The 115,343-nt window shown below is 64.5% G+C and carries 104 protein-coding genes and 3 tRNA genes (2 of these 107 cut by a window edge); 64 read left to right on the plus strand and 43 right to left on the minus strand.

Going from position 1 to position 115,343, the window contains the following annotated elements; translation table 11 throughout:
• The 5 genes from GK109_RS09885 to GK109_RS09905 all read left to right on the plus strand — a co-directional run.
• Positions 1–909, plus strand: partial view of an MFS transporter gene (locus tag GK109_RS09885; protein WP_157240127.1) — the 3' portion only. It extends 501 nt beyond the left edge of the window; only the last 909 of its 1,410 coding nucleotides appear in the window; its start codon lies off the left edge, out of view; its stop codon occupies positions 907–909.
• Positions 910–1,090: 181 nt separating this feature from the next.
• Positions 1,091–1,912, plus strand: a complete 822-nt coding sequence (locus GK109_RS09890) for a sugar phosphate isomerase/epimerase (RefSeq protein ID WP_197432443.1) — start codon at positions 1,091–1,093, stop codon at positions 1,910–1,912.
• A gap of 172 nt (positions 1,913–2,084) precedes the next feature.
• On the plus strand, positions 2,085–2,876 hold the full coding sequence (locus GK109_RS09895) for an SDR family NAD(P)-dependent oxidoreductase (protein ID WP_157240128.1): 792 nt from the start codon (positions 2,085–2,087) through the stop codon (positions 2,874–2,876).
• Between the two features lie 746 nt (positions 2,877–3,622).
• Entirely contained in the window at positions 3,623–4,750 is a 1,128-nt protein-coding gene (locus GK109_RS09900; protein WP_321214863.1) for a mandelate racemase/muconate lactonizing enzyme family protein, read from the plus strand.
• Between the two features lie 10 nt (positions 4,751–4,760).
• A complete protein-coding gene (locus GK109_RS09905) occupies positions 4,761–5,459 on the plus strand; it encodes a FadR/GntR family transcriptional regulator (protein WP_157240130.1) in 699 nt (232 codons plus the stop codon).
• 146 nt (positions 5,460–5,605) lie between these two features.
• Here the strand turns inward: GK109_RS09905 and GK109_RS09910 are convergent.
• Positions 5,606–5,688 (minus strand) — tRNA-Leu (locus GK109_RS09910).
• Positions 5,689–5,998: 310 nt separating this feature from the next.
• Between GK109_RS09910 and GK109_RS09915 the strand changes: the two genes are divergently transcribed.
• From GK109_RS09915 to pknB, 7 genes are read left to right on the plus strand one after another with little or no spacing between them, the layout of a single operon-like run.
• Positions 5,999–6,742, plus strand: a complete 744-nt coding sequence (locus GK109_RS09915) for a DUF3662 and FHA domain-containing protein (protein ID WP_157240132.1) — start codon at positions 5,999–6,001, stop codon at positions 6,740–6,742.
• Entirely contained in the window at positions 6,739–7,221 is a 483-nt protein-coding gene (locus GK109_RS09920; protein ID WP_157240134.1) for an FHA domain-containing protein, read from the plus strand. Before GK109_RS09915 ends, GK109_RS09920 begins: the two co-directional genes overlap by 4 nt.
• 2 nt (positions 7,222–7,223) lie before the next feature.
• Entirely contained in the window at positions 7,224–8,966 is a 1,743-nt protein-coding gene (locus GK109_RS09925; protein ID WP_370460507.1) for a PP2C family serine/threonine-protein phosphatase, read from the plus strand.
• Complete coding sequence (locus GK109_RS09930) at positions 8,963–10,360, plus strand: FtsW/RodA/SpoVE family cell cycle protein (RefSeq protein WP_157240135.1); 1,398 nt, start codon at positions 8,963–8,965, stop codon at positions 10,358–10,360. Before GK109_RS09925 ends, GK109_RS09930 begins: the two co-directional genes overlap by 4 nt.
• Positions 10,357–11,817: a peptidoglycan D,D-transpeptidase FtsI family protein gene (locus GK109_RS09935; RefSeq protein ID WP_370460508.1), complete on the plus strand. Its 1,461-nt coding sequence runs from the start codon at positions 10,357–10,359 to the stop codon at positions 11,815–11,817. The genes GK109_RS09930 and GK109_RS09935 overlap by 4 nt, the downstream gene beginning before the upstream one ends.
• A complete protein-coding gene (locus GK109_RS09940; RefSeq protein ID WP_370460509.1) occupies positions 11,814–13,523 on the plus strand; it encodes a protein kinase in 1,710 nt (569 codons plus the stop codon). Before GK109_RS09935 ends, GK109_RS09940 begins: the two co-directional genes overlap by 4 nt.
• A 15-nt stretch (positions 13,524–13,538) precedes the next feature.
• The gene (gene pknB, locus GK109_RS09945) at positions 13,539–15,479 is read left to right on the plus strand and encodes a Stk1 family PASTA domain-containing Ser/Thr kinase (RefSeq protein WP_370460510.1); all 1,941 of its coding nucleotides are present in this window, start codon (positions 13,539–13,541) and stop codon (positions 15,477–15,479) included.
• A 48-nt stretch (positions 15,480–15,527) separates the two neighbouring features.
• Here pknB and GK109_RS09950 read toward each other — a convergent pair whose 3' ends face one another.
• Together GK109_RS09950 and GK109_RS09955 are read right to left on the minus strand one after the other, a co-directional pair.
• A complete protein-coding gene (locus tag GK109_RS09950) occupies positions 15,528–16,169 on the minus strand; it encodes an aminodeoxychorismate/anthranilate synthase component II (RefSeq protein ID WP_157240137.1) in 642 nt (213 codons plus the stop codon).
• Between the two features lie 169 nt (positions 16,170–16,338).
• Complete coding sequence (locus tag GK109_RS09955) at positions 16,339–17,127, minus strand: class E sortase (protein WP_321214857.1); 789 nt, start codon at positions 17,125–17,127, stop codon at positions 16,339–16,341.
• 174 nt (positions 17,128–17,301) lie between these two features.
• On the opposite strand from GK109_RS09955, the gene GK109_RS09960 reads away from it, so the two are divergent.
• Both GK109_RS09960 and GK109_RS09965 read left to right on the plus strand, forming a co-directional pair.
• Positions 17,302–17,553 carry a cell division protein CrgA gene (locus tag GK109_RS09960; protein WP_321214856.1) on the plus strand — a complete coding sequence of 84 codons (252 nt, stop codon included), beginning with the start codon at positions 17,302–17,304 and terminating at the stop codon, positions 17,551–17,553.
• Between the two features lie 66 nt (positions 17,554–17,619).
• Positions 17,620–18,234 (plus strand): DNA-3-methyladenine glycosylase I, encoded by a 615-nt coding sequence (locus GK109_RS09965; RefSeq protein ID WP_323058119.1) that lies wholly within the window; start codon positions 17,620–17,622, stop codon positions 18,232–18,234.
• A gap of 182 nt (positions 18,235–18,416) precedes the next feature.
• Here GK109_RS09965 and GK109_RS09970 read toward each other — a convergent pair whose 3' ends face one another.
• From GK109_RS09970 to GK109_RS09980, 3 genes are all read right to left on the minus strand, one after another.
• Complete coding sequence (locus GK109_RS09970) at positions 18,417–18,884, minus strand: carboxymuconolactone decarboxylase family protein (protein ID WP_157240140.1); 468 nt, start codon at positions 18,882–18,884, stop codon at positions 18,417–18,419.
• 528 nt (positions 18,885–19,412) lie between these two features.
• Positions 19,413–20,291 (minus strand): rhomboid family intramembrane serine protease, encoded by an 879-nt coding sequence (locus GK109_RS09975; RefSeq protein WP_157240142.1) that lies wholly within the window; start codon positions 20,289–20,291, stop codon positions 19,413–19,415.
• A 9-nt stretch (positions 20,292–20,300) separates the two neighbouring features.
• Complete coding sequence (locus tag GK109_RS09980; protein ID WP_139027259.1) at positions 20,301–20,846, minus strand: peptidylprolyl isomerase; 546 nt, start codon at positions 20,844–20,846, stop codon at positions 20,301–20,303.
• Between the two features lie 154 nt (positions 20,847–21,000).
• Here GK109_RS09980 and GK109_RS09985 point away from each other — a divergent pair, with 154 nt between their 5' ends.
• Together GK109_RS09985 and GK109_RS09990 are read left to right on the plus strand one after the other, a co-directional pair.
• Positions 21,001–21,942, plus strand: coding sequence for a hypothetical protein (locus tag GK109_RS09985; protein ID WP_370460513.1), 942 nt, complete (start codon positions 21,001–21,003; stop codon positions 21,940–21,942).
• A 138-nt stretch (positions 21,943–22,080) separates the two neighbouring features.
• Positions 22,081–22,956, plus strand: coding sequence for a glycosyltransferase family 2 protein (locus tag GK109_RS09990; protein ID WP_157240144.1), 876 nt, complete (start codon positions 22,081–22,083; stop codon positions 22,954–22,956).
• Between the two features lie 19 nt (positions 22,957–22,975).
• On the opposite strand, the gene GK109_RS09995 is transcribed toward GK109_RS09990, so the two are convergent.
• The 12 genes from GK109_RS09995 to dnaA form a co-directional block, all read right to left on the minus strand.
• Positions 22,976–23,926, minus strand: coding sequence for a DMT family transporter (locus tag GK109_RS09995; RefSeq protein WP_370460514.1), 951 nt, complete (start codon positions 23,924–23,926; stop codon positions 22,976–22,978).
• 97 nt (positions 23,927–24,023) lie between these two features.
• A tRNA-Ala gene (locus GK109_RS10000) sits at positions 24,024–24,099 on the minus strand.
• Between the two features lie 71 nt (positions 24,100–24,170).
• Positions 24,171–24,287: a DLW-39 family protein gene (locus tag GK109_RS22075; RefSeq protein WP_234005471.1), complete on the minus strand. Its 117-nt coding sequence runs from the start codon at positions 24,285–24,287 to the stop codon at positions 24,171–24,173.
• 67 nt (positions 24,288–24,354) lie between these two features.
• Positions 24,355–24,428, minus strand: a tRNA-Ile gene (locus tag GK109_RS10005).
• Between the two features lie 97 nt (positions 24,429–24,525).
• Positions 24,526–25,194 (minus strand): DUF3566 domain-containing protein, encoded by a 669-nt coding sequence (locus GK109_RS10010; RefSeq protein WP_370460515.1) that lies wholly within the window; start codon positions 25,192–25,194, stop codon positions 24,526–24,528.
• Positions 25,187–27,865, minus strand: coding sequence for a DNA gyrase subunit A (gene gyrA, locus GK109_RS10015; RefSeq protein WP_157240145.1), 2,679 nt, complete (start codon positions 27,863–27,865; stop codon positions 25,187–25,189). Before gyrA ends, GK109_RS10010 begins: the two co-directional genes overlap by 8 nt.
• 57 nt (positions 27,866–27,922) lie before the next feature.
• The gene (gyrB, locus tag GK109_RS10020) at positions 27,923–30,010 is read right to left on the minus strand and encodes a DNA topoisomerase (ATP-hydrolyzing) subunit B (protein ID WP_370460516.1); all 2,088 of its coding nucleotides are present in this window, start codon (positions 30,008–30,010) and stop codon (positions 27,923–27,925) included.
• Between the two features lie 379 nt (positions 30,011–30,389).
• Entirely contained in the window at positions 30,390–30,950 is a 561-nt protein-coding gene (locus GK109_RS10025) for a DUF721 domain-containing protein (RefSeq protein ID WP_157240147.1), read from the minus strand.
• On the minus strand, positions 30,934–32,145 hold the full coding sequence (recF, locus tag GK109_RS10030) for a DNA replication/repair protein RecF (protein WP_370460517.1): 1,212 nt from the start codon (positions 32,143–32,145) through the stop codon (positions 30,934–30,936). Before recF ends, GK109_RS10025 begins: the two co-directional genes overlap by 17 nt.
• Before the next feature lie 45 nt (positions 32,146–32,190).
• Complete coding sequence (gnd, locus tag GK109_RS10035) at positions 32,191–33,075, minus strand: phosphogluconate dehydrogenase (NAD(+)-dependent, decarboxylating) (RefSeq protein ID WP_157240149.1); 885 nt, start codon at positions 33,073–33,075, stop codon at positions 32,191–32,193.
• A 117-nt stretch (positions 33,076–33,192) separates the two neighbouring features.
• Positions 33,193–34,317, minus strand: coding sequence for a DNA polymerase III subunit beta (gene dnaN, locus GK109_RS10040; RefSeq protein WP_321214845.1), 1,125 nt, complete (start codon positions 34,315–34,317; stop codon positions 33,193–33,195).
• A gap of 525 nt (positions 34,318–34,842) precedes the next feature.
• Positions 34,843–36,267, minus strand: coding sequence for a chromosomal replication initiator protein DnaA (gene dnaA / locus GK109_RS10045; RefSeq protein WP_157240151.1), 1,425 nt, complete (start codon positions 36,265–36,267; stop codon positions 34,843–34,845).
• Positions 36,268–36,728: 461 nt separating this feature from the next.
• On the opposite strand from dnaA, the gene rpmH reads away from it, so the two are divergent.
• The 8 genes from rpmH to GK109_RS10085 all read left to right on the plus strand — a co-directional run bounded on the left by rpmH (position 36,729) and on the right by GK109_RS10085 (position 42,446).
• The gene (rpmH, locus tag GK109_RS10050) at positions 36,729–36,866 is read left to right on the plus strand and encodes a 50S ribosomal protein L34 (RefSeq protein ID WP_003800212.1); all 138 of its coding nucleotides are present in this window, start codon (positions 36,729–36,731) and stop codon (positions 36,864–36,866) included.
• Positions 36,867–36,906: 40 nt separating this feature from the next.
• The gene (gene rnpA, locus GK109_RS10055; protein ID WP_321214844.1) at positions 36,907–37,317 is read left to right on the plus strand and encodes a ribonuclease P protein component; all 411 of its coding nucleotides are present in this window, start codon (positions 36,907–36,909) and stop codon (positions 37,315–37,317) included.
• Positions 37,310–37,705, plus strand: coding sequence for a membrane protein insertion efficiency factor YidD (yidD, locus tag GK109_RS10060; protein ID WP_370460518.1), 396 nt, complete (start codon positions 37,310–37,312; stop codon positions 37,703–37,705). Before rnpA ends, yidD begins: the two co-directional genes overlap by 8 nt.
• A gap of 16 nt (positions 37,706–37,721) precedes the next feature.
• On the plus strand, positions 37,722–38,699 hold the full coding sequence (gene yidC, locus GK109_RS10065) for a membrane protein insertase YidC (protein ID WP_157240155.1): 978 nt from the start codon (positions 37,722–37,724) through the stop codon (positions 38,697–38,699).
• Positions 38,699–39,274 carry a R3H domain-containing nucleic acid-binding protein gene (locus tag GK109_RS10070; RefSeq protein WP_157240157.1) on the plus strand — a complete coding sequence of 192 codons (576 nt, stop codon included), beginning with the start codon at positions 38,699–38,701 and terminating at the stop codon, positions 39,272–39,274. The genes yidC and GK109_RS10070 overlap by 1 nt, the downstream gene beginning before the upstream one ends.
• Positions 39,275–39,295: 21 nt before the next feature.
• Entirely contained in the window at positions 39,296–39,946 is a 651-nt protein-coding gene (gene rsmG, locus GK109_RS10075; RefSeq protein ID WP_157240159.1) for a 16S rRNA (guanine(527)-N(7))-methyltransferase RsmG, read from the plus strand.
• An 89-nt stretch (positions 39,947–40,035) separates the two neighbouring features.
• Complete coding sequence (locus GK109_RS10080) at positions 40,036–41,103, plus strand: ParA family protein (protein WP_321214841.1); 1,068 nt, start codon at positions 40,036–40,038, stop codon at positions 41,101–41,103.
• Between the two features lie 62 nt (positions 41,104–41,165).
• Positions 41,166–42,446 (plus strand): ParB/RepB/Spo0J family partition protein, encoded by a 1,281-nt coding sequence (locus tag GK109_RS10085; protein ID WP_157240161.1) that lies wholly within the window; start codon positions 41,166–41,168, stop codon positions 42,444–42,446.
• A 4,610-nt stretch (positions 42,447–47,056) separates the two neighbouring features.
• Here GK109_RS10085 and trxA read toward each other — a convergent pair.
• The 5 genes from trxA to GK109_RS10110 all read right to left on the minus strand — a co-directional run bounded on the left by trxA (position 47,057) and on the right by GK109_RS10110 (position 53,123).
• Positions 47,057–47,383 (minus strand): thioredoxin, encoded by a 327-nt coding sequence (gene trxA / locus GK109_RS10090; protein WP_139027242.1) that lies wholly within the window; start codon positions 47,381–47,383, stop codon positions 47,057–47,059.
• 37 nt (positions 47,384–47,420) lie between these two features.
• Positions 47,421–48,377 carry a thioredoxin-disulfide reductase gene (gene trxB, locus GK109_RS10095; RefSeq protein WP_370460519.1) on the minus strand — a complete coding sequence of 319 codons (957 nt, stop codon included), beginning with the start codon at positions 48,375–48,377 and terminating at the stop codon, positions 47,421–47,423.
• A 256-nt stretch (positions 48,378–48,633) separates the two neighbouring features.
• Positions 48,634–50,226 carry an ABC transporter substrate-binding protein gene (locus GK109_RS10100; RefSeq protein WP_157240162.1) on the minus strand — a complete coding sequence of 531 codons (1,593 nt, stop codon included), beginning with the start codon at positions 50,224–50,226 and terminating at the stop codon, positions 48,634–48,636.
• A 164-nt stretch (positions 50,227–50,390) separates the two neighbouring features.
• The gene (gene murJ / locus GK109_RS10105) at positions 50,391–52,550 is read right to left on the minus strand and encodes a murein biosynthesis integral membrane protein MurJ (protein WP_157240164.1); all 2,160 of its coding nucleotides are present in this window, start codon (positions 52,548–52,550) and stop codon (positions 50,391–50,393) included.
• Between the two features lie 72 nt (positions 52,551–52,622).
• Complete coding sequence (locus GK109_RS10110; RefSeq protein ID WP_157242834.1) at positions 52,623–53,123, minus strand: NUDIX hydrolase; 501 nt, start codon at positions 53,121–53,123, stop codon at positions 52,623–52,625.
• Positions 53,124–53,330: 207 nt separating this feature from the next.
• Between GK109_RS10110 and GK109_RS10115 the strand changes: the two genes are divergently transcribed.
• From GK109_RS10115 to GK109_RS10125, 3 genes are all read left to right on the plus strand, one after another.
• Positions 53,331–54,908: a CCA tRNA nucleotidyltransferase gene (locus GK109_RS10115; protein WP_157240166.1), complete on the plus strand. Its 1,578-nt coding sequence runs from the start codon at positions 53,331–53,333 to the stop codon at positions 54,906–54,908.
• Positions 54,905–55,489, plus strand: coding sequence for a histidine phosphatase family protein (locus tag GK109_RS10120; protein ID WP_321214835.1), 585 nt, complete (start codon positions 54,905–54,907; stop codon positions 55,487–55,489). Before GK109_RS10115 ends, GK109_RS10120 begins: the two co-directional genes overlap by 4 nt.
• A gap of 676 nt (positions 55,490–56,165) precedes the next feature.
• Positions 56,166–57,455, plus strand: coding sequence for an ISL3 family transposase (locus tag GK109_RS10125; RefSeq protein WP_157240167.1), 1,290 nt, complete (start codon positions 56,166–56,168; stop codon positions 57,453–57,455).
• Between the two features lie 7 nt (positions 57,456–57,462).
• Here GK109_RS10125 and GK109_RS10130 read toward each other — a convergent pair whose 3' ends face one another.
• Positions 57,463–57,726: a hypothetical protein gene (locus tag GK109_RS10130; protein WP_157240169.1), complete on the minus strand. Its 264-nt coding sequence runs from the start codon at positions 57,724–57,726 to the stop codon at positions 57,463–57,465.
• Positions 57,727–57,795: 69 nt separating this feature from the next.
• Here GK109_RS10130 and GK109_RS10135 point away from each other — a divergent pair, with 69 nt between their 5' ends.
• The 21 genes from GK109_RS10135 (at position 57,796) to GK109_RS10245 (ending at position 86,637) form a co-directional block, all read left to right on the plus strand.
• Entirely contained in the window at positions 57,796–59,262 is a 1,467-nt protein-coding gene (locus GK109_RS10135; RefSeq protein WP_157240171.1) for a glycosyltransferase family 87 protein, read from the plus strand.
• Entirely contained in the window at positions 59,255–60,703 is a 1,449-nt protein-coding gene (locus GK109_RS10140) for an NAD(P)/FAD-dependent oxidoreductase (protein ID WP_157240172.1), read from the plus strand. Before GK109_RS10135 ends, GK109_RS10140 begins: the two co-directional genes overlap by 8 nt.
• Before the next feature lie 69 nt (positions 60,704–60,772).
• Positions 60,773–62,761 carry a penicillin-binding transpeptidase domain-containing protein gene (locus GK109_RS10145; protein ID WP_157240174.1) on the plus strand — a complete coding sequence of 663 codons (1,989 nt, stop codon included), beginning with the start codon at positions 60,773–60,775 and terminating at the stop codon, positions 62,759–62,761.
• A 45-nt stretch (positions 62,762–62,806) separates the two neighbouring features.
• Positions 62,807–64,489, plus strand: a complete 1,683-nt coding sequence (locus GK109_RS10150) for an ATP-binding cassette domain-containing protein (protein ID WP_323058132.1) — start codon at positions 62,807–62,809, stop codon at positions 64,487–64,489.
• Positions 64,490–64,622: 133 nt separating this feature from the next.
• Positions 64,623–65,393 carry a DeoR/GlpR family DNA-binding transcription regulator gene (locus GK109_RS10155; RefSeq protein ID WP_157240177.1) on the plus strand — a complete coding sequence of 257 codons (771 nt, stop codon included), beginning with the start codon at positions 64,623–64,625 and terminating at the stop codon, positions 65,391–65,393.
• Complete coding sequence (locus GK109_RS10160; protein ID WP_157240179.1) at positions 65,390–66,583, plus strand: MFS transporter; 1,194 nt, start codon at positions 65,390–65,392, stop codon at positions 66,581–66,583. The genes GK109_RS10155 and GK109_RS10160 overlap by 4 nt, the downstream gene beginning before the upstream one ends.
• A 56-nt stretch (positions 66,584–66,639) precedes the next feature.
• Positions 66,640–68,136: a bifunctional phosphatase PAP2/diacylglycerol kinase family protein gene (locus GK109_RS10165; protein ID WP_157240181.1), complete on the plus strand. Its 1,497-nt coding sequence runs from the start codon at positions 66,640–66,642 to the stop codon at positions 68,134–68,136.
• Positions 68,137–68,291: 155 nt separating this feature from the next.
• Entirely contained in the window at positions 68,292–69,215 is a 924-nt protein-coding gene (locus tag GK109_RS10170; RefSeq protein ID WP_157240182.1) for an ABC transporter ATP-binding protein, read from the plus strand.
• The gene (locus GK109_RS10175) at positions 69,215–70,108 is read left to right on the plus strand and encodes an ABC transporter permease (protein ID WP_157240184.1); all 894 of its coding nucleotides are present in this window, start codon (positions 69,215–69,217) and stop codon (positions 70,106–70,108) included. Before GK109_RS10170 ends, GK109_RS10175 begins: the two co-directional genes overlap by 1 nt.
• A gap of 271 nt (positions 70,109–70,379) precedes the next feature.
• The gene (locus tag GK109_RS10180; protein ID WP_157240186.1) at positions 70,380–71,798 is read left to right on the plus strand and encodes an amino acid permease; all 1,419 of its coding nucleotides are present in this window, start codon (positions 70,380–70,382) and stop codon (positions 71,796–71,798) included.
• Positions 71,799–71,808: 10 nt separating this feature from the next.
• Positions 71,809–73,119, plus strand: a complete 1,311-nt coding sequence (locus tag GK109_RS10185) for a M18 family aminopeptidase (protein WP_157240187.1) — start codon at positions 71,809–71,811, stop codon at positions 73,117–73,119.
• 291 nt (positions 73,120–73,410) lie between these two features.
• Positions 73,411–74,271, plus strand: coding sequence for a glycosyltransferase family 2 protein (locus tag GK109_RS10190; RefSeq protein WP_370460521.1), 861 nt, complete (start codon positions 73,411–73,413; stop codon positions 74,269–74,271).
• Position 74,272: 1 nt separating this feature from the next.
• Positions 74,273–74,815 carry a glycosyltransferase family 2 protein gene (locus GK109_RS22080; RefSeq protein WP_231754840.1) on the plus strand — a complete coding sequence of 181 codons (543 nt, stop codon included), beginning with the start codon at positions 74,273–74,275 and terminating at the stop codon, positions 74,813–74,815.
• Positions 74,816–75,327: 512 nt separating this feature from the next.
• The gene (locus GK109_RS22085; protein ID WP_231754841.1) at positions 75,328–79,935 is read left to right on the plus strand and encodes an Ig-like domain-containing protein; all 4,608 of its coding nucleotides are present in this window, start codon (positions 75,328–75,330) and stop codon (positions 79,933–79,935) included.
• Between the two features lie 76 nt (positions 79,936–80,011).
• Positions 80,012–81,112 (plus strand): hypothetical protein, encoded by a 1,101-nt coding sequence (locus GK109_RS10215; protein WP_157240191.1) that lies wholly within the window; start codon positions 80,012–80,014, stop codon positions 81,110–81,112.
• Between the two features lie 13 nt (positions 81,113–81,125).
• Positions 81,126–81,938 (plus strand): glycosyltransferase family 2 protein, encoded by an 813-nt coding sequence (locus GK109_RS10220; protein WP_370460522.1) that lies wholly within the window; start codon positions 81,126–81,128, stop codon positions 81,936–81,938.
• The gene (locus tag GK109_RS10225; protein WP_157240194.1) at positions 81,935–83,218 is read left to right on the plus strand and encodes an MATE family efflux transporter; all 1,284 of its coding nucleotides are present in this window, start codon (positions 81,935–81,937) and stop codon (positions 83,216–83,218) included. Before GK109_RS10220 ends, GK109_RS10225 begins: the two co-directional genes overlap by 4 nt.
• The gene (locus GK109_RS10230) at positions 83,215–84,993 is read left to right on the plus strand and encodes a glycosyltransferase (RefSeq protein ID WP_157240196.1); all 1,779 of its coding nucleotides are present in this window, start codon (positions 83,215–83,217) and stop codon (positions 84,991–84,993) included. The genes GK109_RS10225 and GK109_RS10230 overlap by 4 nt, the downstream gene beginning before the upstream one ends.
• A 47-nt stretch (positions 84,994–85,040) precedes the next feature.
• Entirely contained in the window at positions 85,041–85,352 is a 312-nt protein-coding gene (locus GK109_RS10235; RefSeq protein ID WP_231754842.1) for a hypothetical protein, read from the plus strand.
• Complete coding sequence (locus GK109_RS10240) at positions 85,349–85,564, plus strand: hypothetical protein (RefSeq protein ID WP_157240199.1); 216 nt, start codon at positions 85,349–85,351, stop codon at positions 85,562–85,564. The genes GK109_RS10235 and GK109_RS10240 overlap by 4 nt, the downstream gene beginning before the upstream one ends.
• Positions 85,561–86,637, plus strand: coding sequence for a hypothetical protein (locus GK109_RS10245; RefSeq protein ID WP_370460523.1), 1,077 nt, complete (start codon positions 85,561–85,563; stop codon positions 86,635–86,637). The genes GK109_RS10240 and GK109_RS10245 overlap by 4 nt, the downstream gene beginning before the upstream one ends.
• A gap of 57 nt (positions 86,638–86,694) precedes the next feature.
• Here the strand turns inward: GK109_RS10245 and GK109_RS10250 are convergent, their stop codons facing one another.
• The gene (locus GK109_RS10250; protein ID WP_323057977.1) at positions 86,695–87,648 is read right to left on the minus strand and encodes a hypothetical protein; all 954 of its coding nucleotides are present in this window, start codon (positions 87,646–87,648) and stop codon (positions 86,695–86,697) included.
• Positions 87,649–87,989: 341 nt separating this feature from the next.
• On the opposite strand from GK109_RS10250, the gene rpsF reads away from it, so the two are divergent.
• The 4 genes from rpsF (at position 87,990) to rplI (ending at position 89,778) form a co-directional block, all read left to right on the plus strand.
• Complete coding sequence (gene rpsF / locus GK109_RS10255; protein WP_013602900.1) at positions 87,990–88,295, plus strand: 30S ribosomal protein S6; 306 nt, start codon at positions 87,990–87,992, stop codon at positions 88,293–88,295.
• A gap of 70 nt (positions 88,296–88,365) precedes the next feature.
• On the plus strand, positions 88,366–88,941 hold the full coding sequence (locus GK109_RS10260) for a single-stranded DNA-binding protein (protein ID WP_157240203.1): 576 nt from the start codon (positions 88,366–88,368) through the stop codon (positions 88,939–88,941).
• A gap of 127 nt (positions 88,942–89,068) precedes the next feature.
• The gene (rpsR, locus tag GK109_RS10265; RefSeq protein ID WP_003800144.1) at positions 89,069–89,308 is read left to right on the plus strand and encodes a 30S ribosomal protein S18; all 240 of its coding nucleotides are present in this window, start codon (positions 89,069–89,071) and stop codon (positions 89,306–89,308) included.
• 17 nt (positions 89,309–89,325) lie between these two features.
• Positions 89,326–89,778: a 50S ribosomal protein L9 gene (gene rplI, locus GK109_RS10270; RefSeq protein ID WP_013602898.1), complete on the plus strand. Its 453-nt coding sequence runs from the start codon at positions 89,326–89,328 to the stop codon at positions 89,776–89,778.
• Between the two features lie 98 nt (positions 89,779–89,876).
• On the opposite strand, the gene GK109_RS10275 is transcribed toward rplI, so the two are convergent.
• The gene (locus GK109_RS10275) at positions 89,877–90,422 is read right to left on the minus strand and encodes a hypothetical protein (protein WP_157240205.1); all 546 of its coding nucleotides are present in this window, start codon (positions 90,420–90,422) and stop codon (positions 89,877–89,879) included.
• Between the two features lie 217 nt (positions 90,423–90,639).
• Between GK109_RS10275 and GK109_RS10280 the strand changes: the two genes are divergently transcribed.
• Positions 90,640–91,266, plus strand: a complete 627-nt coding sequence (locus GK109_RS10280) for an FMN reductase (protein WP_157240207.1) — start codon at positions 90,640–90,642, stop codon at positions 91,264–91,266.
• Positions 91,267–91,325: 59 nt separating this feature from the next.
• Here the strand turns inward: GK109_RS10280 and GK109_RS10285 are convergent, their stop codons facing one another.
• Positions 91,326–91,898 (minus strand): hypothetical protein, encoded by a 573-nt coding sequence (locus tag GK109_RS10285; protein ID WP_157242838.1) that lies wholly within the window; start codon positions 91,896–91,898, stop codon positions 91,326–91,328.
• 2 nt (positions 91,899–91,900) lie between these two features.
• Positions 91,901–92,176 carry a hypothetical protein gene (locus GK109_RS10290; protein ID WP_157240209.1) on the minus strand — a complete coding sequence of 92 codons (276 nt, stop codon included), beginning with the start codon at positions 92,174–92,176 and terminating at the stop codon, positions 91,901–91,903.
• Between the two features lie 658 nt (positions 92,177–92,834).
• Between GK109_RS10290 and dnaB the strand changes: the two genes are divergently transcribed.
• On the plus strand, positions 92,835–94,217 hold the full coding sequence (dnaB, locus tag GK109_RS10295) for a replicative DNA helicase (RefSeq protein WP_157240211.1): 1,383 nt from the start codon (positions 92,835–92,837) through the stop codon (positions 94,215–94,217).
• A gap of 27 nt (positions 94,218–94,244) precedes the next feature.
• Here dnaB and GK109_RS10300 read toward each other — a convergent pair whose 3' ends face one another.
• Together GK109_RS10300 and GK109_RS10305 are read right to left on the minus strand one after the other, a co-directional pair.
• Entirely contained in the window at positions 94,245–95,216 is a 972-nt protein-coding gene (locus GK109_RS10300; RefSeq protein ID WP_157240213.1) for an acyl-CoA thioesterase, read from the minus strand.
• Positions 95,217–95,350: 134 nt separating this feature from the next.
• Complete coding sequence (locus GK109_RS10305; protein WP_157240214.1) at positions 95,351–95,785, minus strand: DoxX family protein; 435 nt, start codon at positions 95,783–95,785, stop codon at positions 95,351–95,353.
• A gap of 107 nt (positions 95,786–95,892) precedes the next feature.
• Here GK109_RS10305 and GK109_RS10310 point away from each other — a divergent pair, with 107 nt between their 5' ends.
• The 3 genes from GK109_RS10310 to GK109_RS10320 all read left to right on the plus strand — a co-directional run bounded on the left by GK109_RS10310 (position 95,893) and on the right by GK109_RS10320 (position 98,367).
• Positions 95,893–97,245, plus strand: a complete 1,353-nt coding sequence (locus tag GK109_RS10310) for an MATE family efflux transporter (RefSeq protein ID WP_370460524.1) — start codon at positions 95,893–95,895, stop codon at positions 97,243–97,245.
• Positions 97,246–97,304: 59 nt separating this feature from the next.
• Complete coding sequence (locus GK109_RS10315) at positions 97,305–97,895, plus strand: hypothetical protein (RefSeq protein WP_321214806.1); 591 nt, start codon at positions 97,305–97,307, stop codon at positions 97,893–97,895.
• Positions 97,896–97,998: 103 nt separating this feature from the next.
• Positions 97,999–98,367 (plus strand): hypothetical protein, encoded by a 369-nt coding sequence (locus GK109_RS10320; protein ID WP_321214805.1) that lies wholly within the window; start codon positions 97,999–98,001, stop codon positions 98,365–98,367.
• On the opposite strand, the gene GK109_RS10325 is transcribed toward GK109_RS10320, so the two are convergent.
• The gene (locus GK109_RS10325) at positions 98,364–98,909 is read right to left on the minus strand and encodes an ABATE domain-containing protein (RefSeq protein ID WP_157240216.1); all 546 of its coding nucleotides are present in this window, start codon (positions 98,907–98,909) and stop codon (positions 98,364–98,366) included. The two genes, GK109_RS10320 and GK109_RS10325, sit on opposite strands and share 4 nt — an antisense overlap.
• Before the next feature lie 72 nt (positions 98,910–98,981).
• On the opposite strand from GK109_RS10325, the gene GK109_RS10330 reads away from it, so the two are divergent.
• Entirely contained in the window at positions 98,982–100,025 is a 1,044-nt protein-coding gene (locus tag GK109_RS10330; RefSeq protein WP_157240218.1) for a DMT family transporter, read from the plus strand.
• A 60-nt stretch (positions 100,026–100,085) separates the two neighbouring features.
• Here the strand turns inward: GK109_RS10330 and GK109_RS10335 are convergent, their stop codons facing one another.
• The gene (locus tag GK109_RS10335) at positions 100,086–100,349 is read right to left on the minus strand and encodes a WXG100 family type VII secretion target (protein ID WP_157240220.1); all 264 of its coding nucleotides are present in this window, start codon (positions 100,347–100,349) and stop codon (positions 100,086–100,088) included.
• A gap of 213 nt (positions 100,350–100,562) precedes the next feature.
• Between GK109_RS10335 and GK109_RS10340 the strand changes: the two genes are divergently transcribed.
• A complete protein-coding gene (locus tag GK109_RS10340) occupies positions 100,563–100,835 on the plus strand; it encodes a DUF2277 domain-containing protein (RefSeq protein WP_157240222.1) in 273 nt (90 codons plus the stop codon).
• Positions 100,836–100,844: 9 nt separating this feature from the next.
• On the opposite strand, the gene GK109_RS10345 is transcribed toward GK109_RS10340, so the two are convergent.
• From GK109_RS10345 to GK109_RS10370, 6 genes are all read right to left on the minus strand, one after another.
• Complete coding sequence (locus GK109_RS10345; protein WP_157240223.1) at positions 100,845–103,190, minus strand: cation-translocating P-type ATPase; 2,346 nt, start codon at positions 103,188–103,190, stop codon at positions 100,845–100,847.
• Between the two features lie 26 nt (positions 103,191–103,216).
• Positions 103,217–103,456 carry a heavy-metal-associated domain-containing protein gene (locus GK109_RS10350; protein WP_157240224.1) on the minus strand — a complete coding sequence of 80 codons (240 nt, stop codon included), beginning with the start codon at positions 103,454–103,456 and terminating at the stop codon, positions 103,217–103,219.
• Positions 103,457–103,514: 58 nt separating this feature from the next.
• The gene (locus tag GK109_RS10355; RefSeq protein ID WP_157240226.1) at positions 103,515–103,862 is read right to left on the minus strand and encodes a metal-sensitive transcriptional regulator; all 348 of its coding nucleotides are present in this window, start codon (positions 103,860–103,862) and stop codon (positions 103,515–103,517) included.
• Between the two features lie 287 nt (positions 103,863–104,149).
• Positions 104,150–104,668 carry a universal stress protein gene (locus tag GK109_RS10360; protein ID WP_157240228.1) on the minus strand — a complete coding sequence of 173 codons (519 nt, stop codon included), beginning with the start codon at positions 104,666–104,668 and terminating at the stop codon, positions 104,150–104,152.
• Positions 104,669–104,723: 55 nt separating this feature from the next.
• On the minus strand, positions 104,724–105,464 hold the full coding sequence (locus GK109_RS10365; RefSeq protein WP_157240229.1) for a class F sortase: 741 nt from the start codon (positions 105,462–105,464) through the stop codon (positions 104,724–104,726).
• Between the two features lie 103 nt (positions 105,465–105,567).
• A complete protein-coding gene (locus GK109_RS10370; protein WP_157240231.1) occupies positions 105,568–106,245 on the minus strand; it encodes a hypothetical protein in 678 nt (225 codons plus the stop codon).
• A 295-nt stretch (positions 106,246–106,540) separates the two neighbouring features.
• Here GK109_RS10370 and GK109_RS10375 point away from each other — a divergent pair, with 295 nt between their 5' ends.
• From GK109_RS10375 to GK109_RS10385, 3 genes are all read left to right on the plus strand, one after another.
• Positions 106,541–106,741 carry a hypothetical protein gene (locus GK109_RS10375; protein WP_157240233.1) on the plus strand — a complete coding sequence of 67 codons (201 nt, stop codon included), beginning with the start codon at positions 106,541–106,543 and terminating at the stop codon, positions 106,739–106,741.
• A gap of 62 nt (positions 106,742–106,803) precedes the next feature.
• On the plus strand, positions 106,804–107,910 hold the full coding sequence (locus GK109_RS10380; RefSeq protein ID WP_157240235.1) for an exo-alpha-sialidase: 1,107 nt from the start codon (positions 106,804–106,806) through the stop codon (positions 107,908–107,910).
• A complete protein-coding gene (locus tag GK109_RS10385; protein WP_157240237.1) occupies positions 107,870–108,205 on the plus strand; it encodes a MoaD/ThiS family protein in 336 nt (111 codons plus the stop codon). Before GK109_RS10380 ends, GK109_RS10385 begins: the two co-directional genes overlap by 41 nt.
• Before the next feature lie 76 nt (positions 108,206–108,281).
• Here GK109_RS10385 and GK109_RS10390 read toward each other — a convergent pair whose 3' ends face one another.
• The 4 genes from GK109_RS10390 to GK109_RS10405 form a co-directional block, all read right to left on the minus strand.
• Positions 108,282–108,518 (minus strand): hypothetical protein, encoded by a 237-nt coding sequence (locus GK109_RS10390; RefSeq protein WP_139030984.1) that lies wholly within the window; start codon positions 108,516–108,518, stop codon positions 108,282–108,284.
• 127 nt (positions 108,519–108,645) lie between these two features.
• On the minus strand, positions 108,646–109,875 hold the full coding sequence (locus GK109_RS10395; RefSeq protein WP_157240238.1) for a pyridoxal phosphate-dependent aminotransferase: 1,230 nt from the start codon (positions 109,873–109,875) through the stop codon (positions 108,646–108,648).
• Between the two features lie 38 nt (positions 109,876–109,913).
• Positions 109,914–111,608: an alpha-amylase family protein gene (locus GK109_RS10400; RefSeq protein ID WP_157240240.1), complete on the minus strand. Its 1,695-nt coding sequence runs from the start codon at positions 111,606–111,608 to the stop codon at positions 109,914–109,916.
• Entirely contained in the window at positions 111,605–112,597 is a 993-nt protein-coding gene (locus GK109_RS10405) for a TIGR03885 family FMN-dependent LLM class oxidoreductase (RefSeq protein ID WP_157240242.1), read from the minus strand. Before GK109_RS10405 ends, GK109_RS10400 begins: the two co-directional genes overlap by 4 nt.
• A 173-nt stretch (positions 112,598–112,770) precedes the next feature.
• Between GK109_RS10405 and GK109_RS10410 the strand changes: the two genes are divergently transcribed.
• Entirely contained in the window at positions 112,771–113,694 is a 924-nt protein-coding gene (locus tag GK109_RS10410; protein WP_370460526.1) for an AEC family transporter, read from the plus strand.
• Between the two features lie 45 nt (positions 113,695–113,739).
• Positions 113,740–114,828, plus strand: coding sequence for an ATP-dependent DNA ligase (locus GK109_RS10415; RefSeq protein WP_157240245.1), 1,089 nt, complete (start codon positions 113,740–113,742; stop codon positions 114,826–114,828).
• 100 nt (positions 114,829–114,928) lie between these two features.
• Here GK109_RS10415 and GK109_RS10420 read toward each other — a convergent pair whose 3' ends face one another.
• Positions 114,929–115,343, minus strand: the 3' portion of a protein-coding gene (locus GK109_RS10420; RefSeq protein ID WP_157240247.1) for an MFS transporter. It continues 905 nt past the right edge of the window; only the last 415 of its 1,320 coding nucleotides appear in the window; the start codon falls outside the window, past its right edge — the gene reads right to left on this strand; the stop codon is at positions 114,929–114,931.

A 115,343-nucleotide genomic window follows, 5' to 3' on the forward strand; every position in this document is an offset into this window, starting at 1 on the left:
AATATGGCGAGCGGTCTCGCAACGCTCGCGGCGACGGGGGCCGCGGCAATGGTGACAGCATCCTTTGCTCCAGCTGACCTTGCCGCTTTTGGTTGGCGCATCCCGTTTGTCATTGGAGGCATCCTCGGTATCGTCGGCCTCATCTTGAGGGCCCGTGCACAGGAAACCCCTGAATTTGAAGCAGAGTCACTGGTCGACCAAAAATCCGCTGGGGCCCGCCTGGTGGACCTGGTACGCGAACACCCCAAGGCGCTGCTGCAGGCAGCTGCGCTGTCCGCCCCGGCCGTGGCCTACTACACCTGGGCGACCTTCCTTCCCACCTACGCCAAGCTCACCACCGGCCGGGACCTGTCCTCCACACTCGCCGGAAGCGTTATCGGACTGGCATTGCTAGTGATCATCGTGCCGGTCTGCGGATACCTTTCCGACCGCCTCGGCCGACGCAAGATCTTCCCCATCGTCGGCGCCATTGGCATGATCGTTCTCTTCTACCCCATGCTCCTGTTGCTGAACCAGCCCGGCTTCGGGGTATATGTTCTGGTCTCGGCATCAGGGTGGGTGGTTCTCGGCATCTGGCAGTCGGTCTACCCAACCATCCAGGCCGAACTGTTCCCCGCCTCAGTCCGTGTATCGGGCATCGGCCTCGCACACCAAATCGTAATCGCTGTCTTCGGTGGCACCGCCCCGCTGATCGCCGCAGCGTTCGTCGGAACCGGACAGCCCATGCTCGTCGCGGTCTACATGATCGCCATTGTCGCCCTCAGCCTCATCGTCTACTTCACTCTCCCGGAGACGGGCAACCGCGGCGACCGCGCCACCGTGGCGCTTGCTGACCCTGAAGTACTCGAAGGCGAACACCTGCTCACGAGCACCTCGCCGGCCACCGGCGGGGTGAAGCGTTCCCGCTAGGCACGCTGTCTCCCTGGGGAGCAGCAGCGGCTCGACCGGGAACAAGGGTCGTGACGGCCCCGCGCCTCGTGGAGCCGCCCGACTCGCGATGGGTGCGATCCCGTGCGCATGATCGAAAGAGCCACTGCCGTATGAGTGAAACAAGTTTTTCATAGGCGCAGAACTAAGAGGATGTTTCTACATGAACCAAATGATTATTAATACGTTCTCCTACCTGTGGTCATCTTCGGCAATTGATGCAATAGCCGAATTGGTCGACAACGGGTATAAAGCTTTCGAGGTACCGGTTAGCTCTCCACATTGCTGGCCGGAGGAAATATCCAGTCCGGAACGTGCGGCAATCCGCGGAAGACTTGATGGATATGGCGCCACAATCAGGTCACTGAACGCCGGCGGGTATGACATCAACCTGGCCAGCCCTGGCGCCAGCATGCGCCGCAAAAGTATCGAGCACATCAAGTCAGTGATCGACCTGGCCGAAGCCTGGGATGTCCCCGAAGTTGTAATCTCCCCCGGCACAAGGCGCCCCATGATCTCACCGTCACTCGAGAAGACTTACGGGTGGATGTACGAGAGCCTGGAGCAACTCATCCCGTTGGCCAAAGAGGCTGGCACGCGACTGCTTTTCGAAAACACGCCCTATTGCTTCACCCCCACCATCCAGGACCTGGCAGGGGTCGTAAACATGATCAACGACGACTCAGTCAAGGTCGTGTACGACGTCGCCAACGCTGCATATATCGGAGAGGATCCCGTAGAAAGCCTGCTCTCCCACTACGGATCAATTGGGTTGGTACATATTTCTGATACGGGCACGGAAACCTGGGGTCACGATCCGATCGGCACGGGAGTGATCGACTGGAGCGGCCTGGGCAAGGCTGTCAGAGAAACGTGTGGAGTCAACAACGTTGTTCTTGAGATCATTCGCGAAGAGAACCCCGTCCAGGAATTCAAGAAGGCAATGCAGGACCTCAAAGATCAGGGCTGGGAACTGGCAAACTAGCCCGATGTCCGGTGACGCGCCGCGGTAGCGAAGATCTGCAGGACAATTTGTAAATAGTTCACATTGCGAATCGATCATCACCAACGTCAAGGAACTTGGACGGTCATGATTCTAATGAGATTTTGCAGCAGCAATTTTTGGCATGTGAACCGCTGATAAAGGAGTATGTGCGATGAGAGCTTTGGTTAGTGGCGGAAGTAGCGGTATAGGAGCAGCGACCTGCCTGAGAATCGCAGAGGGGGCTCTGGCTCGTGGCGTACACCCGATGATCGCAGTGGCAGGACACGATTCGAACGGCAACCAGGAACAAGTCGTTCGTTCAATCCAGTCAATGGGCGGTACCGCTATCGCATTGGCGGGCAACCTTGGCGACCCAGAGGTGCCAGGTAAATTGGTAGAAGCCGCGGTAGCCGAATTTGGCGGGTTGGACGCACTCGTAGCAAACGCGGGGATCGCAAACCCCGGCGCCATCTGTGACGTGTCCCTTGAAGACTGGGACGAGATGTTCGCCGTCAACCTTCGCGGCCCGTGGCTTCTTGCAAAAGCAAGCCACCCGCATTTGAGTCAGAGCCGCGGATCCGCCTGCTTCACCTCTTCCATGTCTGGTCAGGTACCGCACGCTGGATCAGGCGCTTACAGCCCCAGCAAAGCCGCGTTGACGATGCTGGCCCAAACACTCGCGCTGGAATGGGCACCCGAAGGAATTCGCGTCAATGTGGTCTCACCGGGCATGACCCACACACGGATGACCGAAAAAATGTATGCCGATCCCGAAATCAAGAAGGCAAGGGAAAATATCATCCCGTTGGCAAGAATTGGAGATCCCACGGACATTGCGAACGTGATCGAATTTCTCGTTAGCCCGCTATCGGGGTACGTCACGGGGCAAGACATCTGCGTCGATGGTGGCTTCACCAAGTCCATTCTTAGCCACATCCCTGGTCGACCCAGCTCCAAGTCCTGACACCGGTACTCCGGAAAGTGGCTTCTCCGTCTCCCGTAACACTGGCGGCCACGCCGCCGGCGCCAGCCCCAGGCAACTGCCCTGACTCACTATGGCGGGTCAGGGCACCCTTGCGTGTTTGGGTCGGTTTCGCCGGGCCGTCCCGCCGTCGCGCTCGGCTCGACGCTGCCGCAGTGTCGCCCGAACCGGCCGACTACCGCTTCACTCTCGCAAACGCCGTAGTGGCGGTCGCCCCGCGCGCCTCTGACCTGGGGGGTCCCTGCGTTAGAAGACCCGGCGCATAGATGGCAGCGATGCCCGTCAAATTCGCGTACACCCCAACCTGACGTCAGGCGACCAGTCATCCGACGTCAGAAAAGAGCAGGTTCGCCCCTTCCCAGACAGGGTTCTCAACGAGTCTTAGATTTCATCCTGACAGCATTTAGGCTCAGGAGGCTTCGACTGGACGGGGACACCACAGTTGTCCTCTGGTCTTCACCGGCGAAACGCCTCCGTGGCCAACCTGATGCTTTAGATCGTGGGCCTCGTCGAATTCGATGCTGCGGAGGTGGATCGGCGTGCCGCATCCGTTGTTGAGAAGTCCGTCCTGGCCCGCGTGGTACGGAATCACCAGGAATTCGGTCTGCCAGCCCCTTGAGCCAGGCCAAGGACGAGCAGCCTAACAAGGCACCACTTGTAATATAAGTACAGCACTTATATCCTAAGTTGGCGGGCAAAGGAGCCCGGCCCCGCCCAAAGGAGAAACCGTGAGTACCGTCGACCTGATCCGGCACGTCAAACTGTCCACCGCCCGCCTTCCCCTCGCTGTTCCCATCAGCGATGCCAAGGTCTTCACGGGCAGGCAGAAGCCCATGACGGAGGTGGTCTTCCTGTTCGCGGAAATCACCACGGAGCTGGGGCACACCGGCGTCGGATTCAGCTACTCCAAGCGGGCCGGCGGGCCGGCGCAGTATGCACACGCCAAGGAAGTAGCCGAGGGCGTCATCGGCGAGGATCCCAACGACATTGCGAAGATCTACACCAAGCTGCTGTGGGCCGGAGCGTCAGTGGGCCGGTCCGGCGTCGCCACCCAGGCACTGGCCGCCATCGACATCGCCCTCTACGACCTCAAAGCCAAGCGGGCCGGCCTGCCGCTGGCCAAGCTCCTGGGCTCGTACCGCGACTCCGTGCAGACGTACAACACGTCCGGCGGATTCCTGAACGCAACCCTCGAGGAAGTGAAGGCCCGGGCCACCCAGTCACTCGAGGAAGGCATCGGCGGCATCAAGGTCAAAGTGGGCCTCCCCGACAGCAAAGAGGACCTGCGCCGCGTCGCAGGCATCCGCGAACACATCGGCTGGGACGTTCCGCTGATGGTGGACGTCAACCAGCAGTGGGACCGGGCCACCGCCCTGCGGATGGGCCGCCAGCTCGAGGAGTTCAACCTGATCTGGATCGAAGAACCCCTGGACGCCTACGACTTCGAGGGCCACGCCCACCTGGCCAACGTCCTGGACACCCCCATCGCCACCGGTGAAATGCTGGCGTCTGTGGCCGAACACAAGGGCCTCATCAACGCCAACGGCTGCGACATCATCCAGCCGGACGCTCCCCGCGTCGGCGGCATCACCCAGTTCCTCCGCCTGGCCGCCCTGGCCGACGAGCGCGGGCTGGGCCTGGCACCGCATTTCGCCATGGAAATCCATCTCCATCTCGCCGCTGCCTACCCGCGCGAGCCCTGGGTGGAACACTTCGACTGGCTCGACCCGCTGTTCAATGAACGGCTCGAAACCAAGGACGGCCGGATGATCGTCCCGGACCGCCCGGGCCTCGGCGTCACCCTCAGCGACCAGGCACGTGCCTGGACCACCGAGACCGTGGAGTTCGGCGCGTAACCTTGAAGCCATGAGTCGGAACCTCACCGCGGACCTCGCCGCTGACCTTCGCAACCGCATCGTTGACGGCGTCATCCAGCCGGGTGAGAAGCTCCCCAGCGAGAACACCCTCATCAGCGACTTCGGCGTCAGCCGGACGGTTGTCCGCGCGGCGCTGACCCGGCTCCAGGCCGAGGGGCTTGTTGAAACCGAGCGGGGGCGGGGAAGCTTCGCCCTCACGCCGCCGACGGACCGGCCCCAGGCAGCACCCGGGGCCCGTCCGGTGGCCACCATGGAGGACCGGGTCCACCTGCTGGAGTTCCGTATGGGCGTGGAAACCGAAGCCGCCGCGTTGGCCGCACGGAACCACACCGAGCGGCAGCTGCGCGCCGTCACCGCGGCCCTTGAGGAGTTCACCGCCAGCGCGGGGCACCCCGCCCGCGCCATGAAGTCGGATTTCGAGTTCCACCGCGCCGTTGCCGCGGCCTCCGGCAACCCCTACTACTCCGACTGCCTGGCGGCGCTTGGCCAAACGATGATCGCGATGCCGCGCACCCGCCTCATGACCGGCGTCGAGCATTACGCCCGGGACCACTTCGACCAGGTGGTCCAGGAGCACCGCTCCATCTCGGAGGCCATTGCGGACGGTGACGAGGCTGCCGCAGCGGCTGCCATGCGCAGCCACCTGGCCAATTCACGACGCCGGTTCAAGGCTTCCGCGCGGCCGTAACCTGGCGTGGCGCCTGGCTATCGGGCACGAAACCTCAGCTTGTTCGCGGATCCAACCCTTCAGGGCCCGGATTCGCGAACAACTCCAGGGTCGTCGCCTTAACGCAAAAGAGCCCCGGTCTCTCGACCGGAGCTCTTTCATTTGCGTGCGCGAGGGGGGATTTGAACCCCCACACCCTTTCGGATACTGGCACCTGAAGCCAGCGCGTCTGCCGTTCCGCCACTCGCGCGCAACTTCTTTCACCAAGTTCCGGCCGGTTTCCCGGATCCGTTACCTTGTAAAAGCAGCGAGATCAAGCATAACGGAAGGTGGACGGAAAACACCAATTGGCCTCCGCCGGCCCAGGCAAGGCCCGGCAACAGACTGAACTTTTGGCGGCCCCCGGGCGTTGCTGATTAAGGTCATTCACAGCCCTGCCCAGTAGTATCTGATGTAGGAGTGGCTGCTGCAGGCAGGCACACCGCTGACTTGCGAGCTGCACTGCGGGTGAAGTTCCGGAACGAAAACTGCCCCGCGGCTGGGGGGAAAGGAGAAGAACCATGGGTCTGCTCGACAAGGTTGAACGCGGCATTGAAAAGGCTGTCCGGGGCGTCTTCTCTACCGGCTCGCGCGCCCAGGTCGAACCTGTGGAGATCGCCAGCAGGCTGCGCCGGGAAGTTGACCACAAGGCCCTGACTGTGGCCGCCGGCCGGACACTCGCCCCAAACGTTTTCGATGTGCAGCTCAGCGATGACGACTTCAAGCGGGCCCAGGAATGGGGAACCCCGCTGGCCGAGGAACTCTGCGACGTCGTCATCAACCACGTCCGCAGCCAGGGCTACACCCTTCAGGGCTCAGTACGGATTTCCTTCCGCCGGGACGCCGAGTTGCGCGCCGGCAACTTCGAAATCCTCTCTTCAACCGAGAAATCGAAGGGCGCACCCGCAGGCCAGCCACAACGCCCCAACCTGCCGGCCGCTCCGAGCCGCCAGCCGGTACGGCTTCAGCCCGTATTGGATATCGACGGGCAGCGTTACTCCCTCAACGCTCCATCCATCGTCCTTGGCAGGTCGTCCGAAGCCGACATCCATGTCGAAGACACGGGCGTGTCCCGCCGCCACCTGGAAATCCGCACGGCCAACGGCGTGACCAGCGCAGTGGATATGGGTTCCACCAACGGCAGCTATGTCAACGGGCAGAAGGTGTCAGGGAGCACCGAACTCACTGACGGCTCCACCATCACTATGGGACGGACAAAAATCATCTTCCGCCTTTTGCCTGCAAGCACGGGTGGCCGCACATGAGCGACCTCACCATCACCGTCCTGCGGTTCGGCTTCCTCCTGCTCCTCTGGGTGCTGATCTTCAGCATCGTCTCAGCCATGCGCCGGGACCTCATGGTGGGCCGGAAGGCCGCCTCCGGCGCCCCCACCCAGCGCCAGGTCCGCAGGAACCCGGAGCTTGCTGAAGCCCCTCCGCAGCCGGCGAAGCAGCAGGCGCACCAGCTGGTCGTCGTCGAAGGTCCACTCAAGGGAACCACCCTTCCGCTGGCTGCCAGCCCCATCCTCCTGGGCCGCGCCCAGGAAGCCACCCTGGTCCTGGAGGACGACTACGCGTCCGGCCGCCACGCCAGGCTGTTCCCCCAAGGCAGCCGCTGGTTCATCGAGGACCTGGGGTCCACGAACGGAACCTACCTGGCGGACCAGCAACTTACCCGTGCCCTGCCGGTTGAGCCAGGGGTTCCCGTGAGAATCGGCAAGACGGTCATCGAATTGAGGCCATAGCCGTGGCCGTCACGCAAACCCCCGCCAACGGGCCCCGGCCCGCGCAGCGGCCCCTCATCATGCGCTACGCCGCACGTTCCGACGTCGGCCGGATCCGCTCAAAGAACGACGACTCCGCCTACGTGGGACGGCACCTCGCCGTCGTCGCGGACGGCATGGGCGGCCACGCGGGCGGCGACGTAGCCTCCGCCGCCACTGTCCTGGACATGATCCACCTGGACCGCGGCGACTACGACGGCGACGCCGGCACCGTCCTTGCCGACGAAATCCAGACGGCCAATTCCCTGCTTTCCGAACTCGTGCACCAGAACCCCAAACTGGCGGGGATGGGCACCACCGTCACGGCGCTCCTGCTGGCCGGGGGCAAGCTCTACTTTGCACACATCGGCGATTCCCGGGCCTACCTCCTGCGCGACGGCGAATTCAAGCAGGTCAGCGTGGACCACACCTTTGTCCAGCGCCTCATCGACGAAGGCCGGCTCCGCCCTGAGGAGGCCGAAAGCCACCCGCACAAAAACGTCCTGATGCGCGTCCTGGGCGACGTGGACGCCAGCCCGGAACTCGATCTCGACACCCTGGACGTCCGCCCCGGCGACCGCTGGCTGCTCTGCTCCGACGGGCTCAACTACGTTGCCGGCCACGCCGTGGAACGGACGGTGCGGGAAACCAAGGACCTCCGCGAGTGCGTGGAAACCCTCGTGGACCTGACCCTCGAAGCCGGCTCCCCGGACAACGTCACAGTGGTCATGGTGGAAATTGTCGAGGAAACGCCCGACGACGTCAGAACCGCCGCCGTCGAAGTCGTCCCTTCCACAGCCATCACCGCAGCCCCTGCCGCAGCAGTCCAGCCGGCAGCACCGCCCGCCGCAGGGCCGCAGGATCCGGCTGAGGGCACCAAAGCTCCCGGCATGAACACGTCCGGCACGGAAAGCCCCGACAAGGGCCCCGGCGCGGGCAGCGGCCCGGCAGCCAGCGCCGGTCCGGCCGCCGCCGGACCTTCCAAGGAGGGCCCTGCCAAGGACGGCCATGGACAGCGCTCAGTGGAACCGGGCTCCACCGACCCGCACTTGGGGGAACACCTGTCCGCTGAGGTCCTGCGGGACGAACTCGCCTCGCGCCCCCACGAGCTTGTGGGTGCAGCGGCAGCAGCGGCAGAATCCGGGTCCATTCCCACCATCGCCGGACGCACCGTGGCGCGGAGGGCAGCCACCCTCCTCACCCACAGGGCAGAACAGTCCGGCACCGAGGCTGATGACAACGTGGTGCCGCTCAAGCCGCGGCGCTGGATTACCTGGGCGATCGCCGCATCCGTGCTGGTGGCCCTGACAGTGGGCCTCTGGCTGGGGTATGCCTGGACCCAGACGCGCTACTACGTCGGCGAGTACGACTCCCGCGTCGCCATCTTCAACGGCGTCTCCCAGCGCCTTGGCCCCATCGGCCTTTCCAGCCTTGAAACCGTCACAGAAATCCGGATGGATTCCCTGCCCCCGTTCTCGCAGCAGCGCGTGCGCCAGACCGTGCCCGCCAATGACCTCTACGATGCCCAGCGGATCGTGAAGAACCTCGAACTCACCGGGACCACCTCCCCAGAGGAAGGGTGTCCAACAGTTTCCGCGTCACCTGGAGCATCCACACCGGCGCCGGCCCCTACGGACCCGGCCGCACCTGCACCGGCCCCGGAGGCCACCGCCTCTCCGGCAAGCCAGTCCCCCAGCCCCACCGTCACCTGCAAGGCGGTCCCATGAGCCAGCTCAGCACCATTCCCAAGCCACGGCGGAACGTCGAACTCGCACTGCTCCTGCTGGCCCTGGCCGTCGGCATCGGCGCCAACATGCTGGTGGGCGTCGACCAGGAAAAGGCCTTTGACTCGGATTTCTGGTTCCAGTCCAGCCTCCTCGCCGTTGCCTCCCTGGTTTTCCATGCAGTCCTGCGCTTCCGCGCCAAGTATGCCGACCCGGTAATACTTCCACTGGTGGTCGCCCTTAACGGACTCGGGCTGGCCATGATCCACCGCCTGGACGCACCCGGTGACGACACCGGCAACAACCAGCTGCGGTGGACCCTCATTGCAATGGCGGTGGCGATCGCGGTCATCTGGCTGCTCAAGGACCACCGCGTGCTCCGCAGGTTCACCTTCATCTCCCTGGCAGCCAGCGCCGTCCTCCTGCTCCTGCCGCTGATTCCCGGCATCAGCGCGGGCGAGATCCTGGGCGCCCGCGTCTGGATCCGGCTCGGTCCCATGACGTTCCAGCCCGGCGAGGTCGCCAAGATCACCCTCGCCATATTCTTTGCCGGTTACCTTTCATCCAACCGCGACCTGATCCTCCTGGCCGGCCGGAAAGTCGGTCCGCTGCAGTTCCCGCGGTTCAAGGACATGGGCCCCATGATCACGGCCTGGCTGGTCAGCATCGGCGTGCTCATCTTCCAGCGGGACCTTGGTTCATCGGTGCTCTTCTTCGGCCTGTTCATCGTGATGATCTACGTGGCCACAAGCCGCATCAGCTGGGTAGTAATCGGCCTGGCCCTCATCTTTGGCGGCGGCTTCATCGCCGCCCAGGTCTTCTCCCACGTTGCACTCCGGATCGACGGCTGGCTCAACGCCTTCACTCCGGAGGTCTACGACCGCTCACCGGGCGGAAGCGGCCAGATTGTCCAGGGGCTCTTCGGCATGGCCAACGGCGGACTGGTGGGAACCGGACTGGGGCAGGGCCGCCCGGACCTGGTCCCGTTCGCCAACAGCGACATGATCATCGCGTCCCTTGGCGAGGAACTCGGCCTGGTGGGCCTGTTCGCCGTCGTCCTGATGTACCTGCTGCTGTTCACGCGCGGGTTCAGGGCCGCGCTGGGCACCCGGGACGCGTTCGGAAAGCTCCTCGCCTGCGGCCTCTCCTTTGCCGTGGCGCTGCAGTGCTTCGTGGTGATCGGCGGGGTCACGCGGCTCATCCCCCTGACCGGCCTGACAACGCCGTTCCTTGCAGCCGGCGGTTCGTCGCTGCTGGCCAACTGGATCATTGTGGGCCTGCTCCTGATGATTTCCCATACAGCCCGCGGCCCGGTGGACACCACACCGCTGCGGCCGGGCGAGGCAGCAGATTCTATGGGCATTGATACTCCTACTGAGGCGGTGAAGCACTCGTGAACCAGGCAATACGGCATTCATGGGTGGCGGCCGTCGCCATGTTCGCCCTCATCTTCGGCGCCATCAGCTACGTCCAGGTAGTGGGAGCCGATGAGCTCAAGGCCAACCCGTGGAACCAGCGTGCCATCCTGCAGAACTACTGCAACGACCGCGGTGCCATCATCGTGGGCGGCACTCCGGTAGCAGAATCGGTCGAAGGCACGTCGGAGACCTGCAAGTTCCAGCGGACCTACCCGCAGCCGGAACTTTACGCAGGAATCACTGGATACTTCTCGCAGAATTTCGGTGCCACCGGCCTGGAGCAGGCAATGGGTGAAGTACTCACCGGCAACTCGGACCAGCTGTTCCTGGACCGCGTGGGCCAGCTCTTCCTGGGGAACCAGCCCAAGGGCGCGTCGGTGGAGCTCACCATTGACCCCAAAATCCAGCAGCTCGCCTACAGCCTGATCCCGGACGGGCAGCGCGGGTCCATCGTGGTCACCAATCCCAAAACCGGGGCCATCCTTGCCATGGTCTCCAAACCCTCCTACGATCCGAACCTGATCGCCATCCAGGATCCGAACGCCGAGACCGCCAACATCAACGAACTGCTCAAGGTCCCCGGCATCAACCTGAACCAGAACGTCAGCGGACCCACCGGGGAACTGCTGGCTCCCGGTTCGGTCTACAAGCTGGTGGACACCGCCGCGGCGCTTGCATCGGGGAAGTACAACAAGGACAGCGTGCTCCCCAACCCTGCGGAAATGCCGTTCGAGGGAATCCAGTACAAGCTTCCCAACTATGCGGGCGGCAACTGCTACACCCGGGACACGGCGACCTTCGCCTTCGCGCTGCAACAGTCCTGCAACACCCCGTTCGCCAGCATTGCGCTGGACCTGGGCCGGGACGCCATCGCAGAGCAGGCGAAAAAGTTCGGTTTCGGTGAGGACATGGGTGACCAGATCAAGCTCGGCTATGCCCGGGGCAACGGCTTCCCGGATGACCTCGACGCTCCCGGGCTGGCCCAGTCCGCCATCGGCCAGAAGGACGTCCGTGCCACACCGCTGCAGGTTGCGTTGATGACCGCGGCGATTGCCAACGACGGCGTCCAGATGAGGCCCACCCTGGTCAAGACCCTGCGCTCTCCGGACCTGCGGGTCATCGACGAACCCCAGCCCCAGCAGCTGCGGACCTCCACCACCCCGGATATTGCAAACCAGATCACCGAGTGGATGGTCAGTGCCGTCAGTGAAGGCATCGCCAACAGGGCAGCCGTTCCCGGTGTCCAGGTGGCCGGCAAGACGGGAACCGCGGAACTGGGGAACGGCACCAACAACTCCTGGTTCACCGGCTTTGCCCCCGCAAACAACCCGCAGGTGGGTGTCACGATCGTCATGGAAGGCGTGGACATCACCACGGGAGCCCAGCTAACCAGTCCGAACGCGAAGAGAATTTTTGAGGCGGTGTTGAATAAGTGAGGCCTACAACCGGAATCACCCTCGGCGGCAGATTCCAGCTGACCACGCGGATCGCGATCGGCGGCATGGGCGAAGTCTGGAAAGCGAAAGACCTCGTCCTGGGCCGCATCGTCGCCATCAAGGTGCTGAAGGAGGAGTACACCGGCGATCCCGGGTTCCTCCAGCGTTTCCGCGCCGAGGCCCGTCACACCGCACTCCTGAACCACGTGGGCATCGCCAACGTCTTCGACTACGGCGAGGAGGAGGGATCCGCCTACCTGGTCATGGAACTGGTCCCCGGCCAGCCCCTGAGCAACATCATCGAGCACGAGCAGGTCCTGTCCCCGGACCGCACGCTGTCCATCATTGCGCAAACCGCCCGTGCGCTGTCCGTTGCCCACGCGCAGGGCCTGGTGCACCGCGACGTGAAGCCCGGCAACCTCCTGATCACCCCTGACGGACGGGTCAAGGTCACCGACTTCGGCATCGCCCGCCTGGCTGACCAGGTTCCCCTCACCCAGACCGGCCAGGTGATGGGCACCGCCCAGTACCTTGCTCCCGAGCAGGCCACCGGCCAGACCGCCACGGGTTCTTCGGACATCTATGCGCTCGGCGTCATCGGCTACGAGTGCCTGACCGGCCACCGACCCTTCTCCGGCGAGTCCCAGATCGCTATCGCGCTGGCCCAGGTCAACGATGCGCCGCCGCCGCTGCCGGAATCCCTTCCCACCCCGGTGCGCGCCCTGCTGATGTCCATGCTTGCCAAGGATCCAAAGAACCGGCCGGAGAACGCCATCAAGCTGGCAGAGGCAGCCGAGGCCATCCGGAACGGCGACATCAGCGCCGCCCGGGCCGCCGTTCCCGGCATGCTCCTCTTTGACGCGGACAACACGGGCCCCATCACGGCTCCCGTGGACACCGCCACGGCGCCCACCGGCGTCATCGGAGCCCAGCGCGACAGTTCGCCCACCCCCACCTCCGCTTTGCCGGTGCTGGGTGCGGGTGCGGCAGGCGCAGCCGCCGGGGCTGCCGGGGCATCAGCGGCGGAGCCGGACGCTCCCCAGGGCGCACTTGCCCGGGCCAATGCCCTCGCTGCGGAGCGCAGGTGGGTTCCGGAAGAAACAACGTACGACGACGAGCCCGCCGATGAGCCGCAGCGTAAAGGCCGCAGTCCCTGGACATGGCCTCTGATTGCGTTAATCCTGCTGCTCCTGTTCGCGTTGGTGGGTTTCTTCCTCAGCCAGCGGGGCATTCTCTTCCCCTCGAATGACGCCACTTCCGGGGCAACCACAAGCAGCCCGGCGAGCACCACTGCCAGCCCCACCAGGACCACGCAGTCGCCCACGCCCACGGCCACGCGCAGCACGCCTACGCCCACACCCACCCAGGAAACGGTCAATGTCATCCCGGCCGCCTACCTCGGGCAGGACTATCGCAAGGTTCAGGCGGAGCTTGCCGGGCTCGGGTTGGCCGTCACCGTGATTCCGCAGGAGAGTACCGCGGATGGCCCGGGCAAGGTCATAGAATTGAATCCTACGGGCCTGGTGCCCCAGGGCTCGCCCATCACGGTGGTCTATGCCGTAGCACCGCCGGCACCCACAACTTCTGCTCCCGCGCCGGCCCCGTCAGCCACCACGTCGGCGGTGGCGGCGCCCACGGTAGCGACGCCCCTGCCCGCCTGCACCGCCGGCCAATTGCCCGGTACCCCGCCAACCTGCAAGCCGTAACCGCCAGGACAGCCAGTGAACGAGTCAGCGCGCACACCGTTGCACCGCGAGGACAGCCTCCCGGTGGATAACCGCCGTGTCCTCAGCGGCCGGTACGAACTGGGCGGTCTGATCGGGCGGGGAGGCATGGCGGACGTCTACCGGGGAGTGGACACCCGGCTGGGACGGACTGTCGCCGTGAAACTGCTTCGGCCGGACATGGCGCGTGACCCGCAGTTCCAGGCCAGGTTCAAGCGTGAAGCACAGGCGGTTGCTGCCCTCAACCATTCCTCGATTGTTGCCATCTACGACACCGGCGAACACCTGGTCCACGATGGCTCGGAGGACAACGTCCGCGTGCCCTACATCGTGATGGAATTCGTGGAGGGCAAGACCATCCGCGACCTGATCCGTGCCCATGACGTCACCATTGACCAGGCAATCGACTACTGCCTGGGTGTCCTCGGCGCCCTCGAATACAGCCACAAGGCCGGCATCGTGCACCGGGACATCAAGCCGGCCAACGTCATGTACTGCGAAAACACCAACTCGGTGAAGGTGATGGACTTCGGCATCGCCCGCGCCATCGCCGACTCTTCAGCCACCATGACGCAGACACAGGCCGTGGTGGGCACCGCGCAGTACCTGTCCCCCGAGCAGGCCCGCGGCGAAACCGTTGACGCCCGCAGCGACCTGTATTCCGCTGCCTGCCTGTTGTACGAAATGCTCACGTCCAGGCCGCCGTTCGTCGGTGACAGCCCGGTGTCCGTGGCCTACCAGCATGTACGGGAGATTCCCGAGCCTCCCAGCAGCCTCAACCCCGATGTGACTCCTGCCCTGGACAGTGTGCTGGCGAAGGCGCTGCAAAAGAACCGGGATGACCGGTTCCAGGATGCTGCGGCGTTCCGGCGCGCCCTGCGCGCTGCACGGTCCGGCGTCCCGGTCCCGGCGGTTCCGGCCTCCGAAGCGCCCACGGACCCCAACGACCATGTCCCGTCCCCGGCCACCGAGGCCTTCCCCGCCGCAGGGGCAGGCTTCCTCGACGACGCACCTACCGGCCGGCTGCCGGCGGCTATCCCTTCCTCTGCCGAGGACCACGAAACCCTGGTTCCCTTCGCGTCCGGCGTCGATGACCATCGGTCAGCTGATGCGTTGCCGCTGGGCCTGACTCCGGAACGTGAGCGGAGCCCGCGGCAGAAGTCCCGTCGTCGTGCGTGGATTGGCACGCTGGTGGTCTTCACGCTCCTTGTCCTGGCAGGCGGCGCCCTGTGGCTGTACAGCATTATCAACCGCCCTGCTCCGGCAGCGCCCAAGATCACGGTCCCGGCAGTGGCCGCCATGACAGAGTCGGCGGCGCTGCAGGAACTGTATAACGCGGAGCTCCGGCCCCGGATTGTCCGGTCGCAGCACGACACCGTGGCCAAGGGTACGGCGATCGGTACCGATCCCGCGTCCGGTGCTTCGCTGGATCCCGGCGCCGAGGTGATCCTCAATATTTCAGAGGGCCCCAGCGCCGTCATGATCCCTGAGAGCCTTCCGGGCAAAACAGAGGCGGCGGCCCGGGATATCCTGCGTCAAAGCGGACTGGTAGGGGCCCCCACCACCACCACGGCAAACAGCGCCACCGTGCCTGCCGGAATTGTGATCACCACAAGCCCCGCGCCCGGCCAGAAGGTGGGCGTCGGAACCAGCGTCGAACTGGTGGTGTCCACCGGCAAGGTAGCCATGCCTGAACTGCGGGGACGCACCCGCGAAGAGGCGGAAGCGGCGTTGAAGGAACTGAGCCTGGTGCCCAACGTCGTTGAGGCCGAAAATGCCCAGGTTGAGCCGGGCAGGGTGACGGAGCAAAGCGACCCCGTGAACGCGGCCGTGGACCAGGGCAAGACCGTCACTATCGTGGTGGCCAAAGCCCCGCCGCCCCCGCCAAGCCCCACACCCACGCCTACTCCGACGCCGACCTCCACCAAAAAGGGCTAAGCCCGGCACAGCGCTGCATCAGTAGGATTCAGTGCTGAACGGGCCGGCTCAGCGCTGGATGAGCGGGCTCAGTTTGGCTGCCCGGGCAGCCGCGCCCTTCATTCCCAGCGACTCAAGCCAGTTGCCCAGCATCTGGTAGCCGCCCTCTGTGAGCACGGATTCCGGGTGGAACTGCACGCCGCACAGAGGTGCCGTCCGGTGCTGGAGGCCCATCACCACGCCCGTTGCTGTCTCAGCAGTGATTTCCAGGACGTCCGGAATCGATTCCCGCACGGCCGCCAGCGAGTGGTACCGCGTGGCGGTGACGGGGGAGGGGAGCCCGGAAAACACGCTGGTTCCCACGTGCTGCACCAGGGATGTTTTGCCGTGCATGAGTTCGGGGGCGTGCGTCACCTTGCCGCCGAAGGCCTCGGCAAGCGCCTGGTGGCCCAGGCAGACGCCGAACATGGGCACGCTGTTCTCACCGCACCACTTGATCAGTTCGATGCAGACTCCTGCTTCAGCCGGGTTACCGGGGCCGGGCGAGATCAGTACGCCGTCGCGGGTGCCCGCCAGTTCAATGGCCTCCGCCAGGGTGACGTCGTCATTGCGGACAACGGTGGTTTCGGCGCCGAGTTCCTGGAGGTAGCCCACCAGGGTGTAGACAAAGCTGTCGTAGTTATCCACCACGAGGATCTTGGTTGTGGTCATGGCTGGCTTGCTGCACCAATCGTTGAGTCGGTGAACTGGGTGTAGTGGGACATCCAGGGGAAAAGGAACTGAACCATCAATACCAGTGCGGCGGCAATGAGCACCAATGAGGTGACAATCCGCAGCCAAAGCGGCCCTGGGAGATGGCGGAATATCCAGCCGTACATGATCAGCCCTTTCCGATCGCCGAAGCCACCTGGTCCGCGATTTCCGCGGGCGGACCAGCTGATGCAGGGCGCCAACTGTCCAGCAGCGCGTAGGCGATGATGCGTTCTTCAGCGCCGAAGCGCGGGTTGCAGCTTGTCATGGTCAGGTATCTTTCGGTGGGGGTAACCCCAGGAAGCGTCGGCACCGGTTCCAGGACGTCGGTGCGGGACGGCATGACGATCTGGTTGTTGCGGAAGACGTAGACGTAATAGCCGTCTTTCGTCTGGACGTAAATTTTGTCCCCCGGAACCAGCGTGTGGATGTTGTCCAGCACTGCGCCATGGGTCTGGCGGTGCCCCGCGACAGCGAAGTTGCCCACCGCGCCGGGCATGGCCGTGGTCCCGTAATGTCCCAGGCCCAGGGTGTCCAGCACATCGCTGCTGGTTCCCTGGACAATCGGCCGCGTGTAGTTCGCCCCGAACCGGGGAATGTACATGATGCCGATCGTGCCGGCGTGGGCCGGCGCGGCAGCCACGGCCGGCTCGCCGAAGTCTTCACCGGCGGCAGGAGGATCAGCAGCGGCCGGCGCGGAAGGGGCGGCGCCGGCAATATCCTGCGCGAATTCCTTGATCACTTCGCTCTGCCTGGCGTCTGATTCCACGTTGGTCCACCACAGCTGCCAGGCCACGAACAACAGGAGGATGATGCCGGCGGTGATGAGCAGCTCGCCAATAACCTGGACCGTTCCGCGCAGTATAACGACGCCGGCAGGCGGCGCAGCGGCTTGCCTCGCCTTCTCCTGCAATACCACGCGTTCTCCTCCGGGCGGTTCCGACGGGCACCGGCGGCCCCTGAACTACGGCTAGAATTGGCTGCTAGTAAGAATCCAGATTTGACCAAGATCGCGCAGACCGCTGGCAATTTCCTTCTTGCAGGATATCAAGGCCGGACCGCCGATCTTGCCTCAGCCCGCCAAGGAGAGCCAGTGCCCGAGTCAAAGCCGCGCAAGAAGACCGCCAGCACCCCGCAGCAGACTGCTTCCCAGGCGTACAAGCCCAACCCGGTATGGTTCAAGCCCGTTATGTTCGGCCTGATGATCATCGGGCTCTTCTGGATCATCACGTTCTACATCAGCGAAGGCCGCTTTCCCGTCCAGGCCTGGGAATCGTGGAACATCGTAGCCGGGTTCGGCATCGCCATCGTAGGCTTCCTCATGACCACCCGCTGGCGCTCCTAGGCCCCTTCAAGGACGAGATCCACTCCCGGCCGGCCGGCCCGGCAGGTAATCCTAAAGGAGAAAAGCGTGACTCCTGACGCTGCCGGTGTCCTGGTAGGTGACGACGGCCTCGCCCGTCCCGCGTGGGCGTCCACGGACCCGCTCATGCGCGACTACTACGACACCGAGTGGGGCCTGCCGGTCAGGGACGAACAAGGCCTCTACGAACGCATCTGCCTGGAGGGCTTCCAGGCAGGGCTTTCCTGGGCCACGATCCTTCGCAAGCGCCCCGCGTTCCGTGACGCCTTCGCCGGTTTCAGCCCGGATGCGGTTGCGCTGTTCACCGACGCCGACGTTGAGCGGCTCATGCAGGATGCAGGCATCGTCCGGAACCGGTTGAAAATCCGTGCTGCCATCAACAACGCCCAAGCCACCCTCGCGCTGCGCCAGGACGGCGGGCTGGTGGACTTCGTGTGGCAGTTCCAGCCCGCTTCCACTCCGCACCCCGCCGTCCATGCGGACATCCCCACCCAGTCGGCCGAATCCGTTGCGCTCTCCAAGGCCCTGAGGAAAAAGGGATTCTCCTTCGTCGGCCCCACCACCATGTTTGCCCTGATGGAAGCGATCGGCATGGTGGACACCCACCTGGTGGGGAGCCACCGGCGCGGGTCCTCCGGGATCTGGCCCGCTCCTGCCCGCTAAGGGTTTTGTTTTTATCCCCAGCTGTTGGGAAAGTTATCCACAATGGGGATAAACGGCCGCATTGCCGACGCATGTACGTGCGTGGCCGCCTTTCACACGGCGGCCACGGCCGATCCCCACTGCACATGCGTTTATTAACAGTGTGGAATACCTGTGGATAATCCCAAGGACAAGGCGGTGCCCTACCGCTTACGCCGGACCGGGTGGTGGCTGGTGATGGAAACCCGGTTGAAGGCGTTCATCGTGATGGCCAGCCAGCTCACCACGGAGAACTCTTCCTCGGTGAGGTGCTCCCGGGCGTAAGACTCCTCGTGCTCCTGTGGACCGTGACCAGGCAATTCCGTGATGCTCTCGGTCAACGCCAGTGCAGCACGTTCCTTCTCCGTGAAAAGTGCTGTGTCGCGCCATGCAGGAAGTACCGCCAGCCTCTGCGGGGTCTCGCCCGCCTCGACAGCTTCTCTGACGTGGAGGTCCAGGCAGAAGGCGCAGCCGTTCAGCTGCGAAATGCGTACATTAAGCAGCTCCATGGTCCGGACCTCGATGCCGGCTTCCTGGGCCGCCTCCTTGACCTTGAGCCCCAATCCGTTCAGGGCCCGCCACAATGCAGGATGCTGCTTGTCCAGGAAAACGTGCTGGGCAGTGGCGGTCATAAATTCTCCTGTCGGGAAGGGGCTCAGGCGCAAAGGTAGGCACCTGAAGCTTATCCACTTACCAACATCGGGATACCCACAAGTTATCCACAGGTGTGGAAACAGGCCGGGACTCATGGGAAGGTCAGTGGCCCGCACATTGCGATGCAGCGGCGCAAACAGCCAAAAACTACACCGCTGTTCTTTATTAACAATGTGCATAACCCTGTTGATGGGACGTCCCTGACCCGGGGAGAACCAGTGGTGCCAGGGGGTTTTCACCGCGTTATCCACAGAACGGCTTTTTACGGGCTGTTTGTCCACTTAAGCACACCCCTATCCCCAACAGTTATCCACAGATGTGGAGAAGAATGGAACCTGCACCGCAAAATCCCTGCTACTCCGCGGTAGCTGAAGGGCCGAACGGAGAACTACAGGGATGTAAGTTACCAACAATGTGGATAACTGCTGTGGATAAGCAGAAACCCTGGCGTCCTTTCGGAGGCCAGGGTTTTTCTGCTCGGGCCGGCTTGGCAGCCGTGGCGGGGACTAGACGGAAATCCTCACCCAGCTGACGGCTATCAGCAGGGCCAGCACGGCCATCAGTCCGGCGGCCTGGAGGAAGCCCTGCCGGGGCCCGCGGGGAGTGTAGGCAAGGACTGCTGCGCACAGCGCGCCCGTAATGAGCCCGCCCAAATGGGCTTGCCAGGCAATCTGGGGAATCAGGAAACCTATGACTCCATTAATAGCTATGAGGACCCACAGCTGCCGGGTGTCCCCGCCACGCTGGCGCTGGACCAACAGCATGGCGCCGAACAGGCCGAAGATCGCGCCGGATGCGCCCACTACTCCCACCAGCCCCTGGCCGGGCACAAGGACAGGGTTCAGGAGCAGGTAGCCGACGCTACCCCCCACGGCCGACAACAGGTAGAGGGCCAGGAAACGCACGCGGCCAAGGAGCGGTTCCAGGACCTGGCCGAAGATCCACAGCGTGTACATGTTCAGCAGGATGTGCAGCAGTGAATCGGGTGAGTGCAGGAAAGCCGCCGTCAACATGCGCCACGGCTCGAACGCCCCGTACTGGGGGGTGGCAAAGACATTGTTGTAGGCAAACTGTTCGTACACAGCCTGGCCCGGGATGAGCCACTGCAGCGCGTACACCACAGCACATACGGCGATTATTCCGAACGTCACCAAAGGCTTGCCAGCAGCGGCGACGCCGCCATAGACCGTCCGGACCTCCGGCGTCGAACGTTTTGTTTCGTTGACGCAGTCAATGCATTGGAATCCGACGGCGGCCGCCCGCTGGCAGTCAGGGCATGCGGGGCGACCGCAACGCTGGCAGCGCACATAGGAGGGCCGGTCCGGGTGCCGCGGGCATACCGGAACCTGCGCGGACGGCTCAGCCGACGGAATTCCGTAACTCATGGTTCGGTGTTACAGCTGTTCGATGTCGATGCTGTTGATGGTGACGTCCTCTACGGGACGGTCACCCATGCCGGTACGGACGCCTTCGATTGCGTCAACAACCTTCTTGGATTCTTCGTCAGCCACTTCACCGAAGATCGTGTGCTTCCCCTGGAGCCAGTCCGTGGGGATGGTGGTGATGAAGAACTGCGAACCGTTGGTTCCCTTGCCCATGCGGATGCCTGCGTTGGCCATGGCCAGCTTGTAAGGCTGGTTGAAGCTCAGTTCCGGGTGGATCTCGTCATCGAACTGGTAGCCCGGGCCGCCCACACCACGGCCCAGCGGATCGCCGGCCTGGATCATGAAGTCCTTGATGATGCGGTGGAAGATGGTCCCGTTGTAGAGCGGGGTGCCGGTCTTGTCCTCACCCGTCTCCGGGTGGGTCCACGCCTGCTCGCCGGTGGCAAGGCCGACGAAGTTCTTGACGGTCTTGGGAGCGTGGTTGCCGAAGAGGTTCACGGCGATGTCGCCGAGGCTCGTGTGGATGGTTGCTTTTGCGGTTGCGATGGCAGTCATAGCCTCCATTCTTCCATGGCCCATCCGGGCCGTTGCGGCTGCGGCGGCAGTTCCGCGCTGGGTGAAATCCGCCTAAAATCCGCAGTGGGAATAGCCGGTGAACACCAAGCAACGTAGGCTAACCACAGAACCGTCACCTAACCGGGAGGTAGTTGTGAAGAAGTCGGACCGTATTGCCCGTGACCTTGAGCTGCAAGTCGCCAGCGCCGTAGAGAACGCCAAGGATTGGGCAGCCCCCCGTGTGGAAGCAGCTGTTGACCGTCTCCAGCACGGCCTGGACACTGCGTCGCCAAAGATCCAGGAAGGCTTGAAATCCGCTGCCCACAACCTGGCGGACGGCGTGGCCACCGTGACCCCACGCATCCAGGACGGCCTGGCGCAGCTCGCGCCCAAGATCAACGAAGCTGTGGAAGGAGCCTCTCCCCGTCTTCATGAGGCCCTGGACAAGGCCACCCCGGTGATCCTCAACGCCCGTGACCGGGTTGTCGTTGAATACCTGCCGCGCCTGTCAGACCAGATCGGCCACGCCTCGGAGGCCGTGCACCGCACCCTGGAGAACACTCCCGCGCACGTTGACGCCGTTGCGCAGAAGCTTGGGGATGTGGGAATCATCCACGCCATCCAGGAGCAGGCCCAGGCCACCGGCACACAGCTCAAGGCAGCAGCAACGGAGGCGGGCCGGACCGTAGGGATCCAGCTTGCCGAGCCGGAGAAGCCGAAGAAGCGCGGCTGGCTCGTTTTCGGCGTCATTGCGGCGGCGGTTGCGGCTGCAGTAGCTGCCTGGAAGGCATCCAAGCCGGTTGAGGATCCGTGGAAGACCCCTTCCCCGGTGACACCCACGCCCGCACCGGTTCCGGCCACCACAGTGAACGAGGTCCAGGAAAAGGCAGCCGACGCCGCTGAACCTGCGGCAGCGCCGGTTTCCCCTTCGACCGACGCCGCCACGGCGGACAAGGCCGAGGACGCCGGGGAAAAGGCAAAGCACGTGGCTGAAGACGCCTCGGAAAGCGCGGCTCCAGCTACCGATGCCAAGACTGCCACCAAGAACATCGCAGCCAACATCAGCAACGGGAACAAGGGCACTACACAGTCCTGATCAGCTGTCCGCTGTGTCGTCCGGCCAAGGCCGGAGAGCTCAGCCGGAAAGGGCTCCGCCGCCGGCGGGGCCCTTTTCCCGTCTCCCGTGGTTTCCGCCATCCGGGAGCGGCTGCGGTTGGATGCTAGATTTGAACTGATGCCAGCCCAACAACCCTCTGGGGATGCCTTGAACGACGCAGCAAACCTGCCCCGCGTATCCATTGTCATCCCGGCCTACAACGAGGAGGGCGTTATCAGGCAGTGCCTGATAGCTGCCATCTACCAGTCGGTCCCGGCCCACGAGATCGTGGTGGTGGACAACCTTTCCAAGGACCGGACCGCTGACATCGTGCGCCAAATGCAGCTCGAATACCCGGAAAGCCCGCTGGTGCTGTTGAGCCAGGATCAGCAGCAGGGCCTTATTCCCACCCGGAACTTCGGGCTGGACAACGCCACGGGAGATGTCCTGGGCCGGATCGATGCCGATTCGGTAGTGGAGCCCGACTGGGTGGAGCAGGTGCAGAGGGCGTTCGTGGACCAGTCAGTCCAGGCGGCCACGGGTCCGGTGGTCTATTACGACATGCCCATGCGCCGGTTCGGGCTCAAAGCCGATGACAAAATGCGCCAGCTGATGCTGAAGCTGGCTAAACACCAGTACCACTTCCTGTTCGGCTCCAACATGGCCCTCCGCTCCTCCGCCTGGGACGCCATCCGGGCAGAGACCTGCCTTGATGAAAAGGACGAGATGCATGAGGACATCGATCTGTCCCTGCACCTCGCCGAACACGACCTGAAAATCCAGTACTGCCCGCAGATGGTCTCCGGCATGTCCGCCCGGCGGCTGGAGGACTCACCGCGGGACTACCGCTATTACGTCACGCGGTTCGACCGTACCTACAAGGCCCACAACGTAAAGAAGATGGCGCTAAAGGCTCCCATGGTGGTGTTCTTTTCGGTGTACTTCCCCGCAAAGCTCCTCCGGGCCATCCACACGGTCAACACGGCCCAGCCTGTGCGCCGCGGCGGCCAGTAGGCCGCCGGACAGGGCGCCCTCAGTCCGTTCCCAGCTCTGCAAGCGGGCGGTCCGACGGCGGTTCCTCCTGCCCGTTCCGCGCTGGCCTTCCCCGGCGCCCGGACCTGCCCGACCTTTGGCCCGTCACGACGACGGCGAGTCCGGCCAGAATCAGGCCCAGCCCGGCATAGGTTCCGGCCGGGAGCGTCTCCTTGAGGAAGACCGCGGCGAGCAGCGCAGCCCCCGGAATTTCCAGAAGGATGATCATGGACACCAGCAGCGGGCTCATGGTGGCCAGCAGGTGATTGAACGCTGTGTGGCCCACAAGCTGCGCGCAGACTGTGATCGCCAGGATCCCCAGCCAGCCCGCCGCTTCGAAGCCCGCCAGCGGTTGCCCGGCCAGCAGAGCCATGACGGCCACGAATGCTGCACACATCCCGTAGCAGAGGGTGGTGTAGGTGCCCGTCGTCATGCTTTGCCGGGCCTTACCGCCTGCCAGTGTGTAAAGGCCGGCCAGCGCGCCGCCGGCCACGGCCAGGAGGTCACCCAGCAGGGCCTGCGGGGAGGACCCCATGTCAAACCCGGTGATGGCTACAACACCGCCGAAAGCAATGCCCAGCCCGGCCAGCACCTGCCAACGGTGGCGGGTCCCGCGGAAGAGTTGAAACACCGCGATCCACGCCGACTGCAGGCACACCAGCGCAGTAGCTGCCGCGACAGAGGTGAGCTGCAGCGAGGTGATGAAGCAGGCAAAGTGGAATGCCAGGGCAATGGCGGCCAGCAGGCACCAGCGAAACTCACGTTTGGTGATCCTGCCGAATTGCCGGGGCTCCCGGACGAGAGTGGGGGAGGCCATCACGGCCGCGCCGATCGCATTGCGCCAAAAGGCAATGGCGAGTGCACTCACAGTGGTGGCGCCCAGGGTGGCAGCAATCAGCGGACCGGATGACGCGACGCCCAGGACGCCGAGGGCTGCAAGAAAGAAGTTCACTGACCAACCCTAATGCGCAGTTCGACTGCTGTTTGAGCTCATGCCGCGGACAAAGCAAAAGTCCCGGCCGGCGTTTCCGCTGACCGGGACTTTCCTATGGTGGAGGCACGGGGACTCGAACCCCGAACCCCCTGCTTGCAAAGCAGGTGCGCTACCAATTGCGCCATGCCCCCATAAGAAGCAACCCGTCAATCATACCCTAGAACCTGGAGGCCTTTGACCAGCTCCAGTCCGGGTCCCGGCGCTAGTCCACCGAGTCGGTTGACTTGCTCCAGGCATCTTTCCGGGCTTCGGATTCCTGTGCTTTCCGGTAGAGCAGGACGCCTGCGATCGCCGCTGCCAGTACAAGCAACTTCTTCACATGCTCCCCGTTCCGGTCCGGCTGCGGGTTACGCGAACCAGACCTGCTTGAACCTGCACAGGTTCCGTGGGCGTACCAGGACTTGAACCTGGGACCTCTTCGTTATCAGCGAAGCGCTCTAACCGCCTGAGCTATACGCCCCGATGCCTCATCGGGCCGAGACATGACTTTACAGCACATCCCGGCCCGATCTCAAATCGGGCGTTTTCGCCGGTATCTGGCCGGCGAAAACAGGGAACTAGTCGTCCGTGAGGGTGACGCCAATGCCGCCCACAAGGGTGGCAGAGATGTTGTAGAGCACGGCGGAAAGCATGGAGAGCGCGGTCAGCAGGACCACGTTCACTACCGCGATGATGGTGGCGAAGGATGCCACCTGGCCCAGGGAAGCCACCTTCTTCAGCTCGAAGCCGCCGCCTTCGGAGCCGGCCAGGGTACCCAACAGGCTGTCCACTTGGTCGAAGATTCCGGTGAGGTCAAGAACAGTCCACAGCACAATGGCGGCCACCACGGTGACAATTCCCAGTGCCACGGACAGCAGGAAAGCCATCTTGAGGACGGACCACGGGTCCACCTTGCTGATCAGCAGCCGTGCACGCCGGACCTTCGCTTTCGGAGCAGGCTTGACGAGGCCCGGGGTGCCTTGCCCTGGACCGGCCGACGGCGGTCGCTGGCCGGGTGCCGGGCGCTGGCCGGGCTGTCCCACGGGACGCTGGGCCGGCGGTCCCGCCGGCCGGTCGCCCTGGGCCGGACGCTGGCCGGGGACTGCCGGGCGCTGCCCCTGGGCGGCGGCAGGGGCGGCAGGGCGCTGTTGCGGACGAACGGGGGCGTTTACCCGTGGAGCGGCTGAGGGCCGGCTGCCGTCGGGAACCGTACTGTTCGACTTGGGAAATGAGTCGGGATTACTCACTCGTTACCTCCGTGTAGTCTTCGTTCTGCTCAGCGTTGCCCGAGGCGTCCTCTGACTCAACGGCCGGTGGTTCTTCTGCCAATGCTGGGCTGGCTGATTCCTCGAGGGATCCGCCGTCTTCAGCCAACGTTACGTCATCCTCCGGTGATTCCTCGCCCTCGAGGCCGCGTTCGCTGTTGCGTGCCACCTCGATAATCCGGTCGTTTTTGTCCGGCTTGGCAAAGATCACGCCCATGGTGTCACGACCCTTGGCGGGGACGCCGGCAACGGAGGACCGGACCACTTTGCCGCCCTCCATGACCACCAGCACCTCATCCTCTTCCTGGACGATCAGCGCGCCCACGAGGTCGCCGCGTTCTTCGGCAAGCTTGGCTACCTTGATGCCCAGCCCGCCGCGTCCCTGGAGCCGGTATTCCTCCACCGCTGTCCGTTTGGCGTACCCGCCCTCGGTCACGATGAAGACGTAGGAGCCGTCAGTCACCACATTGGCGGCCAGCAGCTCATCCTCCTCGCGGAACTTCATTCCGGTGACTCCGGAGGTTGCCCGGCCCATGGGCCGGAGGGCATCCTCGGTGGCGGTGAAACGGATGGACTGGCCCTTGCGGGACACCAGCAGGAGGTCGTCGGTTTCCGAAACCAGCTGCGCGGACACCAGCTCGTCGCCGTCGCGCAGGTTGATGGCAATCACGCCGGCGGAACGGTTGGTGTCGTAATCCTCGAGCCGGGTCTTCTTGACCAGCCCTCGCTTGGTGGCCAGGACCAGGTACGGCGCCTGCTGGTAGTCCTTCAGGTCCAGGACCTGGGCGATGTGTTCGTCCGGCTGGAACGCCATGAGGTTGGCCACGTGCTGGCCCTTGGCATCGCGGCCCGCCTCCATCAGCTCATAGGCCTTGGCGCGGTAGACGCGGCCCAGGTTGGTGAAGAAGAGCAGCCAGTGGTGGGTGGTGGTGACGAAGAAGTGCTCCACCACGTCGTCGCCGCGGAGCTGGGCACCCTTGATGCCCTTGCCGCCGCGCTGCTGCGAACGGTAGTTGTCGCTGCGGGTGCGCTTGACGTAGCCGCCGCGCGTAATGGTGACCACCATCTCCTCTTCGGGAATGAGGTCTTCCATGGACATGTCGCCGTCGAATCCCATGAGGATCCGGGTACGGCGATCGTCCCCGTGCTTGTCCACGATCTCGCCGAGCTCGGTGCTGATGATCTCGCGCTGGCGCTGCTCCGAGCCAAGGATTTCGTTGTACTCGGCGATCAACGCTTCAAGCTCGGAGTGCCGGTCCTGGATCTTTTGCCGTTCCAGGGCGGCGAGGCGGCGCAGCTGCATGTCAAGGATGGCGCGGGCCTGGAGCTCGTCGATGTCGAGCAGTTCCATCAGTCCGTCGCGTGCCGCTTCGGTGGTGTTGGACGCGCGGATGAGGGCGATCACCTCGTCCAGCATGTCCAGTGCCTTCAGGAGCGCCCGCAGGATGTGGGCCTCTTCCTCGGCCTTGCGCAGCCGGTACCGTGTGCGGCGGGCAATGACATCCATCTGGTGGGTCACCCAGTGCCGGATGAAGGCGTCCAGGCTCAGGGTGCGGGGGACGCCGTCAACAATGGCCAGCATGTTGGCGGAGAAGTTGCTTTGCAGTTCGGTGTGCTTGTAAAGGTTGTTCAGCACCACCTTGGCCACGGCATCGCGCTTGAGCACGATGACCAGGCGCTGGCCCGTGCGTCCGGAGGTCTCGTCGCGGAGGTCCGCAATGCCCTGGATCTTGCCGTCCTTGACCAGTTCGGCGATCTTGATGGCCAGGTTGTCCGGGTTTGCCTGGTACGGCAGCTCGGTGACCACCAGGCAGGTGCGTCCCTGCAGCTCTTCGACATTTACCACTGCGCGCATGGTGACGGAGCCGCGGCCGGTCCGGTAGGCATCCTCGATGCCCTTGTGGCCCAGGATGGTGGCGCCGGTGGGGAAATCGGGACCCTTGATCCGCAGCAGGAGTTCTTCCAGCAGTTCTTCGCGGCTGGCGCCGGGGTTGGCCAGGTACCACTGCACGCCGTCCGCCACTTCGCGCAGGTTGTGCGGCGGAATGTTGGTGGCCATGCCGACGGCGATGCCGGAGGACCCGTTCACCAGCAGGTTGGGGAACCTTGCAGGCAGGATCGTGGGTTCCTGGTTCTTGCCGTCGTAGTTGTCCTGGAAATCGACGGTTTCCTCGTCGATGTCCCTGACCATTTCCATGGCAAGCGGGGCCATCTTCGTTTCGGTGTACCGGGGTGCCGCAGCGCCATCATTGCCCGGGGAGCCGAAGTTGCCCTGGCCGAGGGCCAGGGGGTAGCGCATGGTCCAGTCCTGGATGAGGCGGACCAAAGCGTCGTAGATCGCCGTATCGCCGTGCGGGTGGTACTGGCCCATGACCTCGCCCACCACACGGGCACACTTGTTGAAGGAACGGTCAGGCCGGTAGCCGCCGTCGAACATCGCGTAAAGGACCCGGCGGTGGACCGGCTTCAGGCCGTCCCGGACGTCCGGGAGGGCACGGCCAACAATGACAGCCATGGCGTAGTCCAGGTAGGACCGCTGCATTTCTGTCTGGAGGTCCACCTGCTCCACGCGGTCGATCAGCACGTCGCCTTCAAGAACGGTGTCCGGAGTGCCGGCGTCGGAGGCCGGGTTCTCGGGTGTTTCGTCGCTCATTAATTAATTTCCGTTTCAGGTATATGTGAGATTCCGAATATTAGGACAGCGTGCTTCCTAGATATCGAGGAACCTGACGTCCTTGGCGTTCTGCTGAATGAAGTTGCGGCGTGATTCAACGTCCTCGCCCATCAGGACCGAGAAGATCTGGTCCGCCGCGAGGGCATCGTCCATCGTCACCTGCAGCAGGGTGCGGTGGTCCGGATCCATGGTGGTGTCCCACAGTTCGGTGTAGTCCATTTCGCCGAGGCCCTTGTAGCGCTGGATGCCGTTGTCCTTGGGGATCCGGCGTCCGGCCGCCTGGCCGGCCACGAGTTTCGCGTCGCGTTCGCGGTCGCTGTAGACGTAATCATGGGCTGCGTTGGACCACTTGATGCGGTACAGCGGCGGCTGGGCAAGGTAGACATAGCCGTTCTCAATGAGGGGGCGCATGTAGCGGAACAGCAGCGTCATCAGCAGGGTGGTGATGTGCTGTCCGTCCACGTCGGCATCCGCCATCAGGACGATCTTGTGGTAGCGGAGCTTGGAGAGGTCGAAATCCTCTCCAATACCGGTTCCAAAGGCGGTGATCATGGACTGGACTTCGGCATTGCCCAACGCTTTGTCCAGGCGTGCGCGCTCCACGTTCAGGATCTTTCCGCGCAAGGGCAGGATGGCCTGGGTCTCCGGATTGCGGCCGCGTTTTGCGGAGCCGCCGGCGGAGTCACCCTCGACGATGTAGACCTCGCACTTTTCCGGGTTCTTCGAGGAGCAGTCAGAGAGCTTGCCCGGCATGCCGAAGGATTCCAGCGGGCTCTTCCGGCGGGCGTTGTCCCGTGCCTTGCGTGCGGCCATTCGGGCCTGCGCTGCGGAGATCGCCTTCCGGATGACGTCCCGGGCGGGCCCGGGGTTGCGTTCCAGCCAGTCACCCAGTCCGTCAGTTACCACGCGCTGGACGAAGCCCTTGACCTCGGAGTTGCCGAGTTTGGTCTTGGTCTGGCCTTCGAACTGGGGTTCGGCAAGCTTGACGGAAATGACGGCGGTAAGGCCTTCGCGGATGTCGTCACCGGTGAGGTTGTCGTCTTTTTCCTTGATGATTCCCTTTTCACGCGCGTAGCGGTTGATCAGGGACGTCATGGCAGCGCGGAAGCCTTCTTCGTGGGTTCCGCCTTCATGGGTGTTGATGGTGTTGGCGTACGTGTGCACACTCTCCGAGTAGGCGTTGGTCCACTGCATCGCCATTTCGAGGGCTATCTTGCGTTCTTTGTCCTCGGTTTCGAAGGCGATGACGTCTTCGTGGACCACATCCACCTTTTTGCCGGAGTTCAGGTGCTTGACGTAGTCCAGCAGGCCTTCGTCGTACTGGTACACCACGGTGCGGTGCTCTGCACTGACTTCGCCCTCGGTGACGACGGCGTCCAGGTCCAGGTCGGCGTCGGCATCCGCCTCAGCAGCGGTGCGCTCGTCCGTCAGCGTGATGCGAAGGCCCTTGTTGAGGAAGGCCATCTGCTGGAAGCGGGCGCGCAGCGTCTCAAAGTCGAATTCGGTGCTTTCGAAGATCGCGGGATCCGGGTAGAAGGTCTGGGTGGTACCGGTGAGGTCCGTTTCCTCACCCTTGACCAGGCTGCCCTGCGGCTTGCCGCCGTCCGCGAAGGACATCCGCCAGACATGGCCCTGGCGCCGCACTTCAGTATCCACGCGGCTGGAGAGGGCATTGACCACGGAGATGCCGACGCCGTGGAGGCCGCCGGACACGGCATAACCGCCGCCGCCGAACTTTCCGCCGGCGTGCAGGATGGTCATGACCACTTCAACCGTGGGCTTGTGCTCCGTAGGGTGCATGTCCACGGGAATGCCGCGGCCGTCGTCCACCACTTTCACGCCGCCGTCGGCCTGCAGGACAACCTCGATGTGGGTGCAGTAGCCTGCAAGGGCCTCATCCACCGAGTTATCAACAACTTCGTAGACGAGGTGGTGGAGTCCGCGCGGTCCTGTAGAACCGATGTACATGCCCGGGCGCTTCCGTACCGCCTCCAGGCCTTCAAGGACAGTGATGTCGCTGGCACCGTATTCACGCGGCGTCGCCGATGCGGCCGGGGTGTCAGGCGTACGGGCATCCTCGACTGCGGATTCAGCTGCCAGAATATCTGTATTGTCGTTAGCCACAGGCGCTGTCGACTCCTCTGTTCTCGATGATGGCCGGCCGAGTCCCCTCCTGGATCAGGAAAGTCATCCGCCAACAGGCACAAACTTATAGCGCCGGTGGCCTGCTGACGGTGGGGATCCGCACTCCGCGTGCTGTGAGCGCGCGAAAACGGACTCAGTCAACGTTTCACCCGCGCCCAGTTATCTACACCGATTCTACCGCGCGACAGCCCATTTCCCCGCATTCCAGGGCCGTCGGCGGACAGTGCTGTGCCCATGCGAGGGCATTGGCCGCGCCTAGGGCGCGCTGGAAGTACGGCCTCCGGGTGCCTATACGCCCGGCGTCCCTTACAGCGCTCTACACGCCGTTGGGCGGATTTTCAAGAGTCCGGTGCCGGCACTACCCGTAAGTGTCCCGGGGGCCCCGGCCGTTTACCGAGCGGCCGCCCTTGCGCCAGCTCGGTGCCGCAGGGCCGAGCACCTTGATGCTGGTTACCACTCCGTCGCCCAGCTCCACCCGGAACTTCTCCAGGAGGCTGGTGCTTAGCAGGCGCAGCTGGGTGGCCCAGGCGGTTGAGTCGCACCGGACGTGCAGGGTGGTGTCGGTGAAACTTTCCGGGACGCAGTGGGCCGAGATTTCAGGACCAACCAGGGTTGCCCATTCAGCCATCACGGACCCCACCGCCACCGGGGAGGTCCAGCCGCGTTCCGCCACCAGGCGTCCCACCACCTTGCCCAGGCCAAGGGGGTCGCGGCCCGTGGCGTGGAACTGGCTGAAGCCTCGGGTGTCGCGGGTGCCCTTTTTCGCCTTTGAGGTGCCCGGGCGGTGCGCTGCCCTGCGGATTTCGCCGCGGGCTGCGGCTGCTTCCCGCATCCGGTTCAGGGCAACCTGCGGGGCATCGATGTTGTCGGGATCGCGGCCGGGCTGGAGCCCGCCGCCCTTCTCATTGTCCCTGCTCATCAATACCTCCCGGGATGACCTTCACCCGCCGTCCGGACAGCTCTTCCGGGATGTCGGCGTCGACGGCGGCGGTCACCAGGACCTGCTCCGCGCCGGAGACTATTGCGGCCAGTTTACGCCGCCGCTGGACGTCCAGCTCGGCAAAAACGTCGTCGAGGATCAGGATGGGAGCAGACCCTCCGGTACGGGCGTCGTCCAGCATCACATAGTAGGAGGCGAGCCGCAGCGAGAGGCACATGGACCATGTTTCGCCATGCGAGGCATAACCCTTGGCCGGCGCCTGGCCCAGGATGAGTTCCAGCTCGTCGCGGTGCGGTCCCACGAGCGAAATGCCCCGTTCGATTTCCTTCCGGCGGGATTCGGCGAAGGCGCGGACGTACCGCTCCGCCAACTCGTCCACAGAGAACCGGCGCAGGTCTTCCACGTCCGGCGAAGTACCTCCGGCCGCGGTGCCCGCGGCGGGAGGGAGCGCTGCGCCGTCGTCGTCCATCTGGCTCTGGAGGGTGGAGCGGTAGACGGCGTCTGCCGGTTTTGACGCGTCGGTGAGGTCCGCATATGCCCGCGCCAGATGCGGGCGCAGCCGCTCCACCAGTTCAAGCCTGGCGTGGAGCAGTTCGGCGCCGGCCTTCGCCATGTGCTGGTCCCACACGTCGAGGGTTGCCTCATGGGCAGGAGTGAATTTGCCCGCCCGGGCAGACTTCAGCAGCGCGTTGCGCTGCTTCAACACGCGGTCGTAGTCGCTGCGGGTCGCGGCATGATGCGGAATAAGGCTCGCGAGCAGCTCATCCAGGAAGCGGCGCCGGTTCGAGGGATCTCCCTTGACCAGGGCCAGGTCCTCCGGAGCGAAGAGGACCGTTTGGCATATGCCGAGCAGGTCACGGGCGCGCACCGGATTACTGCGGTTGATCCGGCCGCGGTTTGCCCGCCCTGCGTTGATTTCAAGTTCCAGGACCGTAGTCTGCCCGCCCCGGACCAGGCGGGCCCGCACCAACGCCCGGTCCGTTCCAAACCGCAGGAGGGGTGCATCCGAGCTGACGCGGTGGGAGCTGAGGGTGGCCAGGTAGCCGATGGCCTCCATCAGGTTGGTCTTGCCGATGCCGTTGTATCCCACCAGGACTGTGACGCCCGGAGCCAGGGCAAGGTCAACCTGGGCGTAGCTGCGGAAGTCGGTCAGGGAGAGGTGTTCGAGGTACACGCGGTTTTCGGCAATTCTGGGAACCTCGCGGTTCCCGGCTGGATGCTACTTGGCGGGGCGGGTGGCGTGGCCGCCGAACTGGTGGCGCAGTGCGGATACCATCTTCATGGCCGGTGAGCTGTCCTCGCGCGATTCGAAGCGGGCGAACAGTGCCGCAGTGATGGCCGGGGCGGGAATTGCGTTGGCAATGGCCTCTTCCACCGTCCACCTGCCCTCGCCCGAATCCTCGACGTAGTCGTCAATGTTCTTCAATCCCGGGTCTTCATCCAGCGCCTTGACCAACAGGTCCAGCAGCCAGGACCGGACCACCGTGCCTTTTTGCCAGGCGCGGAAGGTTCCGGGAAGGTCGTTGATGATGTCTTTGGAAGCCAGCAGCTGGTATCCCTCGGCGTATGCCTGCATCAGGCCGTATTCGATCCCGTTGTGGACCATCTTGGCGTAATGCCCTGCGCCGATCCCGCCCACGTGCACAAAGCTGTCCTCACGTTCGCCCTCCGGGCGCAGGGCATCAAACACCGGAAGGGCGCGTTCGATATCCGCAGCATCTCCGCCCGCCATCAGGCCGTAACCGTTCTGCAGGCCCCAGACTCCGCCGGAGACGCCACAGTCCGCAAAGCGGATGCCCTTGGCGGCGAGGAGTTCACCGTGTTTCTGGTCCTCCGTGAACCGCGAGTTTCCGCCGTCGATCACCAGGTCGCCCTCGGCGAGTTTGTCGCCAAGTTCCTTGATGACGGCGTCCGTGATCTCACCGGCGGGAACCATGACCCAGATCAACCGCGGCACCGGGACTGCGGCAAGGAGTTCATCAAGGGTGGCGACGTCGGTGATGTCCGGGTTCCGGTCGAAACCGGTGACCTCCACGCCGCCCTTGCGCAGGCGTTCGCGCATGTTGAATCCCATTTTGCCAAGGCCGATCAGTCCAATGTGCATTCTGGAACTCGTTTCTGCGCTAGAGGTGTGGCTGCGGGACCGTGTTCCCAACTAGGTAGCGCTAAGTGTCGTTTTGAACCTCCAAAACGACACTTGGCGCTACCTAGTTGGAGGGGGCTAGTTGGGCAGGCGGACCGGCATCACCAGGTAGCGGTAGTCATCCTGGTCCTCGCCGTCGGCGTCCGCCTGGGCTGTGATCATGGCCGGCTTGGGCGCAGTGGTGAACGAGAACCGGACGAACTTGGTCTCGATCACGCTGAGTCCTTCCACCAGGTAGTGGGGGTTGAAGGCCACGGTGATGTCGTCACCGGAAAGCTGGGCCTCAAGTTCCTCGGAAGCCTGGGCGTCCTCGCCGGTACCGGCGTCCAGGTTCAGGAGCCCCTGGGTGAAGGCGAGCCGAACGGGGGTGTTGCGTTCAGCTACCAGGGAGACACGGCGCACCGCTTCAACAAGCTCCTGGGTCTGAACCGTGGCATGGATGGGAGTCGAGTCCGGGAACAGCGAGCGGATCTTGGGGTAGTCCCCGTCCACCAGCAATGAGGTGGTGGTTCGTCCGCCGCTTTCGAAACCGATCAGCCTGCTGTCGTCGTCGGCGAGGGCAAGGTTGATGTCACCGCTGTTGCCGAGGGTCTTGGCAACTTCGTTCAGGGTTTTTGCCTTGACCAGGGCGCTGGTGGAGATGCCCGGGGTGACCGGCTTCCACGGCACTTCACGCATGGCAAGGCGGTACCGGTCAGTGGCGAGCAGCGTGATGAGGTCGTCCTCGATTTCCATCCGCACGCCGGTGAGGATGGGCAGCGTGTCATCCTTGCTGGCGGCAATGATGACCTGTGACACCGCCTGGGCGAAGGAATCACCGGGGACAGTTCCGCTGATGGGCGGGAGTGCGGGAAGCGGCGGGTACTCGGCCTCGGGCATCGTGGCGAGATGGAAGCTGCTTCGGCGGCAGGTCAGCGTGACTTTGTTGCCGTCGGTTTCGACGTCGACCGGTGCCGAGGGGAGGCTGCGGCAGATGTCGGCCAGGAGCCGGCCGGATACCAGGATGGTGCCTTCGTCCCGGATGTCCGCTGTGATTTCCAGCCGGGCGGAGGTCTCGTAGTCAAAGCTGGAGAGGCTCACGGTGCCCGCTTCGGCCTTCAACAGCAGGCCGGACAGGACGGGCACCGGCGGCCGCGGAGACAACGACCGGGCTGTCCAGGTGACGGCTTCTGCCAGGACGTCCCGATCGACTCTGAACTTCACGGAAGGGTGCCGCCTTTCATTGCTGCTGCCATAAGACCTGGAACTTCCCGCAGGCAGTTCCAAAAAGTGGGGTGCCCCACCACCTGAACCTGCATGGTCCGTGCTGCAGGAACCACACGAAAACCCAAGGATGGGAGCGCTGCTGACAGCTTAGCCGGAAGATCGGGGATTAACCCATCCCCGATGGTCCCGACTGCCCGGAGGGCCGCCCGGCCCGGTGTGGTCTGGACGAGCGCACAGGTCTTGTTGTTTGAGGGATTTCAATTTTTTGGGATTAGTAGTGTTAATAACTGCTGTGGAAACTGTGGATAACCTTCCCCTGCCGCGGGTTCCAGCGGTTAAGCCCTGTTCATCCACTGTGGGCGGCGCAGGTTTTAAACAGGGTGTGGATGGGGACAAGATTTTTTGCGGTTTTGCGAATCCACAGGCGCCTTAAGGGTTTTAAGCCCATTAACCGCGGTTGTCCCCTTAAGTATCCACAGGCTTATCCACATGCACCTGTTAATAAGGTATGGGTGCGGCCGGCTAGGAGTCGCGCTGCTGCTGCTTGATCCGGTTGGTCAGCTCAGTTACCTGGTTGTAGATCACACGCCGCTCGGCCATCAGTTCGCGGATCTTCCTGTCAGCGTGGATCACTGTGGTGTGGTCGCGGCCGCCAAGTTCCTGGCCGATCTTCGGCAGCGACATGTCCGTGAGCTCGCGGCAGAGGTACATGGCAATCTGGCGCGCCGTCACCAGGGTCCTGGTCCGCGACTTGCTGCACAGCTCTTCCATGCTCAGCTTGAAGTACTCGGCCGTCTGCTGGAGGATCTGGCCGGACGTGATCTCCTGGGCGCCGTCGTCGGTAATTAGGTCCTTGAGGACCATCTCCGCAAGTGCCACATCCACGGGCTGCCGGTTGAGGCTTGCAAAGGCAGTGACCCGGATCAGTGCACCCTCAAGTTCACGGATGTTGCTGGAAATCTTGGATGCGATGTATTCCAGTGCGTCATCGGGAGCAGAGAGACCTTCGCTCAGGGCCTTCTTGCGGAGGATGGCGATGCGGGTTTCGAGTTCCGGCGGCTGGATGTCCGTGAGGAGGCCCCACTCGAAGCGGGACTTCATGCGGTCCTCGAATCCTGCCAGCAGCTTGGGCGGCTGGTCCGAAGTGATGACCACCTGCTTGTTGTTGTTGTGCAGGGAATTGAAAGTGTGGAAGAACTCCTCCAACGTCCGGTCCTTGCCCGCGAGGAACTGGATGTCATCGATGAGCAGAACATCCACGTTGCGGTAGGTGGTCTTGAAGCTGGCGCCCTCATCGTCACGGATGGAGTTGATGAAGTCGTTGGTGAACTCTTCCGAGTTGACGTAGCGGACGCGGATGCCGCTGTAGAGCCGGCGGGCATAGTGGCCGATGGCGTGCAGCAGGTGCGTCTTGCCCAGCCCCGAATCACCGTAAATGAACAGCGGGTTGTAGGCCTTTGCCGGCGCTTCAGCGACGGCGACGGCCGCAGCGTGGGCGAAGCGGTTGGAGGAACCAATGACGAAGGTGTCGAAGACGTACTTCGGGTTCAGGCGGCCGAACTCGTGCGAAGTGCTGGGCAGCATGGGCTGCGGCTTCTGTTCGATGAGCTGGTCCGGGGAGAAGGACGGCTCGACGACGACGGGCTCGGGTTCTTTGTGGATGGGAACCAGGTCCGTGTCCACGTCGATGGCGCACCGGATGTCCTCGGAGAAAACGTTGTGCAGTGCGTCATCCAGGGCGTCCTTGACCTGCGTCTGGAGCACTTCGCGGGTGAGTTCGTTGGGAACTGCCACCAGGAGCGTGGACCCGATCAGGCCCTGCGCCTGGGCAAGGATGACAAAGCCACGCTGCCGTGGTGAGACACGGTGGTCCTGTTCCAGCAGGCTGACAACGCGCCGCCAGGAACTTCCGACAGTATTGGCGTGGTTGGCTTCGTCTACTGTCATCAATCGGTTCCCTCAAAACTTGCTTTGCCTGCATTGCCTGCAGCCGCGAGTCTTGAACCAGGATGGGTTCAGCTTCATCCACAGGGTTATGCACAGCACGTGGATAATCGGCTACTGGGCCACTCTAGGGGATGAAAAGCCTAGAAGATAGCTGGCAAGGGGCTTGTGGATAATTACATGGATGTGGTTTCCAAAACGGCCCTGTGAGCCACTTCATCCACAGCCTCGGAGGGCAGGTTAAGCACAGTTGGGGATAGCCCGCACGTGGAGCCTCAGTTTGACTCAGGGGTTCAGGTTGCCCTAACGTTGTGAAGTCCTTTGTGTCCGCTTTTTGGCCCCATCTGAATCTCTTAGGCGCAGTGCGCTTGAGCAGCCGGGGGAAGCGTGCATATACAAAACTTAGCGTCGGCCAGTTCTTCCCCATACGGTGGGCGCACCTTTGATCCACTGGAGTAACTAACGTGAGCAAGCGGACTTTTCAGCCGAATAACCGCCGTCGAGCCAAGAAGCACGGCTTCCGCCTTCGTATGCGTACCCGTGCCGGCCGCGCCATCCTGGCGGCCCGTCGTGGCAAGGGCCGTACCGAGCTGTCGGCGTAAATAACTGACTTGTCGGTAGACATTTCTTTGCGAGTTTAAGGTGCTGGCCACCCGTAACCGTTTGAGGACTGCAGCCGATTTTTCAACAACTGTACGTTCCGGTGTCCGCAATGGACGCCGGAACGTAGTGTTATATACGGCAGCTATTGCTGCCGACGAACCCAGCCGGATCGGGTTCATCGTTTCCAAGAGTGTAGGGAACGCTGTGGCCAGGAACCTCGTTAAGAGGAGACTGAGAGAAGCAGGTGCTGCCTCGCTGCGCGAGTACGGCACCGGGTTTGCCATAGTGGTCCGGGCGCTTCCTGCGTCCGCAACTGCCAGCTGGGACCAGCTGCTGTCGGATTACAATGCCGCATTGGAATCAACGATGACCCGGCTGGCCGGCCGCCCTGCAAGGGCTGCCGCCAACAGTTCGGCCGGTACTACACAGGAGGGGACACTGCGTGCGTAACGCCACCGCCGTCGTCGTTACCTGTCTCCGACGTAGTGCCGCAGCAGTTGCGCTGTTCCTCTGGAACCTGCCCCGCAACATACTCATTCTTTTATTGAAGGCCTACCGCAAGGTGATTTCACCCTTGTACGGCCAGGTCTGCCGCTTCTTTCCTTCGTGCTCGGCCTATGCCCTCGAGGCGATAACGGTGCACGGCGCCGTCAAAGGAAGCTGGCTGGCAGCCCGGCGCCTGGCGCGCTGCCATCCCTGGAACGCCGGCGGTGTGGACCACGTCCCCGCCGGCCACCGCCACTGGCCTGAAAACCAGACCCCCACAATTGTTGTACTGAACAACCCGGACCAATACCTGGCTGCGCAGTCTGATGGAGAAGGCCGCACTGCGGCCTGACGAATAGGGATATCGTATGGACTTCTTTGAAACAATCATGTTTCCGTTCAAGTGGCTTGTTTCCATCATCATGGTGGGCTTCCACGAAGGGCTGAGCAGCATCGGCCTGCCGGAAGCCTCCGGCTGGACGTGGACGCTGTCCATTATCGGGCTGGTACTGGTGATCCGTGCCGCCTTGATTCCCGTGTTCGTCAAGCAGATCAAGGCCCAGCGCGGAATGCAGCTGCTGCAACCTGACCTGAAGAAGCTCCAGGACAAGTACAAGGGCAAGACCGACCAGCTGTCCCGCCAGGCCATGGCCCAGGAACAGATGGCCATGTATAAGAAGCACGGCACCAACCCGTTCTCTGCCTGCCTCCCCATGCTGATCCAGATGCCGTTCTTCTTCGCACTGTTCCAGGTGCTCTCCGGCATCACATCCGCGAAAACGCAGGGCAAAGGCATCGGCGCCATGAGCCACGAGCAGGTGGTGCAGTTCGATGAATCCAGCATCTTCGGGGCGCCCCTTTCGGCCTCCTTGCTGCACGGCGGAGGGCTCGGCAACCAGACCGCCGTCTGGATCCTCTCCATCCTCATGATCCTTGCCATGACGGCCTCGCAGTTCATTACGCAGAAGCAGATCATGGCCAAGAACATGTCCGAAGAGGCCATGGCCAGCCCGTTCATGCGCCAGCAGAAAATGATGCTCTACATCCTGCCCATCGTCTTTGGCGTCGGCGGCATCAACTTCCCCATCGGTGTCCTGATCTACTGGACCACCACCAACCTTTGGACCATGGCACAGCAGTTCTTCGTCATCCGCCGCATGCCGACGCCGGGATCCCCCGCCGCCAAGGCCCTCGCCGAGCGCCGTGCCGCTAAGGGCCTTCCGGCCTTGCCCATCCTGGGCGGTAAGAAGGACGAGGCGGCAGCCGAGGCTGCTGCCGCCGCGGCCGTGGCGCAGGCCAAAGCCCAGCGCATCCAGCCACAACGCAAGAACAGGAAGAAGAAGTAATGTCTGCCGAGAGCACCGAACACGCCCTTTCCGAGGACATCATCGAGAGCCGGGACGCGTCCGCGAATGGGGAATCCACGGGAACTGACGTACCCAAGGGATCGTCAGCCAGCCGCCTGGAGGAAGAGGGCGACGTGGCAGCGGACTACTTGGAGGAGCTGCTGGACATTGCCGACATCGACGGCGATATCGACATTGAAGTCCGCAACGGGCGCACCTACATCTCCATCGTGACAGAGGAAGAGTCCGATGCCCTGGACAATCTGGTGGGTGAAGACGGAGAAGTCCTTGAGGCACTCCAGGAGCTCACCAGGCTCTCCGTTCTCTCGGCGACTGACAACCGGTCCAGGCTGGTCCTGGATATCAACGGCTACCGCCAGGAGCGTACCGGCCACCTGCAGAAGATCGCGGAAGATGCGGCAGCTTCAGTGAGGGAAAACGGCGAGCCGGTGGCACTGGAACCGATGAGCGCCTATGAACGCAAGATTGTTCATGACGCTGTTGCAGACCTGGGACTGGTCAGTGAGTCCGAGGGCGAAGGCGCCGGACGCCACATTGTTGTGTCCGCAGACTAGAGAATTGCTGATCCGCTAATCATGGTTGACATCACGGCAGCTGAACTCGTGGCCGCTGAGAAAATATTCGGCGACCGGTTGGACCTGGCTAAGCGCTATGTGGAGCACTTGGCTACCTCCGGAACGGAGCGCGGCCTTATTGGGCCGCGGGAGATTCCCCGGCTCTGGAGCCGTCATGTGCTCAATTGCGCTGTCATTGAGAGCGAGATTCCCGAGGGCAGCCATGTGGCCGACGTCGGCAGTGGTGCAGGCCTGCCGGGCCTCTGCCTCGCGATTGCCCGTCCGGACCTGGAACTGACCTTGATCGAGCCACTGGAGCGCAGGGTTATCTGGCTTCAGGAAGTGGTTGACGATCTTGGCCTGGACAACGTCACCGTAATGCGGACCCGGGCCGAGTTGGCAGTGGGACATGTGGAGGCTGACGTGGTGACAGCCCGGGCGGTCTCTGCCCTCAGCAACCTCGCCGGCCTCACGATTCCGCTCCTCGCCGGTAAGGGCGAGGTGGTGGCCATCAAGGGGCGCAGTGCGGCTGAGGAAATCGAAAAGGCCGCCAAGACCATCCGCAAACTGGGCGGCATTGAAACGTCTGTTCTGACTGTGGGCGAGAGCCTGCTGGAGGAACCTACTACTGTGGTGCGCATCGTTGTAAACAAGTCCCAAAAGAAAGCCTAGTTCAGGCCCGGTGACCCAACTCTGCCGGGTCCAGCGGTTAGGCTAGACAACGGCAGCAAATTTGGCCGAACGAGAGTGAGTGTGCCCCAGTGACCAGTAGCGAAGCCTCCACGCAACGGATACCGCCGTTCGTGTCCTTGGGGTCAGCACGTTCCGTCGCTGGTCCCATTGTGCCCCCGGCCAGGGGTGGAATTCATCCGGAAAGGGTTGCGGCAGGCGCCAACGCCATGGCCGTTTCACGTGAAACAACCGTCTCCGGTAGATCCAACATCATCGACGCCATTGATGATTCCAGCCCAATCGCCCGCGAATTGGCACATGAGACCAAACGCCGTGAACGGCTGGTGGGCCGGAAGCTTCCCCGTCCGGAGAACACGCGCGTTTTTACTGTCTCGAACCAGAAGGGTGGGGTAGGAAAGACCACCACCACCGTCAACATTGCTGCCGCCCTTGCCGCGGCCGGATTGAATGTCCTGGTCATTGATATCGACCCTCAGGGCAATGCGTCCACCGCCCTGGGAATCGAGCACCATGCCGACGTGGACAGCATCTACGATGTCCTGATAAACGACGTCCCGCTCGCGGACGTAGTGGCGCCCTGCCCGGACATCAACAATCTGATCTGTGCACCCGCCACCATCCACCTTGCCGGCGCGGAGATTGAACTCGTTTCTTTGGTGGCCCGTGAGCAGCGACTGCGCCGGGCAATTGACGTCTATGCAAAGGCGCGGGAAAAGAACGGCGAGCAGCGGCTCGACTACATCTTTATCGATTGCCCGCCAAGCCTTGGACTGCTGACGGTCAATGCCTTCTGTGCAGCCAACGAGGTGCTGATCCCCATACAGTGCGAGTACTACGCACTTGAAGGACTGAGCCAGCTTCTCAAGAACATTGAGATGATCCAGAAGCACCTCAACGCGGACCTTGTGGTTTCCACCATCCTTTTGACGATGTACGACGGACGGACGAATCTTGCCGCCCAGGTCGCGGCCGAGGTCCGCCAGCATTTTCCGGACCAGGTGCTGTCTGCTGTTGTTCCGCGTTCCGTGCGGATATCAGAGGCACCGAGCTACCAGCAGACTGTCATGACGTACGACCCTTCCTCCAGTGGAGCCCTGTCTTATCTGGAAGCCGCTGCTGAAATAGCAGAGCGCTGAATCTTCAAACTGCAACGACCGGAGCACGGCATGGCCGGGATCTACCACTGGAGGGATTACCAATGAGCGAGAAGCGACGTGGCCTGGGCCGCGGTCTTGGCGCGCTGATTCCAAGTTCCGCCGCCGCCAACGGTTCGGGCAACGGTACAGCCGCCTCCCGTCCGGTAGACCTCTTCTTCCCTGAGGGACGAAGGAAGACGGAACCAGCCGAAGAGGCCGCGGCCAACCAGTCCTCGGACAAGGCAGCAAGCGAAGGGACCGCTGCTCCGTCCACTAAGCAGCCGTCCACCGCATCTCCCGCAGACAAGAGCACTGCCGGAAGAAGCGCCGCCGCAAAGCCCCGTTCTTCCGGCAGTGTTTCCGCGAAAACGGAAAAGGGCAGTGAATCCCCTGCCAAGGGTGAGGCCGCTCCCGATCTGCAGGAGGAGCAGCCAGGGGTGGCTGCTACGGCGTCGGCATCTGGTGATTCCGCTGAACGGGAGGACGAGCCCACCTGGACTGACTCAGGCGTGGAGCTGGTAGAGGTGCCGGGCGTTCGCTTCGCAGAAATTTCAGTCACGGACATCCACCCCAACCGCAAACAGCCGCGATCGGTCTTCGATGAAGACGATATGGCTGAGCTCGTTCACTCCGTTCGTGAAATAGGCGTCCTCCAGCCAATCGTTGTCCGCAAATCAACCGAACCCGGTGGTGAACCCTTTGAGCTCGTCATGGGTGAGCGTCGATGGCGGGCGGTTCAGGCTGCCGGCCTCGAGACCATCCCTGCAATTGTCAGGGACACCACCGACGACGATCTTCTGCGGGACGCCCTGCTGGAGAACCTGCACCGGAGCCAGCTGAACCCCCTCGAAGAGGCGGCGGCCTACCAGCAGCTCCTCGAAGACTTCGGAACCACCCATGAGCAGCTGGCGGATCGTATCGGGCGTTCGCGTCCCCAGGTGTCGAACACCCTTCGGCTGCTCAAACTGCCCCCTTTGGTACAGCGCCGGGTCGCGGCAGGTGTATTGTCCGCAGGCCACGCCCGTGCACTGTTGGCCCTGCCCGACGCTGCAGCGATGGAGCGACTGGCCCAGAAGATCGTGGCTGAGGGGATGTCAGTGCGAGCCACTGAAGAGGCCGTAACGATGTACCAGGATCCCGCCAAGCCGGCGAAGAACAATATCCCCCGTCCTGGTGCCCGCCACGAGCGGCTCGATTACTTGGCGTCCTCCCTTTCTGACCGGCTTGATACCAACGTCAAGATTTCCCTTGGTGTCCGCAAGGGCAAGGTGAGTATCGAATTCGCAAGCGTCGAGGATCTCAACCGGATTATGGATGTCCTCGCGCCTGGTTCGAACAACTAAAGCGCATCGTTCCGCAGAAGGAAGGCCTGATTCCGTGTGAATCAGGCCTTCTTCTTTGAGCTGGGGCTACTTCCGCTTAGTGGTCATTGTCTGGGTTTTGGGGTGCCAGGATGCTGGATCTCTTCGTTTCCTGACCATCTAGTCTGTTAAGACTTTCACGCGAAGGCTGAGTGGAGTTGCTGCGTCTTAGGCAGATCGGGTTTCTATTCGGACTGCCCCGGAAGTCCAGGTTTCCGGCACTGATGATCTCCCGCTCGCTATCGTCACTCCCATGGAGCTGCGGTCTCGGACTCTCCCTATACCCGCCCGAGAGCCGAATAATTGAGGTGCCGGAACGAAATCGGTGCTCTTCCATGGTGGAACTCTCTGTATGTAGTCCTTATGCGCCGCCATCCGCAGCGTTCCCAAATGTGTTTCACGTGAAACCCCCTATTACCAGGCTCTGTTGCCGCTCATCCGTGTCCCCGCCTGCCTTCGGCGGGCACACTAGAGTAGCCCAGAGAATCTCTGTCGCGGGGCCGCGGCGCCCACTCACCTTGTCCGCTGTCCACTTGCCGCTGATAGATACTCGAATCATTTCCGATCGTGGTCGGGGTTGAGGTTGGGTTGTATGTCGGCGGCCGATTCTTTTCTCGTCGTCCTAGGAAAGTTGCCCGAGAACTCGAATGCCACCTTCTAAGTTTTTGGTGGCAGTACCTACGTGATAACAACTACCAAGCAAGTAGCACTCGGGGCTTTCCCTATACCCGCGTAGAGCCGAACAATTGAGGTTCTGGAACGAAATGGGCGTTTCTCCTGGTGGGACTTCCCGCATCGGACCCTATCTGAGCCGCAATCCTTAGTGATTCCACGCGTGTTTCACGTGAAACCCCTGGTAACAGGCAATGTTGCCGATCATCCACGTCTCCTTCGGGCTGGATAGAAGGGTTAGCCCAGCGGACCCAGCGGTTGCCCAGAGTGTCACGGGCCGCGGTGCCCACTCGCTGCTGATAGTTAGTCGGAGTCTTTCCGATCGTCATTGGTTCGGCGTCGGTATGTCGGCGGCCGTCTGTTGTCCCGTCCTGCAAGGCAAGCTTCCCGTGTGGTCGCATGGTCACGTTCTTAGTCCTATCGGAGGCCCCTACCCCGTAACGACTACAGTGCCGGTAGCACGAGTGTCAGGCGCACTGTTTCACGTGGAACATGTGCCCTTGAGGCAAAGAGCTGGTAACTCGGGTTAAAGCCGTCCACTTAGGCTTCAAAGTTCGCGGGCCGTATATCCCGATCCGGCGCACATACATGCACTTTTCGCAGCCGCCACTCCCGGGGCGTGCGAACCAAGGCGCACACACGCCTAGGCACATCGTTCCTGGTTCTGGATGCAACTCGGCCCAGGAGATTCTGCGCGGTGGGCGTGAGTGGTGGCCTGCATTGCAGATACACCCAGGCAGGTTTTGACTGAACGTACGGCATCGTACGGCAGTGTCCGTGGGGCACATTGCCGGACGGACCCCTGCTTGTTTCACGTGAAACGATTGCTAACCCCTAGCGCTCTTGGTTTCCGCAAAGGCACAGCACGAGCAGTCGTCGAGTTTGCGCCTGCAGTAGCTCGATGATTGGCTTCGAGGAGTATGGATGAGAGGGCTACTGACAGGTGTAGGCTCATGACCGGCGAGTGAGCGATGAAGCACCAGACTCATAATCGGGTGCACGCCACTGACGGCTCAAAAGGGGCAACGCGGAGGCCGGATGCTCGGAAGGATAACCACCAGCGGTCAAGCTCTGGGATCCAATCTTGCGTTCTGGAATAGTGAGGCGGATCCCCGCGCGAGCAGACCTGTGGTGGGCGGGTTGTTGTCATCACTCCCCTGGACCGTCATAGCGCCATAGCACCGGGCCGGAGAACTCCACAACGGCTGGTTAGGGGTCGTGTAGTCCGCACGGGTTCAGTCAAGAAGATACGGGCGGCTGGACGTGCCTGCAGTCTCTCACGTGGAACAACGCGGGCTGTCGCGTCCTGCTACTAGGGGATGCCGTCCCGGCTAGCAAAGAGCCGTGCTGCGATCCAGCACGAAAGGGGCTCTCGAACCGCGGTGCAACGCACGATGCGCAGAGGCCGTCCACTGGCCGTTCACTACGGTGTCACCACCCTCTGCGGGGCGGTAAGGTCGTTGCTGTTCTCTGTCGGGGCCCTTCCGCCTTCCTGTTCCTCATATCCCCGGGGTGCCCAACATAGCGGTTTTGGGGCCGGCCGCCTTGCCATTTGAGGTGTCCCTGCCGGCAGTGGTCTTCCACACACCCTTCGGGTGTAGTGGACATGGCTGTGGATTGCGCTGTGGATAACTTTGTGGACAGTGGGCCTCACGGAACGGGAGGTTGAACCGGTACGTCGCCAGAGGGCAGTTCCTCTGGGGCATCCCCAGCCCTACGGTGCGGATTGATTCACTGCCTCGTTTCACGTGAAACAAACTAGGAGTGCAGAACGATGCTGTTTCTGCGCCTGTATCTACTAACTATGGTTTATTCAGGGACTGGGAAGGGCTTGGAATCTTGAGAGCAGGCTCGCCGGGAGACCGCAGACCGACCATAGCTTGCCACACTCGGCTGCAACTGGGGGTTGGGGCTGTCGTGGCGGATCAGCAAGCGGCGCGGGCTCTTGGCTAGGTGGCTGTGGATAAGGCTGTGGATAGGAGCGAACTGCTGGTGTGGATAACTTGTGGATAGACTAGCGGGCTGCTTGGGATCATGAGGCCCAGGTGTGGCCCATGGATGGGGTGCACATTGAGGACCTGGCTGGATTTATGGCGTTGAGGGTCCACCGGGCAGACAGCGGATTGGTTAACTGCGGCCGGCTGGTTGGATGGTCCTGACGTGACGGTTGTGAGATGGGGCCGCCGGTACGCACGCATTGAAAGAGTAGGAGGCAAGTAGTTGGCCCCCTAGATTACGTGCACCCTGCTCCCGACTCTGTTTTGGTGAAGAACCAAGGGGTGCCGGTAAGTGCACGGCCCAAGACAGAATCGGCTGGCTATAGACTCGTGGATTGTCGAGTCCGGCTCCTGCCGAGAGGTTCATACTCGGCGGTGTGCGCGCCTGGTGGTCACACCGATGTGGAGCTGTAGGCGTCAGGTACAGCAAGCTACCCTAAAATCCACATCGCAAGGCACAGGCAAGACGCCAGACGAAGGTGGGAACGTCCTAGCCAATGAGAGGAGAGGTCCCAGTCATCATGCGGTGCCTGCACTCTGGGGCCACCACGTAGGGGGCTGCAGCTTCACCAGGAGGTTTGCAGTCGCACCGCAAACTCTCCCATGCGGCGACCGCGGTGTTTCACGTGAAACGGTTCTGTACAAAGGTCGGTTCTAGGCGCGCGCTCCCCCGGGCTGAAACGGGAGGGGTGGTGCCCCCAAACTCGACCGGGGCCCCGGCGAACTGCCGGGGTGTGCTGTCAGCGTTCATGCCACCTGAGAGTTCGAGCCTCCAGAACCTAGAACCAAGCGGCAGCCCGGGAGGAGCAGATCCACCAGCCATCGCCGACGGTCTCATTAAGCGGGCGGTCTCGTAGTCGCCGTGTCATGAGTATGAGTATGGGGAACGACCAACCTGCTCAGGCAGGAGAGGGACACAGACCGGTTGGACAGGCTCCGTTGGATCTAGCCGCCGCAGCCAAGTTGAGCACCCCGGTTGAACTTCAATGACCACCAGATGACAGCAGAACAGGGTGAAGTCCGTACAGGAGACCAGGTGGCTCCCCCGGAGAAATTCATGGCTATTAGCTCCAATGTCCCTTGGCCGCCTGTCGGGCCAAGTCTGCGGGGTGCGATTGGGGCGCACGGTTTTTGGTTGCCTCGCCAGTGTCGCGCACCGCTGGCGTGCAGTGATTGTCCGCGGGTCGTGGGAAGGCACTTAGAGACGAGGTGCACTGCAGTTAGAGCGAGCCTTCGGAAGAAGGACTGCGCGTTGACCTTGAGCCCGGCATCGCGCGGCCAGTAGGGCGGCTGTCCTTGGCTGCGCTCACCCCAACTTAGCTGTGCGTTGTGGAAAGGCCCGTGAGGCATCATTTGTCTTCTGCTTCACCTAACGGCTAGGTAGCGATTTCAATCTTGGTGCCGCGCTGGCGGCGTGTTTCACGTGAAACACGCCGCCCCCGCACCGCAGCATTCAGTCACGAGGTGTACCACTCACCACGTACGGATAGAAGCAATTCCTGTCCCGGCGCAGGTGTAAGTACGGTTCCTGTGCGATTGCCTACCGGAGCGGGAGGAATCCGCAGGGCGGGGCCGCAGGGCGGGGCCGCATGGTGGGGCCTTCTCAGCACGAGATTAACCCAACCAAATAGGGCGGAGCTACGTGGATTGCAGTGCGTCATCCCTAATATGGAGCTCCCCTTAGCAGTGCGGGTGAAGTGCGGGTGACCCGGTCCTCTTATAGAGGCGGTGTACCGCGACTGCCGGACGGCCACGTTTCACGTGAAACAGCGGACCGCAGGGACTGACGGCGCTCACGAGCGGATGCGCGCACAGCCCCCGCAGTCTCACGAGCCTCACAGTTGCTCGTGTCCAGTTCCTGAAACAAAAGTGGCCACCGCCGGAAGGCGGTGGCCACTCGAGAAACTGCAGAAACCGCAGAACCTAGGACAGGACGTCAGCGAATTCCTTTTCGAAGAACTGCTTCGGCTTAGCGCCAATAACCGTGCTCTTCACTTCACCACCCTGGAACAGGTAGACAGCCGGGATGGAGGTGATGCCGTATTCGGCTGCGATGGATGGGTTGTCGTCCACGTTTACCTTGACGACATCAACCTTCTCGCTGTATTCCACCGAAATCTCGTCCAGGATCGGACCGAGCTTGCGGCAGGGCCCGCACCATTCGGCCCAGAAATCCACAATAACCGGCTTGTCGGAGGACAGAACGTCCGTGCTGAAGCTAGCGTCTGTTACGTCTTTGGCGTTACTCATAACCCTTGTCTCTCTCTTCGGATATTGGTTGCGGTGATTATGCGGGCAAGTCAGCGAGGTAATGCTCTACATCGATTGCGGCTACACAACCCGAACCGGATGCCGTGATGGCTTGGCGGTACGTGGGGTCCACAACGTCGCCGGCGGCGAAAACGCCGGGGATACTTGTCTTCGAGCTGCGGCCTTCGACGGCAATGGTCCCCTCGGGTGTCAGGTCAAGGACATCCTTGATCAGGTCAGTCCTGGGATCGTTGCCGATGGCCACGAACACGCCGGTCACCGAAAGATCGGAAACTGTTCCGTCAACGAGGTTCTTCAGCTTCAGGCCGCTGACTTTGTCCTCGCCTACAACATCGTCCACGGTGCTGTTCCAGATGAAGTTGATCTTTTCGTGGGCCAAAGCGCGGTCGGCCATGATCTTGGATGCCTTCAAGGTGTCGCGCCGATGGACAACTGTCACGGATTTCGCGAACTTGGTGAGGAAGAGTGCTTCCTCCATAGCGGAGTCTCCCCCGCCGATCACCGCAATGTCCTGGTCCTTGAAAAAGAAACCGTCACAGGTTGCACACCAGCTAACGCCGTGGCCTGACAGGCGCTTTTCGTTCGGCAGCCCGAGCTCCCGGTAGGCGGACCCTGTAGAAAGAATGATTGCCTTCGCACGGAAGCTCTCGCCCGTGGCAATGGTCACCGTCTTTACAGGACCTTCGAGGTCAAGGGAGGTCACATCCTCGAACTGGATCTCCGTGCCAAAGCGTGAGGCCTGCTTTTCGAAGTTCTCCATCAGGTCCGGGCCCATGATCCCTTCCGGGAAACCGGGATAGTTCTCGACGTCGGTGGTGTTCATCAGCTCACCGCCGGCGGTAACGGAGCCTGCAAGCAAAAGCGGCTTGAGGTTGGCACGGGCGGTGTATACAGCTGCCGTGTAACCAGCCGGGCCAGAGCCCACAATGATGACATCACGTACGTCGGACGCGGTGTTTTCTGCGATGGTCACTGAACGGTGAACCTCTTCCTTATTTGACGCGCCTCCCCGTGGAGGCCGGCCACATGGCACAACTGTTACTTGATCCTGAATATTCCGGCGCCTGGACGTGCTGAAACACAGGTAGACAGCAGACAACCGTCACCGCAGGCGCTCTTCCAAGGTTACAGTCCCACCAGGCAGGCGCTGCGCCTCCCCCGGCCACCGGCAGCGGCAACCGCCCGACAGCCCACATCACGGCGGCAGCCGCGCTTCAAGTAGCGGGAGGTTACTGCACCTTGATCTCGGCGAGCCGGACGCCGTAACCATAGCGCGTCTTAGGAGCGGCAAGCCGTGGCAGGGAGTTGATGGAGACAATAACGTACTGGGCCTGGACCGGCTCGGCCAAGGGCATTGTCAGGTCGGTTGACGTGAAACTGTTGGTCCCTACGGCTTTGGCACCATCCAGTGCAGGCCGGTCGTTGGTGTACACCGTGATGTTGCCACCGGATCCCCCCAACTGCGAAAGCGTGATGGATGAAACCTTGGCAGGGTTCTTGAGCTTTACCACCAGCGGGACGCCCTGGGGTGCCAGGCCGCCCCAGTTTTCGGTTGCGAACTCCATGTCCGACCAGTAGCTGGCAGCGTTGCCGTCATAGGCCTTCACCAAGTCACCATCGAAGGTGGCGGCGAAATCGAAGCTCCCCTGCCTGCTGATATTTTCAATTGCCGGCGGGGCGGCGGGAGCAGCGGAGGTCGGCGCCTGCGTTCCGGGTGCCGTGGTCTCCGGGGCACCACCATTGGTGGCAGGGGCGGTGGGAACCGCCTGCGGCTGCGGGGAGAAAAGGCTGCCCAGGTTTGTTACGGCGAAAACAAGCCCGGCAATGAGGACTACAGCGAGCAACCCGCCAACGAGCCATCGCATGGACCTGGGCTCGCGGCCGCCCTCGTCACGGTCGTCGTCATACCCGCTTTGGCTGTCAAATGAAGCACCTGCAGCGGCAGGCGCGGCAGAGCGCGCAAACAAGGAGGACTTATTGTTCTCCGTTTGAGGTTCGTCTTCAACCGGCGCGCCGGAAGGCTGGTCCTCGGCATAGGCGTAATCGGCGTCGGACCACAGGGACACTTTCGGCTTTCCCCCCGGGGTGCCCTCCCCGCTTCCGGGAACCGGTACCGGCTGGTGGTCCCGTCCCTGGCCAGCGCTCAGCGGAGTGGCGCGGGTTTCTGCTTCGCTGCCGCTACGGGTTCCGGAGCCGGCTTCAGCAGCAGCCGCAGCACCTGCCGCACCGCCCACTGCTGCTGCCCCGCCCACTGCTGCTGCCCCGCCCATTGCGGAGGCACCGGTGGAGTTGCGGGCGGAGGAAGGCGACGCCGCCGGCCGGGCAGGCGGTTTCGGCGGCACAACCGGTGCCTGCCGGTAGGGATCCACCTGGCTTGGGTGTGCATCGGAGTACTTGATGTAGCCCGCTTCAATGTGGTCTTCGTCGTCGTAGGGTTCGGGCTCGTTCGACCTTGGCTGGCCAAAGATCTCGCTGCCCAGGGTGTCGGTGAAGAAGGGTTCCACATAGGGCGGATTCGACGCGACCACCAGGTCCAGCAGATCCGCAGCCGACGTGTGGTTGGTGATGAGGTAGGTGGCAGCCTCGGTCATGCCAAGGTCCAGGACCTGGACGGTGCCGGGCCGCTCACCGGTAGCCACTTCCCGGGCGCTCTGGGCAACCTGCTCGGTGTTGCCGGGGCCGGCAACCAGGATGCTGACGGGACGGTTCAGGACCTGGTCCACACCGTCCAGCACCAGATCGTGGTCGTGCGAGGCCAATACAGTGGCGGTGACCTTGTAACGGCCGCCCAGTACTGATCCGACATCGATCGGGTTGGACACGTGTTCCTCCTAGACTGTCCGGGAGTGCCGGCTTGAATGATGCAACCGCCATCCAGGAGCCGCCGGGCGGCTGGCCCTGGATGCAACTACCCCTGTACCTTCTCGATCCTAGCCGATTGCGTCCCTTGCGCCCTGGATAAAGGCGGCGGCGGCCGGCTCGAAAGTCACTTTTTTCGGGGGCGCCGTGGCTTGAAGTAGGGGTTCTCGCCGGGCTTCCCCTGGAAGGTACGGCGTCCTGGCAGCGGAATCTGTTCCCGCAGCAAACCTCCCCGGGCCGTACTGGGCTGGTCCTCCGCGGGAAGGTAGTCCTCGTCGGACGAAGCCGGGCCGTCGCCGTCGCGCGCCTGCCTCCGCCGTGTCCCGTGTTCCGCGTCCTCCTGTTCCGGAGCCGGCCCGGCCCTGAAGGAAACGGCGTCGAACTCGCCGGAAATCCGGGGAATGAGCCCGGTGTCCACGGAGGTGGTGGCACGCTCCGGCGCGGGCCGCCGTGGTCCACCGGAGGCTCCGCCGGGGGGAGAGTCCGACGGCGGGGTCCCGGCTTCCGCGGAAGGTGACGGCGGTGCGCCGCGGCCCAGCCGTCCCAAGAGGGGGCGGAGCAGGTCGCGCAGTTCGGCAACGCGGAACAGCTTGAGCAGGAAGAAGTAGGCCACCAGCATGACCGGGCCCACCACGACGAGCGTTATGAGGGCTGTAATCCGGTCGCGCCAGGCGAAACCGTCCGGGCTGTAGCTGCCCATCAGCCAGAGCGCACCTGCACCTGCAATGGCCGAACCAAGCGCTGCATACCCCATGCGGATGTAGGAGTTGGCGATCCTTGGCCCGTCCAGGTGACCCAACAGGCGCCGCAGGAAGTACGCACTGATGACCACCGACAGGATGTTGCCCACCATATAGAGGACGGCGATGGCGTAGATGATCTGGGTGACCGGCAAGAACTGGATGGCGAACGCGCCCGCCACGTAGACAACGGCCAGGAGCAGCTGGATGAAGAACGGCGTCCGGGCGTCCTCATTCGCGTAAAACACCCGGGACATCATGAAGTTGGCGCTCATGAACGGCGTGCTCAGCGCCAGGATGGTGAGCGTCTGGGCCAGCATCACGCCGTCCTGGCGAAGCCCTCCGGAGAAGAACATGCCCAGGGGACCGGCGAGGGCAAAGAGGGCCAGGGCACCAAACACAGTGGCAACCGCCATGGTCCGCAGGCCGTGGGAGAGTGCATCGCGCAGCTCGTCATGGTTCCCGTCCTGCGAAGCCCGGGTCATCCGGTTGAACAGCACCGTGGCCAGTGACAGCGCGATGATGGAGTGCGGCAGCAGGTAGAGCTGGCTGGCAACCTCGAGCACGGCGTTGCCGGGCAGCATGTTCGCTGCAGGGTCTCCCGCCTGCTGCAGCCGGATGCGTTCCGCCCCGGGGATGGTGGCGATGCGCATGACGTACAGGAAGGCGAGCTGCCCGACGGCGGCAGTCAGCAAGGTCCAGACGCTCAGCCTGGCTGCCTGGCCCAGTCCTACTCCCCGCCAGCCGAATCGGGGCCGGAGGCCCAGCCGCAGCCGGATCACCGGAATCATCAGGATGGCGGTCTGGGATATCACGCCGATGGTGGAAAAGCCCGCCACCAGCAGGGTTTGGGTGCTGCCCCAGTTGTCCAGGGTGTGCGGATTCAGCTCGTTCGCACCGAAGATCCAGATGAACATGCCGAGGCCGGCGATGGCCACCACGTTATTAAGGATGGGCGCCCACATGGCAGGGCCGAATGCGCCGTTTGCGTTCAGTACCTGGGTGAGGAGGGCGTAAAGGCCGTAGAAGAAGATTTGGGGCAGGCACCAGAACGCGAAGGTGACGGCCAGGGCCTTCTGCTGGGGACTGTATCCCTGGGTGGTGAGCTCAATGACCCCCGGGGCCGCCAGCGTTACCAGGGCTGTCAGCCCCAGCAGGAGGAGCACAGCCAGCGTCAGCAGCCGGCTGATGTAGTCCGCTCCCCTGTCCGGAGCCTTGCTTGCCTTGATGATCTGCGGCACCAGGACCGCGTTGAACACGCCCCCGGCAACCAGCAGGAAGATCAGGTTGGGCAGGTTGTTGGCGTTGATGAAGGTGTCATTGACGGTGGAGCCAAGACCCAGGGCAGTGCCCAGCATCCAGGTCTTTCCAAAACCCAGGAACCGCGAAACGAGCGTCCCGGCAGCCATGATGGCGCTGGACCTGGTTTCGCTGGCAACCGTGCCGCCAGGGGAACTGTCCGCGCCGGCCGGCGCGGGGGGAACGCCGTCAGGGGCGGCGTCACCGGGCGGGCCGGCTTTATCGGAAGGAAAGTTGGTAGCTGACATCGAGTTCATCGTCTCACCCGAAGGCAGTTAAAGCCGCAATGCAGGCACCGGCTGCCCGGGGCGGCTGCAGCCCTAAAGGTGCCCGGGAAGGACTTCCCGGGCCAGATCGGCGATCCGGCGCTCGTTGGGGAAGGACAGCTTGCGCGCCAGTTCCTGGATGGGGACCCAGGCCACGTCCACGGCTTCCTGGTCCGGATCGTTCTCGATGGTGAGCTCGCCGCCCGTGGCCCGCAGGAGGTAGTGATGGACCGTTTTGTGGACCCGATGGCCGCTGACGGTAAACCAGTAGTCGATGCTTCCCAGCGGTGCGAGGATGTCGCCTTCAATGCCGGTTTCCTCGGCAATTTCTCGGACGGCGGCCTGCTCGTTGTTTTCTTTTCCCTCCGGGTGGCCTTTGGGAAGGCACCACTCCAGGCGTCCGCCGCGATTAAGGCGGGCGATAATCGCAACCCTCAACTCGGCGTCGGACGTGTCCACCACGACGCCGCCGGCGGAGACCTCCTCCACCGTGGGCAGCGATGCCGGTGCCGAATGCTGGGCAGGCGCAACGTGCGCACCAATTGCCGATGGCAATGGCGCGTTCGTCCTCCTGCCGGGAGCGCTCGGTACTGGATGGGCCATGGAGTCCACTCTAACGACTGTTGCCCGTTCGTGATGACCGGAACATGACACCAACATGGACGGCATATGACGCACTTTGCCGTGCACTGAGCGATTCCGCGCGATCTTGACCCTAATTTGGCCTGCCGACACGCTGGTTTCTGCCAAGCTTAAGTAACTATGGCGCACGCACATCACAAGACTGATTCCCAGACCGTTGATTTCCAGGTGGACCCGGTGGTCCTGGAGCTCGGCCGGCGCTTCGTGGACGCCGGCCACGAACTGTCCCTGGTGGGCGGACCGGTGCGTGACCTTTTCCTGGGCCGGACGTCCCCCGACCTGGACTTCACCACCGACGCCACCCCGGACCAGACCGTGGCACTCATCAAGAAGTGGGCGGACAACTACTGGGAGATCGGCCGCGCCTTTGGCACGATCGGCATGCGCAAGGCCGGCTTCCAGATCGAAATCACCACCTACCGGGCAGAGGCCTACGATCCTGATTCCCGGAAGCCGGTGGTGGCGTTCGGTTCGTCCTTGACCGATGACCTGCTTCGGCGGGACTTCACCATCAACGCCATGGCCCTGAAGCTGCCCTCCCTGGAACTGGTGGATCCCTTCGGCGGGGTCCGTGACCTTCATGCTTCCGTCCTGGCCACGCCGGGGGCACCCGAGCTGTCTTTCTCCGACGATCCGCTGAGGATGATGCGGGCGGCACGGTTCGCTGCCCAGCTGGGTGTATCCGTGCACGAAGACGTCCGCCGGGCCATGACGGAGATGGCCGAGCGGATCACCATCATTTCCGCGGAACGCGTGCGGGACGAACTGGTCAAGCTCATCTGCGGTGCCCGCCCGCGCGTCGGCGTGGACCTGCTGGTGGATACCGGCCTCGCCGAGTTCGTGCTGCCTGAGGTTTCCGCGCTCCGCCTGGAATCGGACGAGCACCACCGGCACAAGGACGTCTACCAGCACTCCCTGCAGGTCCTTGAGCAGGCAGCGGAGCTGGAGACGGATGGTGAAGGCTCCGTGCCGGGGCCGGACTTCGTGCTGCGCTTCGCAGCATTAATGCACGACGTCGGCAAGCCGGCTACGCGCCGCTTTGAACCGGGCGGCGCGGTGAGCTTCCGCCACCACGACATGGTGGGAGCCAAACTCACCTCCAAGCGGATGAAGGCGTTGCGCTTCGACAACGACACCACCAAGGCTGTTGCCCGCCTCGTGGAACTCCACATGCGCTTCTACGGCTACGGGGACGCCGGCTGGAGCGATTCTGCAGTCCGCCGCTACGTGACCGATGCCGGGCCACTGCTGGAACGGCTGCACCGGCTTACGCGCTCGGACGTCACCACCCGCAATCAGCGGAAGGCCGAACGGCTCGCTTTCGCCTATGACGACCTGGAAGCCCGCATCGCCGCACTGCGCGAACAGGAGTCGCTGGACGCTGTGCGCCCCGACCTTGACGGGGCCCGGATCATGGCCCTGCTGGGGCTCAAACCAGGGCCCGTGGTGGGCCGCGCCTACAAGTTCCTGCTGAATGAGCGGATGGAGAGCGGGCCCCTGCCTACGGACGAAGCGGAAGCACGGCTGCTCCGCTGGTGGGCGGAACAGCCGGAATCCGCCCCGGATGAAGCTGGACGCCCGCCTGTTGAAGCCGATCCCGCACCCGCACCTGCCGCACCCGCACCCGCACCTGCCGCGGCCGAGGCCGGAACGCCTCCCGCCGCCGTCGAGCCTTCCCCTTCTGAGGAGTCCAAGTGACCATTCCCGCCCTTGCCCCGCGCCCCCAGCTGTGGATCCTCCGCCACGGCGAGACCGAATGGTCCAAAAGCGGCCAGTACACCGGGCTGACGGATCTGCCGTTGACGGTCGAGGGAGAACAGCAGGCCGTGGAGGCCCGCAAGGTGCTGGATCCCGTCGACTTCGACTTGGTGCTCACGTCTCCCCTGCGGCGGGCACGGCGGACAGCAGAGCTGGCCGGCTTCCCTGACGCCCAGCATGAACCCCTGGCCGTCGAATGGAACTACGGCGACTACGAAGGCATCAGCTCTGACCTGATCCGAAAGGACAACCCCGAATACCTGATCTGGACGCACGGGGTTCCCAACGGCGAAACGCTGGACGAGGTCGCGGCCAGGGCGGACAAAATCATTGGCCGGGTGCTGGAATCCGGCATGGACAATGTGCTGATTGTGGCCCACGGCCACTTCTCGAGGATCCTCACGGCACGCTGGCTGGAATTGCCGCCCATGGAAGGCCGCCATTTCATTCTGGGCACTGCCAAGGTCTGCACGCTGGGCTGGGACAAAAGAACACCCGCTATTGTCCGCTGGGGCCTTTAAAGGCTTTCCGGGATTTGTTTGATTTATTTTTGCTTTCTTACTGGCGGATATCCTTCGCCGTAGTGTAGTTTTATTCCTGACCCCAGAGCGTCTGCCGGGGTATCGGCGCATGTTGCACGGCCCTTGGCCTGAGCAATGGCAGAGCAGAAAAGGAGGTTGGGAAAATGATTACTTTGACTAGCGGACGGAAGATGAACGTCACCGCAGCCCCGGCCTCTGATGCCTTTGCGCGCCCGTTTTGGGGACACACCGGCTCCTAGCCTTGCTCCGCTTGGGTGGAACGCAGCCTCCCACGTGCAACGCCATAGCCAGAACCCCTGAGTAGACCCGTAAGCCGGAGCCACGCTCTTTCCTTGGGGCCTTTCCCCTGCCTTGCCGATCAAACAGTCTGAGCGCTGTTTGTTCCGGCAATTCTGACAAATCCCGGTTATTCCTGGGTGCGCTTTCCTGCGCCCTAATTCCAGTCCCGATTGCATTTCGCAAAAGGGATTAATTGCCGCGCCCGGTTTGCGGGCCAGCCAGTACAAAAGGAGGTGATACCCATGAGAAAGTTCCGGAAACTGGCTCTTCGCGGTTGGTGGTGAAACGGGTTCCGTGTCTTGAAAGCTGAAGGGCTCGTAGCCCTGCTGTGATGGATGTTCTCTACGCATTCATCAAGAGTCAGGAGCTACGAGCCTTGATCGAGCCTACTTCGCCGCGCCCCGATGCTGCCACCGCCATTTTCAACCTGCCCGACTACCGAGTCACCGGCACCGAGGTCCTCTCCTTCGGCCAGCGGCGGATCCGGGTCGTGGCCACCACAGAGGCCGGTTGCCCGTCGTGTGGCGTGATCAGCACCCGGGCTCATTCCCGTCGGCCACAACGGTTGCGGGACATTCCTGTCGCCGGGCCGGTCGAAGTAGTCTGGGCCAAGCGGAGATTCTTCTGCGATGAGTACCTGTGCCCCCGCCGGACATTCACTGAAGAGACCACCCAGGTCCCGCGCCGGGCACGGTCCACCCGCCGGCTCCGTGAGGCCCTGGTGGCTGCCGTCATCGGCTCCGGCAGGGCCGCCGCGGAGGCCGCCGCTTCGTTCGGTGTCTCGTGGTGGCTGGTCCAGCGGGCTCTGGATTCGGCGGCGCTGACGCTGCCTGATGTAGATGCCCTGGCCCCGCGGATGCTCGGCATCGATGAACACCGCTACCGGTCCGTGCGGTTCTTCCGCGACCCCGCCACCAAGGCCTGGAAACGCTACGAACCCTGGATGACCACCATTGTCGATCTCGACACCGGACAAGTCCTTGGCATCGTGGATGGCCGCGACAGTGAGTGCGTCGGGGACTGGCTGTTCGCCCGTCCGCTTCAGTGGCGCCTGGGCGTGCAGGTCGTTGCCATCGACCCCTCGGCGGCGTTCCGCAAGGCCCTGCGGATGTGGCTGCCACGCACCGCTGTCTCGGTCGACGCGTTCCACCTGGTCAAGCTCGGCAACGACATGCTCACCGAAGTCCGTCAACGACTCACCCAGCAGACCCATGGTCGGCGGGGGCGCTCCGTTGACCCGGTCTGGGCCAACCGGCGACTGCTCCTGCGCGCCGGGGACACACTCTCGGACCGGGCACGGGACAGGCTCAGCACCGTGTTCGCAACCGACGATGCCACCGGGAAATTGCAGGCAGCGTGGCTTGTCAAGGAACAGCTCCGGGCCCTGCTGACTACCGGCTCTCTTGCCGACGCAGCCGCCGCGAAAGACCGGTTGCAGGTCCTGGTCGAGCGAGCCGCGCAGCCGGAGACGAACCGGCTCTGGCGCACGGTCTGCAGGTGGTGGAAAGAGATCGAAGTCCTCATTGTCACCGGTGCGACAACCGCGAAAGTGGAAGCCAACAACACCGCGATCAAACACATAAAAAGGACTGGCCGGGGATTCACCAACGCACGCAACTACAAAACGCGTATCCTGTTGCGCAGTGCCGCCAGAACAGCGGCATGAACATCCCTCACGGCAGAACGTTCACCACGAACCGTGAAGAGCCCGGAAACTCCTGCTGCCGGCACAAGGCCGGCGCAGCGGCAGGAGGCTGATCAACGAACCCCTGCTGGAGAAGCAGCGCGAAGACGTCTTCGTCCTGATGCACCAGCAGATCGGCGGTACGCGGTAGGCGGAGCAGCAGGCACGTGGACCGCCGCCCGTCCGCGGGAACGGTGCCGGCCATCAGCGAGCAGGCCGAATGGACGTGGGTCACCTTCTGGCTGGAGCCCATGCGGCGACGCGGGGGCTCCAGCTCGCGGGTGGCCCCTGTACCCGGCCGCTGCGGCGGTAAGCTCAAGCCATGCAGGAGTCCCAGCCGCCGGAGCACCAAGAAAGGTTGCGCCTGGTGGTTCCCAGCCGGAGCGATGTCCTGCTGAGGAATTTCACGGAAGTGGTGGGCGGCCCCCTTGGATTCCGGGCCGCTCCGGGCGTTGTCTCCCCCGGCATCTTCACTGTGGAGCGGGTACTGATCCTGCTGACGGTGCTGGCGGCACTCGCGGGCACCTTGCTCAAGGGCTACTGCCGAGCCAACGGTTGGGAATCCCCCACCCAGTTCTACGCCACCTGCTACTCCGACTTCCCGGAACTCTTCCGGAACCGCGGGCTCGCGGAGGGACAGTTTCCCATCGTGGCCAGTGGAAGCCAGTTTGAGTACCCGGTCCTCACCGCCCTGATCGCGGGGGTAACGGCGTGGCTGGTTCCCGGTACCGGAGTGACGAACGCCCGGATCCTCGCCTATTTCGATATCAATGTTGCGCTTCTGGCCGCAGCCACGGTGGTTGCCGTCCTGGCTACGGCCCGGATGACCAGCCGCCGCCCTTGGGATGCGGCCATGGTGGCGCTGGCGCCAGGCATCGTCCTGGCCGGCACCATTAATTGGGATCTCTGGGCGGTGGCACTGCTTGCCGTGGGGATGTATTTTTTTTCGCGGGAACGCCTGGTGCTTGCCGGAATCTTCATCGGGTTGGCCACGGCTGTGAAGCTGTATCCGCTGCTCATCCTGGGCGCCATGCTCCTTCTCGCCCTGCGGACCGGCCGCTTCCGGCCCCTGCTGACGACGGCGGTGGCCACCGGGGCCGCGTGGTTGGCAGTCAACCTGCCGTTCGCCGTCGCAAATCCCTCCGGGTGGGCCTACTTCTTCCAGTACTCAGCCGACCGCGGCGCCGGGTACGGCTCACCGTGGTTTGCGTACAACCTGCTGCTGAACAGGTTAAGGGGCCAGGAGCTGGGCGCCGACGCGGTGAACCTTCTGTCCTTCGGCCTGTTTGCGGCGGCCTGCGCCCTGATCGCACTCATTGCCTTCACGGCGCCACGCCGCCCGCGCCTGGCCCAATTGGCGTTCCTGATAGTGGCGGCGTTCATCCTCACCAGTAAGGTCTACTCACCGCAGTATGTTGTCTGGCTGATTCCGCTGCTCGCGCTGGCCAGGCCGCGGTGGCGGGACTTCCTGGTCTGGCAGGGCATCGAAGGCCTGCATTGGGCCGCTGTGTGGATGTACCTTGGACAGGTGACCAGCGCGGGTTCCTCCCAGCACAACCTGGATATGCCCTACTACGTCCTGGCCGTGGCGGCGCACATGGTGGCCGTCGCCTACCTGATGGCCCGGGTGACGTGGGACATCTACGACCCCACCTACGATCCCGTCCGGCGGCACCATCTGGACGATCCCCACGGCGGACCCTTCACCGGCGCCCCGGACCGGTTCCGTCTGAACCTGCGCACCCCGGCGGACCCGGGCGCCCGGCGGAAGGCCGCATCCGATGCCTGACGTTGCGGTAGTGGGCGCCGGACCAAACGGACTGGCGGCCGCAGCGGTGATGGCGCGGGCAGGGCTCTCCGTAGAGGTTTTCGAGGCTGCGGCCGAAATCGGCGGCGGGACGCGCACTGCGGAACTCATGCAGCCGGGACACTTCCACGATGTCTGCTCGGCCGTCCACCCCATGGCCCTGGCATCGCCCTTCTTCCGCGCCTTCGAGCTGTCCCGGCGGGTGCAACTCGTGACTCCCGTGCTGTCCTACGGCTCTCCCCTGGACGGCGGCCGGTCCGCCCTTGCCTACCGGTCCCTAGACCGGACGGCAGCGGGACTCGGGCGGGACGGGGCCGCCTACCGGCGCCTCATGGGACCCTTGGTCCGCACCGTCGACGACGTCATGGACTTCACGCAGAACCAGCTCTTCCGTGTCCCCCGGAATCCCGTCGCTGCGGGCATCTTCGGCCTGCGGACCCTGGAGCAGGGCTCGGGACTGTGGAACACCCGGTTCCGCGAAGAACTTGCCCCTGCCCTCCTCAGCGGCGTCGCTGCCCACGCCGTGTCCCACCTGCCGTCACTGGCCGCGTCCGGGGCGGGACTGATGCTGGGGGCGCTGGGCCATGCTGAAGGTTGGCCCATTCCCCTGGGTGGTTCCGCCGCCATTGCCGCCGCCCTGGCGGAGGACATCAGGGCACACGGCGGGGTCCTCCACACGAACGCCCCGATAAACCGGCTGCAGGACCTCCCGGTCGCCCGGGCCACCCTGCTTGATGTAGCGCCGCGGGGACTGGCAGACATGGCCGGGGATTCCCTTCCCCACCGGTACCGCAAAGCGCTGGAGTCCTTCCGCTACGGGAATGGCTCGTGCAAGGTGGACTTCATTCTTTCCGGCCCCGTGCCGTGGACAGCTGCGGAACTGGCAGACGCCGGAACAGTCCACGTGGGCGGTACCAGGGCCGAACTCGCGCATGCGGAAAACGAGGTCAGCGCGGGCCGACACCCCGAGCGGCCGTATGTGCTGGTGGCCCAGCCTTCGCGCTTCGATCCCGGCCGGGCTCCCGCCGGACGCCACACGCTGTGGACCTATTGCCACGTTCCTGCCGGTTCAACCAAGGACATGGCCGGGGCCATCACCGCCCAGCTGGAACGGTTTGCCCCCGGATTCCGGGACCTGGTGCTGGACACGAACGTGGTTACCGCGGCGCAGCTGGCAGAGTACAACCGGAATTACATCGGCGGGGACTTCAGTGCCGGGACCATGGACCTCCGCGGCCTGGTCCAGCGGCCGGTGGTGTCGCGGCATCCGTGGCGAACCCCGCTCCGGGGCGTCTACCTTTGCTCCTCCTCCACGCCGCCCGGCCCTGGGGTTACGGGCATGCCCGGCCTCCACGCGGCAACGCATGCGCTAAAGGACATATTCCAACTGCCCGTTCCAGCGCTGGGCCTGAACACGCCCTAGGACGCGGACCGCCTGCGAAGGGCCGCTGAATGGCCAATGGCCCCGGGCACAACGGGTGATAATGGCCGGATGGGGAAATCAACAAAACTTTCTGTGGCCGTCGCTGTGCTGATTCTGGGAACGTCGCTGGCGGCCTGCGACGACGGCAGGAGCGGGGCCGAAACGGCAGTACAACAGTTCGCCGCAGGCCTTTCGTCACTGGACGTGGGGACTGTGGCCTTTGAGGGCAAAGACGCGGCAGCTGCCAATGACCAGCTGAGAAGCGTGTTTGCGGCACTGGACCCACAGAAGCCGGCGGTTGAACCGGGTGAAGTAACCCTTGACGGTGACAATGCCTCCGCGCCGCTGGACTACACGTGGAAATTCGGTGAGGCGGAGTGGAAGTACACAGTCCAGGCAAAGTTCAGGAAGTCCGGGGACAAGTGGCTGGCGGTCTGGGACCCCGCCACGCTGGCACCCGGCCTCGCCGACAGCGAGATCCTGTCCAAGGGCTCCCAGTCCCCGCAGCGTGCGGACATCCTCGGAGCCGGTGATGTCCCGCTGGTCACGTACAGGCCGGTGGTGAACGTCGGTATCGACAAGCCCCAGCTGGTGGGTGCCGATCCCGCAGACTCGGCCGCCAGGCTCGCCGCCCTCGTCGGCGTTGACCCCGCCGGCTATGTCCAGCAGGTGCAGGCCTCCGGCGCCGAAGCCTTCGTTTCCGCGATCACCCTGCGGGAAGAGGGCCGGACCATCACCAACGAGCAGATTGCCGCCATTCCCGGTGCCCGCGCCATTCCCGCCTCGGTGCCCCTGGCGCCCAGCCGGACCTTCGCCCGTGCCGTCCTCGGTACGGTCGGCGAGGCCACCGCCGAGCAGATTGACGCCTCTGGCGGCGCGCTGACCGCGGGGGACACGACCGGCATCGGCGGGCTGCAGCAGCAGTACGACGAACAGCTCCGGGGGACGGACGCCGTCGTGATCCGTGCCCAGCGCGCGGACCTGACCCGCGAACAAATCCAATCGGCGGCAACAGACCCCCGGCGGGTGCTCTTCGAAGTGGCGCCCACGCCGGGAACGCCGCTGAAGACAACGATCGACCCGAGGCTGCAGTCGCTGGCCGAAAGCACCCTGCAAGGCGTCGCTCCGGCCTCGGCCATCGTGGCGCTGCGCCCTTCCAGCGGCGCCGTCCTGGCCGTGGCATCGGGCCCGGGAAGCAACGGCTACAACACCGCCATGCTGGGCCAGTACGCGCCCGGATCGATCTTCAAGATGGTGGACTCCCTGGCGATGTTCCGCAACGGCTTGACCCCTGACTCCAAGGTTGAATGCACACCCACGCTGACAGTGGACGGGCGGACCTTCAAGAACGCCGAAGGCTACCCGGAGGGCTCCCTCGGCTCCGTTAGCCTGCGCGACGCTTTCGCGCACTCGTGCAACACGGCGTTCATCGCCGCCAGGGACACCGTGTCGCAGGGACAGCTCGAGGCAGCCGCCCTGGCCATGGGCATCGCCGTCGAAGCACCTTCACTGGGGGCCGAAGCGTTCCTCGGTTCCGTTCCGGGCGAGGCGGCCGGGACGGAACACGCCGCCTCCATGATTGGCCAGGGCAAGGTGCTGCTCTCGCCGTTGGCAGCGGCCATGATGGCCGGCTCCGTGGCCAAGGGGGCCCCCGTCTCGCCCCAGCTGGTGCTGAATCCCGACGGCGGCGCCCCATCGGCCGGGACAACCAGCGGATCCACGGCACCCGCCGCCCAGCCTTCGGCCACTGCAACGGCTGAGGCTCCTGTGACGGCCTCAGGCGAGCCGATCACGGCAGCGGAGGCCGCCTCCTTGGCGGACATGATGCGTGCCGTGGTCACCTCCGGGCATGCCGGCTTCCTTTCGAGCGTTCCCGGCGCTCCGGTAGGGGCCAAGACCGGCACGGCGGAATTCGGCAACGAGAATCCCCCGAAGACGCATGCCTGGATCGTGGCTGTCCACGGCGACCTGGCCGTGGCCGTCTTCGTGGAGGATGGCGGGTTGGGCGCGACCACCTCGGGGCCGCTGCTGAAGGAGTTCCTCACCGCCGCCGGGTGACGCGGGGAAAGAACCCGCCGGGCCTGCCGTGGGAGGATGGAACACGTGGCCCATATTGACGTTTCCGGTATCGATTACTTCCTCTCCGATGGCACGCAGCTGCTCAACGGAGTGACCTTCAAGGTTCCGGACGGCACCAAGACTGCCCTGATCGGCCCCAACGGCACCGGCAAAACCACCCTTTTCCGGATTATTGCCGGGGATTTGCTGCCGGACGAAGGCGTCATCGGCCGCTCCGGATCCATGGGCATCATGCGCCAGTTCGTGGGCCAGGTCCGGGACGGCTCCACGGTCCGCGACCTCCTGGTGTCCGCAGCTCCGCCGGCCCTGGCCGCAGCGGCGCGCGAGGTGGACGATGCGGAGCTCGCCATGGTGGAGAACGACGACGAACCCAGCCAGATGCGCTACGCCCAGGCCATTGTTGATTGGGGTGACGCGGGCGGGTATGACGTTGAGACAGTCTGGGACGAGGTCTGCATGGCCGCGCTGGGACTTCCCTTTGACCGCGCGCAGCACCGCCCGGCGTCGAGCCTTTCCGGCGGCGAGCAGAAGCGCCTGGTGCTTGAAGCCCTCTTTGCCGGCCCCGACGACCTGCTGCTGCTCGACGAACCGGACAACTACCTGGACGTTCCCGGCAAGCGCTGGCTCGAGGACAAACTGAACGAATCCAAAAAGACAGTCTTCTTCATCAGCCACGACCGTGAACTGCTGAACAACGCCGCGGGACGCATCGTGACGCTGGAACCCGGCATCAACGGCGCCGGCGCCTGGATCCACGGCGGCGGCTTCGGCTCGTACGTGGAGGCACGGGCGGACCGGAATGCCCGTTTCGAGGAACTGCGCAAGCGCTGGGACGAGGAGCACATCAAGCTCAAGGAACTCGTCAACATGTACAAGAACAAGGCAGCCTTCCGCTCGGACATGGCCAACCGGTACCACGCAGCACAGACCCGCCTGGCAAAGTTCCTGGAGATCGGCCCGCCCGAGGCACTGCCGATCGAGCAGAACGTCCAGATGCGGCTCAAGGGCGGACGAACCGCCAAGCGTGCCATCGTTGCCGAGACACTGGAACTGACAGGCTTGATGAAGCCGTTCTCCACCGAAGTGTGGTTCGGTGACCGGGTGGGCGTCCTCGGATCCAACGGTTCAGGAAAATCGCACTTCCTACGGCTGCTCGCCACCGGCGGCACCGATCCGGAGCGCGAGCACCTGCCCGTCTCCGACGTGGAAATCGCCGAAGTGCCGCACGAGGGCACGGTCAAGCTTGGAGCCCGCATCCGCCCCGGGTTCTTTGCCCAGACCCATGTCCGGCCGGACCTCCTGGGCAAGACGCTGCTGGAAATCCTGCACCGCGGAGACGAGCACCGCTCCGGCCTGGGCCGCGAGGCAGCGGCCGGGGCGCTGGACGGCTACGGCCTGGCAGGACAGTCGGAACAGAAGTACGAGTCACTCTCCGGCGGCCAGCAGGCCCGGTTCCAGATCCTCCTGCTGCAGTTGAGCGGTGCGACTCTGCTGCTCCTGGACGAACCCACGGACAACCTGGACCTGCACTCCGCGGAGGCACTGGAGCGGGCCATCGACCACTTCGAAGGCACCGTCCTCGCCGTGACGCACGACCGCTGGTTTGCCCGGACCTTCGACAGGTTCCTGGTGTTCGGGTCCGACGGCAAGGTGTACGAGTCGCCGGAACCGGTGTGGGACGAGAAACGCGTGGAGCGCGCCCGCTGACCCCGACGCTCTCTCACTTTCTGCGGCTTTTTTGCCATCGCTCTCTCACCGGTGAGAGAGCGATGGGGAATTTCCCGCATTAAGTGAGAGAGCGTCTGATGATCAAATGATCATCGGTTGCTAACATTTGATCATGAAGACGGATGATCGGCATCGCACCATTGCCGAAATGCTCCGGCGGCGCCACGAGGTAACAGTGGAGGAGCTGACGGTTGCCTGCGACGCGTCGGGGGCGACGATCCGGCGTGACCTTGAGATCCTGGCAGCGAACGGCGTTCTCCGCCGGGTCCACGGCGGAGCGCGCAGCCTCATTGTGCGCGGCGAAAATCCAGGTTACGGCCAGCGCGAGCTGGAGGACCGGGACTCCAAGAAGCGCATCGCAGCCGCCGTGGCAGGCCTGCTGGTTGACCGTGAACATGTCTGGCTGGACAGCGGCAGCACCGCCACGGAGGTTGCCCGCGCCTTGTCCGCGAGGGAACTGACCATCATGCCGATGTCACTCCGGTCCCTCAACGTCCTCGCCGGTGCCGACGCCGCAGGTACCCGCCCTGCCTTGCTGCTGCCCGGCGGCAGCCTGGTCCCGGGCGAGCTGAGCTTCCGCGGCCCCATGGCTGAATCCAATATCCGTTCCCTGCGCTTTGACACGGCCGTCATAACACCCTGCGCGGTGGACCTCAAGGACGGTCTCCTGGCCCACGACATCGATGACGCAGCCGTGAAACGCGCTGGCCTGGAATCCGCCGGACGCGTGGTGGTGGCTGCCTCCGCATCCAAATGGGATGCGCAGGCGAGGGCGCTGGTCTCCGGACTGGAACGGGTGGACGTTCTGGTGACAGACAAGAAATTCAGCGCCGACGAGCGCGCACAACTCGACCAAGGTTCCCTGGAAGTAGTGACTGTATGAGCATCAATATCCGTACCTCGGAGGACTCCGGACTAAAGGCTGCCGCGGCCGCCACCTTCGTGGTCTTTGGCATTAACGGCCTTGTCTTCGCCAGCTGGGCCGCCAGGATCCCTGCCGTCACGGAGATCCTGGCCATCACCTCCGGGCAGATGGGCACGCTGCTGCTGTGCACCGCCGTGGGATCACTGCTGGCACTGCCCACCGCGGGACTGGTGGTGGGCAAGATCGGAACCGCCAACACGGTACGGTTTGGCGGGCTCCTGGCCGCCCTCGCGGGGGTGGGCATCGCCTTGTCGCTCTCCGTGGCATCGCTCCCCGGCACGGCAATCGCGCTGTTCTTCTTCGGCATAGCCATCGGCCTGTGGGACGTGTCCCAGAACATTGAAGGTGCCGACGTCGAGCATAAACTGCGGCGCACCATCATGCCCCAGTTCCACGCGGCATTCAGCGGCGGCGCCTTTGTGGGCGCCCTGATCGGCGCCGGCCTTTCCAACCTCGGCATCGGCCTGCCCCTGCACCTGCTGGTCATCGCCGGCATCGTGGTTCTGGTGACGCTGACCGCGCCCCGCTACTTCCTTCCGCACATCTCAACGTCCACCCCGGACGGTGAACCGAAGCCGGCAAAGGGCCCGTCAGCATGGCGTGACAGCCGGACCCTGCTCATCGGCGTGGTGGTCCTGGGAGCCACGCTGACGGAGGGCGCGGGCAATGACTGGATTGCGAAAGCCTCCGTGGACGGGCTGGGCACCTCCGAGTCCACCGGTGCCTTGATGTTTTCCCTCTTCGTCCTGGCGATGACGGCCATGCGGTTCCTCGGCGGCCGGGTCATCGACAAGTACGGGCGGACTGCCGTGCTGCGGGCCAGCATGGGTGCTGCAGCATTGGGGCTGTGCCTCTTTGTGCTCGCCGGAAACGTTTGGCTTGCGGCCGTGGGGGCGGCATTGTGGGGTGTTGGGGCCGCGCTGGCCTTCCCCATGGGGATGTCGGCGGCGGCGGATGATCCGAAACATGCTGCAGCCAGGGTCTCCGTTGTATCAACCCTTGGCTATATCTCGTTCCTGGCAGGACCTCCCCTGCTGGGATACCTCGGCGACCTCACCGGCATCCACCTCGCGCTCCTGGCCATCCTTGCGCCGATCCTCCTGGCCCTGCTCCTTGCGGGGGCAGCCAAACCCCTCAAGGCGGAGTAGCAAAACTTCCAGCGCGTGCCGCGGACCCGCGTGCAGCAGCGCGATAGGGTGAGTGGATGCAGAGCAACTGGCGCCGAAGCCATCGTTGGATCAGTCGGCTTGATAGATACCTGCTAAGGCATATTTCGGACCTCCCTGGCGGAAACCACGACGACTTCTTCCGGCGCCTCTCCGCCTCCGCCAACCACGGCAAGCTCTGGATAGGCGCCGCGGCGGTGATGGCGGCCTTTCCGGGGCGGACGCGCCGCGCGGCACTGCATGGACTCATAGCCCAGGCTGTGGCATCCGCCGTCACGAACGGCATCTTCAAGACCTTGCTCCCCCGAACCCGGCCGCTGCCGGAGCACCTTCCGGTGTTCCGGTTCGTCCACCCCCAGCCCACGAGCTCGTCCATGCCGTCCGGACACTCGGCGTCGGCGGTCGCGTTTGCCGTAGGGGCAGGGCTGGTCCGGCCCGCCGTTGGCGCAGTGCTGGCTCCCGTAGCTGCAGGGGTGGCGTACTCACGCATACACACCGGAGCCCACTGGCCCTCCGATGTCCTTTTCGGCTCTGCGCTTGGCGCCGGGGCTGCACTCGTGACCCGACACTGGTGGCCGGTGCGGCCGCCCTTTCCCCAGGTTGGGCGCACCTGGACTGAGGCGCCGGAACTGCCGGGCGGCCAAGGGCTGAGCATAGTAGTGAATACCCTGGGCGGATCCTTCACCGAGGAAACAGCCGCGGCGCTGCAGGAAGTATTCCCTGAAGCGCATATAAACACCGTCCATCCGGAGGAGAACCTGGTCGAGGAGATCCGGAAAACAGCGGAGTACCCCGGCACCCGGGCGCTCGGTGTGTGGGGCGGGGACGGCACGGTTGGAGCGGCCGCCGCTGCCGCCGTCGAAAGATCCCTCCCCCTGCTTGTCCTCCCTGGCGGGACGCTGAACCACTTCGCCCGGGACGCCGGAACCGGGAGCCTCAAGGAGGCCGTCGCCGCGGCGTCGAGGGGCGAGGCCGCCATGGCCGACGTCGGGATCGTCACCGTTGAAAGAGGCCTCGCCGGCAATCCGGAAACGGCCCAGCTGACCATGCTGAACACGTCCAGCGTGGGCCTGTACCCGAACTTTGTCCGGCGCCGAGAGCAGCTGCAGCCCGCCCTTGGAAAACCGCTGGCCGGCGTGGTGGCAATGTTCCGCACGTTCGCCGCCGGCACTCCCACCACCCTGACTGTCGACGGGAGGCAGCATAAAGTGTGGATCGCCTACGTGGGGCGGGGCCGATACTATCCGCGGGACCACGCGCCCCTGCTCCGGCCCGTGATGGATGACGGCGTCCTGGACGTCCGCATGATCACGGCGGACGAGTCCTTCGCCCGGCTGCGGCTGCTGTGGGCAGTGCTGACCGGTACCGTCGCAACCTCGCGCATCACCCACCTATCGGAAGGCACACGGTTGCGAATCGACGCAGGCGGGTCACCCATGGCCCTGGCAGTGGACGGCGAAGCGCTGGCCGGCGTGCGCAGCGCGGAGTACACCGTCCGGCCCCAGGCGCTTGCCTACTACTCTCCCCACCCCTAGTCATTCCTGGGCCGGTCATCCAACGGGACTACCCTGATCTGCCCCTGAATCATCCCTGAGACGGGCGAAATCCAGCCGTGCCGTGGGTAGCGTGGTGCCTACCAGTCTTCTGAAGCGCATCCCGCAGTGCACAGCTGCCGTCCTAAGGAACATCCATGATTGAGGCAACAGGGCTGACCAAGGTCTACGGCGACAAAACCGCCGTTGACAGGGTCAGCTTCACAGTCCAGGCAGGCCGCGTTACCGGCTTCCTGGGCCCCAACGGAGCCGGCAAGTCGACCACCATGAGAATGATCATGGGGCTTGACCGGCCGACGTCGGGATCGGTCACCGTGAACGGCCTGCCCTACGTCCAGCACAAGGCACCCCTCCGTGAAGTGGGGGCGCTGCTCGATGCCAAGGCGGTCCACACCAGCCGCAGCGCCTACAACCACCTGCTGGCCATGGCTGCGACGCACAGCATTCCCAAAACCCGGGTACACGAGGTTATTGAGATGACGGGACTGGACGCCGTGGCACGGAAGAAGGCCGGTGGCTTCTCCTTGGGGATGGGCCAGCGGCTGGGCATAGCGGCAGCCTTGCTGGGGGATCCGCAGACCCTCATCCTGGACGAACCCGTCAACGGCCTGGACCCGGAGGGCGTGGTCTGGGTGCGGAACCTGGTCCGCTACCTCGCAGGGCAGGGACGCACGGTGTTCCTTTCGAGCCACCTGATGAGTGAGATGGCGCAGACCGCCGACCACCTGATTGTCATTGGGCGCGGCCGCGTGATTGCCGACGCACCCATCCGTGACATCATCACCGGCAAGGGGCAGGCGCGGGTCCGGGTGCGCACCGATGAACCCGACCGTCTCTCCCAGCTGCTCGCCGGCCGGGGCGCGTCCATCGACGTCCCGGAGCGGGAACTGCTCGAAGTAACGGGCCTCGAGCCCAGGACCATCGCGGCCGCCGCCCTGGAAAACCAGGTCATGGTCTACGAACTCACGCCGCTCGTCGCCAGCCTCGAGGAGGCGTACATGGAACTGACCAAGGACGACGTCGAATACCACTCCCTGCCCGCCGCGGAGGTAAGCAAGTAATGAGCGTAACCACCACTGAACCAACGTCTTCGCCTGACCCCTCATCGTCCGCCGGAGGCCGCAACGTCCGCGCCGGCGGACGGTCCCAGCCCGGCCCCACGTTCTTCCGGGTGCTCAACTCGGAAGTCATCAAATTCCGCAGCCTCCTTTCCACGCTGATCCTGCTCGCTTCCACCTCGGTGGTCATGGTCGGGTTCGGCGCGCTGTCCGCATGGGGGACGGGCCAGTTCGCTGACGCGGCCACAAGGGATCCGCAGGCTGCGGCGCGGATGGCATCCCAGGGCGGCGACCTGGCGGTCAGCGTGCCAACTTCCGGCATCGCCTTCGCCCAGCTGATCCTTGGTTCCCTCGGTGTGCTCCTGATGAGCTCGGAATTCACCACCGGAATGGCGCGGTCCACCTTCGCGGCCGTGCCCAGGCGGCTTCCCGCGTTCGCTGCAAAGCTCGTGGTGGTCATGGTGACGTCGTTCGTGGTTACCGCCGTATCCACCTGGGTGGCAGGGCTGGTGGCTGTGCCCATCCTGGACAACTACGCCCTCACGCTGGACCTTGGCAGTTCCCAGTCGGTGAAGCTCCTGCTGGTCAACAGCATCTATGTGGCCGCCGTGGCCGCCATCGGAACGGCCCTGGGCACGCTGATCAGGAATTCCGCCGGCGGCATCATGAGCCTGGTGGGCATCTTCTTCGTGGCACCCATTGCCTTCCAGCTCATTCCCGGGGACTTCTTCAAGGAGGCCCGCAAGTACCTGCCTGGCAACACCGTTGAGCCCCTGACGGCCGCCCAGCATGTTCCCGACACCCTGGAAGCCTGGCATGCGGCACTGGTCCTTGGCGCGTGGGTTGTCATCCCCGTCCTGCTCGCTGCAGTCCTGCTGAAGCGGCGGGACGTTTAGCGGCCAACCAATGCTCACCCCGAAGACAGGGACAGCGCGTGGTTTCGGGCACATTACAAAAGTGCATGGCAGGAAACTTTGTTTGCCCCTGATGGTTCCTGCTTGGAGGCACGTCCTGTTGGAAGCAATAAGATCTGTTGGAGTGCACAAAGCAAGGTGCACAATGGCCGACCTAGGGTGAAACGACGATGTGGTGCATCACACGGTCCCCCGGTGGTCCACCAAGGCGCATCGCTCAACCCATGCTATTTCCCAACAGGACGGCGCTTCCATGCATGCTGACCAGCAACTCTCAAAGTCCCTGAAACCCAGGCACCTGTCCATGATCGCCATCGCCGGCGTCATTGGTGCAGGTCTCTTCGTCGGTTCGGGTGCCGCCATCCAGCAGGCCGGCCCCGGTATCCTCGTCGCGTATGCTGCCGCGGGCCTGGTGGTCATCCTGGTAATGCGCATGCTGGGGGAGATGGCCGCGGCAAACCCGGAAACGGGCTCATTCTCCACCTATGCGGACAAGGCACTGGGCCGGTGGGCAGGGTTCAGCATCGGCTGGCTCTACGCGTGGTTCTGGATCATCGTCCTGGGCATCGAGGCCACCGCAGGCGCAGCCATCATGCACCGCTGGGTGCCGGGCATTGACCAGTGGGTCTGGGCCCTGGTCCTCATGGTGCTGCTGACGCTCACCAACCTGGGCTCGGTGAAGTCCTTCGGCGAGTTCGAGTTCTGGTTCGCGTCCATCAAGGTGGCGGCGATCGTCCTCTTCCTGGTCTTCGGCGCCGCGGCCATCCTGGGGCTCATCCCCGGTGTCCCGGCTCCCGGCCTGAGCAACCTGATCAACAACGGCGGCTTCATGCCCAACGGTCCGGGTGCTGTTCTGGCTGGAATCCTCGTGGTGGTCTTTTCCTTCTTCGGCGCCGAGATCGCCACCATTGCCGCCGGTGAATCCGAAAACCCCGTGGACGCCGTGAAGAAGGCCGTGAAGTCCACCGTATGGCGCATCCTGGTCTTCTACATCGGCTCCATCGCCGTTGTGGTCACCCTGCTTCCATGGAACTCTGCCTCCGTGGCCAAGAGCCCCTACGTAGCGGTCATCGAACTGTTCGGCATCCCGGGCGCCGGAACCATCATGGACGTCGTGGTGCTGACCTCCGTTCTGTCCTGCCTGAACTCCGGGCTCTACACCGCCAGCCGCATGCTGTTCTCACTCTCCACCCGCGGTGACGCACCGCGGGCATGGACCCGCATCTCCCGCCGGGGCGTTCCCGCTGCCGCGGTCCTGGCCTCCACCGTGGTCGGCTTCATCACGGTGGGCCTGAACTACATTGCCCCGGACACGGTGTTCCTCTTCCTGGTTAACACCTCCGGAGCCATCGCGCTGTTCGTCTGGCTGGTCATCTCCGCCTCGCAGCTGGTCCTCCGCAGGCGCATGGGAGCCGCAGCAAAGGACCTGCAGCTGAAGATGTGGCTTTTCCCCTACCTCACGTGGGCAGCGATCATCAGCATCGTGGCCCTGCTGATCGGCATGGTGATCGTGGAGTCCACCCGGGAATCCCTGCTGCTTTCGATTGCGCTGGCCGCCGTTGTGGTGGCGGTGGGCGTGCTGCGCTACCGTCGGAAGGGCCCGGCCACCGCAGGCCGGCCGGACGTGGCAACCGAGGCCGAGCCGGCACCTGCCGAGGAGGCCCGGCGCTAGAATCGGGACCATGCCTTTGCCTCCCTCTGCTGCAGCCCACATCCAGGACCTTGGCGCCTACGTCGGCGCATCGCCGTCGAGCTTCCATGCTGCGCATGAGGGCGGTCGGCGACTGGAGGAAGCCGGGTTCACCCGCCTGGATGAGCTGCAGCCGTGGGAGGCCGGGCCCGGTTCCTTCTTCATCATCCGCGACGGCGCCCTGATCGCGTGGGTGGTCCCCGAAGACGCCGGACCGGCCACCGGGTTCAATATCCTGGGCGCACACACCGATTCGCCCACCTTCAAGCTCAAGCCCAAGGCCACCACCGGCGCCCACGGCTGGCTCCAGGCCGGTGTGGAGATCTACGGCGGGCCGCTGCTGAACTCGTGGCTTGACCGTGAGCTGCAGCTGGCTGGCCGCCTGGTGATGCTGGACGGGACCGAGCATTTGGCCGCCACCGGGCCCATGCTCCGGTTCCCGCAGTTGGCCATCCACCTGGACCGGGCAGTCAACGACGGGCTCACCCTGGACAAGCAGCGGCATATGAATCCCGTGTGGGGGCTGGGAAATCCTTCAGACTCCGACCTGCTGGGCGTGCTGGCGGCGTCGGTTGCCGGCGCATCCCTCGATCCGGGGCAGATTGGCGGGTACGACGTCGTCATTGCGGACACGCAGGCCCCCTCTCTTTTCGGGGGCAACAGTGAGTTCTTCGCCTCCGGGCGGCTCGACAACCTTTCGTCAACGCACGCGGGGCTCGCCGCGCTGATCGCGCATGCCTCCGCGCCCGCCGGCGACGGCGCTGGCGCGCCCATCGCTGTCCTGGCGGCGTTCGACCACGAGGAGATCGGCTCCAACTCCCGCTCGGGTGCCTGCGGACCCGTCCTTGAAGACGTCCTGGTGCGGATCTCTGACGGCCTCGGCGCCACGGTGAGCCAGCGGCGGCAGGCGCTGGCGTCGTCGTCCTGTGTGTCCGCCGATGCCGGCCACGCCGTGCACCCCAACTATGCGGAGCGGCATGACCCCGCCAACCACCCCGTGCTCAACGGCGGCCCGCTGCTGAAGATCAATGCCAACCAGCGCTACGCCACGGATGCGCCCGGCGCGGCTTTGTGGGCCCGGCTCTGCGCGGAGGCCGGGGTGCCGTACCAGGAATTCGTATCCAACAACGCGATCCCCTGCGGCTCCACCATCGGGCCGTTGACGGCTACCCGGCTGGGCATCCGGACTGTCGACGTGGGCGTGCCGCTGCTTTCCATGCACTCCGCGCGCGAGATGTGCGGCGTGGAGGACCCCAGGCGGCTGGCCGCGGTGACGGAATTGTTCTTCAGGACGGCTCTTTAGCCAACCCCCTACCTATTAACATTCACGGGATGGACAACCCCTATACCTAACGAATTCACCATTCGTTAACCCCGTTACTTACTGATCGGCCGAAAGATGGCCACGCAAAAGCGAGTACTCACTACTGGTGATACCCGGGTGGACCAAAAGTAGGCTCTTCGTCACGGGCAGAGTCCTTGGCTGATGAGTTGCTGGGGCCAGAGACAAGACCTTGACCGGATAAAGCGCTAGTGGCGCACTTGCTTCAAGCTGAGTGCGGCATTGTCCAGTTTCCGTCGATGTCATGAAGTGGTGAGGCATTTGTCCATTTCCACCCAGCTTCCGTACACGCTATCCGAGCCAACGTTGTCGATAGCGAGAGCGTCAGTAAGCGTAGTAATCCCGACACTGAATGAGGCGAAGAACCTGCCTTGGGTGCTTCGTCGAATGCCCTCGTACGTGGACGAGGTAGTGATCGTGGACGGCCGATCCCAGGACAACACAGTGGGGGTTGCTCGGGCCCTCCGCGAGGATGTCGTGATCGTGGAGGAAAAACGCAAGGGAAAGGGCGTAGCCCTCCGGTCAGGATTCGCCGCAGCCGCCGGCGACATCATCGTCATGCTCGATGCCGACGGCAGCATGGACCCTCAGGAAATCGGCTGGTTCGTTGCCCCCCTCCAGCACGACTATGACTTTGTCAAAGGTTCCCGGCACGTAACCGGAGGCGGGTCCGAGGACCTCACCTGGCTGCGGCGCACGGGCAACCGGGCACTGACGGCCTTGGCGAATGCGGTGCTGCACAGCAATTATTCGGATCTCTGCTACGGCTACATTGCCTTCAGGCGTGAATGCCTGGAAGTCCTCCAGCTTGAATCCGACGGGTTTGAGATTGAGACGGAGTTGATCGTCAGGGCAGCCAAAGCGGGGCTTCGGATCGCAGAAGTGCCGAGTATCGAACTGGAGCGCATCTCGGGGGCTTCGAACCTGCAGACGTTCCGGGACGGCTGGCGTGTGCTGGGGACAATGGCCCGAGAGTGTGCCTTGTGGGAGGCGCCCACGGCCGGCGCCCGTCCTGAGGCTCTGCGACGCGTCAAATACGCATATGCAAACGTTAGTTTCCCCCGGACCCCCACCGACCCCCAGAGCCTCCTTTCCTTACGGGAAGCAGCCTGAGATGACGACTTTTCGCAGGCCCACCGTTACTGTCGTCATCTGCACTTACACCGAGGACCGCTGGGCGAACCTGCTGGATGTCATCGAATCCGTCAGGGCACAGACCGTCAGTCCGCAGGAGGTGCTCCTGGTAATCGACCACAACATTGATCTTTATGAACGCCTTCTTTCGGTGGTTGATGACGTCACGGTCGTCCAGAACACGGGGCCGCAGGGTCTGTCCGGGGCACGCAACACCGGCGTAGGCCTGGCTGATACGGACATCGTCGCCTTCCTGGATGATGACGCCGAAGCGGCACCGAACTGGCTTGAGCTTTTGCTGGCCATGTACGACGATCCTGACGTCCTTGCCGTCGGTGGCCGGGTGGAGCCTATTTGGGAAACCGGCCGCCCCGGCTATTTCGGCGAGGAGCTGGACTGGATCGTTGGATGCAGCCACCTGGGGATGCCACGGGTTGCCTGCGAGGTCAGGAACGTTATTGGCGCAAACATGTCATTCCGGCTTGAGGTACTCCGCCAGGTGGGGGTTTTAACCTTGCCTTAGGCCGCCAGGGTGCCATTCCCCTGGGATGCGAGGAAACAGAGATCTGCATTCGCTCAAAGATGGGCTCGCCTGGTTCCCGAATTGTGTACGAACCGGCCGCAGTGGTGCGCCACCATGTCCCGGCCAACAGGGGCACGTTCCGCTACATGCTGTCCCGGTCATGGTCTGAAGGCCTGTCAAAGGCCCAGGTGAGCCAGGTGGTCGGCCACAAAAGGGCGCTCGGACCCGAAAGGCGGTATGTGCGTAGGGTCCTGCCACGCGCCGTTGTTTCCGGGCTTTATGACTGGGGCAGAAACGGGGATCCGGGAGGACTCGGACGGGCCGGTGCCGTGCTTTCGGTTCTGGCCTTCACAGCCGCAGGCTACCTGCGCGGCCGGCGCTTGGCCCACGTTACGCCCCGCGTGGGAAGCACGGCTGGCATAGAGGCAGCCTGGAGGGACGTCCAGTGAGTGAAAGCGTGAAAGCGGAACCGTCAGAATTTCACAGCGCGAATGAGTCGGAGGGATGAAGAAATGAACCACTGTTTTGCGCGCGGAGGCGCGGTCGTGCACGATTCCTCCGATGTAGCTGGCTTCGGTCCACCCGCTTCGCGGAATCTGCGGCTCTTTGCACTGCTGACAGCACTGCTGGTTGCGGTGGGTGCCCTGGTGGCCCCGGTTGCGGCGTCGGCTGCTGCGGGTGATGTCGGGGTAGAGGGTCCGTCACATTCGGGGACGGGCACGCCGACGGGCACGAAGCGGGCGGAGAGTGCGTTGTGGTTCAACGACGGGCTCTGGTGGGGAAACCTGTGGGACACCGCCAGCTCGGATTTCCATATCTTCAGGCTCAATGCCGCGACGGGCTCGTGGGTCAATACGGGCGTGGCGACGGAGACGCGGGCGAACACCCATCATGACGTGTTGTGGGACGGGACGACGTTGTATGTGGCGAGCCACATGTTCGTCAACGACGGTCTGCCTGCTGAGGCCAACTTCCCGACTTTGATGCGGCGTTACAGCTACAACTCAAGTACGAAGACTTACTCGCTGCTGAGTTCCACACAGATCAACAACTACAAAGTTGAGGTCCTGACCATCGATAAGGACTCGACTGGTCGGGTGTGGGCCACGTGGCAGCAGGGGAACAAGATCTATCTGAACGCCACTGGCACGGATGGCAAGACCTGGGGAACGCCGTTCCAGCATCCTGCGTCTCTAAGCAATGTGTCTGTGGACGACACATCGGCTCTGATCGCATTCGGACCCGGCAAGATGGGGCTGATGTGGAGCCGGCAGGTCGGTGACGCCACAGACGGCATGTACTGGAGCTACCGTGCTGACAGTGCAAGCGGAGCCCCGAACACCGGATGGAGCACTCCTGTGGCGGCGGTTTCGGGGCAGCGCAGCGCTGATGACCATATGAACTTGAAGTGGCTGGACTCCTCGGGTGACCGGGTTTTCGCCGCCGTCAAGACGTCGTTCACGTCGGCGCCCCAGCCGTTGATCCAGCTCCTGGAATTGAGCGGTACGACGTGGTCGCACCACACGATCGCGCCGGTGTCAGAGTGCCCGAACCGGGTGATCGTCCTGATTGACGAGAGCACGCAGATGCTGCGCACCTTCGCCACGTATCCGAAGCCGAACGGCACGACGAACGCGGGCGTCTGCACCACCTCCGGGGGCGCGATCTACGAGAAGTCAACGCCGCTAAACAAGATCGACTTCACAGCAGCGAAGACAGCCCGCATCGTGGACGCCGACCAGTATGTCCACAACGTGACGTCAACGAAACAGAACCTCAACAGTGCGGCGCGGGGCACGGCGAAAAGCGGTCTGCTGGTGCTCGCCGACGTCAACGCAACAAGCCGGTACTGGCACTTCTACGATCCCAGCAGTGGCGCTGATACGACGGCTCCGACCGTGACGGGTACGTCTCCGGCTGATGGTGCGACCGGTGTGGCGGTGACGGCGAACGCGACGGGTACGTTCTCGGAGGCGATGGATTCCTCGACGGTCACGTCGAGCACGTTCGAGTTGTACGAGGGGACGGCGCCGGTTCCGCCAAATGCGACGCCTGTGTCCGCGGTTGTGTCGTATACGGGCAACGTTGCGACGTTGAACCCGAACGCTGACCTGAAGGCGGGTACGACGTACACGGCGGTCATCAAGGGCGGCTCCGGTGGCGTGAAGGATGTTGCCGGTAACGCGTTGGCGCAGGACAAGACCTGGTCCTTCACCACGGCTGCCGCGGGCGGCGGCGATACGACGGCTCCGACGGTGACGGGTACGTCTCCGGCCGCTGGTGCGACCGGTGTGGCGGTGACGGCGAACGCGACGGGGACGTTCTCGGAGGCGATGGATGCCTCGACGGTCACGTCGAGCACGTTCACGTTGCAGACGGGGACGACGACGGTGCCGGCGACTGTGTCTTACAGCAGCACGGATAGGGTTGCGACGTTGAACCCTGGCGCGGATCTGGCCGCGGGTACGACGTACACGGCGACGATCAAGGGCGGCTCCGGTGGCGTGAAGGATGTTGCCGGTAACGCGTTGGCGCAGGACAAGACCTGGACGTTCACCACGGCTGCCGCGGGCGGGGGCACGTCGGAAACGGTTACGCTCACGGCCATAGCTGACAGCTATGTGACGAGCGGGGCGACCGGGACGAACTATGGCACGAGCACCCTGCTGGGTGTGGACAACAGTCCGGTGGAGGTCACGTACCTGAAATTCGACCTGTCAGCCTATGCGGGCAGGACCCTGGTCAGCGCGACCCTGCAGTTGCGTAGTGCCGGGAGCGGGTCCACGGGTACGCAGAACGTCAAGCTGGTCGCTGATGACAGCTGGACCGAGGGCGGGATCACTTACGGCAGCCGTCCGGCGCTCGGCACCAGCATCGGCACACTCGGCCCGACGACGACCAACACCACGTATAACGTTCCGTTGACCGTCAGCGGCCTGACCGGTGAGCTGGGCCAACAACTCTCACTGGGCATGGACACCAGCAGCAGTGACGGCCTGGACCTGAACTCCAAGGAGGCCGGCAGCACGAACGCACCCAAGCTCATCCTCACGGTGAGCGGCGGCACTGGCGGCCCTGGTGATACGACGGCTCCGACGGTGACGAGTACGTCTCCGGCCGCTGGTGCGACCGGTGTGGCGGTGACGGCGAACGCGACGGGGACGTTCTCGGAGGCGATGGATGCCTCGACGGTCACGTCGAGCACGTTCGAGTTGTACGAGGGGACGGCGCCGGTTCCGCCAAATGCGACGCCTGTGTCCGCGGTTGTGTCGTATACGGGCAACGTTGCGACGTTGAACCCGAACGCTGACCTGAAGGCGGGTACGACGTACACGGCGGTCATCAAGGGCGGCTCCAACGGCGTGAAGGATGTTGCCGGTAACGCGTTGGCGCAGGACAAGACCTGGTCCTTCACCACGGCTGCCGCGGGCGGCGGCGATACGACGGCTCCGACGGTGACGGGTACGTCTCCGGCCGCTGGTGCGACCGGTGTGGCGGTGACGGCGAACGCGACGGGGACGTTCTCGGAGGCGATGGATGCCTCGACGGTCACGTCGAGCACGTTCACGTTGCAGACGGGGACGACGACGGTGCCGGCGACTGTGTCTTACAGCAGCGCGGATAGGGTTGCGACGTTGAACCCTGGTGCGGATCTGGCCGCGGGTACGACGTACACGGCGACGATCAAGGGCGGCTCCGGTGGCGTGAAGGATGTTGCCGGTAACGCGTTGGCGCAGGACAAGACGTGGACGTTTACTACGGCTGCCGCTGGCGGGGGAACGTCGGAAACGGTTACGCTCACGGCCATAGCTGACAGCTATGTGACGGGCGGGGCGACCGGGACGAACTATGGCACGAGCACCCTGCTGAGTGTGGACAACAGTCCGGTGGAGGTCTCGTACCTGAAATTCGACCTGTCAGCCTATGCGGGCAGGACCCTGGTCAGCGCGACCCTGCAGTTGCGTAGTGCCGGGAGCGGGTCCTCGGGTACGCAGAACGTCAAGCTGGTCGCTGATGACAGCTGGACCGAGGGTGGGATCACTTACGGCAGCCGTCCGGCGCTCGGTACCAGCATCGGCACACTCGGGCCGACGACGACCAACACCACGTATAACGTTCCGTTGACCGTCAGCGGCCTGACCGGTGAGCTGGGCCAACAACTCTCACTGGGCATGGACACCAGCAGCAGTGACGGACTGGACCTGAACTCCAAGGAGGCCGGCAGCACGAACGCACCCAAGCTCATCCTCACGGTGAGCGGCGGCACTGGCGGCCCTGGTGATACGACGGCTCCGGCGGTGACGGGTACGTCGCCGGTTGCTGGTGCCACTGGTGTGGCGGTGTCGGCGGATGTGACGGGGACGTTCTCGGAGGCGATGGATGCCTCGACGGTCACGTCGAGCACGTTCACGTTGCAGACGGGTACGTCGCCGGGGGCGGCGACGGTGCCGGCCGTTGTGACCTACAGCAGCGCGGATAGGGTTGCGACGTTGAACCCTGGTGCGGATCTGTCCGCGGGCACGACGTACACGGCGACGATCAAGGGCGGCTCCAACGGCGTGAAGGATGTTGCCGGTAACGCGTTGGCGCAGGACAAGACGTGGACGTTTACTACGGCTGCCGCTGGCGGGGGAACGTCGGAAACGGTTACGCTCACGGCCATAGCTGACAGCTATGTGACGGGCGGGGCGACCGGGACGAACTATGGCACGAGCACCCTGCTGAGTGTGGACAACAGTCCGGTGGAGGTCTCGTACCTGAAATTCGACCTGTCAGCCTATGCGGGCAGGACCCTGGTCAGCGCGACCCTGCAGTTGCGTAGTGCCGGGAGCGGGTCCTCGGGTACGCAGAACGTCAAGCTGGTCGCTGATGACAGCTGGACCGAGGGTGGGATCACTTACGGCAGCCGTCCGGCGCTCGGTACCAGCATCGGCACACTCGGGCCGACGACGACCAACACCACGTATAACGTTCCGTTGACCGTCAGCGGCCTGACCGGTGAGCTGGGCCAACAACTCTCACTGGGCATGGACACCAGCAGCAGTGACGGACTGGACCTGAACTCCAAGGAGGCCGGCAGCACGAACGCACCCAAGCTCATCCTCACGCTGACGAATTAGGCGGACGCCGGCCGACATGCCCGGCGCCGTCCACATCAGCAACATCACGATCGGACACCACTAGACAGGGGACACCATGTACAGGCAGACCAAGTCCAAGACCAAGGCCTTGCACTTCGACATTCACGGCCGCGTCGCGATCCGCGTCGACGCAGAATCACCGGCAGCGCCGCAGCTCAAGAGCATGTTGGCGTGTTTCGCCACAGACACCGAACTGCCGGCCAACATTGTGGTCGATGACCGGCCGGAGCCGATGCCGGATGCTGGCCTACTTGAGCATGAGCTCGCGTACACGGAAAACAGTGTGCGTTTCCAGGCCGAACGACTCCAGATCGTGAGGGACGGGGAGCAGTGGCGCATTCACGGACCGGGCGAGCTGTTGACCTCCGTGGTCCCTGTTCTCGATGCCGCAATGGTCGGCCGCGGAGCTGGCATGATCCACGCCGCAACCATGGCGTACCGGGGTCACGCGATCGCGCTTCCGGCCGCCGGAGGGACCGGAAAGACGAGCACCGCGGCCAAGCTGATGCGGCGCGAGGGTTGGTCGTTCATGGGCGATGACTGGGCCTTTCTCGCCGAGGACGCCACGCTGCTCGGCTACGCGAAGCCGATGTTCATTAAGCCGCACCACCGGAAAATCTACCCGCACCTGTTTGAAGGGGTCCGGAAGCCGCTCGTCCCGCCTCAGCTCTCGAAGAGTGTCGGCCGCCTCACCACGGTGGTGCATCCGTACGTCATCCGTTACCCGCGCCTCGCGGACTTCTCCCGGCGTTGGTCGCCGGAGCACCGCATGGTTGATGCCGGGACTGCGTTTCCCGGCCGGGAAGTGACGACGACGGCTCCGCTTGCGGCGGCCATCTACATCGAGCGCTATGAGGGCTCCAGGTCCCGGATTGTGGAGCGGACAACCGAGTGGATGGTCGACCGCATGATCGGCAACTTCCACATCGAGATGGCAAGCTTCTCGCAGCATGTCGTGACAGGCCTGGCCGCTACATCCGTCGTCCCCTGGCGCGAGCACTTCGCCGCAAAAGGCGTAGTCCTGAACAAAGCGCTCGACGGACGGCCCTGCCACCTGCTGCAGGTGCCCTCCGCGTACACGGCAGACGAAGCGTCTGACGATATCGTCCGGTATCTCGAGGAGCTGCTGCCGTCGGTCCTGGACGAGCAGATCTGAGGGGGTGGGCACAGTGGGTCACAGCCCTTCCGAGGTCACCGCGGTCGTTCCGGCCCGCAACGCGGAGCACATGCTCCCACGCTGCCTGGAGGCCCTTCGTCAGTCCGGCGTAGCGGAGATCATCGTGGTGGACGGATGCTCCACCGATCGTACGGTCGACCTCGCACTCGCGGCAGGTGCCCGGGTCCTCAGTGATGAAGGCCGCGGCTTGCCGTGGGCGCGAACGCTCGGTGTGCAGAGCAGCAGGACCCCTTGGGTCCTGCTCGTCGACTCTGACGTCGTGTTCGGGCCACACGGAGTCGCCGACCTGCTCGCTGAGCTGGTCGAGGGCGATTACGACGCGCTCCAGGCCGGTTTGGAAAGTGTCGCTGGACCGGGCTACTGGGGGCAGGCGCTGGCACATCACCATCGCACCGGCCGCAGCCGCAACTGGTTCGGGCTCGTAGCGACGATGGTCGACCGAGACCTGATGCTGGGTGTGGGTTTCGACGACTCGTTCAAGTCGGGCGAGGACATCGAGCTCCGTTGGCGGATGCGGCAGTCAGGGCTGCGGACGGCGGTGTCACAGCGGGTAGTCGTCGAACATCGTTTTGCCGCCGACGACTTTGACTTCGCCCTGGACCAGTTCCTGATGGACGGAACGGGACTGGGACGGATGATCCGCAAGCACGGCTGGCGCGGTGCGAGGTTGGCGTTGCTTCCTGCCGCCGCGGCTATCCGGGGCAGCGTCTTGAGCCTCGCCTCGGGCCAGCCCAGGTGGCTGCGCTACTACATCGCTTTCTGCTGGTACAACTATGCGGGCCTGGCGAAAGGTCTGGCGTCATGACCGCTGAACTAGGGACCGCGGTCACGGACCCCTCAACTGTCCGGCACTCCGCCCTGCGCAGTTCGATCGGCCTCATTGTGGGCAAGGCCGCCCAGATTGGCTGGGGTTTTGCCTTCTGGGTCGTGGCCGCACGCGCGACGTCAGACCGTGAGGTCGGGCTCGCCATGGCCGCGGTCGCGGCAGTGATGATCTGCACGCAGCTCGCGGTTCTGGGTGCCGGGTCCGCTGTCATCGTTGCGGTGGGACGAGGGGAGCCGCCCGCGCGGGTGCTGGACGCGGCGTTCGCCATCGTGGGGGCAGCCGGCACCGTGCTGGCCCTCGGCTATCTCGTGCTGCAGTCGGCTGTGGCGCCGGACACGGCGTCGGCATCGGTTCTCTTCTGGTTAACGTTCCTTGCGGCTGCCGTCACCGGCACCCTGGTGATTGTGCTGGACCAAGCGCTGGTGGCGCTGGGACGCGGGGCCAGCGCGACCCTGAGGTATGCGTTGGGCGGCGGGGTTTCCCTCGGCGCTGCAGCGCTCGTGGCCTGGCAGGCGCATGGCGCCTCCGCCGACGTGGTAATGGCCTGCTGGACCCTCGGGAATACAGTGGCGTGCGTCGTCGGTGTGATCCAGCTGCGAAAACTGATTGGCTATCGGCCGCGACCATCCTTGCGTTCGACGCGCGGCCGTCCACTGCTGGCGGTGGGTATTCCGTACCAGCTCCTCACCCTCACCGAGCGCGCCCCCGGGCTGGTGCTGCCGCTCCTGCTGGCCCACACGGTGGCGCCTGAGATCGCTGCCTACTGGTATCCCGCATGGATGATGGCCTGGGCTGCCTACTCCGCTCCGATGCTGATGGGCATCGTCCAGTTTTCCGAAGGTGTCCGCGACCCTCACCGCCTGGTGGCTACAACCTGGGCGAGTCTCCGTTGGTCGCTCGCCATAGGAGGTCTGGCGGCAGTCGTCCTCGTCCTCCTCGCTCACCCGCTGCTCAGTCTGCTGGGGGAGCGGTACGCTGACGCATCCGCTGACGCTCTGCGGTGGTTGGCGGCCGGACTGGTGCCGTACGCGGTGCTGCAGGCCTACAACGCCGTGTGCCGGGCTCTCGGCCGTTACACAGAGCCGATCGTGGTCGGCGTGACGCTCGGGGTGGCCCTCTGCGCGTCAGCGCTGTTGGAGGCCGAAGCGGGCCCCGGCGCCATGGCCCTTGCGTGGCTGGTGGTGCTCTCCATTGGAGCTGTTGCTGCCGGCCTCCGGTTAATCGCCGTTCTCCGGCGTGTCACGAAGGAGTCACGATGACAACCACGATTGATGCGCCCAGCCGCATCCGAGGACGCTGGAAGGCCCGTGACGCGTGGTGCGCACTGGCGGGGGTCGTGTCGCTGGCGCTTGCCGTGTGGGCCGCTTCCACGGTCGCCGTTCCCGTGAACAGCGACCTGGGGCTCGTTGCCGTGCTCCCCTACCCGTTCTGGGCAGGGGTCCTGATTCTGAACGTCGCCTTCGTTGTGGCCCTGCGAGGGGATGCCTCAGGTCCGGCAGGCCGGGCGGTCTTGATGTGGCTGGTGCTGGTGTTGGTGCTCGTGCTCTTCGGGACGGCAGCCTTCGTCACGGACGTACCGCGTGGTGAGGTCGCGTTCCGTCATCTCGGCATTGCCGACGCCCTCTCGCGCAGCCAGGGGATCGACCCCGACATTGACGCCTACTTTAACTGGCCGGGTTTCTTCGCCCTCCTGGCGACAGTACTGAAGGCAACCGGCCTCGACCCGGTAGCCCTTGCCCTGTGGGCGCCGGTGCTCAACGTGGGTCTGTGGCTCGCTGCCCTGGGCGTGCTGATGCGCTACCTTACGCAGGATCCGCGACGGCGCTGGCTCGTGCTCTGGCTCTTCTGCCTCGGCAACTGGCAGGACCAGGACTACCTGTCTCCCCAAGCCTTCGGCTTCTTCCTGTACCTCGTCGTGATCGCACTTGTCGTCGGCCCGCTGGCCGCGCGGCCCCCCAAGTTCCGCGGCTTCCGAGACGTCGACGTGGCGGCGTGGTGGCAAGGGCGGTCCCCGGCTGAGCCCCGGCCAGGGTACCGGGTGAGCGCCCTCGCGGTGGCTCTCGTGCTCATCGCGGTCATCTGCGCGAGCCATCAACTGACGCCTTTCCTGTTGCTCATTTCCCTCACCGCTCTCACCCTGAGCGGACATGTCTGGCCCGGCCGGCTGCCCCTGATCACCGCGGTCCTGCTGGCACTCTGGCTCGCCTACCCCGCCAGTGCATACCTCGCCGGGAACCCGCCCCTGGCGGAAGGAGGTGTGCTGGCCGCAATCAATGCCAACGTCGTCGACCGCGTGAGCGGGACCGCCGGGCACGTGCTCGTGGTGCAGGCCAGGGTCGTTCTCACCCTCCTGCTGTGGGCGCTTGCCGCGGCGGGCGCGGTGCGCGACTGGCGCAGGGGGCGGTTCGACATCCGGGTAGTCCTCCTTGCCGTCACCCCCCTGCTGCTCTTCCCCGTGCAGCTGTACGGCGGGGAAATGCTCATCCGCGTCTCGCTTTTCGCCCTGCCCTTCATCGCTTTGCAGGCATGCTCGATCCTGCTTCCCACTGAAGGCAGGACACAGCCCTCACTCCGTGCCGCGGGGGGCCTCGCGCTGACGTTCTGCCTGTTGGGCCTGCTGACAGTGACAGGCCGGTTCGGGAACGCCCAGTTTGACGTCTTCACCGACAACGAGATCGCTGCCGTCGCCGCCGTACAGCGCCTCGCGCCGCCCGGCTCAACGATCATCTCGGCTTCCCCCCCGACGCCGTGGCGCAGCGAGGCCTACCTCGAGCACCCGTATCGGACCATGGACTACATGTGCCGGTCCGACTTGTCTACGGCGGCGTGCGGCCCAGTCGTTTACGACAATGCCCGGAAAAACCCTGCCGGTGCCGTCTTGTTGCTCACCCGCTCGTCGGAAGCGAGTCTTGTGCTTCGGGGCGCCAGCAGCGCCGGCGGCTTCGCCGAGCTGGAGGCGTGGCTAAGCGCGCAGGATGGAGTGGAACTAGTGTTCAGCAATGCAGACGCCCGCGCCTACCGGGTGACGCCATGAGCCGCCCCATCAGCCGCCCTATCAGCCGCCCCATCAGCCGGCCGACCTTGGTCCTCGGTCTCGCGGCCCTCGCCTTGTCACTGGTGACGCTCGTAGGGCTGCCGACGCCGCTGCAGGTGGTCGCCGCGACAGCCGTCCTTATCCTGCTGCCAGGGCAGGCACTGGTCCGACTCACGTCGGTTACCGACCCTGCCCTTCGCGGGCTGCTTGTTCTGGCTCTCGGCCTCGCCACGCTAACCGCGGTGTCCACCGCGATGTTCTACCTCGCTGTGTGGTCGTGGCAGGCGTGTGTCGTCACGATGGGCGTCATCACCATTGGCGCGTGCATGGCACGCGCACGACAGGAGGTTGTGTCATGATCGATCTGGCGGGACTGCTCGCGATTGCCGCCCTGCTCATCACCATCGCCCTGCTCGTTACCCTTGTCGCGCTTGAGATCCGACGCGCGGGACCGGACGCCGAACGGCCCACGAGGCTCCTCGGCCTGACGATGAGCCGTAGGGTGGTCGGCGTCATGTGGGCGATGTATCTCGTCCTCTTCCTTCCGCGCGTCGTGGGACTGCTCACGTGAACGGTGCGGCGCGGTGGTGGCTCCTCAGCGACCTCCACCTGGGCGTATCGGATGACGACCCCCGCCGCCCAAGCGCAGTGCTTCCAGGGTTCCTGCGCCGCGAGGTCCTTGCGGTAGCCGGTACGCAGCGGCACGTCGCATTCGTGGGTGACACGTTCGAGCTGGTCGGCCTGGCCGAAGACGAGAGCCTTGCCCGGCTCGAGTCGATCCTCGCCCGGCACCTTGACACGTTCCGGGCGCTGGAAGCGTGTGCGGCCCGCGGCGTGCAGCTGCACTTCGTATGCGGCAACCACGACGTCGAGCTGGCCCGGCCGTCGGTCGCCGCCCGCCTGTCAGCGCTGCTGTCACCCGGCGAGCCCACACGGGTCCGGGTGCACCCGTGGTTCTTGCACGTGCCCCACGTGCTCGTGGCCGAGCACGGGCACCAGCACCACGCGCTGCACCGGATTCCTGAGGTGCTCCGCTCGGCGGTCAACGGGACCGACGAGTTGAACCTGCCACCGCTCGCCGCCTGGAACGCCCACCCGTCGAACTCGCGCCTGAGCCGGGCCGGGGCCGTTGCCCGGTCCTGCCTGGCGTCCGAACTGGCGGAACGTCGCATCCGGGAGCCCGCGTACGACGAAATGTTGCAGTCCGAGTCATTCCGCCTTGCGCTCGACGAGGCGGCCGTTCGGGACCTGGCACGCCTGTCCCGGTTCCGGACGGTGTCGGCGCTCCCGCGCGCCGCTACTCGCATGGTGCTCGCGGCAGCCGGGCGCAGGACCGCAGGCGAGGAGCCTCCTGCAGCAGCGGGTCGGGTCGCGCGCACCCTCGAAGAGCATGGTTCCGGGGTGGCCTGGTACGTATCGGGCCACACCCACCGTGCCCTCGAATCGGAGCTGGAGGCGTGCACAACCCGGTACGTCAACACAGGCACGTGGTGTTCGGACGTCCGCGGTCGCGGACCTGACCGGCGGGATCGTCGGGCATTCCCCTACGCCGTGATAGACGTCGCCCGCGACGGCTCCACGAACGGCGGCTTGCGGTATTGGCGTCCGGACGGCGGTTCAGCCGTACCGGTGTCAGAGTACTGACCGGGCGGGGTGCACACCCACGTGGCGAGGTCCCGGCCCACCTACCCTGGCGTTGAATCAGCCCCCGCTTCGTGACCCGCTGTCAGTCTGCATTCCGCCGGAAACAGCACGGAATTCCCATGTATAAGAGCCGTCAGCCTTGAGGCTCATTCTTAGGTGACCCCATGTGTCGCTAAACCTCTTCTGCACATAAGAGGGGCTGCCGGTGAATTCCCGGAGGCCGATTCCACCAGTGGACACCTGGAATTGCTGCATCCCGTCCGCAACGCACTGGTCCGCGTTGTTCAGGGGGCACGTTCGCTCATAATTGTGTTGGCTGCCCGAAAGCAGTATCCGGACCCGGTTTGTCCAGAACACATCAATCCACGGTTTGGCCTCAGCGAAGCGGTCATGGCTGGATGTGTCAGAAGTGAAGTAGGGGTCATGGTAAACGACGGCCAGATGCTTGCCGGCCGCCCTGGCTGCCTTGAGGTCGGCATCCATTTCACGCGTCATGGCCCGCGCGCGCGTCGCGTCATACCGCCAGGTGGCGGTAGGGGCTACCAGGAAATGCCAGTTGCCCTTATCGAATGAGTACCATTCGAGGGCGTCCACGAATCGGCCAAGGTGGCTGTTGGTTGCGCTTTTCGTGGCGGACACGCACTCACCGTTCATATACTTGTCCAGCTCATCGTTCGTGCCGGGCTTGACGTCGTGGTTCGGTCCAGCCGCCCAGTATGTTTTGGACTTGGCCGGTCCCCACAGCTGGTCATAAGCGCCGAGCGCGGAGCACACTGACTTGTCGTACTGAAAGTCACCCAAAGCGATGAAGTTGTCCAGCGTGCCGTCGTTCAGGCCGGCGACAATGGACGCGGCGTTCCTGCCACTGGGCGACGCCGCGGACGTGTTCCCTTCCGGGTTGATGTCCCCTGCTGCGGCGAAATCGAAAACGTCAGTGGACGCTTGCTGGGTGGTCCCTCCGCCGTCGGTTGTGGCCGGGGTGGTTGCTGCGTCGTCCGCTGGCGCAGTCACCGTTGCTGTCGGGGGCAGAGGTGGAGGTGGAGGGGCCGAGCAGCCGCCCAGGAAAATTGCCGCTGCGCCAAGGGCGACCAAATGTTTACCCATACGTCAGATGATAGGGGCTTCCCGGCCGTGGGAGTTTTCCACATCGCCGCACCAGCGCTTTCCGGGCCGTTGCCGGCCGCCTAGCCTTGGGTCAGGAGCAAATCGCCTATCCGGGCCACATGCACTAAGATGGTGAAGTCTGTGCTGCGCCCTGCCTCCCTTCTGGCGGGGCATCGCACGGAATCGCAAATGAACCTCCTGTTACGGAAATGCCGTAACCGCTTAGCCCAAAGGAGGTGGGTTCACATATGCGTCCTTACGAATTGATGGTAATCATCGACCCCGAGGTCGAAGAGCGTACCGTTGAGCCGTCGCTTCAGAAGTTCCTGAACGTCATCACCAACGATGGTGGAACCATCGAGAAGGTTGACATTTGGGGCCGACGCCGCCTGGCTTACGAAATCAAGAAAAAGTCCGAAGGAATCTACGCCGTGGTGAACTTCACCGCCAAGCCGGAAACCGCCAAGGAACTTGACCGCCAGTTGTCTCTTAACGAGACCATCATGCGCACCAAGATCACCCGCCCCGAAGAGCAGAAGGTTGTTGCTGAGTAATTTCAGCACTGATCTTCATTCTTCACCCGCAGGAACGCACTCTTCACAGGATCGAACAAGGAGGCAGTAGATGGCAGGCGAAACCACCATTACGGTCATCGGTAATCTCACCAATGACCCGGAATTGCGGTTCACACCGTCAGGTTCGGCAGTAGCGAACTTCACCATCGCTTCCACCCCGCGTACCTTTGACCGCCAGTCCAACGAGTGGAAGGACGGGGAAACCCTGTTCCTCCGCGCGGCTGTCTGGCGTGAAGCAGCCGAGAACGTCGCCGAGTCCCTCACCAAGGGCATGCGCGTGATCGTTACCGGCCGCCTGAAGAGCCGTTCCTACGAAACCAAAGAAGGCGAAAAGCGCACCGTTATCGAGCTTGAGGTCGATGAAATCGGCCCCAGCCTGCGCTATGCCAATGCCAAGGTCAACCGCACCCAGCGCTCCGGCGCGGGTGGCCAGGGCGGCTTCGGCGGCGGCAACAGCGGCGGTGGCTTCGGAGGCGGCAACTCTGGTGGAAACCAGGGCGGCAACTCCGGTGGAGGCTGGGGCGGCGGCAACCAGCAGGCTGCGCAGGACGATCCCTGGGCTACGCCCGGCGTGTCCAGTGCAGGTGGCTGGGGCAACGGCCCCGATTCCGAACCTCCCTTCTAACACACCCCATTAAGGTCCGACGCCGGGCCCGCCACAGTGCCAACGCGCACCAAGGCGGCTGCCGCCGTAGGACCACCACCATCCCGTGGATCAACATCCACGGGCTCCCTAGAATAGGAGCTCCACGATGGCTAAGGCTGAACTCCGTAAGCCCAAACCAAAGTCCAACCCCTTGAAGGCCGCTGACATCACTGTCATCGACTACAAGGACGTAGCATTGCTGCGCAAGTTCATCTCCGACCGCGGAAAGATCCGCGCCCGTCGCGTCACTGGCGTTACGGTGCAGGAACAGCGCAAGATCGCCCAGGCAATCAAGAACGCCCGCGAAGTTGCTCTGCTGCCTTACTCCGGCGCTGGCCGCGGCTAAGGAAGGGATTAACTAACATGGCAAAGCTCATTCTGACCCACGAAGTAACCGGACTCGGTGCTGCTGGCGACGTTGTCGAGGTCAAGGACGGTTACGCCCGTAACTACCTGCTGCCCCGCAACTTCGCCCTGACCTGGTCGAAGGGCGGCGAAAAGCAGGTTGAGTCCATCAAGGCTGCCCGCGCTGCCCGCGAGCACGCTTCCCTGGAAGACGCTCAGAAGCAGGCTGCTGCACTGCAGTCCAAGCCGGTCAAGCTCGTCGTCAAGGCTGGCGAAACCGGACGCCTGTTCGGCACCGTCAAGCAGGGCGACGTCGCTGACGCTGTTGAGGCCGCTGGCCTTGGCCGCATCGACAAGCGCAAGGTTGAACTGCCGGTCCACATCAAGTCGGTTGGTTCGTACCAGGCCAACGTCCGTCTGCACGAGGATGTTGCCGCTGTCATCGAACTCGATGTAGTGGCAGGCAAGTAGTCATAACGACTCAACAGTCCTGACTGTACAAAGACCCCCGTCGCCGGATCCCGGCAGCGGGGGTCTCTTGTCTTTGGACCGTGGACGGGCCAACCGGGTCAGACGCCCCAGTGAGCCAGGATTGCTTCGCAGAAGTCGTCGTTCGTACCCGTAGAACCGAAGATCAGCTCGTCGCTGATCACGTTGCCCGACGCCTGGTCGATGGTGAGGAGCCTGCGGACCTGGCCGTCGCCCTTGGCGAGGATCTTGCCGTCACTTCCAATCAGCCGATTCTCTCCGGTGAGCAGCACGGTGATGCTGAGAGTCCCGTCCCCGTTGTCGACGATCTTGAGGTCTTTGGCCAGCGTGTTCGGCTGGATGTCGGTCACGGTCATCCCGTTGTACGTGAATGTCTGGACGATCCTGAGCTTCTCCTGAACCCACAGCAGGCTATCCTCGCCGCGGGTCATGGTTGAGCCCGAACCGGTCCGGTCATAGGTGAATGCGACCTGCAGCCCCGAACCGCAGAAGTCGTCGTTTAGTCCGCTGGTCGAAAAATCGAGGCTGTAACGTTCCACGAGCTCCGCGTTGGCGGGGGCAGCTCCGGTGACGGCGAGGCCGCCGAGGAGGAGCGCGGTGACGAATGGGCTGAGTTTACTGAGCATGGTGGTGACTTTCGATCGGGCAGACCCTGCGCAAACATACAGAAGGTGTCGCATCGGACCGCCAGGCACCGGCTGCGACGACGACCCAGCCTGCCGCGATTCTACTCCCCGGCGGGACAAGGGAATAACCTGGCACGTTCCCCGGTTTGCCTGTATGGATGTAAACATGCAAATGCATGTAACTTGTATACGAACTACCGAGCAACAGGAGACCGTCATGGAAACCCGCCGTATCACAGTCCTTTCCGCCGGCTTGGGCGTGCCGTCGTCGAGCCGCCTGCTTGCCGACCAGCTGGCAGCGTCGGCTGAACGTCAGTTGGGCGCGGCCGGCTATGACGTGACCGTGGACGTCGTCGAACTCCGGGACCTTGCCGTGGACATCGCCAACAACTTCGTCACCGGCTACGCTGCTCCGCGCCTCGCAGAGGTCATCGCAGGGGTGGAAGCCGCCGACGGGATCATCGCCGTGACGCCTGTGTTCAGCGCGTCCTACAGTGGCCTGTTCAAATCCTTCATCGACGTCCTCGACCCCAAGTCCTTGGACGGCAAGGCCGTCCTGCTCGGCGCCACCGGCGGCACCGAGCGCCACCAGATGGTCCTGGACTACGCGCTCCGCCCGCTCTTCAGCTACCTGCGCGCCAGGATTGCGCCCACGGGCGTCTTCGCCGGCCCGCAGGACTGGGGAACCGCGGACGACGACGGGTCCTCCCTTGCCGCCCGCATCGACCGCGCTGCCGGCGAATTTACCCGCCTGATGGAGGGGTCCCAGCCGGGCCGGAAGCATGCTCCCATGGAGTCACTGCCATTCGAGCAGCTGCTGGCGGGCATCTCCGGAAACGCCTGAAGTTCCCCGCCGCGAGCGAAGCCAACTTCCAGTAGGCCCCTTCACGAGTCCAGCCGGGCTTAGTCGTCCAGCAGTTCGATGAACTCCCTGGCCTGCTTCATGGAGATATCGGAATGGCGGGTAAGGGCGGTGGCAGCCGCCTCGGTGTCCCCATTGCGGGCCAGGGTGCGGATCCGGCCGTAGATCTCGTCGTTGAGCATATTGCTGCTGACCTCGCGGGTTACGTCGCCTTTACTCGCAATGGCCCGGTAGCGGTAAGGGAACCGCTGCGGCTCATCGTCCTCGTCGTCCTCAGTGGCCGGCGGCACTGCCTCGGGGCCCCGGTAGGGCTGGGGGTGGGCGGCCAGTGCACCGACGGCATCGCGTGACGCGCGCAGCCCATCCCCGGTGACCTCGTAGTAGAGCTTGATGGCGGCCATGGCCTGGCCCTGGGCAATCAGGGCATATAGCCGCCGGTGCTGGTCCTCGGAGAGTTTCGTGGCCGCCTGGCGGGCGAGCTCGGCGGAACTGACGGGCGGCGACGTGGATGCCGCACCGGCGGAAGCCTTTCGCCTGCTGATGGCGCGGGCAGCCAGGGAGACTCCGGCAGCCACGGCCAGGAGGATAAGGACAGGGATCACGAGCGATTCCATTTTCATTGCCGTTCTGTGTACTTCCTGGTGGCAGCCAGATCTGAGTGCATCGCCTGTGCGTTCTGGCTTGGCCGTGTAATGGCCTCAAGGCGGGCCCGCGCGGCGGTGGCCGCCTGGACCTGCGCCGCATAGTGCCGGGCTGAACGTTCGGCGAGGTCCCGCTGGTACTTCTCGGCGTCGGAGACGCCTGAATCGCGTGGGCTGAGGGCCGTGGCAAGCCCCCAAATAAGCGCCGCCAAGACGATCGCCGGCAGCAGAACCAGCAGTAGTTCGCCCATACATAGAGCTTATGCCAGTTCCTGTTTATCCACAGCAATATTCACTGTTGTGCATATGGGGCGGCCTGCCCGACGCCAGACATCCGCAGCGGCATATGACGAAGGCCACGGGTTCGCAGATGAACTGGGTCACTGCCCGCCGCGCGGCGACCTATGGCCACTGGCGGCCATATGGGCTGTGGATGAAATTCCCGGGAAGAAATATTTACTCCACATGCTGGTGCTAATGTTTCCGCAGGTCAAGCGCATATCACCCGGTAAAGTTTTTTGCTGTCCACAACCTTTCCCACAGGCTGTGCACAAGCTATGTCCCTTAGTGCACAGGTTGTCCACAGGGCCCGGGCACCGCTGGCTTTGCAGCTGGACCGGAGGGGGCTAGCGTAGCGGGGTACCTGTTCTTCAGGGTCCTGCTGGTTCCGCTTTAGCTGCTGAAGGCAGCTTGTGGAGCCGCCGGATTCGGAAGAAATCGCCCGCTGTGGAAAACCTGTGGATAGTGGGGATAACTCGCGCCATGCCGTCTCCGGAGGGCGTGGCCCCGCGTTGTCACACCCTGCTGGTAGACCTGAACAGGTAGCGGTGCGCGGTCTTCGGGCAACGCCACACCAGGATGGATCACCGCCGGGACCTCAGGTCCCGGCTCACATGGAGGACGGCAATTTTGTCAATCGCGCATCTTGACCCGGTCGAAACAACCCGCGGATCAGACGCGAGCCGAAAGCCACCGCAGGACATCCCTGCCGAGCAATCCGTCCTGGGCGGCATGATGCTGTCCAAGGATGCCATTGCCGACGTGGTGGAAATTCTCCGGGGACAGGACTTTTACCGCCCCGCCCACGAAACCATCTACGAAGCCATTATCGACCTCTACGGCCGCGGCGAACCGGCGGACGCTGTTACCGTCTCGGACGAACTGACCAAGCGTGCCGAGATCAACCGGATCGGCGGCCCCGCCTACCTGCATGAGTTGATCCAGACCGTCCCCACGGCGGCCAACGCCGGCTACTACGCCGAAATCGTTGCTGAGCGCGCCGTCCTCCGGCGCCTGGTCAATGCCGGAACCAAGATCGTCCAGCTGGGCTACGGCTCGGACGGTGAGGTGGAGGACCTGGTCAACCAGGCCCAGGCCGAGGTCTACGCCGTGGCCGAGCGTCGCACTGCCGAGGATTACGTTGTCCTCAAGGACGTCATGGAGTCCACAGTGGACGAGATCGAGGCCTCCGGGCACCGCGGCGAGGGAATGACCGGCGTCCCCACGGGGTTCTACGAGCTGGATGAGCTCACCCACGGACTGCACCCGGGCCAGATGATCGTCATCGCCGCCCGCCCGGCAGTGGGTAAGTCCACCTTCGCACTGGATTTTGCCCGCTCCGCTGCCATCAAGAACAACCTCTCCACGGTGATGTTCTCCCTCGAAATGGGCCGGAACGAAATCGCCATGCGCCTCCTCTCCGCGGAGGCAACCATCGGTCTGCAGGATCTCCGCAAGGGAACCATCAAGGACGAGCAATGGTCCAAGATCGCCACCACCATGGGCCGGATGAACGACGCCCCGCTGTTCATTGACGACAGCCCCAACATGTCCCTGATGGAGATCCGGGCAAAATGCCGGCGCCTGAAGCAGCAGCATGACCTCAAGCTGGTGATCCTCGACTACCTGCAGCTCATGAGCTCCGGCAAGAAGGTGGAGTCCCGCCAGCAGGAAGTATCCGAGTTTTCGCGCGCGCTGAAGCTCCTGGCCAAGGAACTGCAGGTCCCGGTCATCGCACTGTCCCAGCTGAACCGTGGCTCTGAGCAGCGCCAGGACAAGCGGCCCATGGTTTCGGACCTCCGTGAATCCGGATCCATCGAGCAGGACGCGGACATGGTGATCCTGCTCCACCGCGAAGATGTCTATGACAAGGAGTCGCCGCGCGCCGGCGAAGCCGACATCCTGGTTGCGAAGCACCGTAACGGTCCCACGAAGGACATCGTGGTGGCCTTCCAGGGCCATTACTCCCGGTTTGCCAACATGGCGGCCGACTCCGGCGGCGGGGGCTTCTAGGAGCCACGCGCCGGCGGGTGGGGGCGCTTAGCCCTGCGCCAGCAGGTGGTTCGGCAGGCGGTTGCCCGGGGCGGTGCCCCGGATCTCGAGTAGCTCCCGGGCGTGGGCGTGCAGCCGCTTGTCCTCCTCGCTGACCGGCATCCAGGCAGGGATAGGCACCGAGTTGCCTTCGGCGTCGCGCGCCACCATCACCGTCAGGCAATAGGTGGTGAGGTTCATGTCGCGGCTCCTGGGATCGCCGGAGCGGACGTGGACTGCGATGTGCATGCCCTTCGTCCCCGTGTACACCAGGCGGGCTTCCACCTCCACAACGTGGCCAATCAGCAACGGGCGGTAGAACCGGACGCCGCCGGAGAATACGGCCACTGTGTTCATGCCGCAGTACCGGGAGGCGCAGACGTAGGCTGCTTCGTCGATCCACTTCATGACGATCCCGCCGTGCACTTTTCCGCCCCAGTTCACGTCCGTGGGCGCAGCCATGAAGCGGAGCGTCACCCGTTCGGCCGTGCCCGCGTCAGTATATTCCTGGCGGTTCATGGCTTCGACAATCTGTTCCCGCACCTTGATCCGGGCCAGGGCGTGGTCCCGCTGCTCGATTTCCGCCGGGGTGACGGGTTCGTACTGCTGCACCGGGATGGGTTTCCCGTCTTCCCCGACGGCCACGAAAATCACCATGCACTGGCTTCGCATAGTGGCCGGACCGCCCTTGGGATCCCCGGAGGAAACCACGGTGCGGATGTGCATTGAGGACCGCCCGGTGTAGACGATGGTGGCTTCCACCTCCACCATGTCCCCGCTGTTGACCGGATCGGCGAAATGGATGTTTCCCACATAGGCAGTCACGCAGTAGGACTTCGTCCACCCCACCGCCGCGGCATACGCGGCCTTGTCCACCCACTCCAGGACTGTCCCGGCATCCACCGAGCCGCTGTGTCCCACGTCCATCGGGGCGGCGAGGAAGCGGAGGGTCACGGAGTTGGAGGCAGGGGTGTCGGTCATGGTGCGATCATACTGACGCCATTGGGTTACCCAGCAGTCAGGCCTGTTTCGGGTGATGAAAAGGCCGACGGCGGGTGCGCACCGGAGTGGGCACCCGCCGTCGAGCGGTTCCCGGCCATGGCCGGAGGTTCGGCTTAGGCGAGGACAGACAACTTGGAGTTGCTGCGGCCAAAGAGGGCCCGGTCCACTGAGAGGCGTCCGGCGCCGGTGAGGGCCAGGGCGAAGGCTGCGGCCGCGAGGAGCAGCACCAGTTCGTACCCGCCGTTGGCGGCAAAAACTCCGGCGGAGGCGTGGACCAGGACCAGGGCCCCCAGCATGTCCAGGACCAGGAGGGCTGCAACCACGCGGGTGAGGATGCCCAGGATCAGGGCAATGCCGCCGGCGAACTCCAGGACGGCGATTGCGGGGGCTGCGATTTCCGCTGCCGGAACGCCCATCTTGGCGAACGACGCCTGGGTGCCGGCGATGGTCCATTCGTTGAACTTCTGCCAGCCGTGGGCGGCGAAGAGGAAGCCCAGGATGATGCGGAGGGCAGTAATGGCGGTGGTGGTAAGTCGTGACTGGTTCATGCATTCCAGTCTTCCGGCCCGATGGTTGAAGTGTCAACTAAATCGTCACAATGTGTTCCTTGTCATGCGCACAGGCCCGATCGCGGCCGGCGGATTAGGCTGGCATCGTGCCCCGCTTACCTGCCCCCACCACTGCTGCGCCATCCAGGGGGCAGCGCCGGGAGATCCTCCGGCTTGCCGTCCCCGCTTTTGGTGCGCTTGTGGCCGAGCCGCTGTTCCTGCTCGCCGACTCGGCGATTGTGGGCCACCTGGGCGTGGCCCAGCTGGCCGGCGTCGGACTCGCCTCGGCGGTGCTGCACACCGCCGTCGGCCTGATGGTCTTCCTGGCCTACTCCACTACCCCTGCCGTGGCCCGCGCCATCGGCGACGGCCAGCCGGGCAAGGCCTTGGCAGCCGGCCGCGACGGCGTCTGGCTGGCACTGCTGCTGGGCCTCGTCCTGGCCGTGGCCGGGTTCCTGGCCGCGGACCCGCTGATCGGCCTTCTGGGGGCGGAAGGCGAGGTGCGGGGATTCGCCGTCGATTACCTCCGCTGGTCCATGCCCGGGCTGGTGGCCATGCTCCTGATTTTCGCCGGCACAGGCCTCCTCCGCGGCCTTCAGGACACCCGGACCCCGCTGGTGGTGGCCACGGCGGGCTTTGGCCTCAACATCGTCCTGAACCTGTGGCTGGTCTACGGGCTGGGCTTGTCGGTGACCGGCTCCGCGGTGGGAACCAGCGTGGCCCAGTGGGCGATGGCGGGCGTTTACCTGGTCATCGTCAGGGGGAACGCAGTGAGCAGCGGGGTGAGCCTGCTGCCAAGCTGGCGGGGGATCCGCAGTATGACGCGGGTGGGGTCCTGGCTCATGCTGCGCACACTGAGCCTCCGGATCGCGATCCTGGCCACAGTGCTGGTGGTCACCGCGCAAGGGGCGGTCAACCTGGCAGCCCACCAGCTGGCAATGACGATTTTTTCCTTCCTGGCCTTCGCCCTGGATGCCCTGGCGATCGCCGCCCAGGCCCTGATCGGCAAGGAGCTGGGCGCATCGAATGCCGCCAAGGCGCGCCTCCTGACCAGCACCATGATCCGCTGGGGCCTGGGCTTTGGCGTGGCGACGGGCGTGCTCCTGGCACTGGCGGCCCCCTGGGCGGGTGCCCTTTTCACGTCCGATCCCGAGGTGCAGTCGGTTCTGGCCACTGCCCTCTGGGTCGTCGCGGCGGGCCAGCCCATAGCCGGCTATGTGTTTGTGCTGGACGGGGTGCTGATCGGCGCCGGGGACGCAAAGTACCTTGCCTTGGCCGGGGTCCTGAATCTTGCCGTCTATGTGCCGCTGTTGATTGCCGTGGCGCTGCCCGGCCTATCGGGTGCCGCAGGCCTTGGCTGGCTGTGGGCCGCCTTTGCCCTCGGCTACATGGCTGCGCGCGCCCTGACCCTGGGCCTGCGTGCCCGGTCCGACCGTTGGATGGTGCTCGGTTCGGGGTAGGGGCAGCGGGAACAGGCGCCGAAGTTCTGCCAGCGCACCGCCGCCACTAAACTGGACCGGTGACGCAACCAAGGACACCCGCAGGCACCGCCCCCGGAACCGCCCCCCGGCCAGACCTCTGGCAGCCGGTCCTGCTGCGCTCGGCGGCAGCGCTGGTGTTCGGCGCAGTCACCATCTTCTGGGCCGCGCCCTCCGTGGAGGTCATGGGCTGGGCCGGCGGGCTGTATCTCCTGGCCACCGGCGCGCTCCTCCTCCGGGGTATCCAGGCTGCAGGCTTCCAGCGGGATGGCGCTCCGGGCAAGATGCTCTCGGCGGCAGGCGCAGTGCTGGCCGGCGCGGGACTTTCCCTGGTCCTGCTGCACGGGGACCTGCTGTTTGGCGTGGTGGCCGCAACGGGCCTTGGTGTGGCGGGAGCGCTTGAACTGCTCTGCGGGTTGATGTTGCGCGGCCGCCACGTGCTCTCCCGGGACTGGATCACCTCCGGAGCCATAGGCCTTGGAACCGCAGCCCTGCTGCCGTTCTTCATCGGCCTGGGTGCCCACGCTTTGCTGGGGGTGGCTGGCGGAGGAGCAATTATTTCCGGCGTGCTGTGGGTACTTTCGGGCCTGACGCTTCGGCACGATGCCGGCCACGCCGCCGGAAAGCCGTAAACTAGGAAAGCGCGGTTCTACTCCTTGTAGAAAATTGGCCGGGCAAACCACCGCAATACTTGATCCAGGCCGGCCGGCGTGCCGCCTGCAGGGAGGAATCACCGTGGCAGACCAGCATCCAGGAAAACCGCGCAGGCTGCGGACCTCGGTGAAGGGGCCCCTGATGTTCTCCGCGTTCTGGGCTGTGGTCGCCTTCCTTGCCGTTGTCGTCTTTGCTTCGGGTGGCAGTGCGCGGACTCCCCGCTTCGACCTGGCCTTCACCGCGGCCGGCATCGCCTTCATTGTCACCCTGGTGGTCGCCGCAATGCTCTCCATGAGCTACAAGGAAAATGCCGAGCATCTGGGTAAAGGGTCCGGCGTGAACCTCAGTTCGGCCCGGAAACCCTCCCACGGCTTTGGCGCCCCGGGCCCCCAGGAGCCACCCGCCTCCGCCGACAGCCCTGATCACCCGGACACGCCGGGCGGCCACTAGCCCGAGGCCGCCTGCCGGGCACGGTAGGCGGCGACGTGTGCGCGGTTGGCGCAATTGCCGGTGTCGCAGTAGCGCTTCGACCGGTTCCGGCTCAGGTCCAGCACCGCCGCGTCGCAATCCTCTGCGTCGCAGGTGCGCATTCGGTCCATCTCCTTGCCGCGGATGACATCCGCCAGCGCCATCGCGGCCTCCGTGCTCATCCGGTCCACCAGCGGGGCGTCCGGGGTGGTGGCATGCAGGTGCCAGTCCCAGTCGTCGTGCTTGACCAGCTGGGGGAGCGCGCGCGCCTCGCGCAGGAGGCGGTTCACCGTGCGGACAGCCGCATCTTCATCCGCTGTCCAAAGCTCTGCGAGCTGCCGGCGCAACTGCCGGACGCTTTCCAGTTCCTGCTGATCCCTGGTGCGGGAGCCGGTGAAACCCTCAGCCGCCAGGAAACGGTCCAGGTCCGCCTGCGTGGCAAGGCCTTCGGCCCCATTTGCCGCTGAATTGACCAGATTCACCACCGTCCGCAGCGCCACCTCGGTGTCAGGGGCAAAAACCATCTTGACTCCTTACAGTGCCGTCCCGTACTGTCATGACCATAATCCCACTTTACTCCTGACAGGAGGTGCTCAATGTCCGTTGCGAGCAACCGCGCGCCCGGCCGCCTGTCCGCAGGCAAGCTGAACTTCCTCGCCTCCGGCCTGGGCATAGCCCTGTTCTCCTCCGCCGTCTTCGGCCTCTCCGGGTCCTTCGCCAAGGCGCTCCTGGAGACCGGTTGGTCCCCGGGAGCCGCCGTCACTGCCCGGCTCACGGGTGCCGCCGTGATTCTCGCCGTGCCCGCGGTTCCAGCCCTGCGGGGACGCTGGCACCAGCTGCGGAACAACTGGGTGACCATCCTCCTCTTCGGGCTGATCGGCGTGGCGGCCTGCCAGCTCTTCTACTTCAACGCTGTGGCCAGGCTCTCCGTGGGCGTGGCGCTCCTGCTTGAATACCTGGCTCCGGTCATCATCGTGCTGTGGCTGTGGGCTGCCAGCCGCAGGCGGCCGCGTGTCCTGACTTTCGGCGGTACCCTGCTTTCCCTTGCCGGCCTGGTTCTCGTGCTGGACCTCACAGGCGCCGTGAAGATCGACGTCATTGGTGTCCTCTGGGGAATTGCGGCCGCCGTCTGCCTTGCCATGTACTTCTTCATTACGGCCAAGGAGAACGACTCCCTGCCGCCCATCGTCCTGGCCTCCGGCGGGCTGCTGGTGGGTGCGGCCGCTATGTGGCTCTCCGCCGCCACCGGCCTGCTGCCGATGGCCTTCAGCGCAGCCGATACCAGGCTCGGCCCCTGGACCACCCCGTGGTGGGTCCCGCTGGCGGGCCTCGTAGTCCTGGCGACGGTCCTGGCGTACGTGTCCGGGATCATGGCCGCCCGGGCGCTCGGATCGAAGGTGGCCTCCTTCGTGTCGCTGACAGAGGTACTCTTCGCCGTCATCTGGGCCTGGCTGCTGCTTGGTGAGCTTCCGGGCGCCATCCAGCTCGTCGGCGGAGCGCTGATCGTCGGCGGCGTCATCCTGGTCCGGCTGGACGAACTCCGGGGCCCTGCGCAGGCGTCGGCGGGAGCGGGCGGCAAGGAGCCGCCCAGGGCGGCGTCCCCGCTGGAACACGCGAACGACGTCGAGCCCGTCCCTTAAAAGCAGAGGGCCCGGACTGGTGTCCGGGCCCTCTGTGCGTTAGCTTTCGCAGCCGCGTTGCTAGTTGGAAGCCTGATCCTGCTGATCGGCGTTCCGCTTGGCGCGGGTGCTGGCTTCCTTCAAAGCCTCGGCCACCTTGGTCAACTGGGTGGTGTGGGTTCCGGACCACTCCTCGCGGAACTTGTCCGCGTCCGGCCCCTTCCAGTCGGTGCTGTTCAGCAAGCTGGTGAGATTGGACTTCTGCGTCTCGATCTGTGACGCGCCCTCCTGAAGCTTGCTGCCCAGCTGACGAAGCTGCTGAACGTCTGCACCCCACATGGCCATTGGTTTCTCCTTGTTAGATCGTGGATCCGAACCAGGTCGGCATCCCCCGCGGCCCCCCGGCTCATCCGGAAGATCCATTGCCTAAAACCTACCCCGGTCCGCAAAACAGTGTCGATGGGCAGCCCTGCCCATGCCGGACTCCCCATGGACGGCCGCCCCTGCGGGCCCGCGGAAGGGGTCGATCGCAGGCGTTCCAGAGCCTAGCATGGCTGTATGTGCCGGAATATCCGAACCCTTCACAACTTCGAGCCGCACGCCACGTCCGAGGAGGTCCATGCGGCTGCACTGCAGTATGTGCGGAAGATCAGCGGCAGCACCAAGCCCTCCAGGGCCAACCAGGAAGCCTTTGAGGAGGCGGTCCACGAGATCGCCCACATCACGCAGCATCTCCTTGATTCGCTGGTGTCGCAGGCGCCTCCCAAGGACCGCGAAACCGAGGCGGCCAAGGCCAAGGCCCGCGCCGCCGTCCGGTACGGCGCGGCCTGAACTCCCGGACTACCTGCCTGCGGGCTGCCTGCCGAAGCTCCGCAGCCGCAGCGAGTTGGCCACCACCAGCACCGAACTGGCGGCCATCGCGGCACCTGCGATCATCGGGTTGAGGAGGCCGAGCGCAGCCACGGGAATGCCGACGGCGTTATAGAAGAACGCCCAGAACAGGTTGGTCTTGATGGTGGCCAGGGTCTTCCGCGAGAGCTCGATCGCCTGTGCCACCTGGGCCAGGTCGTTGCCCATCACGGTCAGGTCTGCCGCCTCAATGGCCACGTCCGTGCCGGAGCCCATGGCGATCCCGAGGTCCGCCTGTGCGAGTGCCGCTGCATCATTGACACCGTCTCCGGCCATGGCCACGGTGGCGCCGCCGGCCTGCAGCCTGCGCACCGCCTCGACTTTCCCCTCCGGCAGCACCCCTGAAAAAACGTCTTCCTTGTCAATGCCGACGGCGGCGGCCACCTGGGCGGCGACGGCCGCATTGTCACCCGTGAGGAGGATGGGGCGCAGGCCCAGCGCCTTCAAGCGCGCGACGGCGGCCGCGGAGCCTTCCTTGACGGTGTCGCGCAGGCTGATGATGCCGGCGGGAGTGCCGTCCACAGCAACCCAAATGGCGGTGGCGCCCGTGGCTTCCGCCGCTGACAATGCGGAGCGCTGTTCCTGCGCAATGGTGACGCCGTTCTCCTGCAGCCACCCCGTGCGGCCGGCAGCAACCAGCCTGCCCTCGACGGTTCCCGAAACGCCCCCGCCGGGGGCGGAACGGAAGCCCTGCACGGCCGGGAGGGCGCCGCCGTCGTCCGTTGTGTGGATCCCCTTGGTGCCCCCATGGGCGGCGGCCGCGATAGCCCTGGCCACCGGATGCTCGGACGCCGCCTCCACGGCGCCGGCCAGCCGCAAGACGTCACCCCCCGCGAAGCCCTCGAAGGCCAGCACCGCGTCCACGGCAAGGACGCCGGTGGTGACGGTGCCCGTTTTGTCCAGCAGGATGGTGTCCACCGTCCGGGTGTCCTCCAGGACCTGCGGCCCCTTGATGAGGATGCCCAGCTGGGCCCCGCGCCCGGTTCCGGTCAGCAGGCCAACCGGGGTGGCAAGCCCCAGGGCGCACGGGCATGCGATCACCAGGACGGCGACGGCGGCAGTAAAGGCCGAGCGCAGGTCAGCACTGCTTACGTCGGGTCCCGTAAAGAGGAGCCACAACGCGAACGTCAGCGCGGCGATTCCCAGGACCACGGGAACGAACACGGCGCTGATGCGGTCCGCAAGGCGGGCTATGGGCGCTTTGCCGGTCTGGGCCTGGGACACGAGGCGCGCTATTTGGGCGAGGGTTGTTTCAGAGCCGACACGGGTGGCGCGCACCAGCAGGCGGCCGGACGTGTTGATGGTGGCGCCCGTGACGCGGCTGCCGGGGCCTACCTCCACCGGTACCGATTCGCCGGTCACCAGGGAAGCGTCCACGGCCGAAATCCCGTCTGCCACCACGCCGTCGGTGGCAATCTTTTCACCGGGCCGGACCACCAGGATGTCATCCACCTGGAGCCGGTCGGCCGGGATTCGCTGTTCGGTGCCGCCACGCAGGATGGTGGCATCCTTTGCGCCCAGGTTCAGCAGGGCCTGCAGGGCGTCGCCGGCTTTCTGCTTCGCGTTGGCTTCCAGGTAGCGGCCCAGGAGCAGGAAGGTGGTGACAACGGCCGCCACCTCGAAGTAGAGGCCGCCGGCCTCCATCCCTTCCATCCCCGGGTGTTCCGTCATGCGCGGATCCACCAGCAACTGCCCGGCCGAGAACAGGTACGCGGCCGTCACGCCGATGGAAACCAGGGTATCCATGGTGGACGCCAGGTGCCGCGCATTGATGGCCGCCGCGCGGTGGAACGGCCAGGCCGCCCAGGTCACCACCGGCAGCGCCAGGAGCGCGGCCACCCATCCCCAGTGCGGGAACTGGGCCGCGGGAACCATGGAAATAACGAAGACCGGGACGGTCAGGACTGCTGCCAGGATCAGCCGGGGGCGGAGCTGCGCGGCGCCGCCATGGGCCGCGTGGTCGCCGACGGCGGCCCCGGTTGCGGGCAGCACCTCGGTTCCTCCGCCGGCAGGGTAAGGTGCTTGCGCTGCCGGAGCCTTGCGAAGCGTGGCCTTGTAACCGGCCGCATTGACCGTGTCTACGAGCTGTTGGTCGGTGACCCCGGCCGGAACGGTCACGTGGGCTGATTCGAGGGGGAGGTTCACCGTGGCCTGCACGCCGTCGAGCTTGCCGAGTTTCTTCTCCACCCGGTTGACGCAGGAGGCGCAGGTCATGCCCTCAATATCGAGCTCCACCACCCGGGTGCCGGGCTGGTGGAGAAGGTCCTGGTTGCTCATGCGGATCCCCGTGTCAGTGGTGGTCTTCAGGCTTCATTGGCGACGACCAGGTAGCCGGCCTCCGCCACTGCCTCGCCGATCTCGGAAGGGGAGAGTTCCTTGCTCGAGGTGATGGTCACCGTGGAAATGCCCCCGGCGTTCAGTTCGACGTCCACTTCTTCGACGCCCGCCAGGGCTTCGAGTTCTTCGCTGACTGCGGAGACGCAGTGGCCGCAGGTCATTCCGGACACGCTGACGATGGTGGTGGCGGGGGAGGTGGTGCTCATGGCTTGCTCCTTTGGGGGTGGCCGGCGGTGGCCGGCACGTAATCGGGTAATGGGCGGGTCAGCGAAGCAACCGGCCGATGGCGTCTGCCGCTTCCTTGACCTTGGCGTCTATTGCTTCCGCGCGTGCTGCCGGGTCCGGTTCGGAGGCGGCTCCCACCACGCAGTGGCCGATGTGTTCCTCCATCAGGCCCAGGCTCACCGCATGCAAGGCCTTGGTGACGGCGGATACCTGGGTGAGGATGTCGATGCAGTACTTGTCCTCATCCACCATGCGCGCAATCCCGCGGACCTGGCCCTCAATGCGCCTGAGCCTGCGAAGGTATGCGTCCTTATTGCCGGTGTAGCCGTGCGTCGGCAGGTGCGCCGTCCCGGGCCCGGGCGCAACCGCTTCTTCGATGCTGTCCATGGCATTAGGCTATACCCCTCAGGGGTATTCGATCAAGTACCCCCAGGGGGTATCTTTGCGAAGGTGTCCACGGCCAAAGAAGGCACAAAAAAGCTCCGGAGTGCGTTATTGGGGGATACGCACTCCGGAGCGGCTTTTGGGCAAATCCGGCGCCAATTGCTGTTGGTGCCGGTCTGCTTGAATCAGCTTACTGGCTGGTAGCGCGGACCGCCAGCGCCCCGAATAACTACTTTCGCTTTATTATCCGAGTCACCACGGAGGCCTGATCGGGGCCGGGATGGCGCCGATCACGGCCGGTCTTCATGGGCGGGCATCCGGTAGGGAACCACCAGGACAGGCCTGCTTTGATGATGGCTGAGCCACGCGCCCACCGATCCATTCAGGGCCTCCGCGAGGCGGTGCGAGAACCCCCGCTCCGAGGTGCCCACGATAATCATCGGCGCATTGGTTTCCGCAGCAAGCTGCGAGAGGCCGCGTGCGGGATCTCCGGCCAGTGTCCGCAGTGTCCACTTCACGCTGTCTGCCCCTCCCGGCACGTTTGCCACCGCGGCTTCGATGACTGCTGTGAGTTCCAAGGTCAGGGACCGGATCTCCTGGTCATCCGCCTCCGGATGGAGGGACAGCCGGTGGGCAGAGCGCGCCGGGTCCCACTCCACGAGATAACTGGCCTCGTCCACGTAGGCGCAGACCAGCGGGACGTCCAGCTGCGCAGCGAGGGTTGCAGCAGTCTGCAGGACTTCGGGATGCTGCTTGGGCATGACACCCACCAGGAGCGGGGCCGTGCCGTTGAATCGATCAGACGTCATAGCTCATTGTCCGCCTAGTGAAAGGCCCCTGCACAGGGAGGCGGGCTTCCCGCCGCTAAGAAACCGCAGGTGAGGCGGTGACAACGACGTTTTTCCCCCAGGGATCTTCCGTGTAGCAGCTGATGAGGACCAGGCGGTTGGGCACGATCTCCCAGATGGGGCTGTCCTTCAGGCTGGACTTCACGTAGGTGGTGATGCTGTCCACCTGGTAGGTGATGGTGCCTGAGGCCGTGTCAACCTCGAACCGGTCGCCCACCGCGGCGGCTGAACTCAAGTGATTGAAAGGCGCCTCCGCGCCGTCCCAGCTGTGGCCGATCACATAGGTGGTGTTGGACGAGCCTTTGCCCGGGGTGCCGAAGGGAGTCAGCCAGTAGCCGTCTTTCGTGGCGGGCGGCTCGATGGTCTGGCTCGACTCGGCGGCGCTGTCCGGATCGAGGGGGTGCACGGGCACGTCGAAGCCCGCGGACGGGTACCGGATGCGGCGGGGCTGTGATGCGTCGGGCAGCAGCGGTTCCGGAGCGGCAGCGGCGGGGGATTCCGCAGGTGGCGCAGTTCCTGGTGCGGCAGCGGTTGCGGCGGGCGGCGCCGGCTTGGGGGCCGGAATCCCGGCAGTGGCGGATTCGACGGCACGTCCGGCGAATCCGGAGGCAGGGTGCGGTGGGCTGAACAAGGGCGCGCCAAAGGTAAAGGACAGGAAAGCCAGGACGCCGCACAGGAGAATGGCCAGATCTCCCCGGTCCCAGCCCCGCCGCCGGGGTTTTGTCTCAGCGACGTGCCGGCTTTGGGCCTTTTCCATAATGCTCCCCGATGCTCGAGACGGGACCGGAAGGAAGGCGCCCCGCCGGGCACTGGCGGAACGCCTTCCTTGTCAGGTGGCCGCAATTGCGGCTTGGCCGGCGTCAGCCGCCCAGGGGCTGCGTGCGCGACCTGCGGCGGACCGCGACGGCCGCTCCTGCAGCCATCAGGGCACCCAGTCCAGCCAGCCAGGACGGAGTGCCCTCAGCGCCGCCGACGGCGGTCTGGGCGTTGTAGCCCTGGTTGGTTCCCAGGCTGGTGGCTGCCGGGGCAGCCGCCGGGGCGGCGGCAGGTGCCTGCCGCTGGACGGCAGCCTGGGGTGCGGCTGCCACTGGTGCCGCCGCCGGTGGAACGGCTGCGGGCTGCTCGACGACGGGCGTAACAGCAGGGGGCTCAACCACAGGCTGGTTGACGACCGGTTGTTCGACCACGGGCTGTTCCACCACGATGGGGGGTTCCACGACGATCGGCGGCACAACCACAGGCGGCGTGACCACTACGGGCGCTGCGGGCGCCACGCAATCGTTGGCGTGAACGGCGATTCCCTTCGTGTCCCAGTTCCGTGCGCCCATGCCGTCGTTTGGCGGAACGATGTCATCCAGGTGGAGGTCGTGCCCGTCCAAGGCGCTGACGCCGATGGTGACTGCCTTGTAGAAGCCGCCGCCCTCAGCGTGACAGATGGTGATCTTGTCTTTGGTCTTGTCGCCGGCGGCGGTGGCCGGAGCGGCGACGGTGAACGCCGCGAGCCCCAGCACCCCCAGTGTGGCCATGGTGCGTTTCATGATGATTCTCCCCAGTTCTTTGCCGGAAACGGACCATGCTGAGGAGGAACAGTGCTTGCGCCGAATGCCCCAGCAACACGGTCAGCTTGCTTGAGTTTTCAGGCTAGGCGGGCGCCCCCGGGGCAGTCCTGAGTAGGGGGTACTCGTCTTTTCCCGCCCTCGGCGGGTCCGGTTACTTGCGGGTACCCGCACCACGCAGGGACGACCCGCACCGGCTACCTGCCTTCCAGGGGTGGATCTTGTCCGCGGGTGCCGCCGGGCCTAACGTTGAAGCAGACGAAAGGTGCGTGGAGTCATGGAAATCTTCATGTGGTGGCTGGACCTGGACCTGGCAAGTAAGGAATGGCTGCGGGAAAACCTTCGTGCCGAGGAATTGCCCCTTTCGGTGCTCCAGGGGATTGCGGAAGCAGGCGGTCCGCATCCGGAGAATCCTGCGGCAGTCCTCACCGAGGCTGACTGGGATTTCATTGAGACGCAGTCGGAGTTCGTGGACTAGCAGTCCCGTGTGCCGGCCCGGCAGCAAGAAAACCGTTGCGGGCTGCCTTGGGCGGTGGTTGCATGGTGGGCATGGCAACCACCGAGAGTTTTGTCCTTGCAATCGGGACCAAGAAGGGCTTGTGGCTTGCCACGAGCGGGGACCGGCGCCAATGGTCCTTCACCGGCCCGCATTTCCTGATGAGTGAGATCCCCAGCATCGGGATAGACACCAGGGAAGGCCGGACCCGGATCATGGTGGGCGTCCGCAGCGAACACTGGGGGCCCACCGTAGCCCACTCGGATGACCTCGGAGCCAGCTGGTCGGAGCCGGAGCAGGGCGCCGTCAGGTTTCCGGAGGATACCGGCGCAGCGCTGGAGCGCATCTGGCAGATTTACCCGGACGCGGAGTCCCGCCCCGGCGTCGTCTGGGCGGGGGCGGAGCCCATTTCCGTGTGGAAGTCAACGGATGGCGGTGAACACTTCGAACTGAACCGGGGTCTCTGGGACCATCCCCACCGCAGCGAGTGGGGTGCCGGGTACGGCGGCGCCGCCGCGCACTCCATCGTGGTCCATCCCGCGGGGGAGACGGTCCATGTGGCCATGAGTACCGGAGGTGTTTACAGGTCGCTCGACGGCGGCACCTCCTGGGAGCCGCGCAACCGCGGCATTTCCGCCTACTTCATGCCCGACCCCAACCCGGAGTTCGGCCAGTGCGTGCACAAGATCGCCGCGGATGCCGCCGTCGACGGGCGCCTGTACGCCCAGAACCACCACGGCGTCTACCGCACGGATGACAACGGGGAGAGCTGGAACTCCATTGCGGAGGGGCTGCCCGCCGATTTCGGCTTTGTGATGCTGACCCATCCCCGCCGCGAGGGCACCGCATGGGTTGTTCCCCTGAAGGCTGACGGCGAACGCATCCCGCCGGGCGGCGAACTGGCAGTCCACCGCACGGACGATTCCGGCAGCACCTGGAAGAGGCTCAGTAATGGCCTGCCTACACGGGAGTACAACAGTGTGCTGCGTGATGCTGCGTCCGTGGACACCGCGGAGCCGGCAGGGGTCTACTTCGGGACCCGCGGCGGAAGCGTCTACGCCAGCGCTGACGAGGGTGAGGTGTTCCAGGAGGTGGCGTCCCACCTTCCCGATGTGCTGTGTGTCCGGGCAGCCGTGGTTGCCGGTGGCTGACAATAACGCACGGCACATCACTGTGGTGCTCCCCAGTGTCCTGCATCCGCTGGCCGGCGGGCAGTCGGTCCTGACTGCGCCCGCCGACGGGCCGGTGACGGTGGGAAAGCTGCTGGATGCGGTGACCTCGGACTTCGCGGTGCTCGCCCGGCGGCTCCGCGACGAGACGGGCGCGCTGCGGCGTTTCGTGAATGTCTACGTGGGCGGAGACGAGGTGCGGCGGCTGCAGGGCCTGGACACCGAGGTGGCTCCGGGCCAGGAGGTGCTGGTCATCCAGTCCGTGGCCGGAGGCTGAGCGGGCGGGCAGGGGGCGTCCGTTGCGGCGGGCAGCCCTTACTGGCTACGCCCGCGGCAACGGCATCCGGCTGGGGTCAGGCCACCCGCCAAACACTGCATTCGTCCGTATTGATGGCTTTGCGCAGGCCGGTGAGCCGGTCCAGGATCCAGACGACGCCGATGCCCGGTGCCGTTTCCTGGACGCGGCCGCGGCGGATCACCACGTCGTCGTAGGAGGGCCCGACGGAAAGGCGGGCTTCGATCTCGTCGCCGCGGTGGAGCTGGTCCAGGGCGCGGACTCTGGTCACATGTGGTGTCGCTTTCTGCTTCATGGCGTGGCCTCCTGGCTGGGGCTGGTGCCGGCTCTTGCCTGCAGAATCAAGTGTGCCCAAGCAATGTTGCGCCCGCGTTTCCCCTCGGTTAGGCGCGGGTTAGCTTTTCGCGCCGGAGCTGTTTCCCCTACGGCAGTTCCAGGCTGGTGCGGTAGGCCGCCAGGAACGTGGAGATCCGCCGCACGGCCTCCCGGATATCCAGCACGGACGGAAGGATCACGAACCGGAAGTGGTCCGACGCCGGCCAGTTGAAGGCCGAACCGTGCGAGACAAGGATTTTCTGGTCCTGCAGCAGGTCCAGGACAAATTGCTCGTCGCTGCTGATGGGGTAGAGCTCCGGATCCAGCCGGGGAAACAGGTACATGGCTCCAGCCGCAGGCACGCATGTCACGCCGGGGATGGCCGTCAGCAGTTGGTGGGCAAGGTCCCGCTGTTCGCGGAGCCTGCCGCCGGGCCGCACCAGCGCCTCGATGCTCTGGTAGCCGCCCAGGCAGGTCTGGATGGCGTGCTGGGCCGGGACATTGGCGCACAGGCGCAGGGAGGCAAGCAGTTCCAGTCCCTCCCGGTAGGCGGCGGTTGCGGCGAGCGGTCCGGTGACTGCCACCCAGCCGGCCCGGTAGCCCGGCATCCGGTAGGCCTTGGACAGGCCGCTGAACGTCAGGCAGCAGACGTCCTCCGCCACAGCGGCAGTGTGGATGTGTTTGGCGTCCTCGTACAGCACCTTCTCGTAGATCTCGTCGGAGAACAGGACCAGGTGGTGCTTGCGGGCCAGCTCCGCGAACTGCGCCAGGATGTGGCGCGGGTAGACGGCGCCGGTGGGGTTGTTGGGGTTGATGATCACAATCCCCTTGGTGCGGCTGGTGATCTTGGCTTCCACGTCGGCCATGTCCGGCCACCAGTTCTCCGCCTCGTCGCAGAGGTAGTGCACCGGCTTGCCGCCGGTCAGGGTGACGGCGGCCGTCCAGAGAGGGTAGTCCGGTGCCGGCACCAGGATCTCGTCGCCGTTCTCCATGAACGCCTGCAGGCACATTGAAATGAGCTCGCTGACGCCGTTGCCGATGAAGACGTCCTCCACGCCAATCTGCATCAGGCCGCGGGTCTGGTAGTACTGCGAGATCGCCGTGCGCGCCGTGAAGATGCCCTTCGAGTCGCTGTAGCCCTGGGCACCGCGCAGGTGGTGGATCATGTCCACCACCACGGACTCCGGCGCCTCCAGCCCGAACGGTGCGGTGTCCCCCAGGTTCATCTTGAGGATCCGGTGCCCCTCCGCCTCCATGGCTTTGGCGGCCCGCAGGATGGGCCCGCGGAGTTCGTACCGCACGTTCTGGAGCTTGCTGGAGTGTTGCATGGGGCGCATGGTTGATTTTTTCACAAACGGACGACGCCGGCGCACGGCTAGGGTGCCGGCCGATCGCCCTTGCGGTGCAGGCGGAACCAGCGGTAACCGTAGCGTCCCAGCCCAACCGTGAAGCCGCCGTCGGGATCCAGCGCTGTGTTGTCGCCGTCGAACAGGTCCAGCAGGACAGCGTCCCTGAACGCATTCCGCGGCCCGTCCTCCGCGCCCACCGTGCCCCTGACCTTCACGGGCTCCTCCCCGAAGTTGTGCAGCAGCACCAGGGTGCCGCCGTCCGAGCTGAGCGTGTGGGCGAAGACGGCCGGCTCCGGCTGGTCGATGAGGGCGAACTTGCCCCAGCCCAGCTCCGCCGATTCGCGGTAGCGGCGGATCAGCGTGACCATGAAGTTGAACAGCGAACCGGGGTCCCGCTTGGCTTTGGCGGCATTCAGGTTGTCCGGGCCATACTCGCCCCGGACAACGGGCGCCACGAGTCGGGACACGTTGGCGGTGGAGAACCCGCCATTCTTTTCGTCATTCCATTGCATCGGGGTGCGCACGGCGGCGCGGCTCTTCTGCCGCAGGTCCTCGCCCATCCCGATCTCCTCGCCGTAGAACAGCACCGGTGTGCCGGGCAGGGAGAACATCAGCGAGTACACCATCCTGATGCGTTCCTGGTCGCCGCCGAGCATCGGGGGTAGCCGCCGGCGCAGCCCGCGCCCGTAGATCTGCATGTTCTTCTCGGGCCCGAACGCCGCGAAGACCTCTTCGCGCTCGCCGTCGGTGAGCTTGTCCAGGGTGAGTTCGTCATGGTTGCGGACGAACATGGCCCACTGGTTGTCGGGGTGGAGCGGTGGCCGGCTCTTCAGGGTTTCGGCCAGGGGACGGGCGTCCTGGCGGGCCAGCGACAGGTAGATGTGCTGCATGGACATGAAGTCGAACTGCATGTTCAGCTCGTTGCCCTCGGGGCCGCCGAAGTACTCCACCTGTTCCTTGTAGGGCAGGTTCACCTCGCCCAGCAGGACCGCGCTCCCGTTCCGGCGGCTGACGAAACTCCGCAATGCTGCCAGGTATGCGTGCGGATCCAGGTTGGCGGCCTCGTCCCTGGGCTGGCCCCGGGTTTCCAGGAAGAAAGGCACCGCGTCCAGGCGGAACCCGTCCAGGCCCAGCTCAAGCCACAGGCCCATGGCCTTGGCGATTTCATTCCGCACCGATTCGTTGGTCACGTTCAGGTCAGGCTGGTGTTTGGCGAACATGTGCAGGTACCACTCGCCGGTAGCGTCGTCCTGGGTCCAGAGTGAGTTCTCTTCGCCCGGGAACACTACCTCGGAGGACGTATCCGGGGGAGTGTCGCTCCGCCACACGTAGTAGTCCCGGTACCGGTTGTCCGTGGATTGCCGGGCCTCGACAAACCAAGGGTGCTGGTTCGAGGTGTGGTTCACCACAAAGTCCGCGATGACCCGCATGCCGCGGTCCTTGGCGGCCCTGATGAACTCCACCAGGTCCCCCATGGTGCCCAGCCGCGGATCCACGGTGAAGAAATCCGTGACATCGTAGCCATCGTCCCGGTCCGGCGAGGGGTAGAAGGGCATCAGCCAGATGCAGGTCACGCCCAGGGCGGCCAGGTAGTCCACGCGCTGGGTGAGGCCGGCGAAGTCCCCGGTGCCATCGCCGTCGTCATCAAAGAACGTCTCGACGTCCAGGCAGTACACCACTGCGTTCTTCCACCAGAGGTCCGAGGTTTCGGCGATCCTCATGCCGGAGCCTGTGCCTGCGCCTGGAGCCGCGAGCCGTGCACCTGTGGAAGGACCTCCGCGCCGAACGCATCAATGAACGGCGCCTGCTCCTGCCCCACGAAGTGCAGGTAGAGCTCGTCGAAGCCCAGGTCGGAGTAGCCGGCCAGCCACTCGGCGTGCTGGCCCAGGCTCGCCGAAACGTTGACGGCCTTGCGGACCTGTTCCTCGCCCACCTGCCCGCTGACGCCGTCGAAATGCCCGGCTGTGGGGAGGTCCCACGGGACAGGCGGGGCGAAGGTGTTGGTCCGCCACTGGTCCAGGGCGATCGCTGCCGCATCCTGTTCACGGGGCGCCCAGGACAGATGGACCTGCAGCACGGCTTTGCCGAGGCCGCCGTTGTCCCGGTAGGCGGCCAGCATGTCCTTGAGCTTGGCTGCCGGCTGGTTGACGGTGACCAGGCCGTCCGCCCAGACGGCGGCGCGGCGGGCGGTGTCCACGCTGATGGCAGGGGCGATCAGGGGTGGCGGGGAGTCCGGCACATCCCAGATCCGGGCCTGCTCCACGGTGACCAGGCCGTGGTGCGTTACGTCCTCGCCCCGGTGGAGCCGCCGGATCACCTCAACGCATTCCTCCAGCCGGCGCTGCCGCGTTTCCTTGGGCGGCCACGCGTCGCCGGTGATGTGCTCATTCATGTTCTCGCCGCTGCCGGGTGCCATCCAGAACCGGCCCGGGAACATGCTGGCCAGCGTGGCGGAAGCGTGGGCGATGATGGCCGGGTGGTAGCGCTGGCCAGGCGCCGTCACCACTCCAAACCGGAGGCCGGTGGTGGCCAGCGCGGCCCCCAGCCAGGACCAGGCAAACCCGGAATGCCCCTGCCGGGCAGACCACGGCTCGATATGGTCCGAGCACATGGCGGCATCGAATCCTGCCCGTTCCGCGTGCTGGACGTCTTTAAGCAGTTGCCCGGGACTGATCTGTTCGTGCGAGGCGTGGAAGCCGACAGTAACCATCGTTAACCTCTACCGTCCGGGGAGGTGTTGTGTCGAGGGGTCGCGGGGCTTCCTGTGTCCAGGGGGCGCGGCGCCTTTCCGACCGCCGGTCACTTGTCAGATAACTTTGGACTTGTAGTACTGCGCTGCCCCGGACTCGCGCGCAGGCCGCGGAAACGGAAGGAAGTACCCCTGTGGGCGGTGTGCTGATCGGCCTGGCGGTGATCGGCGTCGTCATTGCGGTGGGGTACATCGCCGCACGGTGCGGCCTGGGCGGTGAGCACACTGTCTCCGCACTGACCCGCACTGCCTTCTTCATCACCAACCCCGTCCTGCTGTTTACCGTGGTGCTGGAATCGGACCTCACCGTGGTGTTCTCGGCCTATGTGCCGCTGGCGCTGATCACGGCAGCCGCCACCGCACTGCTGTACGTGCTGGCCAGCCGGCTGTGGTTCCGGCGGCCGCTGGCGGAAACCGCCGTGGGCGCAATGGCCAGTTCCTATGTCAACGCGAACAACATCGGCATCCCCATCACGCTGTATGCCCTGGGCGATGCGACCCCCGTGGCGCCGGTGCTGCTGGTCCAGCTGCTCCTGTTCGCCCCGCTGGTCCTCACCCTGCTGGACCTATCCGCGGCCGGCCGGGTCTCGCCGCGCCTGCTGCTCACCCAGCCCTTCCGGAACCCCATGATCATCGCATCCCTGCTGGGGGTGGTCCTCGCAGCGTTCCGTGTGGAACTTCCGGAACCCGTGATGGCACCGCTGGCACTCCTGGGCGGAGCCGCCGTCCCCGTGGTGCTGCTGGCCTTCGGCATGTCCCTGCACGGGACCCGGATGCTCCAAAGCGGCGGCCACACTGCGGAAATCCTCACTGCCACCGCGCTGAAGTCCGCGGTGATGCCCGTGGTGGCCTTCGTCGTCGGCCGCTTTCTCTTCAACCTGGACCAGCACATGCTCCTGGGCGTGGTGCTGATGGCGGCGCTGCCTTCGGCCCAGAACGTGTTCCTGTTCGCCGCGAAGTACGGGCGGGGCGTTGCGGTGGCCCGGGAAACCATCCTGCTGTCGACGGCGGCCGCGGCCCCGGCACTGCTCCTCATTGTGTGGCTGCTGGCCGGCTGAGCGCCGGTCTTCCGGAAGCGGCTGCCGCCCGGCAAGATGGGGCACATGGAACTTCCCGTGATGCCGCCGGTCCCGCCCATGCTTGCGAAGGCCGTCAGCGGCATTTATGGTGTTGCAGGAAGCGGGGAGTTCAGTTATGAACCCAAGTGGGACGGGTTCCGGTCCATCATCTTCCGCGACGGCGATGAGCTGGAGATCGGCAGCCGCAACGAAAAGCCCATGACCCGCTACTTCCCGGAACTTGTTGAGGCGCTGAAGGAGAACCTGCCGCCACGCTGCGTGGTGGACGGCGAGATCATCCTGATCGGTTCCTCCGGCGACCGGCTGGATTTCGACACCCTCCAGCAGCGCATCCACCCCGCCGCCAGCCGGGTGAAGCTGCTCGCGGCGCAGACGCCGGCCTCCTTCGTGGCGTTCGACCTGCTGGCCCTGGGAGACGACGACTACACGGGCCGGCCCTTCACGGAACGGCGGGCGGCGCTTGAGAAGGCTCTCGCCGGCAGCAAGGCCCCGGTCCACCTCACCGCCGCCACCACGGACAGGGACACGGCGGAGCAGTGGTTCCGGCAGTTCGAGGGTGCCGGGCTGGACGGCGTGGTGGCCAAGCGCCTGGACGGCAGGTATGAGCCGGACAAGCGTGTGATGTTCAAGACCAAGCACGAGCGCACCGCCGACTGCGTGGTGGCCGGTTACCGGCTGCACAAGAGCGGGCCGGACGCCATCGGATCCCTGCTGCTGGGCTTATACAAGGACGACGGCGGCCTGGCCAGCGTGGGCGTGATCGGCGCCTTCCCCATGAAGCGGCGGCAGGAACTGTTTGAACAGCTCCAGCCGCTGGTCACCGATTTTGACGACCATCCGTGGGCTTGGGCGAAGCAGGAGGAGGGGGAACGGACCCCGCGGAACGCCGAAGGCAGCCGGTGGAGCGCGGGCAAGGACCTGTCCTTCGTCCCGCTGCGCCCGGAACTGGTGGTGGAGGTCCGCTACGACCACATGGAGGGCGAAAGGTTCCGCCACACGGCCCAGTTCAACCGCTGGCGGCCGGACCGGGACCCGGAATCCTGCACCTACGCGCAGCTGGAGGAGCCGGTCAGCTTTGACCTGGCCTCGGTGCTGGAGACCGGCCGGCCGTAGTTGCTGCGAGGTTGCTGCCGAAACAGCCCACTTATAACCAGTAAAGGCCCGCCATTCCGGGGAATGGCGGGCCTTCCGGTCCCAAAACCGGGCTGGTGCGTTACTTCAGGCCGAGCTGCTTGGTGGGGGTCCTGAAGGATTCCTTGGCCGTGAGGGCGGAGACGACCGCGACGGAGCAGATGACGCCGGTAAAGATGCTGATCTGGACCCACCCGCCGGGCTTGATGCCGCCCATGGCCGCGACGATCGCCGGGGCGAAGCCTGCCATCAGGAAGCCCAGCTGGGTGCCGATGGCCAGGCCGGAGAAGCGCACCTTGGTGCTGAACATCTCGGCGTAGAAGGACGGCCAGACGGCGTTGGAGGCTGCGTAGCCGCAGGAGAAGAAGCCGATGGCTGCCAGGAACATCAGCGGCACGCTGCCGGATTCCAGGCTGAGCAGGAACACGGGGGTCAGCGCGGCACTGGCCACGGCACCGTAGATGAACACCGGCTTGCGGCCGATCTTGTCAGCGAGC

Source organism: Pseudarthrobacter sp. GA104, assembly GCF_009741265.1.
In the GTDB taxonomy this organism is placed as follows: Bacteria; Actinomycetota; Actinomycetes; order Actinomycetales; family Micrococcaceae; genus Arthrobacter.

Bases quoted from the DNA above. Each gene is read 5' to 3' on its own strand.
- GK109_RS09890 (WP_197432443.1), top strand. From the start codon at position 1,091: ATGAACCAAATGATTATTAATACGTTCTCCTACCTGTGGTCATCTTCG.
- GK109_RS09895 (WP_157240128.1), top strand. From the start codon at position 2,085: ATGAGAGCTTTGGTTAGTGGCGGAAGTAGCGGTATAGGAGCAGCGACC.
- GK109_RS09905 (WP_157240130.1), top strand. From the start codon at position 4,761: ATGAGTCGGAACCTCACCGCGGACCTCGCCGCTGACCTTCGCAACCGC.
- GK109_RS09915 (WP_157240132.1), top strand. From the start codon at position 5,999: ATGGGTCTGCTCGACAAGGTTGAACGCGGCATTGAAAAGGCTGTCCGG.
- GK109_RS09920 (WP_157240134.1), top strand. From the start codon at position 6,739: ATGAGCGACCTCACCATCACCGTCCTGCGGTTCGGCTTCCTCCTGCTC.
- GK109_RS09930 (WP_157240135.1), top strand. From the start codon at position 8,963: ATGAGCCAGCTCAGCACCATTCCCAAGCCACGGCGGAACGTCGAACTC.
- GK109_RS09950 (WP_157240137.1), bottom strand. From the start codon at position 16,169: ATGACCACAACCAAGATCCTCGTGGTGGATAACTACGACAGCTTTGTC.
- GK109_RS09970 (WP_157240140.1), bottom strand. From the start codon at position 18,884: ATGACCGCCACTGCCCAGCACGTTTTCCTGGACAAGCAGCATCCTGCA.
- GK109_RS09975 (WP_157240142.1), bottom strand. From the start codon at position 20,291: ATGAGTTACGGAATTCCGTCGGCTGAGCCGTCCGCGCAGGTTCCGGTA.
- GK109_RS09980 (WP_139027259.1), bottom strand. From the start codon at position 20,846: ATGACTGCCATCGCAACCGCAAAAGCAACCATCCACACGAGCCTCGGC.
- GK109_RS09990 (WP_157240144.1), top strand. From the start codon at position 22,081: ATGCCAGCCCAACAACCCTCTGGGGATGCCTTGAACGACGCAGCAAAC.
- gyrA (WP_157240145.1), bottom strand. From the start codon at position 27,865: ATGAGCGACGAAACACCCGAGAACCCGGCCTCCGACGCCGGCACTCCG.
- GK109_RS10025 (WP_157240147.1), bottom strand. From the start codon at position 30,950: ATGAGCAGGGACAATGAGAAGGGCGGCGGGCTCCAGCCCGGCCGCGAT.
- gnd (WP_157240149.1), bottom strand. From the start codon at position 33,075: ATGCACATTGGACTGATCGGCCTTGGCAAAATGGGATTCAACATGCGC.
- dnaA (WP_157240151.1), bottom strand. From the start codon at position 36,267: ATGACAGTAGACGAAGCCAACCACGCCAATACTGTCGGAAGTTCCTGG.
- yidC (WP_157240155.1), top strand. From the start codon at position 37,722: ATGGACTTCTTTGAAACAATCATGTTTCCGTTCAAGTGGCTTGTTTCC.
- GK109_RS10070 (WP_157240157.1), top strand. From the start codon at position 38,699: ATGTCTGCCGAGAGCACCGAACACGCCCTTTCCGAGGACATCATCGAG.
- rsmG (WP_157240159.1), top strand. From the start codon at position 39,296: ATGGTTGACATCACGGCAGCTGAACTCGTGGCCGCTGAGAAAATATTC.
- GK109_RS10085 (WP_157240161.1), top strand. From the start codon at position 41,166: ATGAGCGAGAAGCGACGTGGCCTGGGCCGCGGTCTTGGCGCGCTGATT.
- trxA (WP_139027242.1), bottom strand. From the start codon at position 47,383: ATGAGTAACGCCAAAGACGTAACAGACGCTAGCTTCAGCACGGACGTT.
- murJ (WP_157240164.1), bottom strand. From the start codon at position 52,550: ATGTCAGCTACCAACTTTCCTTCCGATAAAGCCGGCCCGCCCGGTGAC.
- GK109_RS10115 (WP_157240166.1), top strand. From the start codon at position 53,331: ATGGCGCACGCACATCACAAGACTGATTCCCAGACCGTTGATTTCCAG.
- GK109_RS10130 (WP_157240169.1), bottom strand. From the start codon at position 57,726: ATGGGCTCCAGCCAGAAGGTGACCCACGTCCATTCGGCCTGCTCGCTG.
- GK109_RS10135 (WP_157240171.1), top strand. From the start codon at position 57,796: ATGCAGGAGTCCCAGCCGCCGGAGCACCAAGAAAGGTTGCGCCTGGTG.
- GK109_RS10140 (WP_157240172.1), top strand. From the start codon at position 59,255: ATGCCTGACGTTGCGGTAGTGGGCGCCGGACCAAACGGACTGGCGGCC.
- GK109_RS10145 (WP_157240174.1), top strand. From the start codon at position 60,773: ATGGGGAAATCAACAAAACTTTCTGTGGCCGTCGCTGTGCTGATTCTG.
- GK109_RS10155 (WP_157240177.1), top strand. From the start codon at position 64,623: ATGAAGACGGATGATCGGCATCGCACCATTGCCGAAATGCTCCGGCGG.
- GK109_RS10160 (WP_157240179.1), top strand. From the start codon at position 65,390: ATGAGCATCAATATCCGTACCTCGGAGGACTCCGGACTAAAGGCTGCC.
- GK109_RS10165 (WP_157240181.1), top strand. From the start codon at position 66,640: ATGCAGAGCAACTGGCGCCGAAGCCATCGTTGGATCAGTCGGCTTGAT.
- GK109_RS10170 (WP_157240182.1), top strand. From the start codon at position 68,292: ATGATTGAGGCAACAGGGCTGACCAAGGTCTACGGCGACAAAACCGCC.
- GK109_RS10175 (WP_157240184.1), top strand. From the start codon at position 69,215: ATGAGCGTAACCACCACTGAACCAACGTCTTCGCCTGACCCCTCATCG.
- GK109_RS10180 (WP_157240186.1), top strand. From the start codon at position 70,380: ATGCATGCTGACCAGCAACTCTCAAAGTCCCTGAAACCCAGGCACCTG.
- GK109_RS10185 (WP_157240187.1), top strand. From the start codon at position 71,809: ATGCCTTTGCCTCCCTCTGCTGCAGCCCACATCCAGGACCTTGGCGCC.
- GK109_RS22080 (WP_231754840.1), top strand. From the start codon at position 74,273: ATGACGACTTTTCGCAGGCCCACCGTTACTGTCGTCATCTGCACTTAC.
- GK109_RS22085 (WP_231754841.1), top strand. From the start codon at position 75,328: ATGAACCACTGTTTTGCGCGCGGAGGCGCGGTCGTGCACGATTCCTCC.
- GK109_RS10215 (WP_157240191.1), top strand. From the start codon at position 80,012: ATGTACAGGCAGACCAAGTCCAAGACCAAGGCCTTGCACTTCGACATT.
- GK109_RS10225 (WP_157240194.1), top strand. From the start codon at position 81,935: ATGACCGCTGAACTAGGGACCGCGGTCACGGACCCCTCAACTGTCCGG.
- GK109_RS10230 (WP_157240196.1), top strand. From the start codon at position 83,215: ATGACAACCACGATTGATGCGCCCAGCCGCATCCGAGGACGCTGGAAG.
- GK109_RS10240 (WP_157240199.1), top strand. From the start codon at position 85,349: ATGATCGATCTGGCGGGACTGCTCGCGATTGCCGCCCTGCTCATCACC.
- rpsF (WP_013602900.1), top strand. From the start codon at position 87,990: ATGCGTCCTTACGAATTGATGGTAATCATCGACCCCGAGGTCGAAGAG.
- GK109_RS10260 (WP_157240203.1), top strand. From the start codon at position 88,366: ATGGCAGGCGAAACCACCATTACGGTCATCGGTAATCTCACCAATGAC.
- rpsR (WP_003800144.1), top strand. From the start codon at position 89,069: ATGGCTAAGGCTGAACTCCGTAAGCCCAAACCAAAGTCCAACCCCTTG.
- rplI (WP_013602898.1), top strand. From the start codon at position 89,326: ATGGCAAAGCTCATTCTGACCCACGAAGTAACCGGACTCGGTGCTGCT.
- GK109_RS10275 (WP_157240205.1), bottom strand. From the start codon at position 90,422: ATGCTCAGTAAACTCAGCCCATTCGTCACCGCGCTCCTCCTCGGCGGC.
- GK109_RS10280 (WP_157240207.1), top strand. From the start codon at position 90,640: ATGGAAACCCGCCGTATCACAGTCCTTTCCGCCGGCTTGGGCGTGCCG.
- GK109_RS10285 (WP_157242838.1), bottom strand. From the start codon at position 91,898: ATGGAATCGCTCGTGATCCCTGTCCTTATCCTCCTGGCCGTGGCTGCC.
- GK109_RS10290 (WP_157240209.1), bottom strand. From the start codon at position 92,176: ATGGGCGAACTACTGCTGGTTCTGCTGCCGGCGATCGTCTTGGCGGCG.
- GK109_RS10300 (WP_157240213.1), bottom strand. From the start codon at position 95,216: ATGACCGACACCCCTGCCTCCAACTCCGTGACCCTCCGCTTCCTCGCC.
- GK109_RS10305 (WP_157240214.1), bottom strand. From the start codon at position 95,785: ATGAACCAGTCACGACTTACCACCACCGCCATTACTGCCCTCCGCATC.
- GK109_RS10325 (WP_157240216.1), bottom strand. From the start codon at position 98,909: ATGGTTTTTGCCCCTGACACCGAGGTGGCGCTGCGGACGGTGGTGAAT.
- GK109_RS10330 (WP_157240218.1), top strand. From the start codon at position 98,982: ATGTCCGTTGCGAGCAACCGCGCGCCCGGCCGCCTGTCCGCAGGCAAG.
- GK109_RS10335 (WP_157240220.1), bottom strand. From the start codon at position 100,349: ATGGCCATGTGGGGTGCAGACGTTCAGCAGCTTCGTCAGCTGGGCAGC.
- GK109_RS10340 (WP_157240222.1), top strand. From the start codon at position 100,563: ATGTGCCGGAATATCCGAACCCTTCACAACTTCGAGCCGCACGCCACG.
- GK109_RS10345 (WP_157240223.1), bottom strand. From the start codon at position 103,190: ATGAGCAACCAGGACCTTCTCCACCAGCCCGGCACCCGGGTGGTGGAG.
- GK109_RS10350 (WP_157240224.1), bottom strand. From the start codon at position 103,456: ATGAGCACCACCTCCCCCGCCACCACCATCGTCAGCGTGTCCGGAATG.
- GK109_RS10355 (WP_157240226.1), bottom strand. From the start codon at position 103,862: ATGGACAGCATCGAAGAAGCGGTTGCGCCCGGGCCCGGGACGGCGCAC.
- GK109_RS10360 (WP_157240228.1), bottom strand. From the start codon at position 104,668: ATGACGTCTGATCGATTCAACGGCACGGCCCCGCTCCTGGTGGGTGTC.
- GK109_RS10365 (WP_157240229.1), bottom strand. From the start codon at position 105,464: ATGGAAAAGGCCCAAAGCCGGCACGTCGCTGAGACAAAACCCCGGCGG.
- GK109_RS10370 (WP_157240231.1), bottom strand. From the start codon at position 106,245: ATGAAACGCACCATGGCCACACTGGGGGTGCTGGGGCTCGCGGCGTTC.
- GK109_RS10375 (WP_157240233.1), top strand. From the start codon at position 106,541: ATGGAAATCTTCATGTGGTGGCTGGACCTGGACCTGGCAAGTAAGGAA.
- GK109_RS10380 (WP_157240235.1), top strand. From the start codon at position 106,804: ATGGTGGGCATGGCAACCACCGAGAGTTTTGTCCTTGCAATCGGGACC.
- GK109_RS10385 (WP_157240237.1), top strand. From the start codon at position 107,870: ATGTGCTGTGTGTCCGGGCAGCCGTGGTTGCCGGTGGCTGACAATAAC.
- GK109_RS10390 (WP_139030984.1), bottom strand. From the start codon at position 108,518: ATGAAGCAGAAAGCGACACCACATGTGACCAGAGTCCGCGCCCTGGAC.
- GK109_RS10395 (WP_157240238.1), bottom strand. From the start codon at position 109,875: ATGCGCCCCATGCAACACTCCAGCAAGCTCCAGAACGTGCGGTACGAA.
- GK109_RS10400 (WP_157240240.1), bottom strand. From the start codon at position 111,608: ATGAGGATCGCCGAAACCTCGGACCTCTGGTGGAAGAACGCAGTGGTG.
- GK109_RS10405 (WP_157240242.1), bottom strand. From the start codon at position 112,597: ATGGTTACTGTCGGCTTCCACGCCTCGCACGAACAGATCAGTCCCGGG.
- GK109_RS10415 (WP_157240245.1), top strand. From the start codon at position 113,740: ATGGAACTTCCCGTGATGCCGCCGGTCCCGCCCATGCTTGCGAAGGCC.